The 93,366-nt window shown below is 71.0% G+C and carries 85 protein-coding genes, 2 tRNA genes and 1 pseudogene; 43 read left to right on the forward strand and 45 right to left on the reverse strand.

Annotated features, from left to right (window positions below; genetic code table 11):
- The 14 genes from BMY19_RS23700 to BMY19_RS23765 all read left to right on the forward strand — a co-directional run.
- A partial coding sequence (locus BMY19_RS23700) for an EF-Tu C-terminal domain-related protein (protein WP_244535002.1) occupies nucleotides 1-752 on the forward strand: 752 nt, incomplete at its 5' end.
- Nucleotides 753-951: 199 nt separating this feature from the next.
- Nucleotides 952-1,028, forward strand: a tRNA-Trp gene (locus BMY19_RS23705).
- Between the two features lie 182 nt (nucleotides 1,029-1,210).
- Entirely contained in the window at nucleotides 1,211-1,507 is a 297-nt protein-coding gene (secE, locus tag BMY19_RS23710; protein ID WP_020096222.1) for a preprotein translocase subunit SecE, read from the forward strand.
- 76 nt (nucleotides 1,508-1,583) lie between these two features.
- Complete coding sequence (gene nusG / locus BMY19_RS23715) at nucleotides 1,584-2,117, forward strand: transcription termination/antitermination protein NusG (protein ID WP_012320778.1); 534 nt, start codon at nucleotides 1,584-1,586, stop codon at nucleotides 2,115-2,117.
- 218 nt (nucleotides 2,118-2,335) lie between these two features.
- Entirely contained in the window at nucleotides 2,336-2,785 is a 450-nt protein-coding gene (rplK, locus tag BMY19_RS23720) for a 50S ribosomal protein L11 (protein WP_010686899.1), read from the forward strand.
- Between the two features lie 11 nt (nucleotides 2,786-2,796).
- Nucleotides 2,797-3,495: a 50S ribosomal protein L1 gene (rplA, locus tag BMY19_RS23725; RefSeq protein WP_020096224.1), complete on the forward strand. Its 699-nt coding sequence runs from the start codon at nucleotides 2,797-2,799 to the stop codon at nucleotides 3,493-3,495.
- Between the two features lie 258 nt (nucleotides 3,496-3,753).
- Complete coding sequence (locus BMY19_RS23730) at nucleotides 3,754-5,397, forward strand: B12-binding domain-containing radical SAM protein (protein WP_100253150.1); 1,644 nt, start codon at nucleotides 3,754-3,756, stop codon at nucleotides 5,395-5,397.
- A 539-nt stretch (nucleotides 5,398-5,936) separates the two neighbouring features.
- Nucleotides 5,937-6,455 (forward strand): 50S ribosomal protein L10, encoded by a 519-nt coding sequence (gene rplJ / locus BMY19_RS23735; RefSeq protein ID WP_026605422.1) that lies wholly within the window; start codon nucleotides 5,937-5,939, stop codon nucleotides 6,453-6,455.
- Between the two features lie 49 nt (nucleotides 6,456-6,504).
- Complete coding sequence (gene rplL / locus BMY19_RS23740; RefSeq protein WP_020096227.1) at nucleotides 6,505-6,882, forward strand: 50S ribosomal protein L7/L12; 378 nt, start codon at nucleotides 6,505-6,507, stop codon at nucleotides 6,880-6,882.
- A 245-nt stretch (nucleotides 6,883-7,127) separates the two neighbouring features.
- Nucleotides 7,128-11,252, forward strand: a complete 4,125-nt coding sequence (gene rpoB / locus BMY19_RS23745) for a DNA-directed RNA polymerase subunit beta (RefSeq protein ID WP_100253151.1) — start codon at nucleotides 7,128-7,130, stop codon at nucleotides 11,250-11,252.
- 176 nt (nucleotides 11,253-11,428) lie between these two features.
- Nucleotides 11,429-15,640 carry a DNA-directed RNA polymerase subunit beta' gene (gene rpoC, locus BMY19_RS23750; protein WP_100253180.1) on the forward strand — a complete coding sequence of 1,404 codons (4,212 nt, stop codon included), beginning with the start codon at nucleotides 11,429-11,431 and terminating at the stop codon, nucleotides 15,638-15,640.
- A gap of 425 nt (nucleotides 15,641-16,065) precedes the next feature.
- Nucleotides 16,066-17,163 (forward strand): cell wall hydrolase, encoded by a 1,098-nt coding sequence (locus tag BMY19_RS23755; protein WP_100253152.1) that lies wholly within the window; start codon nucleotides 16,066-16,068, stop codon nucleotides 17,161-17,163.
- 212 nt (nucleotides 17,164-17,375) lie between these two features.
- Nucleotides 17,376-17,960 carry a hypothetical protein gene (locus BMY19_RS23760; protein WP_100253153.1) on the forward strand — a complete coding sequence of 195 codons (585 nt, stop codon included), beginning with the start codon at nucleotides 17,376-17,378 and terminating at the stop codon, nucleotides 17,958-17,960.
- A gap of 73 nt (nucleotides 17,961-18,033) precedes the next feature.
- Entirely contained in the window at nucleotides 18,034-19,020 is a 987-nt protein-coding gene (locus BMY19_RS23765) for an acrylyl-CoA reductase (NADPH) (protein WP_100253154.1), read from the forward strand.
- Nucleotides 19,021-19,032: 12 nt separating this feature from the next.
- Here BMY19_RS23765 and BMY19_RS23770 read toward each other — a convergent pair whose 3' ends face one another.
- Nucleotides 19,033-19,842: a class I SAM-dependent methyltransferase gene (locus BMY19_RS23770; RefSeq protein ID WP_100253155.1), complete on the reverse strand. Its 810-nt coding sequence runs from the start codon at nucleotides 19,840-19,842 to the stop codon at nucleotides 19,033-19,035.
- Nucleotides 19,843-19,971: 129 nt separating this feature from the next.
- Between BMY19_RS23770 and greA the strand changes: the two genes are divergently transcribed.
- Nucleotides 19,972-20,445, forward strand: a complete 474-nt coding sequence (greA, locus tag BMY19_RS23775; protein ID WP_020096234.1) for a transcription elongation factor GreA — start codon at nucleotides 19,972-19,974, stop codon at nucleotides 20,443-20,445.
- 6 nt (nucleotides 20,446-20,451) lie between these two features.
- Here the strand turns inward: greA and BMY19_RS23780 are convergent, their stop codons facing one another.
- Nucleotides 20,452-21,324 carry a LysR family transcriptional regulator gene (locus tag BMY19_RS23780; protein WP_100253156.1) on the reverse strand — a complete coding sequence of 291 codons (873 nt, stop codon included), beginning with the start codon at nucleotides 21,322-21,324 and terminating at the stop codon, nucleotides 20,452-20,454.
- Between the two features lie 135 nt (nucleotides 21,325-21,459).
- Here BMY19_RS23780 and wrbA point away from each other — a divergent pair, with 135 nt between their 5' ends.
- Nucleotides 21,460-22,062, forward strand: a complete 603-nt coding sequence (gene wrbA, locus BMY19_RS23785) for an NAD(P)H:quinone oxidoreductase (RefSeq protein WP_012320764.1) — start codon at nucleotides 21,460-21,462, stop codon at nucleotides 22,060-22,062.
- A gap of 133 nt (nucleotides 22,063-22,195) precedes the next feature.
- Here the strand turns inward: wrbA and BMY19_RS23790 are convergent, their stop codons facing one another.
- Entirely contained in the window at nucleotides 22,196-23,194 is a 999-nt protein-coding gene (locus tag BMY19_RS23790) for an L-threonylcarbamoyladenylate synthase (protein WP_100253181.1), read from the reverse strand.
- 137 nt (nucleotides 23,195-23,331) lie between these two features.
- On the opposite strand from BMY19_RS23790, the gene BMY19_RS23795 reads away from it, so the two are divergent.
- The 5 genes from BMY19_RS23795 (at nucleotide 23,332) to BMY19_RS23815 (ending at nucleotide 29,084) form a co-directional block, all read left to right on the forward strand.
- Nucleotides 23,332-25,071, forward strand: coding sequence for an acyl-CoA dehydrogenase family protein (locus BMY19_RS23795; protein ID WP_100253157.1), 1,740 nt, complete (start codon nucleotides 23,332-23,334; stop codon nucleotides 25,069-25,071).
- Between the two features lie 10 nt (nucleotides 25,072-25,081).
- Entirely contained in the window at nucleotides 25,082-25,846 is a 765-nt protein-coding gene (locus BMY19_RS23800) for an enoyl-CoA hydratase-related protein (protein ID WP_100253158.1), read from the forward strand.
- 32 nt (nucleotides 25,847-25,878) lie between these two features.
- Nucleotides 25,879-26,685, forward strand: a complete 807-nt coding sequence (locus BMY19_RS23805) for an SDR family NAD(P)-dependent oxidoreductase (protein ID WP_100253182.1) — start codon at nucleotides 25,879-25,881, stop codon at nucleotides 26,683-26,685.
- A 264-nt stretch (nucleotides 26,686-26,949) separates the two neighbouring features.
- Nucleotides 26,950-28,635 (forward strand): B12-binding domain-containing radical SAM protein, encoded by a 1,686-nt coding sequence (locus BMY19_RS23810; RefSeq protein WP_056526299.1) that lies wholly within the window; start codon nucleotides 26,950-26,952, stop codon nucleotides 28,633-28,635.
- A 128-nt stretch (nucleotides 28,636-28,763) separates the two neighbouring features.
- Nucleotides 28,764-29,084, forward strand: coding sequence for a DMT family transporter (locus BMY19_RS23815; protein WP_091683019.1), 321 nt, complete (start codon nucleotides 28,764-28,766; stop codon nucleotides 29,082-29,084).
- Nucleotides 29,085-29,099: 15 nt separating this feature from the next.
- Here BMY19_RS23815 and BMY19_RS23820 read toward each other — a convergent pair whose 3' ends face one another.
- The 16 genes from BMY19_RS23820 to BMY19_RS23895 all read right to left on the reverse strand — a co-directional run bounded on the left by BMY19_RS23820 (nucleotide 29,100) and on the right by BMY19_RS23895 (nucleotide 46,840).
- A complete protein-coding gene (locus BMY19_RS23820; protein WP_056526293.1) occupies nucleotides 29,100-30,785 on the reverse strand; it encodes a methyl-accepting chemotaxis protein in 1,686 nt (561 codons plus the stop codon).
- A 97-nt stretch (nucleotides 30,786-30,882) separates the two neighbouring features.
- Complete coding sequence (locus tag BMY19_RS23825; protein WP_012320756.1) at nucleotides 30,883-31,887, reverse strand: magnesium transporter CorA family protein; 1,005 nt, start codon at nucleotides 31,885-31,887, stop codon at nucleotides 30,883-30,885.
- Between the two features lie 138 nt (nucleotides 31,888-32,025).
- The gene (locus BMY19_RS23830) at nucleotides 32,026-33,273 is read right to left on the reverse strand and encodes a methyl-accepting chemotaxis protein (RefSeq protein WP_139215689.1); all 1,248 of its coding nucleotides are present in this window, start codon (nucleotides 33,271-33,273) and stop codon (nucleotides 32,026-32,028) included.
- A 93-nt stretch (nucleotides 33,274-33,366) separates the two neighbouring features.
- Complete coding sequence (locus tag BMY19_RS23835) at nucleotides 33,367-33,735, reverse strand: response regulator (RefSeq protein ID WP_100253160.1); 369 nt, start codon at nucleotides 33,733-33,735, stop codon at nucleotides 33,367-33,369.
- A 51-nt stretch (nucleotides 33,736-33,786) separates the two neighbouring features.
- Nucleotides 33,787-34,584 (reverse strand): ParA family protein, encoded by a 798-nt coding sequence (locus tag BMY19_RS23840; RefSeq protein WP_100253161.1) that lies wholly within the window; start codon nucleotides 34,582-34,584, stop codon nucleotides 33,787-33,789.
- Nucleotides 34,581-34,850, reverse strand: coding sequence for a hypothetical protein (locus BMY19_RS23845; protein WP_042672513.1), 270 nt, complete (start codon nucleotides 34,848-34,850; stop codon nucleotides 34,581-34,583). The genes BMY19_RS23840 and BMY19_RS23845 overlap by 4 nt, the downstream gene beginning before the upstream one ends.
- On the reverse strand, nucleotides 34,850-37,432 hold the full coding sequence (locus tag BMY19_RS23850) for a chemotaxis protein CheA (RefSeq protein ID WP_100253162.1): 2,583 nt from the start codon (nucleotides 37,430-37,432) through the stop codon (nucleotides 34,850-34,852). The genes BMY19_RS23845 and BMY19_RS23850 overlap by 1 nt, the downstream gene beginning before the upstream one ends.
- Nucleotides 37,429-37,800: a response regulator transcription factor gene (locus BMY19_RS23855; RefSeq protein ID WP_020095615.1), complete on the reverse strand. Its 372-nt coding sequence runs from the start codon at nucleotides 37,798-37,800 to the stop codon at nucleotides 37,429-37,431. The genes BMY19_RS23850 and BMY19_RS23855 overlap by 4 nt, the downstream gene beginning before the upstream one ends.
- A gap of 1 nt (nucleotide 37,801) precedes the next feature.
- Nucleotides 37,802-38,665, reverse strand: coding sequence for a CheR family methyltransferase (locus tag BMY19_RS23860; protein ID WP_100253163.1), 864 nt, complete (start codon nucleotides 38,663-38,665; stop codon nucleotides 37,802-37,804).
- A gap of 12 nt (nucleotides 38,666-38,677) precedes the next feature.
- Entirely contained in the window at nucleotides 38,678-39,277 is a 600-nt protein-coding gene (locus tag BMY19_RS23865; protein WP_100253164.1) for a HEAT repeat domain-containing protein, read from the reverse strand.
- Between the two features lie 19 nt (nucleotides 39,278-39,296).
- A complete protein-coding gene (gene cheB, locus BMY19_RS23870) occupies nucleotides 39,297-40,352 on the reverse strand; it encodes a chemotaxis-specific protein-glutamate methyltransferase CheB (protein WP_100253165.1) in 1,056 nt (351 codons plus the stop codon).
- Between the two features lie 50 nt (nucleotides 40,353-40,402).
- Complete coding sequence (locus BMY19_RS23875; protein ID WP_100253166.1) at nucleotides 40,403-41,986, reverse strand: chemotaxis protein CheW; 1,584 nt, start codon at nucleotides 41,984-41,986, stop codon at nucleotides 40,403-40,405.
- Between the two features lie 54 nt (nucleotides 41,987-42,040).
- Nucleotides 42,041-43,969 (reverse strand): methyl-accepting chemotaxis protein, encoded by a 1,929-nt coding sequence (locus BMY19_RS23880; RefSeq protein WP_100253167.1) that lies wholly within the window; start codon nucleotides 43,967-43,969, stop codon nucleotides 42,041-42,043.
- A gap of 491 nt (nucleotides 43,970-44,460) precedes the next feature.
- On the reverse strand, nucleotides 44,461-44,733 hold the full coding sequence (locus BMY19_RS23885; protein ID WP_100253168.1) for a hypothetical protein: 273 nt from the start codon (nucleotides 44,731-44,733) through the stop codon (nucleotides 44,461-44,463).
- Between the two features lie 53 nt (nucleotides 44,734-44,786).
- On the reverse strand, nucleotides 44,787-46,052 hold the full coding sequence (locus BMY19_RS23890; RefSeq protein ID WP_100253169.1) for a class I SAM-dependent RNA methyltransferase: 1,266 nt from the start codon (nucleotides 46,050-46,052) through the stop codon (nucleotides 44,787-44,789).
- Complete coding sequence (locus BMY19_RS23895) at nucleotides 46,049-46,840, reverse strand: TlyA family RNA methyltransferase (protein ID WP_170855252.1); 792 nt, start codon at nucleotides 46,838-46,840, stop codon at nucleotides 46,049-46,051. Before BMY19_RS23895 ends, BMY19_RS23890 begins: the two co-directional genes overlap by 4 nt.
- 109 nt (nucleotides 46,841-46,949) lie before the next feature.
- Between BMY19_RS23895 and BMY19_RS23900 the strand changes: the two genes are divergently transcribed.
- Nucleotides 46,950-47,489 carry a superoxide dismutase family protein gene (locus BMY19_RS23900; RefSeq protein WP_056526253.1) on the forward strand — a complete coding sequence of 180 codons (540 nt, stop codon included), beginning with the start codon at nucleotides 46,950-46,952 and terminating at the stop codon, nucleotides 47,487-47,489.
- On the opposite strand, the gene BMY19_RS23905 is transcribed toward BMY19_RS23900, so the two are convergent.
- The 4 genes from BMY19_RS23905 to BMY19_RS23915 all read right to left on the reverse strand — a co-directional run bounded on the left by BMY19_RS23905 (nucleotide 47,482) and on the right by BMY19_RS23915 (nucleotide 48,865).
- Nucleotides 47,482-47,934, reverse strand: coding sequence for an acyl-CoA thioesterase (locus BMY19_RS23905; protein WP_020095626.1), 453 nt, complete (start codon nucleotides 47,932-47,934; stop codon nucleotides 47,482-47,484). The two genes, BMY19_RS23900 and BMY19_RS23905, sit on opposite strands and share 8 nt — an antisense overlap.
- A 26-nt stretch (nucleotides 47,935-47,960) precedes the next feature.
- Nucleotides 47,961-48,098 carry a hypothetical protein gene (locus BMY19_RS31025; protein WP_020095627.1) on the reverse strand — a complete coding sequence of 46 codons (138 nt, stop codon included), beginning with the start codon at nucleotides 48,096-48,098 and terminating at the stop codon, nucleotides 47,961-47,963.
- A gap of 149 nt (nucleotides 48,099-48,247) precedes the next feature.
- Nucleotides 48,248-48,517, reverse strand: a complete 270-nt coding sequence (locus BMY19_RS23910) for a hypothetical protein (RefSeq protein WP_020095628.1) — start codon at nucleotides 48,515-48,517, stop codon at nucleotides 48,248-48,250.
- A 162-nt stretch (nucleotides 48,518-48,679) separates the two neighbouring features.
- The gene (locus tag BMY19_RS23915) at nucleotides 48,680-48,865 is read right to left on the reverse strand and encodes a YegP family protein (RefSeq protein WP_026605317.1); all 186 of its coding nucleotides are present in this window, start codon (nucleotides 48,863-48,865) and stop codon (nucleotides 48,680-48,682) included.
- A gap of 228 nt (nucleotides 48,866-49,093) precedes the next feature.
- Here BMY19_RS23915 and BMY19_RS23920 point away from each other — a divergent pair, with 228 nt between their 5' ends.
- Complete coding sequence (locus tag BMY19_RS23920) at nucleotides 49,094-51,232, forward strand: molybdopterin-containing oxidoreductase family protein (RefSeq protein WP_100253170.1); 2,139 nt, start codon at nucleotides 49,094-49,096, stop codon at nucleotides 51,230-51,232.
- A 170-nt stretch (nucleotides 51,233-51,402) separates the two neighbouring features.
- On the opposite strand, the gene BMY19_RS23925 is transcribed toward BMY19_RS23920, so the two are convergent.
- Complete coding sequence (locus BMY19_RS23925; RefSeq protein WP_100253171.1) at nucleotides 51,403-52,953, reverse strand: DEAD/DEAH box helicase; 1,551 nt, start codon at nucleotides 52,951-52,953, stop codon at nucleotides 51,403-51,405.
- Nucleotides 52,954-53,529: 576 nt separating this feature from the next.
- Between BMY19_RS23925 and BMY19_RS23930 the strand changes: the two genes are divergently transcribed.
- Nucleotides 53,530-54,507 carry a helix-turn-helix domain-containing protein gene (locus BMY19_RS23930; RefSeq protein WP_020095632.1) on the forward strand — a complete coding sequence of 326 codons (978 nt, stop codon included), beginning with the start codon at nucleotides 53,530-53,532 and terminating at the stop codon, nucleotides 54,505-54,507.
- A 230-nt stretch (nucleotides 54,508-54,737) separates the two neighbouring features.
- Here the strand turns inward: BMY19_RS23930 and BMY19_RS23935 are convergent.
- Both BMY19_RS23935 and BMY19_RS23940 read right to left on the reverse strand, forming a co-directional pair.
- A tRNA-Leu gene (locus BMY19_RS23935) sits at nucleotides 54,738-54,822 on the reverse strand.
- Nucleotides 54,823-54,940: 118 nt separating this feature from the next.
- Entirely contained in the window at nucleotides 54,941-55,246 is a 306-nt protein-coding gene (locus BMY19_RS23940) for a FliM/FliN family flagellar motor switch protein (protein ID WP_020095633.1), read from the reverse strand.
- A gap of 89 nt (nucleotides 55,247-55,335) precedes the next feature.
- On the opposite strand from BMY19_RS23940, the gene lipB reads away from it, so the two are divergent.
- Nucleotides 55,336-56,067, forward strand: coding sequence for a lipoyl(octanoyl) transferase LipB (gene lipB, locus BMY19_RS23945; RefSeq protein ID WP_100253172.1), 732 nt, complete (start codon nucleotides 55,336-55,338; stop codon nucleotides 56,065-56,067).
- 147 nt (nucleotides 56,068-56,214) lie between these two features.
- On the opposite strand, the gene BMY19_RS23950 is transcribed toward lipB, so the two are convergent.
- On the reverse strand, nucleotides 56,215-58,338 hold the full coding sequence (locus tag BMY19_RS23950) for a carbohydrate porin (RefSeq protein WP_170863028.1): 2,124 nt from the start codon (nucleotides 58,336-58,338) through the stop codon (nucleotides 56,215-56,217).
- Nucleotides 58,339-58,691: 353 nt separating this feature from the next.
- On the opposite strand from BMY19_RS23950, the gene BMY19_RS23955 reads away from it, so the two are divergent.
- Genes BMY19_RS23955 through BMY19_RS23970 form a run of 4 tightly spaced genes read left to right on the forward strand, consistent with a single transcriptional unit; the run spans nucleotide 58,692 to nucleotide 61,931 of the window.
- A complete protein-coding gene (locus BMY19_RS23955; RefSeq protein WP_020095636.1) occupies nucleotides 58,692-59,255 on the forward strand; it encodes an iron transporter in 564 nt (187 codons plus the stop codon).
- Between the two features lie 17 nt (nucleotides 59,256-59,272).
- Nucleotides 59,273-59,623 carry a cupredoxin domain-containing protein gene (locus BMY19_RS23960; RefSeq protein ID WP_026605320.1) on the forward strand — a complete coding sequence of 117 codons (351 nt, stop codon included), beginning with the start codon at nucleotides 59,273-59,275 and terminating at the stop codon, nucleotides 59,621-59,623.
- Nucleotides 59,620-61,053 carry a 4Fe-4S binding protein gene (locus BMY19_RS23965; protein WP_100253174.1) on the forward strand — a complete coding sequence of 478 codons (1,434 nt, stop codon included), beginning with the start codon at nucleotides 59,620-59,622 and terminating at the stop codon, nucleotides 61,051-61,053. The genes BMY19_RS23960 and BMY19_RS23965 overlap by 4 nt, the downstream gene beginning before the upstream one ends.
- A 53-nt stretch (nucleotides 61,054-61,106) precedes the next feature.
- A complete protein-coding gene (locus tag BMY19_RS23970; protein ID WP_042672594.1) occupies nucleotides 61,107-61,931 on the forward strand; it encodes an FTR1 family iron permease in 825 nt (274 codons plus the stop codon).
- Between the two features lie 66 nt (nucleotides 61,932-61,997).
- Here the strand turns inward: BMY19_RS23970 and sseA are convergent, their stop codons facing one another.
- Nucleotides 61,998-62,846: a 3-mercaptopyruvate sulfurtransferase gene (gene sseA, locus BMY19_RS23975; protein ID WP_100253175.1), complete on the reverse strand. Its 849-nt coding sequence runs from the start codon at nucleotides 62,844-62,846 to the stop codon at nucleotides 61,998-62,000.
- Between the two features lie 324 nt (nucleotides 62,847-63,170).
- Between sseA and BMY19_RS23980 the strand changes: the two are divergent.
- Nucleotides 63,171-63,482: pseudogene (locus tag BMY19_RS23980) on the forward strand (GcrA family cell cycle regulator); the annotation flags it as partial.
- A 25-nt stretch (nucleotides 63,483-63,507) separates the two neighbouring features.
- Here BMY19_RS23980 and BMY19_RS23985 read toward each other — a convergent pair.
- The 7 genes from BMY19_RS23985 to cpaB all read right to left on the reverse strand — a co-directional run bounded on the left by BMY19_RS23985 (nucleotide 63,508) and on the right by cpaB (nucleotide 71,563).
- Entirely contained in the window at nucleotides 63,508-64,485 is a 978-nt protein-coding gene (locus BMY19_RS23985) for a type II secretion system F family protein (protein ID WP_020095643.1), read from the reverse strand.
- A 31-nt stretch (nucleotides 64,486-64,516) separates the two neighbouring features.
- Nucleotides 64,517-65,494 (reverse strand): type II secretion system F family protein, encoded by a 978-nt coding sequence (locus BMY19_RS23990; RefSeq protein WP_020095644.1) that lies wholly within the window; start codon nucleotides 65,492-65,494, stop codon nucleotides 64,517-64,519.
- A gap of 4 nt (nucleotides 65,495-65,498) precedes the next feature.
- Entirely contained in the window at nucleotides 65,499-66,890 is a 1,392-nt protein-coding gene (locus BMY19_RS23995; protein ID WP_020095645.1) for a TadA family conjugal transfer-associated ATPase, read from the reverse strand.
- Nucleotides 66,891-67,004: 114 nt separating this feature from the next.
- Nucleotides 67,005-68,249, reverse strand: a complete 1,245-nt coding sequence (locus BMY19_RS24000; RefSeq protein WP_100253176.1) for a CpaE/TadZ family protein — start codon at nucleotides 68,247-68,249, stop codon at nucleotides 67,005-67,007.
- A gap of 78 nt (nucleotides 68,250-68,327) precedes the next feature.
- Entirely contained in the window at nucleotides 68,328-69,083 is a 756-nt protein-coding gene (locus BMY19_RS24005) for a CpaD family pilus assembly protein (RefSeq protein WP_170863029.1), read from the reverse strand.
- 30 nt (nucleotides 69,084-69,113) lie between these two features.
- A complete protein-coding gene (locus BMY19_RS24010; RefSeq protein ID WP_020095648.1) occupies nucleotides 69,114-70,742 on the reverse strand; it encodes a type II and III secretion system protein family protein in 1,629 nt (542 codons plus the stop codon).
- Nucleotides 70,743-70,747: 5 nt separating this feature from the next.
- On the reverse strand, nucleotides 70,748-71,563 hold the full coding sequence (gene cpaB, locus BMY19_RS24015; RefSeq protein ID WP_020095649.1) for a Flp pilus assembly protein CpaB: 816 nt from the start codon (nucleotides 71,561-71,563) through the stop codon (nucleotides 70,748-70,750).
- A gap of 281 nt (nucleotides 71,564-71,844) precedes the next feature.
- Here cpaB and BMY19_RS24020 point away from each other — a divergent pair, with 281 nt between their 5' ends.
- The gene (locus BMY19_RS24020; protein WP_170855253.1) at nucleotides 71,845-73,050 is read left to right on the forward strand and encodes an ABC transporter substrate-binding protein; all 1,206 of its coding nucleotides are present in this window, start codon (nucleotides 71,845-71,847) and stop codon (nucleotides 73,048-73,050) included.
- 131 nt (nucleotides 73,051-73,181) lie between these two features.
- On the opposite strand, the gene BMY19_RS24025 is transcribed toward BMY19_RS24020, so the two are convergent.
- Together BMY19_RS24025 and BMY19_RS24030 are read right to left on the reverse strand one after the other, a co-directional pair.
- A complete protein-coding gene (locus tag BMY19_RS24025) occupies nucleotides 73,182-74,345 on the reverse strand; it encodes an iron-containing alcohol dehydrogenase (RefSeq protein WP_091980830.1) in 1,164 nt (387 codons plus the stop codon).
- A gap of 87 nt (nucleotides 74,346-74,432) precedes the next feature.
- On the reverse strand, nucleotides 74,433-75,341 hold the full coding sequence (locus BMY19_RS24030) for a LysR family transcriptional regulator (protein ID WP_244491912.1): 909 nt from the start codon (nucleotides 75,339-75,341) through the stop codon (nucleotides 74,433-74,435).
- 116 nt (nucleotides 75,342-75,457) lie between these two features.
- Between BMY19_RS24030 and BMY19_RS24035 the strand changes: the two genes are divergently transcribed.
- The 8 genes from BMY19_RS24035 (at nucleotide 75,458) to BMY19_RS24070 (ending at nucleotide 84,349) form a co-directional block, all read left to right on the forward strand.
- Nucleotides 75,458-76,954, forward strand: coding sequence for a CoA-acylating methylmalonate-semialdehyde dehydrogenase (locus BMY19_RS24035; RefSeq protein ID WP_100253177.1), 1,497 nt, complete (start codon nucleotides 75,458-75,460; stop codon nucleotides 76,952-76,954).
- A 156-nt stretch (nucleotides 76,955-77,110) separates the two neighbouring features.
- Nucleotides 77,111-78,256 (forward strand): isobutyryl-CoA dehydrogenase, encoded by a 1,146-nt coding sequence (locus BMY19_RS24040; protein WP_091682987.1) that lies wholly within the window; start codon nucleotides 77,111-77,113, stop codon nucleotides 78,254-78,256.
- Nucleotides 78,253-79,314 (forward strand): enoyl-CoA hydratase/isomerase family protein, encoded by a 1,062-nt coding sequence (locus tag BMY19_RS24045; RefSeq protein WP_091682986.1) that lies wholly within the window; start codon nucleotides 78,253-78,255, stop codon nucleotides 79,312-79,314. The genes BMY19_RS24040 and BMY19_RS24045 overlap by 4 nt, the downstream gene beginning before the upstream one ends.
- A 185-nt stretch (nucleotides 79,315-79,499) precedes the next feature.
- Nucleotides 79,500-80,393 (forward strand): 3-hydroxyisobutyrate dehydrogenase, encoded by an 894-nt coding sequence (mmsB, locus tag BMY19_RS24050; protein ID WP_091682984.1) that lies wholly within the window; start codon nucleotides 79,500-79,502, stop codon nucleotides 80,391-80,393.
- Nucleotides 80,390-81,169: an enoyl-CoA hydratase gene (locus BMY19_RS24055; protein ID WP_020095657.1), complete on the forward strand. Its 780-nt coding sequence runs from the start codon at nucleotides 80,390-80,392 to the stop codon at nucleotides 81,167-81,169. The genes mmsB and BMY19_RS24055 overlap by 4 nt, the downstream gene beginning before the upstream one ends.
- 14 nt (nucleotides 81,170-81,183) lie before the next feature.
- The gene (locus BMY19_RS24060; protein ID WP_091682983.1) at nucleotides 81,184-81,615 is read left to right on the forward strand and encodes a hypothetical protein; all 432 of its coding nucleotides are present in this window, start codon (nucleotides 81,184-81,186) and stop codon (nucleotides 81,613-81,615) included.
- Between the two features lie 45 nt (nucleotides 81,616-81,660).
- Complete coding sequence (locus BMY19_RS24065) at nucleotides 81,661-83,394, forward strand: AMP-binding protein (protein ID WP_020095659.1); 1,734 nt, start codon at nucleotides 81,661-81,663, stop codon at nucleotides 83,392-83,394.
- A 355-nt stretch (nucleotides 83,395-83,749) separates the two neighbouring features.
- Nucleotides 83,750-84,349, forward strand: a complete 600-nt coding sequence (locus BMY19_RS24070) for a transglutaminase-like cysteine peptidase (RefSeq protein ID WP_020095660.1) — start codon at nucleotides 83,750-83,752, stop codon at nucleotides 84,347-84,349.
- A 7-nt stretch (nucleotides 84,350-84,356) separates the two neighbouring features.
- On the opposite strand, the gene BMY19_RS24075 is transcribed toward BMY19_RS24070, so the two are convergent.
- Complete coding sequence (locus BMY19_RS24075; protein ID WP_012320711.1) at nucleotides 84,357-84,614, reverse strand: hypothetical protein; 258 nt, start codon at nucleotides 84,612-84,614, stop codon at nucleotides 84,357-84,359.
- Between the two features lie 319 nt (nucleotides 84,615-84,933).
- Here BMY19_RS24075 and BMY19_RS24080 point away from each other — a divergent pair, with 319 nt between their 5' ends.
- Nucleotides 84,934-85,641 (forward strand): transglutaminase-like cysteine peptidase, encoded by a 708-nt coding sequence (locus BMY19_RS24080; RefSeq protein ID WP_100253178.1) that lies wholly within the window; start codon nucleotides 84,934-84,936, stop codon nucleotides 85,639-85,641.
- Nucleotides 85,642-85,647: 6 nt separating this feature from the next.
- On the opposite strand, the gene BMY19_RS24085 is transcribed toward BMY19_RS24080, so the two are convergent.
- The 7 genes from BMY19_RS24085 to BMY19_RS24115 all read right to left on the reverse strand — a co-directional run bounded on the left by BMY19_RS24085 (nucleotide 85,648) and on the right by BMY19_RS24115 (nucleotide 91,260).
- Nucleotides 85,648-85,977 carry a DUF6949 family protein gene (locus BMY19_RS24085; protein WP_020095662.1) on the reverse strand — a complete coding sequence of 110 codons (330 nt, stop codon included), beginning with the start codon at nucleotides 85,975-85,977 and terminating at the stop codon, nucleotides 85,648-85,650.
- Between the two features lie 146 nt (nucleotides 85,978-86,123).
- Nucleotides 86,124-86,339: a DUF3126 family protein gene (locus tag BMY19_RS24090; protein ID WP_007565940.1), complete on the reverse strand. Its 216-nt coding sequence runs from the start codon at nucleotides 86,337-86,339 to the stop codon at nucleotides 86,124-86,126.
- A 91-nt stretch (nucleotides 86,340-86,430) separates the two neighbouring features.
- Nucleotides 86,431-87,282 carry a serine O-acetyltransferase gene (gene cysE, locus BMY19_RS24095; protein WP_091684043.1) on the reverse strand — a complete coding sequence of 284 codons (852 nt, stop codon included), beginning with the start codon at nucleotides 87,280-87,282 and terminating at the stop codon, nucleotides 86,431-86,433.
- Between the two features lie 226 nt (nucleotides 87,283-87,508).
- Complete coding sequence (locus BMY19_RS24100; protein WP_020095664.1) at nucleotides 87,509-88,390, reverse strand: helix-turn-helix transcriptional regulator; 882 nt, start codon at nucleotides 88,388-88,390, stop codon at nucleotides 87,509-87,511.
- A 343-nt stretch (nucleotides 88,391-88,733) separates the two neighbouring features.
- The gene (locus tag BMY19_RS24105) at nucleotides 88,734-89,699 is read right to left on the reverse strand and encodes a lytic transglycosylase domain-containing protein (protein ID WP_091684045.1); all 966 of its coding nucleotides are present in this window, start codon (nucleotides 89,697-89,699) and stop codon (nucleotides 88,734-88,736) included.
- A 168-nt stretch (nucleotides 89,700-89,867) separates the two neighbouring features.
- On the reverse strand, nucleotides 89,868-90,689 hold the full coding sequence (locus BMY19_RS24110; protein ID WP_100253179.1) for a Cof-type HAD-IIB family hydrolase: 822 nt from the start codon (nucleotides 90,687-90,689) through the stop codon (nucleotides 89,868-89,870).
- A gap of 4 nt (nucleotides 90,690-90,693) precedes the next feature.
- Entirely contained in the window at nucleotides 90,694-91,260 is a 567-nt protein-coding gene (locus BMY19_RS24115) for a gluconokinase (RefSeq protein WP_100253184.1), read from the reverse strand.
- 174 nt (nucleotides 91,261-91,434) lie between these two features.
- Between BMY19_RS24115 and BMY19_RS24120 the strand changes: the two genes are divergently transcribed.
- The 3 genes from BMY19_RS24120 to BMY19_RS24130 form a co-directional block, all read left to right on the forward strand.
- A complete protein-coding gene (locus tag BMY19_RS24120; protein ID WP_012320702.1) occupies nucleotides 91,435-91,719 on the forward strand; it encodes a DUF3072 domain-containing protein in 285 nt (94 codons plus the stop codon).
- A 194-nt stretch (nucleotides 91,720-91,913) separates the two neighbouring features.
- A complete protein-coding gene (locus tag BMY19_RS24125) occupies nucleotides 91,914-92,162 on the forward strand; it encodes a Flp family type IVb pilin (protein ID WP_056526187.1) in 249 nt (82 codons plus the stop codon).
- Nucleotides 92,163-92,423: 261 nt separating this feature from the next.
- On the forward strand, nucleotides 92,424-93,366 hold a 943-nt coding region (locus tag BMY19_RS24130; RefSeq protein WP_100253185.1), incomplete at its 3' end, for a polysaccharide biosynthesis/export family protein.

Genomic DNA, 93,366 nt, shown 5'->3' on the forward strand with positions numbered 1-93,366 from the left:
TGGAGCTGGTCGAGCTGGAGGTGCGCGAGCTGCTCTCCAAGTACGACTTCCCGGGCGACGACATCCCGATCACCAAGGGCTCGGCGCTGATGGCGCTCGAGGACAAGGAGCCGAAGATCGGCAAGGAGGCGGTCCTGGCGCTGATGGCGACCGTGGACACCTACATCCCGCAGCCGGAGCGTCCGATCGACATGCCGTTCCTGATGCCGATCGAGGACGTGTTCTCGATCTCGGGCCGCGGCACGGTGGTGACGGGTCGCGTCGAGCGCGGCATCGTGAAGGTGGGCGAGGAAGTCGAGATCGTCGGCATCCGGGCGACCACCAAGACGACGGTGACGGGCGTGGAGATGTTCCGCAAGCTGCTCGACCAGGGGCAGGCGGGTGACAACGTCGGCGTGCTGCTGCGCGGCACGAAGCGCGAGGACGTGGAGCGCGGCCAGGTCGTGTGCAAGCCGGGTTCGGTGAAGCCGCACTCGAAGTTCAAGGCCGAGGCGTACATCCTGACCAAGGAGGAGGGCGGCCGCCACACGCCGTTCTTCACCAACTACCGGCCGCAGTTCTACTTCCGGACCACGGACGTGACCGGGATCTGCACGCTGCCGGAGGGCACCGAGATGGTGATGCCGGGCGACAACGTGACCATGGACGTGGCGCTGATCGTGCCGGTGGCCATGGAGGAGAAGCTGCGCTTCGCCATCCGCGAGGGCGGCCGCACCGTCGGCGCCGGCGTCGTCGCCGCCATCAACGACTGACGATCGATCCGGGGCGGCGCCGCGCGCCGCCCCGCCTCTCCGACGCCGGCTCCCTTCTCGACGGGGGCCGGCGTCGTCGTTTCGGGCCGGCGGGGTCCTGTCGGCGCCGCTTCCCGCCCGCTTCCCGCCCGCTTCCCGCCCGCTTCCCGCAAGCGACCCCTTGCAAGCCGCGCCGCGATGGGGCATTGGGCGGTGCGCTAGGAGTGTAGCTCAACTGGTCAGAGCGCCGGTCTCCAAAACCGGAGGTTGCGGGTTCGAGTCCCTCCACTCCTGCCAGACATTCAGCCCGATCCCGCGCGGCGGCCCGGTCGACAAGCCGGGGGAGTTGCGCTAGAGCGGGCGCAATCCGAGATCTGAAGCGACCGTCGGTGCGGGCCCATCCGGGTCCTCGGCGCCGACATTCGCATTCCCGGATGCGGTCTCTGCCTCGGGGCCGAACACGCACAGACACTGGCGCCATGGCATCGAACGAAGCGACCAAGAAGGTGGACCTGGTGCGCGGCGCGGCCCGCGGTCCCGCGAATCCGCCGCCCGCCCGGCCCGCGACCCCCGCCCGCGCGCCGCAGAAGCGCGCCACGCCGGGCGAGTTCTTCGCCCAGGTGCGCGACGAGGCCCGCAAGGTCACGTGGCCGACCCGCCGGGAGACCACGATCACGACCATCATGGTGTTCGTGATGGTCGTCGCCGCGAGCCTGTTCTTCACGGTCGTGGATCAGGCCCTGCGCTTCTTGGTCGGCCTGATCCTGGGCGTCTGAGAAATCCTGGGCGTCTGGGGGCGGCTCGCCGCCGATCGGGGGTGACCCCGGGGACTTGTCGGAGTTGAACGGAACCGTGTCGAAGCGCTGGTACATCGTCCACGCCTACTCGAACTTCGAGAACAAGGTTGCCCAGTCCATCAAGGACCAGGCGGCCCAGCGCGGGCTGACCGAGCTGTTCGACGAGGTGATGGTCCCGACCGAGAAGGTCGTGGAGGTCCGCCGCGGCCGGAAGGTCGACGCCGAGCGCAAGTTCTTCCCCGGCTACGTGCTGGTGAAGTGCGACCTCACCGACGAGGTCTACCACCTGATCAAGAACACCCCGAAGGTCACGGGCTTCCTCGGGGCCGACAAGTCGAAGCCGGTGCCGATCCCGGACGCCGAGGCCGAGCGGATCAAGGGCCAGGTCGCCGAGGGCGTCGACCGGCCGAAGCCCTCGATCTCCTTCGAGATCGGCGAGACCGTCCGGGTCGCCGACGGCCCGTTCGCCAGCTTCAACGGCACCGTCGAGGAGATCGACGACGCCCGCTCCCGCCTCAAGGTGGCCGTGTCGATCTTCGGCCGCGCCACGCCGGTCGAGCTCGAGTACGCCCAGGTCGAGAAGGCCTGAGCCTCCTGAGTCCGGCGGCCGTCCGGCCGCCCATCTTTCCCGGCCCTCGCTGAGCGGCGGCCGCGAAGCCGCCGCATCCCGTTCGCGGATGCGGCACCATCCGCGGGAGAACCGCCCGGCTTCGCCTCCGGGATCCACGGCTCGCACCGCGACCTGCAACCGTCCGACCCGCCGCGCTTCAGGCCGCACGGGGGCGGATTTTCATTGGGAGCAGTCCCATGGCGAAGAAGATCACGGGCTACGTGAAGCTTCAGGTCCCGGCCGGCGCCGCCAACCCGTCGCCGCCGATCGGCCCCGCGCTCGGTCAGCGCGGCCTCAACATCATGGAATTCTGCAAGGCCTTCAACGCGAAGACCGCGCAGATGGAGAAGGGCACCCCGATCCCGGTGATCATCACCGCGTATCAGGACCGCTCCTTCACCTTCGAGATGAAGCAGCCCCCGGTCACCTTCTTCCTGAAGAAGGCCGTCGGCCTGAAGCTCGGCAAGAAGCCGGCCTCCGGTTCCAAGACCCCGGGCAAGGGCCCGACCGTCGGCAAGATCACCGAGGCGCAGCTTCGCGAGATCGCCGAGAAGAAGATGCCCGACCTCAACTGCGACACGGTCGAGTCGGCCGTCGCGATGATCCGTGGCTCCGCGCGGGCCATGGGCCTCGAAGTCGTCGCGTAAGGGAGGGCAGCATGGCTAAGGAAGGCAAGCGCATCCGCGCCGCCCGCGAGGGCATCGAGGCGACCAAGCTCTACGCGCTCGACGAGGCGATCAAGCTGGTCAAGGAGCGGGCGACCGCGAAGTTCGACGAGACCGTCGAGGTCTCGATGAACCTCGGCGTCGATCCCCGCCACGCCGACCAGATGGTCCGCGGCGTCTGCAACCTGCCGAACGGCTCCGGCCGGACGGTGCGCGTGGCGGTCTTCGCCCGCGGCGCCAAGGCGGACGACGCCAAGGCCGCCGGTGCCGACATCGTCGGCGCCGAGGATCTCCTCGAGATCGTGCAGAGCGGCAAGATCGAGTTCGATCGCTGCATCGCGACCCCCGACATGATGCCGCTGGTCGGCCGTCTCGGTAAGGTGCTGGGCCCGCGCGGCCTGATGCCGAACCCGAAGGTCGGCACCGTCACCATGGACGTGAAGGGCGCCGTCGCCGGCGCCAAGGGTGGCTCGGTCGAGTTCCGCGTCGAGAAGGCCGGCATCGTCCATGCCGGCGTCGGCAAGGTCTCGTTCGACGCCGACAAGCTCGTCGAGAACATCAAGGCCTTCGCGGACGCCGTCGCCAAGGCGAAGCCCGCGGGCGCCAAGGGCACCTACGTCCAGCGCATCGCCGTCACCTCGACGATGGGCCCGGGCGTGAAGGTCGAGCCGAACACGGTTCTGACCGCCTGAGGCGGGACGAATCGTCGACGCTGCGGAGCGCCCGGCCGGGAACGGCCGGGCGCTCTGCGTTCGCGGGATCGGTGCTCGTCCCTGTCTCGGACCTGTCTCCGACGCAGGCCTGTCCAGGGCGTGAGGCAGGCGCGGAATACGGTCGGTGACGCGACAGGAAGACAAGCCGCGATGGGCCGGCCCGAACCTGCGTCCCTCACGCCATTCTTAACCGCCGAGGGGGGCGCCAACGGCCGCGGCTGTGCTAGATAGGCCGGCATGCGATGCACCCTGACGGTCACCTCCAAGCGACGCATCCTGTGCGTCTTTCCCGCCTACACGCCGTCCTTCGGGACATTCTCCCACGCCTACCCGCTGATGGGCGGGGTGAAGGCGTTCATGCCGCCGCAGGGGCTGCTGCTGATCGCGGCCTACATGCCGGAGGCTTGGGAATGCCGGTTCATCGATGAGAATATCCGCCGCGCGGGCCCGGCCGACTTCGCCTGGGCCGACGCGGTCTTCGTCTCCGGGATGCACATCCAGGAGCCGCAGATCCACGATATCCGCGACCGCGCCCGCGCGGCCGGGAAGGTGACGGTGCTGGGCGGCCCCTCGGTCTCGGGCGCGCCGGAGAAGTACGGCGACTTCGACTACCTCCATATCGGCGAGATCGGCGACGCCACCGACCAGCTCGTCGCCCGCCTCGACGCGGACCTCACGCCGCCGCACGCCCAGGTGGTGCTGGAGACCAAGGATCGCCTCCCGCTCGCGGACTTCCCGGCTCCGGCCTACGAGGCGGCGCCGCTCAAGCGCTACCTGATCGGCTCCCTGCAATTCTCCTCGGGCTGCCCCTACCGCTGCGAGTTCTGCGACATCCCGCAGCTCTACGGCCGCCAGCCGCGCCTGAAGAGCCCGGAGCAGATGTGCGCCGAGCTCGACGCCATCGTCAGCCAGCCGGGCCACCCGGCGGTGGTCTACTTCGTCGACGACAACTTCATCGGCAACCGCAAGGCGACCCGCGAGATGCTGCCGCACCTCGTGGAATGGCAGAAGCGGAACAACTACCCGCTCCAGTTCGCCTGCGAGGCGACGCTGAACATGGCCAAGCAGCCCGAGATCCTGGAGCTGATGCGGCAGGCCAACTTCATGACGGTGTTCGTCGGGATCGAGACCCCGGAGGCGGACGCCCTCAAGGGCATCGACAAGACCCACAACGCCGCCGTGCCGATGTACGAGGCGATCGAGACCCTCAATTCCTACGGGCTCGAGGTGACCTCCGGCATCATCCTGGGCCTCGACAGCGACACCGACAAATCCGAGCAGAACCTGATCGACTTCATCGACCGCTCGGCGATCCCGGTCCTGACCATCAACCTGCTCCAGGCCCTGCCCAAGACCCCGCTCTGGGACCGGCTGGAGCGCGAGGGCCGGCTCCTCCACGACGCCAGCCTCGAGTCGAACGTCCTGTTCAAGCGCCCCCACGATTCGGTGGTGAGTAGCTGGCGCCGGGCGATCGCGCACGCCTACGAGCCGGAGAAGATCTTCGAGCGGTTCAAGCACCAGTGCGCGGTGACCTACCCGAACCGCATCACCACGCCGACGGCCGGCAAGCTGACCTTCACCAACCTGCGCCGCGGCCTCATCCTGGGCTTCAACATCATCACCCGCGTCGGGATCTTCTCCGACTACCGCAGGCCGTTCTGGAGCGCGGCCGGCTACGCGCTGAAGCGCGGGCAGATCGAGGCGGTGTTCAACATGGGCTTCGTGGCCCACCACCTGATCCGCTTCACCCGCGAGGCCCTGCGCGGCGAGCACAACGCCTCGTTCTACGCCGCGAAGGCCGCGGAGGCGAAGGCCGCCCGCGACCGCAGCTGGTGGGAGGCCGCGCGGCGCAAGCTGGTGCCGGAGCGCGAGGCGGCCTAGCGGGGGATCCCGGGACGGGCTCCGAGCGATGCAGCAGCGGCAGGGTACCCGCGCAAGTCCTTGCCTGCGGCGGAAAAGTCGCGCTCCGGCCCTTGGCAGGCGGCTTGCTAGGCTCTATACACCGCGCCTCACGCATTTCATCCTCACGGAAGGAGAGCGGCCGATCGGCCGGTTTCCGCTCGAAATGTCGCCCGGGCAACCGGGTGGCACTGGCCGGAAGGATCCCAGGGGCGACCAGTCCCGCGGAGCCTTGTCCGGCCATGTCCTGTCCGAGACTGCAGGTGCCGGTTCGCCGGCTTAATCCGCCAGCCTGCACAGACGGGGAAGACCGAATTCGAAAAGCCTCGCCCCGGCCCCGGCCGCGGAGGGGTGTCGGTTTGAACCAACTCGCCCGAGGCGGCCCGAAGGGGCACGCGCGGGGACAGGGCCGCGAAGCGTCGTTCGGACGTTCCCGGTCTTCCTGAAGGCCGAGACCACGTCCGGGCGGCATGTGCAACCGGCGGACCCGAGACCGGGTTCCGCCAACCGGAGAGAGCCCAGTGGACCGGACAGCTAAAGCTGATCTCGTCTCGACGCTCAACGGCGTGTTCAATCAGAGCGCCGTCGTCGTCGTGGCCCACTACAAGGGCCTCACGGTCGCCGACATGCAGAAGCTGCGCGCGCAGATGAAGCAGGCCGGCGCCACCGTGAAGGTCGCCAAGAACAGCCTCGCCGGCATCGCACTCGATGGCACGGACGTCGCCTCCATCAAGCCGCTCCTGAAGGGCCCGACACTGCTCGCCTATTCCGGCGATCCGGTCGCTGCCGCGAAGGTCGCGGTCGATTTCGCCAAGGTCAACGACAAGCTCGTGATCCTCGGCGGCGCGATGGGGAAGACCGCCCTGAACCCGGACGGCGTGAAGGCGCTCGCCTCGCTCCCGTCCCTCGACGAACTGCGCGCCAAGATCGTGGGCCTCGTGCAGGCGCCCGCGACCAAGATCGCTCAGGTCGTCAACGCGCCGGCGGCGAAGCTCGCCCGCGTGTTCGGGGCCTATGCCAACAAGGACGAGGCCGCCTGAGGCCCTTCAAAATCCATCCGTTCAAACCGATATCTGAGAGGAATTCAAAATGGCTGATCTCGCCAAGCTCGTCGACGACCTGTCCTCGCTGACCGTGCTCGAGGCCGCTGACCTGGCCAAGATGCTCGAGGAGAAGTGGGGCGTCTCGGCCGCCGCTGCCGTCGCCGTGGCCGCCGGCCCGGCCGCCGGTGGCGCCGCCGCCGCTGCCGAGGAGCAGACTGAGTTCACGGTCGTCCTCGCCTCCGCCGGCGACAAGAAGATCGAGGTCATCAAGGAGGTCCGCGCGATCACCGGCCTCGGCCTCAAGGAGGCCAAGGACCTGGTCGAGGGCGCGCCGAAGCCGATCAAGGAAGGCGTCGCCAAGGACGAGGCCGAGAAGCTCAAGGCCCAGCTCGAGAAGGCCGGCGCCAAGGTCGAGCTCAAGTAAGTCGACGATGGGCCGGTCCCGGCCCATCACCCCACGAAGGCTCCGCGCGAGCCTGTCGTGACCGGAGCCCGCGGGTCAGCGCCCGCGGGCTTTAGGCCGCTTCGGCGGATGGTCCTGGAACGGGACCGGCAAGAGATTCGGTTCGGTGGCGCGGCTCGGCGGGGCGCGCGTCACGGCCCGGTGCGGGAGGTCCCTTTCGGGAACGCTTCCCCGGGCGCGAGGCACGCGGGTAGGAGCGAGGTCACATGGCCAACACGCTGGTCGGTCGCAAGCGCATTCGGAAGTTCTTCGGCAAGATCAAGGAAGTTGCCGAGATGCCGAACCTCATCGAGGTTCAGAAGGCGTCCTACGACCAGTTCCTGATGGTCGACGAGCCTGAGGGCGGGCGCGCCGACGAGGGGCTGCAGAGCGTGTTCAAGTCGGTGTTCCCGATCTCCGACTTCGCCTCCACGGCGCTGCTCGAGTTCGTGCGCTACACCTTCGAGGCCCCGAAATACGACGTGGACGAGTGCCGCCAGCGCGGCATCACCTTCGCGGCCCCGCTGAAGGTCACGCTGCGCCTCATCGTGTTCGACGTCGACCCGGACACCCAGGCGAAGTCCGTCAAGGACATCAAGGAGCAGGACGTCTACATGGGCGACATGCCCCTGATGACGGAGAACGGCACCTTCATCGTCAACGGCACCGAGCGCGTCATCGTCTCGCAGATGCACCGCTCGCCGGGCGTGTTCTTCGACCACGACAAGGGCAAGACCCACTCCTCGGGCAAGCTCCTGTTCGCCGCCCGCATCATCCCGTACCGGGGCTCCTGGCTCGACGTCGAGTTCGACGCCAAGGACATCGTGCACGTCCGCATCGACCGGAAGCGCAAGCTGCCGGCGACGTCGCTGCTCTACGCCCTGGGTCTCGACGGCGAGGAGATCCTGTCGACCTTCTACAACAAGGTCGTCTACGACCGGGACGGCGCCGACTGGCGCGTGCCGTTCGACGCCGAGCGCATGAAGGGCATGAAGGCGACCGTCGACCTGATCGACGCCGATTCCGGCGAGGTCGTGCTCGAGGCCGGCAAGAAGCTGAATGCCCGCAACGCCCGCCAGATCACCGAGAAGGGCACCAAGTCCCTCAAGGCGACCGACGAGGATCTCGTCGGCCAGTACGTCGCCGAGGACCTCGTCAACGTGCAGACCGGCGAGATCTGGGCCGAGGCCGGCGAGGAGGTCACCGACAAGCTCCTGAAGAGCCTGGAGGAGGTCGGGATCACCGAGCTGCCGGTGCTCGACATCGACCACGTCAACATCGGCCCCTACATCCGCAACACGCTGGCGGTGGACAAGAACTCCAACCGCGAGGGTGCGCTGTTCGACATCTACCGGGTCATGCGCCCGGGCGAGCCGCCGACCCTCGAGACCGCCGAGGCGATGTTCCACTCGCTGTTCTTCGATTCCGAGCGCTACGACCTCTCGGCGGTCGGCCGCGTGAAGATGAACATGCGCCTCGACCTCGACGCCGCCGACACCGTGCGCACCCTCCGCAAGGAGGACATGCTGGCGGTGGTCAAGGCGCTCGTGGAGCTGCGCGACGGCAAGGGCGAGGTCGACGACATCGACCACCTCGGCAACCGCCGCGTCCGCTCGGTGGGCGAGCTCATGGAGAACCAGTACCGCCTGGGCCTCCTGCGCATGGAGCGCGCCATCCGCGAGCGCATGAGCCAGGTCGACATCGACACGGTCATGCCGCAGGACCTGATCAACGCGAAGCCCGCGGCCGCGGCCGTGCGCGAGTTCTTCGGCTCGTCGCAGCTGTCGCAGTTCATGGACCAGACCAACCCGCTCTCCGAGGTGACGCACAAGCGCCGCCTCTCGGCGCTGGGCCCGGGCGGTCTGACCCGCGAGCGCGCCGGGTTCGAAGTGCGCGACGTGCACCCGACCCATTACGGCCGCATCTGCCCGATCGAGACGCCGGAAGGCCCGAACATCGGCCTGATCAACTCGCTCGCCACCTTCGCGCGGGTGAACAAGTACGGCTTCATCGAGACCCCGTTCCGCCGCGTGCGCGACGGCGTGGTCACCGACGAGGTCGCCTACCTCTCGGCCATGGAGGAGGCGAAGTACTACGTCGCCCAGGCGAACGCCCAGATGGACGAGAATCGCAAGCTCACGGAGGACCTCGTGGTCTGCCGCCGGGCTGGCGAGGTGATCGTCGTCGGTCCTGAGCGCGTCGACCTCATGGACGTGTCGCCGAAGCAGCTCGTCTCGGTCGCCGCGGCGCTGATCCCGTTCCTCGAGAACGACGACGCCAACCGCGCGCTGATGGGCTCGAACATGCAGCGCCAGGCGGTGCCGCTGGTCCGCGCCGACGCCCCGTTCGTGGGCACCGGCATGGAGGCGGTGGTCGCCCGGGATTCCGGCGCCGCCATCGCGGCCCGCCGGGCCGGCATCGTCGATCAGGTGGACGCCACCCGTATCGTCATCCGCGCCACCGAGGAGGCCGACGCCAACAAGCCGGGCGTCGACATCTACCGGCTGCAGAAGTTCCAGCGCTCCAACCAGTCGACCTGCATCACGCAGAAGCCGCTGGTCCGCGTCGGCGAGTTCGTCAAGAAGGGCGAGATCATCGCCGACGGTCCCTCGACCGAGTTCGGCGAGCTGGCGCTCGGCCGGAACGTGCTCGTCGCGTTCATGCCGTGGAACGGCTACAACTTCGAGGACTCGATCCTGCTCTCCGAGCGGATCGTGAAGGATGACGTGTTCACCTCGATCCACATCGAGGAGTTCGAGGTGATGGCCCGCGACACCAAGCTCGGGCCGGAGGAGATCACCCGCGACATCCCGAACGTCTCCGAGGAAGCGCTCAAGAACCTCGACGAGGCCGGCATCGTCTACATCGGTGCCGAGGTGAACGCCGGCGACATCCTCGTCGGCAAGATCACCCCGAAGGGCGAGAGCCCGATGACGCCGGAGGAGAAGCTGCTCCGCGCCATCTTCGGCGAGAAAGCCTCGGACGTGCGCGACACCTCCCTGCGGGTGCCGCCGGGCGTCACCGGGACCATCGTGGAAGTCCGCGTGTTCAACCGCCACGGCGTCGACAAGGACGAGCGCGCCCAGGCGATCGAGCGCGAGGAGATCGAGCGCCTCGCCAAGGACCGCGACGACGAGCAGGCGATCCTCGACCGCAACACCTACGCCCGCCTCGCGGACGTGCTGATCGGTCAGGCGCCGGTGGCCGGCCCGAAGGGCTTCCGCAAGGACACCACGCTCACGCGCGAGCTGATCAACGATTACCCGCGCTCGCAGTGGTGGCAGTTCGCCGTCATCGACGACCGTCTCATGACCGAGATGGAGGCGATGCAGAAGCAGTACGACGAGTCGAAGAAGCGCCTCGAGCAGCGCTTCCTCGACAAGGTCGAGAAGCTGCAGCGCGGCGACGAGCTGCCCCCCGGCGTCATGAAGATGGTCAAGGTCTTCGTGGCGGTGAAGCGCAAGATCCAGCCGGGCGACAAGATGGCCGGCCGTCACGGCAACAAGGGTGTCGTGTCGCGGATCGTGCCGATCGAGGACATGCCGTTCCTAGAGGACGGGACGCATGCCGACATCGTGCTCAACCCGCTGGGCGTGCCCTCGCGCATGAACGTCGGCCAGATCCTGGAGACGCACCTCGGCTGGGCGGCTGCGGGCCTGGGTCGCAAGGTGTCGAAGGCGGTGGATGCCTATCTGAAGTCGCAGGACATCGCGCCGCTGCGGGAGGAGATGAAGGCGATCTACTCCCCGGGCGAGCTCGACGGCCTGACGGACGAGGAGCTGGCCGAGGCCGGCAACAACGTCCGCCGCGGCGTGCCGATGGCCACGCCGGTCTTCAACGGCGCTAAGGAGGCCGATATCGAGCAGATGCTGGAGATGGCCGGTCTCGACCGCTCGGCGCAGTCGACGCTCTACGACGGGCGCACCGGCGAGCCCTTCGACCGCAAGGTGACGATGGGCTACATCTACATGCTGAAGCTCCACCATCTCGTGGACGACAAGATCCACGCGCGCTCGATCGGCCCCTACTCGCTCGTCACCCAGCAGCCGCTGGGCGGCAAGGCGCAGTTCGGCGGCCAGCGCTTCGGCGAGATGGAGGTCTGGGCGCTGGAGGCCTACGGCGCGGCCTACACGCTGCAGGAGATGCTCACGGTGAAGTCGGACGACGTGGCCGGCCGCACCAAGGTCTACGAGGCGATCGTGCGCGGCGACGACACCTTCGAGGCCGGCATCCCCGAGTCGTTCAACGTGCTCGTCAAGGAGATGCGCTCGCTCGGCCTCAACGTCGAGCTGACGTCCTCCAAGAAGGCCGCCAACGACCAGCTTGAGCCCCCGGCCGACGCGGCCGAGTAAGCCAGCGAGAAAACCTCCCGTGGCGGCGGTTCCCCGCCGCCACGGTCGAGCGGGGAGGGGAGGGGCCTTCCAGGGTTCGACGACGGTGAGCAGCGCCCGCGCGGGGCGCGGCGCCGAATCTTTTTTAGGACGCGGTGGCCCGGCGCGGGGCTGCCGGCGTCAACAAGGAGCGGATCATGAACCAAGAGGTCATGAACCTTTTCAACCAGCAGGCCCAGCCGGTCAGCTTCGACCAGATCAAGATCTCGATCTCGTCCCCGGAGAAGATCCTCTCCTGGTCGTACGGTGAGATCAAGAAGCCCGAGACCATCAACTACCGGACCTTCAAGCCCGAGCGCGACGGCCTGTTCTGCGCGCGCATCTTCGGGCCGATCAAGGACTACGAGTGTTTGTGCGGCAAGTACAAGCGCATGAAGTACAAGGGCGTCATCTGTGAGAAGTGCGGCGTCGAGGTCACCCTCGCGCGCGTCCGGCGCGACCGCATGGGCCACATCGAGCTGGCCGCCCCCGTCGCGCATATCTGGTTCCTGAAGTCGCTGCCGTCGCGCATCGGCCTGCTGCTCGACATGGCGCTCAAGGACCTCGAGCGGATCCTGTACTTCGAGTCGTACTGCGTCATCGAGCCGGGCCTCACCCCCCTGAAGGAGCGCCAGCTCCTGTCGGAGGAGGAGTACCTGCGCGCGCAGGAGGAGTACGGCGAGGACTCGTTCACCGCCATGATCGGCGCCGAGGCCATCCGGCGCATCCTGCAGGAGCTGGACCTCGACAAGATCGCCAACGATCTGCGCGAGGAGATCGCCGTCACCACCTCGGAGCTGAAGCCCAAGAAGCTCCTGAAGCGGCTCAAGATCATCGAGGCCTTCCAGATGTCCGGCAACAAGCCGGAATGGATGATCCTCACGGTCGTGCCGGTGATCCCGCCGGACCTGCGCCCGCTGGTCCCGCTGGACGGCGGCCGCTTCGCGACCTCCGACCTGAACGACCTGTACCGCCGCGTCATCAACCGCAACAACCGCCTGAAGCGGCTGATCGAGCTGCGCGCGCCCGACATCATCATCCGCAACGAGAAGCGGATGCTGCAGGAGGCCGTCGACGCCCTGTTCGACAACGGCCGCCGCGGCCGCGTCATCACGGGCGCCAACAAGCGCCCGCTGAAGTCGCTCGCCGACATGCTGAAGGGCAAGCAGGGCCGGTTCCGCCAGAACCTGCTCGGCAAGCGCGTCGACTACTCGGGCCGCTCGGTCATCGTGGTCGGTCCGGAGCTGAAGCTGCACCAGTGCGGCCTGCCCAAGAAGATGGCTTTGGAGCTGTTCAAGCCGTTCATCTACGCGCGCCTCGACGCCAAGGGCTTCTCGGCCACGGTGAAGCAGGCCAAGAAATTGGTCGAGAAAGAGAAGCCGGAGGTCTGGGACATCCTCGATGAGGTGATCCGCGAGCACCCGGTGATGCTGAACCGCGCGCCGACGCTGCACCGCCTCGGCATCCAGGCCTTCGAGCCGAAGCTGATCGAGGGCAAGGCGATCCAGCTGCACCCGCTGGTCTGCGCCGCGTTCAACGCCGATTTCGACGGCGACCAGATGGCCGTGCACGTCCCGCTGTCGCTCGAGGCGCAGCTGGAAGCGCGCGTCCTGATGATGTCGACGAACAACATCCTGCACCCGGCCAACGGTCAGCCGATCATCGTGCCGTCGCAGGACATCGTTCTCGGCCTCTACTACCTGTCGATCGTGGCCGAGGGCGCGCCGGGCGAGTTCAAGCCGGGCAACGCCAAGAACCCGATGCAGGGCGTCTACGGCGACATGGGCGAGCTGGAGCACGCTCTCGCCGCCAAGGCGGTGTCGCTGCACTCGAAGATCAAGTGGCGCTGGACCGGTATCGGCCCGGACGGTGAGCCCCTAACCAAGACCTACGAGACCACCCCTGGCCGCGTGATCCTCTCCGGCGCCCTGCCGAAGCACGCCAAGGTGCCCTTCGACGTCGTCAACAAGCTGATGACCAAGAAGGAGATCTCGGCGATGATCGACACCGTCTACCGCCACTGCGGTCAGAAGGAGTCGGTGATCTTCTGCGACCGGATCATGGCGCTCGGCTTCAACCACGCGTTCAAGGCCGGCATCTCGTTCGGCAAGGACGACATGGTCGTGCCGGAGAACAAGTGGTCGATCGTCGACACGACCCGCGCGCTCGTGAAGGATTACGAGCAGCAGTACAACGACGGCCTGATCACCCAGGGTGAGAAGTACAACAAGGTCGTCGATGCCTGGGCGAAGTGCTCGGACAAGCTGGCCGCCGAGATGATGGGCCGGATCTCGGCCGTCCAGAAGGACGAGCACGGGGCCGACAAGCAGGTCAACTCGATCTACATGATGAGCCACTCGGGTGCCCGCGGCTCGCCTGCCCAGATGAAGCAGCTCGCGGCGATGCGCGGCCTCATGGCCAAGCCGTCGGGCGAGATCATCGAGACCCCGATCATCTCGAACTTCAAGGAAGGCCTGGACGTTCTGGAGTACTTCAACTCCACGCACGGTGCCCGTAAGGGCTTGGCCGACACCGCCCTGAAGACCGCGAATTCCGGCTACCTGACCCGCCGCCTCGTCGACGTGGCCCAGGACGCCGTCATCCGCGAGGTCGATTGCGGCACGACCAACGGCATCAAGATGCGCGCCATCGTGGATGCCGGCCAGGTCGTGGCGACGCTCGCCACCCGCATCCTGGGCCGTGCCACGGCCGAGGATCTGGTGGCCGCGGACGGCACGGTGATCGTCAAGACCGGCGAGACCATCGAGGAGCGGCACCTTCCGGCGATCAACGCCGCCGGCATCCAGGAGGTGAAGATCCGCTCGGTGCTCGTCTGCGCCACCAAGAGTGGCGTCTGCGCCACCTGCTATGGGCGCGACCTCGCCCGCGGCACGCCCGTCAACATGGGCGAGGCCGTCGGCGTCATCGCGGCGCAGTCGATCGGCGAGCCGGGCACGCAGCTCACGATGCGCACCTTCCACATCGGCGGTGCGGCCCAGATCGCCGACTCGTCGTTCATCGAGTCGAGCTTCGAGGGCACGATCAAGATCCGCAACCGCGCGATCGCCAAGAACTCCGATGGCGATCTGATCGCCACCGGCCGCAACGTGGCGGTGGTGGTCGTCGGGTCGGACGGGGTCGAGCGGGCGGTCCACCGCCTGCAGTACGGCGCCAAGCTCCGGGTCGACGAGGGTGACAAGATCAAGCGTGGGCAGCGCATCGCCGAGTGGGATCCCTACACCCGTCCGATCCTCACCGAGGTCGACGGCATCGTGGCCTACGAGGACCTGGTCGACGGCCAGTCCATGACCGAGACCACCGACGAGTCGACCGGCATCGCCAAGCGCGTCGTCGTCGACTGGCGCGGTTCGGCTCGGACCTCTGACCTCAAGCCCGCGATGGTCGTGGTCGATCGGGACGGCAAGGCGCTCAAGCTGCCCCGCGGCTCGGACGCCCGCTACTTCCTGCCGGTCGACGCCATCATCGGCTTCGATCCCGGCGCGAAGGTGAATGCCGGCGACATTCTCGCCCGCGTCTCGACCGACTCGGCCAAGACCCGCGACATCACCGGCGGTCTGCCGCGGGTGGCGGAGCTGTTCGAGGCAAGGCGCCCGAAGGACGCGGCGATCATCGCCGAGAAGTCGGGGACCATCGCGTTCGGCCGCGACTACAAGAACAAGCGTCGGCTCACGCTGACGCCGCATGACGGCTCGGAGGCGGTCGAGTACCTGATCCCGAAGGGCAAGCACATCCACCTGCAGGACGGGGACGTGGTCGAGCTCGGCGATTACATCGTCGACGGAAACCCGGCCCCGCACGACATCCTGGCGATCAAGGGCGTGGAGGAACTCGCGGCCTACCTCGTCAACGAGATCCAGGAGGTCTACCGGCTGCAGGGCGTGTCGATCAACGACAAGCACATCGAGGTGATCGTCCGTCAGATGCTGCAGAAGGTCGAAGTGACCGACGGCGGCGACTCGGACATCCTCTCGGGTGACCAGATCGATCGCACGGAGCTGACCGACTTCAACGAGAAGCTGCTCGCCGAGGGCAAGAAGCCGATCCAGGGCGTTCCGGTCCTGCTGGGCATCACCAAGGCGTCGCTGCAGACCAAGTCGTTCATCTCGGCGGCCTCGTTCCAGGAGACCACCCGCGTCCTCACCGAGGCGGCGGTCAACGGCAAGGTCGACACCCTGGAAGGCCTGAAGGAGAACGTCATCGTCGGGTCGCTGATCCCGGCGGGCACGGGCTCGATGGTGGCGGATATCCGCTCCATCGCCCGCCGCCGCGACGCGATGATCCTGCAGCAGAAGCAGGCCGAGAGCGGCGCCATGCCGGTCGAGGAGCTTCCGCCCGCCGCCGCCGAGTGAGGCCGTCGGCAGGACTGAGTTGGGAGAGGGCGGCCTTCGGGCCGCCCTTTCTCGTTCCGGCCTGCCTTTGTCCGGCCGTGTCCCCTCACCAACTCGAACGCCGTCTTTGCGAGCGCAGCGAAGCAACCCAGTGTCGCGCCACGCTGGAAGGCGTCCCGCTGCCCTGGGTCACTTCGCTGCGCTCGTGATGACGGGCCGGGCAGTGTCGACTGCAACCCCGAAACCGTATCGAGACACGCGCGACCGTCCGGCCTTAACGGCAGCTCAACCATACCGCGCGATAAATTCGGCGCGGCCGCAGAAACACCCTGGAAACGGGGAGGATCGGGCCGGTTCGGGTGCGTGAGTGCGGGTCTGGCGTCGTGGGCACGAGACGAGGACGGGAATCGAGCCTGCGCTGGCTCTCGGCGGCCCTGACGCCCTGGATGGTCGGTCTGGGCCTGCTGGTGTCGTTCACCGCCGATGCCGGGACAGAGAACGCCATCGGGGCGAGCCGGCTCGGGGTGATCGATGCCGACACGGTCCCGCCGCTGCCGCCCGGCACCCTGCTGATCGGATCGGCCCTCCGCCGCCTCGGCGACGAGCCGCCCCAGGCGACCTTCAAGACCGGCGCGCACGTTTTCCCGGTCGTGCAGCGGGCCGGCAAGGGCGACCCCGCCCGGCCGCCGGCCGAGAGCTTCGCGCGCCGGGCCGCGAACCTGCGCGAGGCGGGCGGCGCCCTGGTGTTCGGCGACGTTACCGGGAGCGTCACCGGCGTGCTGACGCAGGGCTCCGCGATCTGGGACCCGGAATCCGAGCCGGAGGCCGCCTTCGTCCCCGTGCCGGATCTCGGCCTCACCACCGGCAGCGGCACCGCCGCCTCCACGGGCGCGGGGACGGCCGACCTCACCGAGGATGGCGGCCCCGAGCGCTTCGACGGCTCGACCCCGCCGGTGCCGCGGGCCATCGCGCTGTCCTCCACGACGCCGGCGCCCGCCGACGCCATCCCCGTCGAGATCGCCGCGGCGAGCCTCGCGCTCCCCGATTTCGCGATCCGCACCGAGCGGCCCGACAGCGCCCAGCCGGTGCCCGAGGACGCGCGCCGGCGCTACGCCGACCTGATCGACCCGAACTCCCTCGACAAGGAGCAGCGCTGCCTCTCCGAGGCGGTCTATTTCGAAGCCCGGAGCGAGCCCGAGGCCGGCCAGGCCGCTGTCGCCCAGGTGGTGCTCAACCGGGTGAAGAGCGGCCTCTACCCGGCGAGCGTCTGCGGTGTCGTCTACCAGAACCGGCACCACTACATGGGCTGCCAGTTCTCCTTCGCCTGCGAGGGCAAGTCCCTGCGCATCACCGATGCCGGCGCCTGGGAGAGCGCCACCCGCATCGCCCGCTCGGTGATCGAGGGCCGGACCTACCTCGCCGAGGTCGGCGCCGCGACCCACTACCACGCCGACTACGTGCGCCCGGGCTGGGCCCGCCGCCTGCGCAAGATGGACGTGATCGGCCGGCACATCTTCTACCAGCTCCGGGCCGGCCAGACCTGACCCGGGCCGGACCGGACTTCATAAGAGAGACTGTCCAAGATCCGAACAATCCTACCTAGGTAGGCGACGCCTAAGCAGTCGAAACCAAGGGTTAATTTTACCTTCGTTCCCGATAATGCTTGCGCGCCGGGCAACGAGTCTGGCCTCTGGTACGTCGAGACGAGCGCCGCGTCCGCGCCGCGTCTCGTAGTAATGCGTATCAGAGGACTTCCATGACCGCGCCGGTCGCTCGCACCGCTCTCCTCGCCGCCGCCCTCGGCGGCGTGCTCCTCGCCGCACCCGCCCAGGCCGGCGGCTGCTACGGCTCCGAATGCTATCGCCGCGTCGTCACGCCGCCGGTCTACGACACCGTGCAGGAGAACGTGCTGGTGCGCCCGCCCCGCACGGTCTACCGGACCACGCCGCCGGTCTACGACACGGTGTCGGAGCGCGTGATGGTCTCGCCCGGCGGCCGCTACTGGCAGACCAGCCGCGGCCCCGGCGGCGAGCTGATCGGCTGCTGGGTGACCACGCCGCCGCGCTTCGCCGTCCGCACCCGGACCGTGCTGATCCGCCCGGCGCAGACGATCCCCGAGACGATCCCGCCGGAGTATGCCAGCGTCAGCCGCCGCGTCCTCGTCGCGCCCGCCCGGGCCGGCTGGGCGCCGATCGGCGGCGGTTACGGCTACCAGCCCGCGGCCTACGGCGGCCCGCTCGTCGGCTCGATCCCGGACGCCCTCGGCATCACCGGGGCCAGCTCCTCGGATATCGGCGTCGGTCTCGGCTTCTACACGGGCAGCCGGTACGACGGATACTGAGCCGGTAACGACCGCCGTCGCCTTGATTCCGGGCGTCCCGGCCACACCTCACCGCGCAGCACGGGAGGTGACGATGGGGACGTTCAAGGCCTGGGTGGTCGAGAAGAACGAGGCCGGCCAGAGCCTCGCCTTCCGGGATTTCGACGACGCCGACCTGATGGACGGCGACGTCACCGTGCGGGTGACGCACTCGACCCTGAATTACAAGGACGGCCTCGCGCTCACCGGCAAGTCGCCGGTGGTGCGCCGCTTCCCGATGATCCCCGGCATCGACTTCTCCGGGATCGTCGAGACCTCGGACCACCCGGAGTACAGGCCGGGCGACGCGGTCGTGCTCACCGGCTGGGGCGTCGGCGAGACGCATCTCGGCGCCTACGCGCAGCGCGCCCGGGTCCGGGGCGACTGGCTGGTTCCGCTGCCCCAGGGTCTCACGGCCGAGCAGGCCATGGCGGTGGGCACCGCCGGCTACACGGCGATGCTGTGCTGCATGGCGCTGGACGCCCACGGCGTGAAGCCCGAGCACGGCCCGGTCATCGTCACCGGCGCCTCGGGCGGCGTCGGCTCCGTCGCGGTGGCGCTCCTCGCCCGGGCGGGCTGGCACGTGATCGCCTCCACGGGCCGGGACGGCGAGGCCGATTACCTGAAGGGACTCGGCGCCGCCGAGATCCTCGACCGGGCCGAACTGTCGAAGCCCGGCAAGCCGCTGGGCAAGGAGCGCTGGGCCGCCGGCGTTGACGCCGTGGGCTCCACGACGCTCGCCAACGTCCTCGCCATGACCCGGGCGGACGGCGCCGTCGCGGCCTGCGGGCTGGCGCAGGGCATGGACCTGCCGACCTCGGTGGCGCCCTTCATCCTCCGCGGCGTCTCGCTGCTCGGCATCAACAGCGTCACCACCCCGCAGAAGAAGCGGCGCGAGGCCTGGGCCCGCCTCGCCCGGGAGCTCGACCTGGCCAAGCTCGCCGCCATGACGAGCACGGTCCGCCTGGAGGAGGTCGGCCGGCTCGGCGAGGAGATCCTGGCCGGCAAGGTCCGAGGCCGGACCGTCGTGACGGTGGAGTAGGTCCGGCGCCCGTCAGGCGGCTTTCCGGGCCTGGAGCAGGTAGCTCATCGGCAGGAGCCGGTCGGCGGCGAGCACGTCGCAGGCCGTGCTGCTGATGTTGTCAGGAAACTCCCGGAACCGCTCGATCGCGAGGCCGGCACCGATCAGGCTCTCGATCAGCATCCCGACGGGATGGGCGAACCAGTAATGCGGTCCGACCCGCGGGGCCGGCCCGTCGCCGTACACGATGGCGTCCTCGCCCACGAACGGCGCCGTGCGGAAATAGGAGTGCCGGACCAGGAGCGGCTGCTCCGCCCGCGGCTCGAACATGTTCACGACGGGGTGCTCCTCGTGGATGAGGATCCGGCCGCCCGGGTGCAGGAGGCGCGCCGCCACGGCGAGGAAGCGCGGCAGGTCGGGCATCCAGCCCAGCACGCCGATGGTGATCACCGCGAGGTCGTAGGCACCGTCGTGCTCCGCGTCGATCGCGTGCACGTCGCCCGCGACGAAGCGGCAGTCGCGCCCGGCGATGCCGGCGAGGTCCCTGGCCTGGGCGAGGAACGCCTCCGACTGGTCGAACCCGGTCGCCGACCGGGCGCCGAGATTCATCAGCGACACCGTCTCCCGCCCGTTGTTGCAGCAGAGCTGCGCGACGGAGGTCCCGGCGAGGCCGATCGCCCGCAGGGCCGCCTCCATCGGCGGGTCGAAGCAGGAGAAGCCGGGGTCCCGCGCGAAGTTCTGCGTCAGCCGGTCCCACGACGGGTCGCTCCGGTGCAGCGGCGCGGAGGCATCCCAGGCTTGGCGGTTGGCGGCGACGGCCTCGGCGGCGGACAGGGACGACATCGACGGCTCCGGGTGAATCGCCGGAGAGTCTAGCGAGCGGTGCCCGTGTCGCGCCACGGCGAAAACGCCGGGCCGGCCGAACCGCCGTCGCGCGGGAACCTTTGCCGTACCTCGCGTGTTGGCGTCTTCATGAGCGTCGCATTCGTCAAAGAGCCCGAGGGTGGGGAAGCGTTCGAGAATCTGCCGGACCGGCCGATCTCGCCGCACACGAACTTCGTCACGCCGGAGGGGCTCGCGCAGATCGAGGCCGAGGTCGCGCGTCTCGAGAAGGAGGTCGCCTCGCTGGACCCCGCCGACAAGGCGGAGGATTCCCGCATCGGGCGCGACCTGCGCTACTGGGCGGCCCGGAAGAACACCGCGCAGCTCGTGGAGCCCAGGGGCGGCGACACCGTGCAGTTCGGCTCCACCGTCACGGTGGTCCGCGAGGACGAGTCCGGCAAGGAGACCCGGCAGACCTTCCGGATCGTCGGCGAGGACGAGGCCGACCCGCACAAGGGCTCGATCTCGTACGTGGCACCGCTCGCCCGCGCCATCACGGGCAAGACGATCGGCGACGTGGTCGAGGTGAACGGCCACGAGGTCGAGGTCGTCGAGATCCGCTGAGGCGGGTCAACGGCCCTCGAATCGGGCCCGCAGCGGCAGCAGCGCCTCGGCGACATGTTCCATGAAGGCCCGGACCCGCGCCGCGTGGCGCAGGTCCGGATGCGTCAGGATCCAGAGGTCCGCCCCGAGTTCCGGGTGTGGCCCTGACAGCCGTCGCAGCGCCGGATTGAGGTCGGCCGTGAAGCAGGGAAGCGGGCCGATGCCGAGGCCGGCCTCGACCGCCGCTTCGAGACCGATCACCGCGTTGACCCGCAGGCGGACGTGGTCGGAGGGCGCCCGCGCCTCCACGAACCGCGTGAGCGAGCCGCCCGCCACCAGCGGCCCCGGACTGATCCACGCCTCGCGGGCCAGATCACCGTAGGCGCGGTCGGCGCGGCCGTAGACTCCCCAAGCCGTGAGGGCGAGGCGGCGGCCGACCAGCGTCTCGCTCGGCTCGCGGCTGATCCGGATCGCCACGTCGGCGTCCCGGCGCGAGAGGTTGAGCGTCGCCTCCGCGAGGATGAGGTCGATCCGAATCTCCGGATAGCGCTCGGCGAAGCTCGCCAGCATCGGCATCAGCAGGTCGGCGGCGAAGCCGGCCGGCGCGGTCACCCGCAGCTCGCCGGAGGGTGTCTCGCCCTGTCCCGCCACCACGCGGGCGAAGCGCGTCACGTCCGCCTCGATCCGTCCGGCCGCGTCGATCATCGCCTGCCCGGCGGCGGTCGGCACATAGCCCGTGCGCAGCCGCTCGAACAGGCGCGTGCCGAGCCGCGCCTCCAGGGCGGCGAGGCGCCGGAACGCCGTCGAGTGGTTGATCCCGAGCTCGGTCGCCGCCGCGGTCAGGCCGCCCCGATCGGCCACGGTCTTCGCGAACCGGAAGTCGTCCCAGTCGAGCGCCACGCGCGGATCCTTGCGTCTGTGCAAGATCAATCTTGCACGTCGGGGCATTCTTGCAAGGCGGCAAATGCGCGATGGAGTGGCCTTCCGCTGGCCGACGATTCGGCCGGACGTCCGACACGCAGGAGAGATCACCCGATGGCGAAGGTTCTGGTGCTGTACTACTCGACCTACGGTCACGTGGAGCAGATGGCCTACGCCGTCGCCGAGGGCGCCCGCGAGACGGGGGCCGAGGTCGTCGTGAAGCGCGTGCCGGAGTTGGTCCCGGAGGAGGTCGCCCGGCAGAACCATTTCAAGCTCGATCAGGCGGCGCCGGTCGCGACGGTCGCCGAACTCGCCGATTACGACGCGATCATCTTCGGCACGCCGACCCGCTACGGCAACATGGCCTCGCAGATGAAGCAGTTCATCGACCAGACCGGCGGGCTCTGGATGAAGGGCGCGCTGGTCGGCAAGGTCGGCTCGGTCTTCACCTCCACGGCCTCGCAGCACGGCGGCCAGGAGACGACGCTGACGAGCTTCCACACGGTGCTGTTCCATCACGGCATGGTGGTGGTCGGCCTGCCCTACAGCTTCCAGGGGCAGGCGGGCGTCGAGGCGGTGAAGGGCAACACGCCCTACGGCGCCAGCACGATCGCGGACGGCGACGGCTCCCGCCAGCCGAGCGCCGTCGAGCTGGAGGGCGCGCGGTTCCAGGGCCGCCACGTGGCGGGCATTGCCGCCAAGCTGGCCCGAGACTGAGAAGCCAAGAAAAAAGGCTCGGATTGCTCCGAGCCTGAAAGGAAAAAGGCCATTGGGGGCTGAGAAGGCCTTCGTGATCAGTAAACGGATCAGGCCGAACTCTGTTCCGCGGCCGGCGAAAAATTCTCCGCCGTCAGCGGGGCGCGGCCGCCCGGGCGAGGCGGTCGCGGATCGCCTCGCCGAGGCCCTCCGCGGGAATGGGCGCCACCGCGATGGTCTCGGCCCCCGAGGCGTCGAGGTCCCGCAGGGCGCCGAACAGCCGGGATGCGGCCTCCGCGGGGTCGCCCGCCGGGCTCAGGTTGAGACTGGCGCGCGCGGTCTCGTGACCGGCCGGGGGGCGGGGCCCGAACAGCAGGACCGCCTCGCCGGGCTCGACCCGCACCGCGTCGAGGCGGACCCGCGCCCGCGGCGCGTAGTGCGAGGCGAGCATGCCCGGGCCCGCCGGCCGGTCGGCATCCGCCGCCGCGGGCGCCGCCGGATCGAGGCCGAGCACCGCCCGGAGCGCCGCCCGGGTGACGCCGCCGGGCCGCAGCAGCCGCGGCGTGCCGCCGAGGCAGGCCACCACCGTCGACTCGACGCCCACCGGCGTGTCGCCGCCGTCGAGCACCGCGGCGATGCGGCCGGCGAGATCGTCGAGGACGTGGGCGGCCCGGGTCGGGCTCACCCGCCCGGAGCGGTTGGCCGAGGGCGCCGCGACCGGCCGCCCGACCTCGGCGAGGAGCGCGCGCGCGAGCGGGTGCGCCGGAACCCGCAGGGCGAGGCTCGGCAGGCCGGCGCGGGCGAGGTCGCAGACCCGCGTGCCCGCGTGCGCCGGGACCACCAGGGTCAGGGGGCCGGGCCAGAAGGCCTCCGCGAGGCGGCGCGCCGGCGCGTCGAAGACCCCCTCCGCCAGGGCCGCCGCCGCGTCGGGCAGGTGCGAGATCAGCGGGTTGAAGCGCGGCCGCGCCTTGGCGGCGAAGATGCCCGTCACCGCGGCGGGGTCGGTGGCGTCCGCCCCGAGCCCGTAGACGGTCTCGGTGGGGAAGGCGACGAGGCAGCCCGCCCGCAGGAGCGCGGCGGCCTCGGCGAGGCCGGCCGCGTCGGCGGGGAGCCGCCGGGTCGCGGCCGGGACCGTTGACCCGGGATCGTTCATGCGGGAAGCCGTCTCCGAGGTCATGGCGGTGCGAGCCCCGCGCGCCTATCCTCGCCCCGCCCTAGCGCCGGTGCGCGGGCGCGGTCAAACCCGCCCCGGATCGAACGCGCGGGCGGGCCGCCACACGGGAGGATCGTATGAGTTACCGCGCCCCGGTCCCCGAGATGCTCTTCACGCTGCGGCACGTGGCCGGGCTCGACGCGGTCGATCCCGACGATGCCGAGGCGATCCTGACCGAGGCCGGGCGGATCGCAGCCGGCGTGATCGCGCCGCTCAACCGGGTCGGCGACCGGCACGGCACTCCCTTCGCGGACGGGGAGGTCACCACGCCGCCCGGCTGGCGCGAGGCCTACCGCACCTTCACGGAGGGCGGCTGGAACGGGCTCTCGGCCGAGGCCGACCACGGCGGGCAGGGCCTGCCGAAGCTGATCGAGGCCGCCTGCACCGAGATGTGGAACGGCGCCAACCTCGCCTTCGGCCTCTGCCCGCTCCTGACCCAGGGCGGCATCGAGGCGCTCGCGGCCCACGGCTCGGACGACCTGAAGGCGCGCTACCTCGAGAAGCTGGTCTCGGGCGCGTGGCCCGCCACCATGAACCTGACCGAGCCGCAGGCGGGCTCCGACCTCGCCCTGCTGCGCACCCGGGCCGTGCCGGCGGGCGACGGCACCTACCGGATCACCGGCAACAAGATCTACATCACCTACGGCGAGCACGACCTCGCCGACAACATCGTCCACCTCGTCCTGGCCCGTCTGCCCGACGCGCCCGCCGGCACGCGGGGCATCTCCCTGTTCCTGGTGCCGAAGGTGCTGCCGGACGGCACCCGCAACGACCTGCGCTGCTCCGGCATCGAGCACAAGCTCGGCATCCACGCCTCGCCGACCTGCTCGATGGCGTTCGGCGACGGCGGCGGCGCCACCGGCTGGCTGATCGGCCAGGAGAACAAGGGGCTGGCCTGCATGTTCACGATGATGAACGCGGCGCGGCTCAATGTCGGCCTGCAGGGCGTCGGAATCGCCGAGGCCGCGACCCAGCGGGCGCTCGCCTACGCGCAGGAGCGCCGCCAGGGCAAGGCGGTGGGCGCCGCCGAGGCGACCAGCCCGATCGCCGCCCATCCGGACGTGCAGCGCATGCTGCTCACCATGAAGGCCTCGACGGCCGCCGCCCGCGCCATCTGCTACCTCACCGCCGCGGCCCTCGACGCGTCGAAGGGGCCGGAGGGGCAGGCGGCCCTGGACCGCGCCTCGCTGCTGACCCCGGTCGCGAAGGCGTTCGCGACGGACCTCGCCAACGAGGTGACCTCGCTCGGCGTGCAGGTCCACGGCGGCATGGGCTTCGTGGAGGAGACCGGCGCGGCGCAGCTCATGCGCGACGCCCGCATCCTCGGCATCTACGAGGGGACCAACGGCATCCAGGCCATCGACCTCACCGCCCGCAAGCTGCCGCTGAACGGCGGGGGCACCGCGCAGTCGCAGATCGCCTGGATGCGCCGGGCCGCGGAGGGGCTGCTCAAGGCCGGCGACCCCGCCTTCGGCCACATGGCGGCGCGGCTGCGCGACGGGATCGGCAGCCTCGACCGGGCGACGAGCCACCAGCTCGCCGCGCTGAGCTCGAACCGCCCCGAGGCGGCGCTCGCTGGCGCGACGCCGTACCTGCGCCTGTTCGGCCTGACGCTGGGCGCCGCCTGCCTCGCCCGGGCGGCGCTCGCCGCGAGCGCCGCCCGGAAGGCCGGCGAGACGGACCCGGCGCACGCGGCCCGCATCGCCCTCGCCCGGTTCTACGCCGAGAACCTCCTGGTGGCCGCCTCCGGCCTGGAGCAGGCGGTGGTCGAGGGCGGCGCCTTCACGGACGACGCCGCCCTGGCGCTGGCGGTTTGAGGAGCGGATCATGGCCGAACCCGTCACGATCGACGACCTCGCGGGCGGCGTCCGCCTGATCACCCTGAACCGCCCCGAGAAGAAGAACGCCCTCACGGGCGCCATGTACGACGCGATGCGCGCGGGCCTGACGGAGGCCGACGCGTCGGACGCGGTCGGCGCCGTGGTCTTCGCCGGGCAGCCCGGCATGTTCAGCGCCGGTAACGACCTCGCCGATTTCATGGGGCATGCCGGTGATGGATTCAGTTCCTCGCCGGCGCTGGCCTTCATCCGCCAGCTCGCCCGGACCCGCACCCCGATGGTGGCGGCGGTCGACGGGATCGCGGTCGGCATCGGCGCGACCCTCTGCCTGCACTGCGACCTCGTCTACGCGAGCCCGGCGGCGCGCCTGCGCATGCCCTTCGTCGAGCTCGGCCTCGTGCCGGAGGCGGCGTCGAGCTACCTGCTGCCCCTGCGGGTCGGCCGGCTCCGGGCGACCGAGCTGCTGCTCCTGTCCCGGCCGCTGGAGGCCGACGAGGCGCAGGCGCTCGGCCTCGTCAACGCGGTGCTGCCCGCCGACATGCTGGTCGAGCAGGCCATCGCGCAGGCGGCGCGCCTCGCCGCCCTGCCGCGCGGGGCGCTGACGGCTTCCCGGGCGCTGATCCGGGGCGACCAGGCGCAGGTCGAGGCGGCCCTGGAGGCGGAGGCCCGAGCCTTCGACGCGCAGCTGCGCTCGCCCGAATCCCAGGAGCGGCTCGCCGCCTTCCTCAACCGCGCCAAGCCCGCCTCGGCGTGAGCGCGCCCGACCTCTCCCAGAAGATCTGCCTCGTGGCGGGCGCGTCGCGGGGCGTCGGCCGGGGGCTCGCCCGGGCGCTGGGAGAGGGGGGGGCCACGGTGATCGTCACGGCCCGCTCCAGCGAGACCGGCCCGCGCACCGAGATGCGCGCGGAGGCGATCGAGGATACGGCCCGCGCGGTCGACGCGGCCGGCGGGCGCGGGCACCATTACCTGTGCGACCACCGCTCCGAGCGCGCCACCGACGCGCTGGTCCACTGGGCTCTGCGCCGGTTCGGGCGGATCGACGTCGCGGCCTGCAGCGTGTGGAGCGGCAACGAGGGCTACGACGGCGAGCGCTACCCGGACGGGGCCGGCTGGGGCACGCCGTTCTGGCGCCGCTCGGCGGAGCCGTACATCGGCCTCCTCGAGGCCGGGCCGCTGCCGGCCCTGCTGCTCGCCCGGGCGGTCGCCCCCGCCATGGTGGCGGCGCGAGCCGGGCTGCTGGCGCTCGTCTCCTTCGGGACCGAGGATTACCTCGGCGACGTGTTCTACGATTCCGCCAAGGCCGCGACCAACCGGCTGACCCTGGCCTTCGCCCGGGAACTCGCGCCCCACGGCGTCACCGCCCTCGGCCTCTCGCCGGGCTTCGTCGCCACCGAGCGGGCGCGCGATCTCGGTCAGGAGCAACACGCCACCGAGAGCCCGCTCTACGCCGGCCGGGCGCTCGCGGCGCTCGCCGCCGACCCCGACATCGCCGCCCGGGCGGGCGCCGTGCTGCATGCCGGCGACCTCGCGCGGATCTACGGCTTCACCGACGCCGACGGAACGCGGCCGGAGCGGTTCCGCGTCGGGCCGTGACAGGCCGTGACGGGCCGGGACGGTTTTGGCGGGACCTGTCGCCCGAATGGCGCAGCCCCGCGGCAAACGGGCCGGATCCGCCCCAGGACCCGTCGGCGGGGTTGATTCGCGGGGCCCGGACGCGCGTCCTGTCGGGATCGGCGGCTCCGATTGCTGCGGGAGCGAAAAACGGCCTTAATTCGCCCGCAGGTCAGGGGAGCGATCCTGTACCCGCCCCGATCTCCGGTCGGGCCGGGACCGTGCGTGTGAACGAGGGAAACTGGCATGTCGGAAGCGAACACGGCCCCGCGCGTGCTGATGGTGTTCCCGAAGTTCTACGAAAACTCGATGTGGAACTTCAAAGAGGCCATGGAGCTGCAGGGCGCCCGCGCGCCGGCGCCGCCGCTGGGCCTCATCACGCTGGCCGCGATGCTGCCGCCGGCCTGGCAGGTGACGCTCGTCAACCGCAACTGCGAGGAACTGACGGACGCGCAGATCCAGGCCGCCGACCTCGTGATGACCGGCGGCATGCTGCCCCAGGAGCCGGACTGCCTCGTGGTCATCGACCGCTGCGTGGCGCTCGGAACCCCGGTCTGCGTCGGCGGCCCGGCCCCGACCTCGACGCCGGAGGTCTACGACAAGGCCGACTTCCTGGTGCTGGGCGAGGCCGAGGGCATTCTCGACAAGTTCGTGGCCGCCTGGGAGGCCGGCGAGCGCCGCGGCCGGCTCACGGCCGAGAAGTTCAAGGCCGACGTCACCAAGAGCCCGATCCCGCGCTTCGACCTGCTGACCTTCAGCCACTACCTCTACATCGGCGTCCAGTTCTCGCGCGGCTGCCCGTTCACCTGCGAGTTCTGCGACATCATCGAGCTCTACGGCCGCGCCCCGCGGACCAAGACCACGCCGCAGATGCTGGCGGAGCTCGACCGGCTCTACGGCCTCGGCTACCGCGGGCACGTCGACTTCGTCGACGACAACCTGATCGGCAACAAGAAGGCGATCAAACTGTTCCTGCCCCACCTGATCAAGTGGCAGGAGGAGCACGGCTACCCGTTCAAGTTCTCCACCGAGGCCTCGCTGAACCTCGCGGACGACGACGAGCTGCTCGGGATGATGCGGGACGCGAATTTCTTCGCCCTGTTCACGGGGATCGAGACGCCCGACGAGGCGACGCTGATCCAGACGCAGAAGAAGCAGAACACCAAGCGCTCGATCGCCGACAGCGTGCACAAGCTCTACGAGCACGGCATGTTCGTCACGGCCGGCTTCATCGTCGGCTTCGACACCGAGAAGGACAGCATCAGCAAGGCGATGTCGCTGTGCATCGGCCAGACCGGCATCCCGATCGCCATGGTCGGCCTGCTCTTCGCGCTGCCGAACACGCAGCTCTCGCGCCGCCTGCGCAAGGAGGGCCGCCTCTACGAGAACTACGCGGCGACCACCGCCGACCAGGGCGACCAGTGCACGCAGGGCATCAACTTCGTGACCCTGCGGCCGCAGCGCGACGTGCTGGCCGACTACCGCGACGTCCTCCAGGAGATCTACGACCCGCCGAACTTCTTCGACCGGGTCCGGGTGGTCGCCCGGCGGGTGAAGCGGCCGAAATTCGCCGCCCAGAAGCTCAACTGGGGCCACATCGCCCACGATCTCTACTCGCTGCTGCGGGTGTGCTGGCGGATGACCGTGCGGCGTCCGGAACTCGCCAAGCACTTCTGGAGCGTGTTCCTGGAGACCGCCCGCCGCAACCCGGCCGCCCTGGAGGCCGTGGTCACCAACATGGTGATCTACCTCCACGTCTACCCGTTCTCGCGCTACGTCATCCGCGAGATCAACGGCCGGATCGCCGACCTCGATGCCGGCCGCTGGGTGCAGCCGCCGGTCCTGGCGCCCGAGGCGGAGACCTGCAAGGCGCCGCCGGTCGGCAAGGTGGTGGCCAAGGCCGAGGTCAAGCACCTCGCCGCGGTGGCCTGAGGGATCCGCGGCCGCCGCGCTTGCGGGCTCGGCCGATCATCGCTAGCTGACCCGCCGCGAGGCCACGTCCTCCCCCCGCCGCGCGGGGCACAAGTCCGGGACGGCCCGGCCCTTTCGGGAGGGCCGCCGTGGCCTGGATCTATCTCGTCACCGCGGGCGTGCTGGAGGTCGTCTGGGCCTTCGCGATGAAGCAGTCGGAGGGCTTCACGCGCCTCTGGCCGACCGCCATCATGGCCGTGTCGATGGCCGGCAGCGTCGGCTTCCTAGCGCTGGCCATGCGCACGCTGCCCCTGGGCACCGCCTACACGATCTGGACCGGAATCGGCGCGGTCGGCGCCTTCCTGGTCGGCATCGCCGTGCTGGGGGAGCAGGCGAGCGCCAGCCGGATCCTCGCGGCCGGCCTGATCGGCTCCGGGCTCGTCCTGATGAAGCTGTCGAGCCCCGGCTGAGCCTGAGGCCGAGCCTCAGGCCGCGCGCACGGTGTGCAGGAAGGCGTCGATCTCCCGGCGCAGCTCGGCGGCCTCCTCCGAGAGGCTCGACGCCGAGGCCAGCATCCGCGTGGCGGCCGTACCCGTGTCGTCGGCCGCCCGCGCCACCGCGTCGATCGTCCCGGTGACCGCGCCGGTCCCGGACGCCGCCTCGGCCACGTTCCGGGCGATCTCCCGGGTCGCCGCGCCCTGCTGCTCGACTGCGGCCGCGATCGAGGTCGCCACCCCGTCGATCTCGCGGATGCGCGCCGTGATCCCGTCGATCGCGTCCACGGTCTGCCCGGTCGCGCCCTGGATGCGGCCGACCTGACCGGCGATCTCCTCGGTGGCCCGGGCGGTCTGGGCGGCGAGCTGCTTCACCTCGCTGGCGACCACCGCGAAGCCGCGCCCCGCATCGCCGGCGCGGGCTGCCTCGATCGTGGCGTTGAGCGCCAGCAGGTTCGTCTGGCCGGCGATGTCGGTGATGAGGCGCACGACGTCGCCGATCCGGCCCGCGGCGGTGCTCAGTTCCTGCACGAGGCCGGCCGTGTCGCCGGCCTGGACCACCGCGCTCCGGGCGAGTTCGGCGGACCCGTCCACCTGGCGGCCGATTTCCTGCACCGAGGCGCCGAGTTCCTCCGCGGCCGCCGCGACCGTGCCGACATGCTGGGCGGCCTCCTGGGCGGCACCCGCCACCGTGGCCGAGCGCTCGGCCGTGTGCGTGGCCGTGCCGCTCATCGCCTCGGCGTCGGCCCGCAGGCCGAGGGCGGCGTCCGCCACCCGGGCCAGCACGCCGCCGACCGCGGCCTCGAAGGACTCGGCCATGGCGTGGACCGCGCGCCGGCGCTGCGCCTCGGCGCCGTCCCGCGCCAGGGCGGTCTCCCGCTCCAGGGCACGGGTGTGGATCAGGTTGTCCTTGAAGACCTGCACGGCCGCCGCCATCGCGCCGATCTCGTCGCGGCGCCCCGTATGCGGGACCGGCACGGTCTCGTCGCCCTCGGCGAGGCGGCCCATCGCGCCGGTCATGCGCTCGATGGGGCGCGCGATCCCGAACAGGGCGAACAGCATCGCGGCCGCCGCGACCGCGAGGCCGACCACCGTGGCGATCAGCGCGATCAGCTTGGCCCGCGTCGCCGCCTGCACGGTCTGGGTGACGTTGGCCTCGGTCTGGCCCCGCGCCGCCGCGATCGACTCGGTCAGGCTGGCCACCGCGGCGTCGTTCTGCGCCCCCGTCGCGGGATCGAGCACGAGCGCGAGGGCGCCCGGCTGGTCGCCCGCGATCATCAGCTCGACCACCTGCAGCTGGATGTTCTGGTAGGCGTTCCAGGCATTGGTGAAGCGCTCGTAGATCGCGCGGGCCTGCGGGCTCGTCAGGCGGTCCTGATAGGCTTGCCGGAGGCCGGACAACTCGCCGAGGGCGTCGGTCAGCGCCGTCTGGTTCCTGTCCAGGGCCGCCGCGTCGGGCGAGGCCACCGCGAGCCGGTAGAGCCGCAGGCGCGCGTCCCGCACGGCCGTCCCGATGGCCTCGGCCTGGTTCTGCGCGGGCAGGGCCTGCTGCGAGATGGCCGCGGCGTTCCGCTCGATCTCCGACAGGCTCACGACGCTGGCGATGCCCTGGCCGACGGCGGCGAGGGCGAGCAGGCCGATGGCACCGGCGAGGACCGTCTTGAGGGAGAAGCGCATGGGAGGTTCCGTCTTCGCGGCCGCGTCGCGCCTTCAGGCCCCACCATGCTCCCGCAGAGGTCTTAAGATTCTGTCGGCTCTATACCAGCATTTGTTGTCAGAGCCACTTCTTCCACCGAAAGAAAAAGTAGGGAAATACGGCGGCCACGACCATCATGATCAGCGCCATCGGATATCCGAAGGCGAAATCTAGTTCCGGTATGGACTTAAAATTCATGCCGTAGATCGACGCGATCAGCGTCGGGGGCATGAAGACGACGGCCATGACCGAGAACAGCTTGATGATGTTGTTCTGCTCGAGGTTGACGAGCCCCAAAGTCGCGTCGAGCAGGAATTGGATCTTCGTCGACAGGAAGGTGGCGTGCTCCTCGAGGGACTGAAGATCCCGCAGGGTCGAGCGCACGTCCTCGCGCAGGTCGCGCGGGGCCTTGTTGGTCCGGTAAGTCGCCGACAGCGAGAGCAGGATCCGCTCCATGGAGACGAGGCTCTCGCGCTGCTTGGAAATGAGATCGCCGTGCCGGCCCAGCGCCCGCAGCGTGTCCTGCAGCGCGGTGTTGCGGGCGGAGGGGTCCTCCTGCACTTCGAAGATCTTGCCCGACAGGCGGTCGATGCGCTCGCCCTGGAGCTGCAGAACGTCGGCGGCGCGGTCGATCACCGCCTCGATCAGCCCGGCCAGGATAGATTCGCCCGAGGGTGTCGAGGCGCCGCCGTTGCCCATCGAGCGCCCGGCGCGCTGCGTGTACATGCGGAAGGCCTGCGGCTCCTCGTGGCGCACCGTCACCAGCCGGTTGCCGCGCAGGATGAAGGTGATGCCGGCCAGCCCCGGCTCCTCGGCGTCGCTGACCTTCGAGAGCACCCGGCCGGTCATGTAGCGGGCGCCGTCCTCGACGTAGAGCAGCTCCGAGGGCTCGATGTCCTTCATCTCCTCGCGGGTCGGCACCTCGATGCCCGCGAACGACTCGACCTTCAGTTCCTCCTCGCGGCTCGGGCGGATCAGATCGAGCCAGACCGTGTCCTCGGGGATCGTGTCCTGGAGATCGATGACGCGGCGCTCAAGCAGCGTGGCTCCGGCGCCGACGGCGGGCTGGTGGATGAAGATCACGTACGGGTCTCGGATGCGGATCGGTCACGGGACAGCGCGGGGCCGCAGCCCGCATCCGGCACCGCGACGGTCGATGCAAGCTGTGCCGCGGATGTGGCGCTGTTTTCTGACGCTTCCGTGACATCGCGGCCCGCCCCGTCAGAACAGCTCGATGTCGGGCGCTGCCGGGTCGAGGGCTTGGTCGACGACTTGGTCGAGGGCCTGGGCGTCGACGCGGCGCTGGATCTGGGTGACGTAGCGCGCCCGCGCGGTCTCGAGGATCGCTGCCGGCGCGCTCGTCCGCCCCGGCCCGGTGCCGATCAGTCGCCGGCGCAGGCCGTCGAGGTAGAGCTGCAGCGCCGCGTTGGCGGCGTCGACCGTCTCGATCTGCTGGCGGACGACGTCCTGGAACTGAACTTGGCCGAAGACCGACAGCACCTCGTCGCCCACCGCCGCATTCTGCGCCTTGACCTCGGCGAGGTCCGTCCGCGCCATCCCGAGGAGGACCCGGGTGGTCGTCTCGGCGATCCCGCCGAGTTCGGCCATCAGCGCGCGGAGGCGCTCCTGCTCGGTGCGGGTCGCGTCGTCTCCGCGATCGGCGATCAGCACCCGGCTGATCGTCTGCTGCGCGTCCGCCACCTGCACGCGCGCCTCGGCCATCGCGGTCTGGGAGGTCTGCGCGAGATCCTGGAGCTCCCGGGCGATGACCCGGAAGCCGGCTCCGTGGGCCCCGGCGCGGGCCGCCTCGATGTTGGCGTTGAGCGCCAGCATCCGGGTCGCCGCTCCGACCTTCTCGAGGCTGAGGATCAGGGCATCGAGCCCGCGCATCTGCCCGACGGCCACTTCGACGGTGCCGCGTTCCTCGCGGGTCTCGTTCAAGCGCCGGTCGAGATAGGCGCCGAGGGCCGCCGCCAGGGATTGCAGCGCGGCGTCGCTCTGCTCGGCGAAGCCGACGATGCGGTCGTGCGCGCCGCCGATGCAGGCGGCGCTGCGCGCCTGGGCGGCGTCGAGCCTCTGCAGCGAGGCGAGGATCGCCGCGGCGGCCGCCTCGGTCTGCGCGACGATGCTGCGCAGCTGCTCGCCCGTCACGGCGAAATAGGGGTCGAGGTCGCCGAGATCCCGGGCCACGGCCTCGGCGCAGGCCGCTCCGTGCGCCGGGGCGGCCGCCGGTTCGGCCCGAAGCGTGACCGCCATCGGCGGGGCATCCGGCTCGACCGCGCGGCAGGACGGTTGCAGCCCGCGGGTCACGAGGCCCCCGCAGAGCGCGGCGGCGGCCGCGAAGAGGAGCTGCGCCGGCTGCGCGATCCCCAGGATCAGCGGGACGGCCCCGACCGCGCCGCCGGCCGCGGCACTGAGCAGGAGCGTCCGCAGCTCGGTCTTCGCGGAGGGACGGGCAGCAATCTGCATCGCGGGAACGGTCATTCGGTCGGAAGCGGTGGCGCGGGGCCGGGCGAGGCCGAGGCCCGCGGAGCGGGCTTCAGCGGAGAGGGGTCGCCCGGATCAGGCGGCGCGGCGCTGAATCGCGGGGGCGACCTGTGTGAGGACCTGCAGCAGCTTGTCGGCCTGGACCGGCTTCACCAGCCAGCCGGTCGCCCCCGCCTGACGCGCGCCGTCGCGCTTCTCCTGCTGCGATTCCGTCGTGAGAACGAGCATCGGCGTGAAGCGGGTCGGCGCGAGCTTCCGCAACTCCTGGATCAACTGGACGCCGTCCATGCCGGGCATGTGGAAGTCCGTGATCACGAGGGCCGGCTTCAGGCCTGCCTTGACCTTCGCGAGTGCCGTCTCGGCATCGGCAGACTGTTCGGTTTCATATCCCGAACTGCGAAGTATTCCTGACATGCTCGAAAGAATGGTCGGTGAGTCGTCCACCAGTAATATCGTATTCATTTCTCGCTCTGAACTCCATGTCTGTGCGAACGGCTAAGTTTTAATCGTTCCAATCTGCCCGGCAATGCATTTTTCCATGACGTGGTCGCATAACAGCTCGAAGTCCTGCACCGCCCGCGCACGGGGCTTCACGTACCGAAACGGCTGTCCACACCCGAAGGCCTCCGCCAGAGCGATGTCCGTGCGGATCCCCGGCAGGAGGCGCTCCCGGCCGAACCGGCTCGCGAGCTGCTCGAGGGCCTCCCGCTGCATCGTGATCCGGAGATCCACCTGCACCGGCACGATCGAGAGGCCGCGCAGACCGGGATTGAGGATCGTCGCCACCCGGAAGAACGCGCGCGCGAACTGCCCGACGCCGTCCACCGCGAGGTGGCTGAGCTGCGTCGGAACCAGGACGTGGTGCGCGCTCGCCAGGGCGCTGATCAGCAGGGCGTCGGCTGTCGGTGCGGTGTCGATCAGGATCACCGCGTAATCCGTCGCCAGGGGCTTCAGCGCCGCCGCGAGGCCGAGGGGCGCGACGGCGCCGTCGGGGCCCGAGAAGCCGCGATCGGCCGGCAGCACGTCCACGTTCGGCACGGCGGTGCGCCGCACGGCGCGCCCGAGATCCGTCACCCCGGTGCCGCGGAACAGGTCGTGCACCGTCGGCTCGCCGGGCCTCGCCCGCACGCCGAAGCCGAGGCCGGCATGGCCCTGGCTGTCGAGGTCGACGAGCAGCACCCGCCGGCCGCGCTCCGCGAGGCTTGCGGCGAGATTCACGGCCGTCGTGGTCTTGGCGGTACCGCCCTTGCGGTTCGCCACGGCGAGGATGCGCTCGGTCCCCGGCTCGGTCATCCGCGCTCGGCCTCCGCGGCGCCTTCCGCGGCGGCCTCGGGCAGCGCGGCCAGGCAGGCCGCCGGCACGGCTCCGGCCGGCCGGCCGCGGAGGGCGGGTGCCGCGACCATCAGCACCTGTAGGACCGCCGTGTGGAGCCACGCCGCGCCGGTGAGGTCGACGACGGCCTCCGGGGTGGCGCGCAGGATATCGAGCAGCGGCTCGGCATCCTCGACCGGGCAGTGGCCCGAGAGCCGGATGCGGGCGCCGCTGTGTTCGAGGGCCATCAGAGCAGATCCGACAGGTTGAGGACGAGGAGAACCCTTCCGTCGCCGAGGAGCGCCGTCCCGGAGAAGCCCGCGAGGCCGGCGAGGAGACCGTCGAGGGGCCGCACGATGACCTCCATGCGCTCGCGGAAGCCGTCGACCACGATGCCGACCCGCTCGCGTCCGACACGGGCGACCATGACGGCCTCCTCTTCCGGCGGCGCGTCCGAGGCCGCCGGGAGGCCCAGGCTGTCGGCGAGCCGGATCAGGGGGATCATCGCGTCCCGCAGGACGAAGGTCTCGCGCTGCTTGATCCGGTGGATCTGGTCCCGCGGAACCTTCACGGTCTCGGCCACCGCGTCCATGGCGACCCCGTATTGCTGGCCCCGCGCCACCACGGTGACGATGCGGGTCACCGCCATGGTCAGGGGCAGCTGCACGGTCACGCAGGTGCCCGCGCCCGGCTGGCTCGCGAGCCAGACGTCGCCGCCCGCCCTGCGCACCGCGCTGCGCACGACGTCCATACCGACGCCCCGACCCGAGAGGTCCGAGACCTGATCCCGCGTCGAGAAGCCGGGCGCGAAGACGAGGTTGACGAGATCCTCCGCGGTCATCTGGGCGGCCTGATCCGGGCCGATCAGGCCGCTGCGCAGCGCCTTCTCGCGGACCGCCTCCGGGTCGATGCCGCGGCCGTCATCCGCCACCTCGATGATGACGTTGTCGTTCTCCTGCCGCGCCGCGAGCCGCAGGGTGCCGCGCGCCGGCTTCCCGGCGGCGATCCGGATCGCGGGGGTCTCGATGCCGTGATCGAGGGCGTTGCGGACCATGTGGATCAGCGGGTCGGCGAGGCTCTCCAGCACGTTCTTGTCGGCCTCGGTCTCCTCGCCCAGGATCACCAGCTCGACCTCCTTGCCGAGCTTGCGCGTGATGTCGCGGACGAGCCGGGGGAAGCGCTGGAAGACCTGGCTCACCGGCATCATGCGGATCGCCATGACGCCGACCTGCAAGCTCTGGGCGATCCGGTCGATGACCGCGTACTGCTCCTTGATCTCCCGACCGAGCTGGCGCGAGCCGCTGACCTGCTCGACGCGCCCGGCGAGATACGCGAGCCCGTTCTTGGCGACCGTCAGCTCGGCCGCGAAGTTCATCAGGGCGTCGACCTTGCCCTGCTCGACCCGCAGCATGCGCGCCGGACCCTTGGCGTCGGGGCCGGATCCCTCCGGGGCATCGCGCGGCTCGGTCGCCGGCGGCGGGGCCGCGGTGGGCCGCGGCGCGGGCTCTCCGAAGGGTGTCGGCATCGGCGGTGCGGCGGCCGCGCCGCTCGCCACGCCGCGGAGGACGGCGCCGAGGGTCTCGGTGGCGCCCGCGCGCGCTCGGCCCAGGGCTGCATCCAGGGCGGCGGCCCGGCCCGGCGCCAGATGCGGCAGACAGCGCCGCACCACCGTGCGTACGGACTCGAACCGGCCCACCGCGACGGCCGGGTCCGTCGGCACGGCCAGCATCTCGGCCTGCGCGGCGAGGATCGCCTCTGCCTGCTGGCGCAGGGCGAGGTCCGGGGCGGGCGCGTCTGCGGGCGGCCGATCGGTCGGCGGCGAACTCGAGGCCGGCCGCGGCCCGCCGAGGTCGGCGGCGAGGCGGCGCAGCGTCTCGGTCTCCGCCGTGGCGGCCAGCGCCGCGATCCAGCGCAGGGCGCAGGCCTGCCGGGTCCCGGCGCCGACGATCCCCAGCAGGGCGGCGGCGGCGGCGGCGAGGTCCGCCCGGGCGTCCTCGGCGAGGAGCGTCCCGGCCCGCGCGGCGAAGTCGCCGAACACCTCGGCCTCATCCTCCGTCCCGGTCAGGACGATCAGGTCGTCCGGCCGGATCGCGCCGACCCGGGCCTGATCGGCGACGTAGCGCAGATGATCGGCGACCGCCTCGGCGTCGGCGACGCACAGAACCTCGAAGCGGAGCCAGCTCAGCACCGGGTCGCAGGTCTCCGGCGACGGGGTTGCGGCGCGCGGCCGTACCCGCAGCGCGACGAGGCCCGGGGCCTGCGCCACAAGATGGGCCGGGTCGTCGCCGCGGAAGAAGCAGGTCTCGTCGGGCTCGTAGTGCCAGGCGGTCAGGGGGGCGCCCGAGGCCGCGGCGCGCCTCCAGGCGGCCTGCCTGTCCGCCTCGGGGAGGTCGGCGAGCCAGTCCGGCGGCCCGTAATCGGCCCGCGCGACGGCGGCCTCGATCGCCGCGGGGAGCCACGCCCGCAGGGCCATCACCCGGCTCGCCATCACGGCGTCGGCGTCGTCCGGCAGGACCGCGCGGCTCTCCAAGACGTCGATCCAGTGGCCGACCAGATCGAGGCTGTCGAGGAGCCCGTCCACGATGGCGGGTTCCAGGACGAGCGTGCCGGCCCGGACCTCGACCAGAAGGTCCTCGGCCGCGTGGACCAGATGGGTCAGCGGCGCGATCTCAAACAGGCCGGACGTGCCCTTGAGGGTGTGCACCGCCCGGAAGACGTCGTCGAGGGATTCGGCGCCCGGCGACTTCTCCAGGGCCAGCATGCCGCTCCCCGCGCGCTCCAGGAGCTCGCGGGCCTCGGGGATGAACTGGGCGAGCAGGGCGTTGGTCACGGTGCGGCTCCGGCCATCACGGTGGCGACCGCGACGAGGGCGTCCGGGCGCACCGGCTTGACGAGGTAGAGGTTGGCGCCCGCCGCGAAGGCCCGCGCGCGGTCGGCGCCGGCGCTCTCCGTGGAGATCATCACGGCCGGCACCGCCTGGAGCTCCGGCATGGTCCGGCCCTGCCGCAGGAAGGCGTAGCCGTCCATCTTGGGCATGTTCACGTCGACGAGGACCAGGTCGAAGCCCTCGGCGACGGCCTTCTCCAGGCCCTCGTAGCCGTTCACGGCCTCCTCGACCGCGAAGCCGGCCTCTTCCAGCACGTCGCGGTAGTACAGGCGCACCGTGGTGGCGTCGTCGATGACGAGGATCCTGGCCATGTCAGGCCTCCGCGCTCAGGGGCTTCTGGTAGACGATCGCCTCCGCGAACTTCCGGAGGTCGAACAGCGCGGAGATCCGGCTCATCGACTCGGAATGGCCGAGGCAGACGAAGCCGCCGGGATCGAGCGCCTCGTAGAGCGTCTGGGCGGCGCCGCGGCGGGACGCGTCGTCGAAGTAGATCAGCAGGTTGCGGCAGAACACGACGTCGAAGCCGCGGAACTGCCGGGTCGAGAGCGGGTCCGAGAGGTTGACTCGCGCGAAGGCGATCGACTCGCGGATGTCCGGGATCACCTCGTGGGCGCCCTGCACCCGCCGGGTGTAGCGCTCCAGGGTCGCCCGGGGGACGTGCTGGACCGCGCGGTCGCCGTAGAGGCCGCGCTTGGCTTGGTCGAGCACGGCGGTGTCGATGTCCGAGGCGACGATCTCGATGTCGTACCGGTCGACCTCCGGCCACGTGTCGAGGAGCTGGAAGGCGATCGAGTAGGGCTCCTCGCCGGTCGAGCAGGGCACCGACCAGATCCGCACCGGCTCGCCCGGCCGCTTGCGCCGGGTGACCTCCGGGAGGATCGACCGGACGAGGCAGCGGAACTGGTACTCCTCGCGGTAGAAGTAGGTCTCGTTGACGGTCATCAGGTTGACGAGCGTCTGGAACTCCTGGCCGCTGGCCTGAAATCGCAGGGCGTTGAAGTAGTCGCGGAAGACCGGCAGCGCGCTCGCGAGCATCCGCTCCTGCAGGCGCTTGTCGACGAAGTAGCGCTTGTTGTCGGCGAACATGATGCCGGTCTTGCGGTAGAAGAAGTCGCGGAAGCGGACGAAGTCGGCATCGGTGACGACGGGCGTCGGCGGCGGGAACGGTGCGGTCATGCCGGCCGCCGGTCAGGTGATGCGGCGGCAGGCGGCCCTGGCCGCGAAGCGCAGGAACGGCGCGTCGGGGAAGCGGGCGGCGGCGGCCTCGATCTCCGGCACCATCTCGGGCGTGCCGATCTCGGCGAGCACGTCGAGGGCGGCGGCGCAGACGTTGACGTGCCCGTCCTCGGCCAGGACCCGGCGGGCGTAGGTCGCGGCCGCCGGGTGGCGCAGGGAGACCAGCACGTTCACCGCGAAGATCCGGCGGTCGCTGTCGGGATCGGCGAGGGCCCGCTCGAGGGCGCCGAGCACCGCCGCGTCCATCTCCTGCAGCGTCTCGATCGCGGCGTTGCGCAGCCAGACGTCCTCCGAGCCCAGCAGGCCGAACAGGCGCTCGGCCGCCGCCGGGGTGCCGATGCGGCCGAGGGCGCCGAGGATCGCCTCGCCGACGCTCCGGTCCGCCTCGCGGCCGAGGCGGTCGGCCAGCAGGCCGGCGGCGTCGGGATCGGCGGCCAGGCGATGGGCCGCGTCGCGGCGCCCGGCGGCCGTCGGGCCCTCTAGGGCGATCCGGGGATCCTCCAGGGCTTCCGCCGGCGCGGGGAGGGCGGGGTGCTTGCGGACCAGGGCCATGGCAGTCTCGGTGTCGATCTCAGGAGAGCCAGCCGACGAGCTGGGCCGGGATGGAGCGGGCGGGCAGCGTCAGGGTCGCGCCGCCGAGGCGGATCAGCTCGGCCGGCATGCCGAACACGACGGCGCTCGACTCGGCCTCCGCGATGGTGCGGCCGCCGGCAGCCCGCAGGGCCGCCAGGGCGGCGGCGCCGTCGTCGCCCATGCCGGTGAGTTCGACGCCGATCAGGGCTTCGGGCGGCAGGTGATCCCGGGCGCTGCGGACGAGGCGGTCGACGCTGGGGTGCCAGCGCAGGGCCGGGTCGCTCGGGACAGTGGCGACCGCGAGCCGGCCGAGCCGGCGCTCGATCACCACGTCGGCGTCGCCTCGGCCGATGTAGACGCGGCCCGCCGCGAGGGGGACCGGGGCGGTCACCTCCACCACCTCCAGGGCGCAGAGGCGGTCCAGACGCTGGGCGAAGGCCCCCGTGAAGGAGCCCGGCATGTGCTGGGCGATCACGACCGGCCAGGGCAGGTCGGCCGGAAGCTCCGGCAGGATCTCCTCCAGCGTCCGCGGTCCCCCGGTCGACACGCCGATCAGGACGCAGCCCTCCACGCGGGCCGCGGCCCGGGGCGCCGGGCGGCGCTTCGCGATCTCGCCGCGCCCGCGCCGGACCCGGTCGAGGAGGCCGCGGGCGCGGCGGGGCTTGGCCCGGGCCGCGACGCGGACCTTGGCGACCATCTCGTCCCGGACCTCGCCGATGTTGAGGGAGACGGTGCCGCCGGGCTTCTCCACGTAATCGACGGCGCCGAGCTGCATCGCCTCCAGGGTCACGGCGGCGCTCTCGCGGGTCAGCGACGAGACCATGACCACCGGGCGCGGGCGCGCCGCCATGATCTCGCCGAGGCAGGTGAGCCCGTCCATCTCGGGCATGTTGATGTCGAGGGTGATCACGTCGGGCTCGAAGCTGTCGATCTGGTCCAGGGCGTCGCGGCCGTTGCGCGCCGTGCGCACCTCGAACTGGCCCGTCTCCTCGAAGATCAGGCGAAGGTGTTTGCGCATCAGGGCGGAGTCGTCGACGATCAGGAGCTTGGGCATGGCGGGTTGCGTGGCAGGAGCGGCCTCGGACCGGGCCCGGAGACGGCGGCTCAGGCCGCCTGCAGATCCGCGACCTCGTGCCGGCTGAGGAGCCGGTCGACGTTCACCATCAGGATGATCCGCTTGGCGGCGGCGAGGTTGGCGACCCGCTCCACGGCGCTGTCTTCGTCCTGCGCGAGGTCCGGCGCCGGCACGATGGCCGAGCGGGGGATCTTCAGGACCTCCGAGACCGAGTCGACGATGAAGCCGGTCCGCACCCCCGCGATCGCGAAGACCATGATGCGCTGGCGGTCGTTGCGCGCGGCCTCCGGGAGCCGGAAGCGGCGGCGCTGGTCGACCACCGGCAGCACCGCCCCCCGCAGGTTGACGATGCCCTCGATGAAGCCGGGCGTCCGCGGCACGTGGGTGAGCTGCTCGGGGACGCGGACGATCTCGTGCACGGCGTCGATCGGCACGCCGTACTCCTCGTCCGCCAGGCGGAAGACGACGAACTGCTCCTCCTCGTCGGCGCGCGTCGGCGCAGTCGCGGTCTGACGTTCCTGCACGGGTCCCTCCTCTGCGGCTCCGAGGCCGGCGAGGCCGCCGGCGATCCCGGTGGTGGCGAACAGGCGGGCGGCCGACAGGATCGAGACCAGCCGCTTGCCGCCGCCGAGCCGGCAGATCGCCTCGACCTCGCGCAGCGCGTCGCCCTGCGCGAGCAGGTCGGGCAGCGGGTCGACCACCGCGCGGGGCACCCGCAGCACCTCCTTCACCGTGTCGGTGACGATGCCGACGGAGCCGGCGGATTCCCGGGAGGCGACCACCACGATCCGGTTCTGCTCTCCCAGGGGCACGCCCGGCAGCCCGAACAGCGCCCGCAGGCTGACCAGGGGCAGCAACCGGTCGCGCAGGTTGATCACACCGATGACGTGGCGCTCGGCCTTCGGCAGTTCGCTGACGCGGTCGGGGACCTGGACGATCTCCTGCACCTGCTCGATCGGCAGGGCGTATTCCTGGCCCGCGAGCTCGAAGGACACGAGCTGGATCTCGTCGGAGAGCTCGGCCTCGCCCTCCGGCCGCGCCGAGGCCGCGCCGCCGGCCTCGATCGGCCCGACCGCGTTCCGTCCACCCGACCCGCCCTCTGCGCCGGCGCGCCCGGACCCGCTGCGCTGCAGCAGGCGCCCGAGATCGATGATCAGCACGATGCCGGCCGGCCGCTTGATCACGCCCGCGAGCAGCTCGGTCGCCGCGGTGGCGGTGAGGCCGTCGGTCCCCTCGATCTCCCCGGGCTCGGCGGTGATCACGCTCGCCATCCGGTCGACCACGAAGCCGGAGGTCCCGCCGGCGCCGCCGCCGTCGCCGGACCCCTGGCCGACCACGACCACCCGGGCGGCGTCGTCGTGGACCCGGTCGGGCAGCTCGAACAGCCGCCGCAGGCTCGCCACCGGCAGGACCGAGCCGCGCAGGTTGGCCAGTCCCACCAGGGCGGGGGGTGCCAGGGGAACGTCGACCATGTCGGGCAGGCGGATGATCTCCTGCACCTCCGCGAGGGGCACCGCGTAGGTTTCGCGGGCGACGTGGAAGGTCACGAACTGGAGCGCGGAGGCGGTCTCCGACCGGTCGGTCGCGGCCGAGGCTGGGGCGTCGTTGGACATGGCGGGCTCCGGGCTGAGCAGGATTCGGGTGGGGCCGTCCCGGCCGGGCGCGTCTCAGTCCTGGTTCTGGAGTTCGTCGGCCAGCGACGCGACCTCCTCGATGGCGGCGGCGAGTTCCTCCGCGCCGTTCGCCTGCTCGCGGGCGGCCTGCTGCGCCTCGTTCACCGCCTGGCCGCCCTGGCGGGCCGCCGTGGCGATCAGGTCGACGCCGCGCTTCGCCTCCTCGACGTTGCGGATGATCAGGTCGGCGCCCTGGAGGATCTGCCGGTTGCCGTCGAGCACCACGCCCATGTCGTCGGCGGTGGTCTCGAGGTCGCGGGTGATCGCCCGGTTCTTCTCGACCTCGGCGGCGGCCGCCGCGGAGATCGCCTCCAGGTCCCGGCGCACCACCACGATCTGGTCCTGGATCGCCTTCACGAGGTCCTTGATCCGCTCCGCGTTCTCCGAGGAATCCCGGGCGAGGTTGCGGATGTCGGTGGACACCACCATGAAGCCCTTGCCGAACTCGCCGGCCCGGGCCGCCTCGATCGAGCCGTTCACCGCCAGCATGTTGGTCTGGATCGCCACCGTGGTGATCGCGTCGACGATCTTGTCGATCTTCCGGCTCACCTGCTCCAGGGCGTTGATCTGCTCTCGGCTCCGGTCGGTCTCCGCGAGGGCATTGCCGACGCCCGCGACCAGTCCGTCCACCGCGGCCCGGTTCTCCTGAAGCTGGCTCGTGATCAGGCCGCCCTTCTCCAGGGCGCCGCGGGCGCTGTCCTGGGCGAGGAGCGCTCCCTTCTCGATCTGCGCGATCGCGGCCGCCGATTGCTGCGCGGCCGCCGTCTGCTGCTGGGCGCCCCGGTCGATCTGGTCGAGCGCCGTGGTGATCTGCGCGGCGGCCCGGTTGATCTCCTCCACCGCCGAGGACAGCTCCTCGGCCGCCGAGGCGACCTCCTCGGCGCTCTTGCCGACGTCGGTGGCGTTCTTCAGCTCGTCCGCCAGGGTCGCGAGCTCGGTGGCAGCCTGCTCGCTCTCCCCGAGGGCGGTGGTCTGCTGCTCGATGGTCTTGAGCGATTGCTGGCAGGCGGAGGATTGCTCCTCGGCCGCCGCCGCGATCAGCTCGGACCCCTTCTGCGCCTCGACCGCGGCCCTCTCAGACTCGACGGCCACCCGGGCGATGGTCTCGGCGCCGCGCATGATCTCGACCATGGCCTGCCGCACCGCCTCGAGCTGGGCGGTGATCGTCTCGCCCCGCGCGACCTCTTGGCGCGCGCCCTCGGCCGCGCGGTTGATGCCCTCGGCGATGACCTTCACGTCTTCCTGGATCCGGCCGATCAGCGCCTGGATCTCCTGGGCGCTGCGCTCGGAGGTCTCCGCCAAGGTGCGGACCTCGTCGGCGACCACCGCGAAGCCCTTGCCGTGCTGGCCGGCCCGGGCCGCCTCGATGGCGGCGTTCAGGGCCAGGAGATTGGTCTGGTCGGCGATACGGGCGACGGCGCGGACGATGTCGCCGATATTGGCCGCCTGCCGCTCCAGCTCGACGATCAGCGTGACCGAGGCCGCCTGACGCTCGGCCGCCGTGGCGATCGAGCCGACGCTGAGCCGGATCTGCTGGCTCACGGCGGCGATGAGTCCCTGAAGCGCCTCCGATTTCTGGCGCGAGGTCTCGGCCTCGGTGCGAGCGGTGCCGATCGCCTCCGACACGGTCGTGACGGCGCGCTGCGACTGCTCGGAGGCCCCGGCCGCCTCCTCGGCGCCGGCGGCGATCTGCTCCATCGCCTTGCGCAGCTCCTCGGCCGCCGACGAGGCCTCGGCGACGCCGCTGGCGAGCTGGGTTGTCGCCGCCGCGATGCGCTCCGCCGCCTTCTGCTGCTTGGCGAAGGTCCGGGCCTTGCGCCGGCTCTCCTCGTTGAGGCGCCCGAGCTGGCTCAGACTGGCCGGCTCGCCCTTCCGGACCTGCGCGTGCGATCCCGACAGGGCGGCTTTCTTCACGAGGGCCATGGCGGCGTTTCCTTCACTTGAAGTCGCGGCTGTACGTCGCCGCCCCCAGGCTAGGACCCGCGACGCGCAAGTCTTACGAAGCATCAAGTTGCGAATCAATAAACGAGAACACGATTTTTGAGCAATGATTCGCTCTAAGGACCTCCATATCCGTGAATATGAAGATCAATATTTGGAGTATATCTACAAAAATACTGGCTTGAAGATAGGATATTGGGTTATGAAGATGGATATATTTGCAACCAATATGGAAATATGCGCTGGCAACAATCCTGCTCGCCGGTCGCTGCTGTATCGAGCCGGCGGTTTGGCCAAGCCCCTCGGCGGACCCGCGGGGCCCGCAGGCCGGAGCGAGCGCGATCTGAAGTTCCGCGCCGCCCGAGGTCGCGCCGAATGGAGAGCCGTTTGCGGGGCACGGCCCAGTCGAACACCGCGGCCCGGACAGGCGATGGCCTGAGCGGGAACCCGGCCCGAGCGACCCCGACCCGATCTCAGTTGCAGCCGTCGCAGATGCTGCCTTCGATCTTGTCGGTCAGAGCGCGCTCGCGCCGCCGCTGCTCCGGGGTCGGCACCTCGCCGGGGCCGAGGGATGTGCCGGGCGGCTTGGTGACGCCGAGGCTGTTGGTGTTCGGCGCCGTGATGGTCGAGGCCGGGCCGCCGCCCGTGCCGGTCTGGTCGGGCGCTCGCGTCTGCGCCGCGAGCGGGGTGATGAGGGCGAGGCTCAGCGCACCGAGCGTCGCGGTACCGAGGAATCCGCGGATCATGGAAGGTCTCCCGTCGCCGGGAGAACGGGAAACGTGGCCGCCGGTTGCGTGGCCTAGCGCCGCCGCGCCGTCTCGCGCCGGAACACCCCGACCATCTCGACATGGCCCGAATGGCGGAACTGGTCGACCGGCGTGACGGTCTCCAGCCGGTAACCGCCGGCGACCAGCGTCGCCGCGTCCCGCGCGAAGGTTCCGGCGTCGCAGGCGATGCCGATCACCAGGGGCACGCGGGCGGCGGCAAGCTGGCGGGCCTGCGCCTCCGCGCCGGCCCGGGGCGGGTCGAACACCACCGCGTCGAAGGCGTCGAGTTCGGGGGGTAGCAGGGGCCGGCGGAACAGGTCGCGGCGCTCGCTGCTGATCTTGCGCAGGCCCGCGGCGGCGCGCGCGGCCCGCTCGAGGCCCGCGAGGGCCGCGGCATCGGATTCGACGGCGTGGACCGCGGCCGTCCGGGCGATCGCCAGCGTCAGCGGCCCGCAGCCCGCGAACAGGTCGGCGACGCGCCGGATGCGGGGGCCGAGGGCCGCCAGGGTCAGGTCGCAGAGCGTCGCCTGACCGGCCGCGGTCGCCTGCAGGAAGCCGCCGGGGGCCGGGTAGAGGCGCGTCGCCGCGGCGGGGCCGTCCGCCGTGACCGAGACCGGCTCGGCCTCCATCAGGCGCTCGCCGTGCAGGGAGAGCCGGGCGAGGCCGAGTTCGCCGGCGATCCGCACCAGTGCGGCGCCGACGCCGGCGCTGACCGGTCCGTGACCGCGCAGGTCGACGTCCAGGCCCTGGTCGGTGGCCGTCACGGCGACGTCGAGGGGCTTGCGCCCGTGGCCCAGCGGGGCGGCGAGGCGGCGCGCGACCTCCGGGGCCGGGTGGAGCGCCGGCACGGTGATCGGGCAATGGTCGATCGGCACCAGCGCGTGGCTGCGCGCCGCCATCAGCCCGGCCTCGGCCCGGCCGCCGATCTCGCGCACGTGCAGGGTAAGGCGGCGGCGGCCCGCCCCGTGGGCGTCGATCGCCGGACCGGGCGTCACATCGAGGCGCGCCTGGGACAGGGCCTGGGCGACGAGGTCGCGCTTCCAGGCGAGCTCCGCGGGCCGCGCCAGGTGCTGGGTGCGGCAGCCGCCGCAGCGCATGTAGTAGGGGCAGAACGGCGCCACCCGGTCTGGAGAGGCCTGCGCGACGCCGAGCAGCGCGGCGCGTCGCGCCTCGCGGCGGATCTCCGCGCGCTCCCCGGGAAGCGTGTAGGGCACCGGGGTGCCGTCCGCGGCGATCCCGTCGCCGCGGGCGCCGAGCCCCCGGATCTTGACCGTCTCGCTATCTGTTGTCTCGCTCACCGCAACCTCGCGCCGATCAGGAACTCGGCGTTGCCGTCGCCGCCCGGCACCGGCGAGTCGATCAGGCCCAGGATCGCCGCGCCGAGCCCCTCCAGGGTCCCGCGGACGGCCGCGCAGACCTCGGCGTGGACCGCCGGATCGCGCACGAGCCCGCCGCGGCCGACCCGGGCGCGGCCGGCCTCGAATTGCGGTTTGATCAGCGCGACGATCGCCGATCCCGGCCTCAGCAGGCCCGGGAGGACCGGCAGCACGAGGCGCAGGCCGATGAAGCTCACGTCCACGCTCGCCAGCTCGGGGGGCGGCACGAGGGCGTCCGCGCCGAGGTCGCGGATGTCGGTGCTCTCGCGGTTGGTCACGCGCGGGTCCCCGGCGAGGCGCGGATGGAGCTGCCCCCGGCCCACGTCGAGGGCGTGGACGTGGCGCGCCCCGCGGGCGAGCAGCACGTCGGTGAAGCCACCCGTCGAGGCGCCGACGTCGAGGGCGACGCGGCCGGCCGGATCGACGCCGAACGCGTCCAAGGCGGCGGCGAGCTTGAGGCCGCCGCGGGACGCGTAGGGATGCTCGGCTTCCGCCTCGACCCGCGCGCCCGGGGCGATCGGGTCCGAGGCGCGCGCGAGCGGGCGCCCGTCGACCCGCACGAGCCCGGCACGGATCGCCGCTTGGGCCCGGGCGCGGCTCTCGAAATGGCCGTGCGCCACGAGGTACAGGTCGGCGCGCCGCGGCGCAGGGTTCTCCGCGGGATCGTCCGCGGGGGCCGCGCGGTCCGGGCTGGTCCGGTCTCGGGTCATCGGGGCTTCGTGCGGTTCCGGCAGGTCTGCGGCGGAGGTTTCGGGCCGCCGCCCTGTCGAAGGCCGGCGCGCTCCCTAACTAGACCGGGCCGGAAAGGAGAGCCACCGCATGACCCGCACCCTGCCGCTGCTCGTATTGCTCGGGACCGCCGCCGCCGGCGGCGCCCTGGCACAGGAGCCTCCCAAGGAGGCGGCCAAACCGGCAGAGACCTACACGGCGCCGATCAAGAACGCGAAGGGCGACCCGATCGGCACGCTGGCGATCCGCGACGGGGCGAATGCCCTGGTCCTGCGCGTGACGATCCAGCCCGGCGGCCTGCCGCCCGGCTGGCACGGGATGCATTTCCACGCCGTGGGCGACTGCTCGGACCCGAAGTTCATGAACTCCAAGGCGCACGTGAACCACGACCAGAGCAAGCACGGGCTGCTCAACGCGGAGGGCCCCGACGAGGGCGACCTGCCGAACCTCTACGCGGCGCAGGACGGCTCGGCCAATGCCGAGGTCTCCAGCGAGACGCCGCTGAACGGCGAGGGCGGCCTGAAGGACGGGGACGGCGCGGCGCTGATCATCCACGCCAACGAGGACGACCACAACACCCAGCCGATCGGCGGTGCCGGTGACCGCGTCGCCTGCGGGGTGATCAAGTAGTCGTCGCGGACGGGGACGGCACGGCCGGCGGGATCTGCCGCGGCCGGCCGTCCTCGTCGATGGCCACGAAGGTGAAGGTGGCCTGCGTGACCCGCTCGCGGACCTGGGTGCAGAACCGCCGTGCCCAGGCCTCGACCTCAATCTTCATCGAGGTCCGGCCGACATGCGACACCCGGGTGTAGACGCACAGCACGTCCCCGACCCGGACCGGCCGGATGAAGGTCATCGATTCCAGCGCCACGGTGACCACCCGGCCCTGCGCCCGGTCGACGCCCGCGATGCCGCCGGCCTGGTCCATCTGCGACAGCACCCAGCCGCCGAAGATGTCGCCGTTGGCGTTGGTGTCGGCCGGCATGGCGATGGTGCGCACCGTGAGATCGCCCTTGGGCAGATCGACCTCAGCGGGCGGCGCGCCTCCGGCCGGTGAGAGTGCGACGTGCTGCATGCCGTCCATCCGCCCCCCGCACGCCGTCAGGACATCACGCCGGCGAGCTTGAGCCCCGCCGCCAGCAGAACGGCGACCGCGCTCAGGATGCATTCGAGCGGGATGGATTGCCAGAGGTCCGGCGCCGCCGCCGCGGGCTCGGCGCGTTGCGCAATATCGTTCATCGGGCTTCCTCTCGGGCGCGCCGATCTGCCGTCGGCGGTCCCGTTACCGGCACGATAAAGCAAGGCTCGCGGTCGCGCACCCCGAATCGGGGCGTGAAAAAGCCCGGCGGCTCGCTGGAGCCGCCGGGCCGGTCAGGTCGGAGAGCCGATCAGTAGTAGAACCGACGGCGCCAGTAGGGACGACGGTAGTAGGGCCGCGGGCCGTAGTAGAACCGGCGGCCGTAGTACGGGCGGCGCCAGTAGGGCCGCGGGCCGTAGAACCGGCGACGGTAGTAGTACTGGGCCTTCTCGGCCACCGCCGGCGCGGCTTCGGCGGGCAGAGCCAGCCCCGGGCCGATGGGCGCGGCGGACGCGCCCTCCGGCGCCGCGGCCGCGAAGCCCAGCGCCAGCAGGGCCGCGAGCAGGAATTTCCTCAGCACGGTCTCGACTCCCTTTGTGTCATTCGTCCTGGTCGACGAACCGCGCAGGGCGACGGGCTCCGCTCGGTCCGAACCGCTGCAACGCGTGGGCGAGCGGAAGCGTTGCAGCTTAACCGCTGCGACGTTTCGGACAGGGTTGATCGCAGGTTGAGACGCGCGGGGTCAGGCGATCTTCGTCGTCATGTCCTCGATGCGCGCCTCGGCGCTCTGGCGGACCAACGCGATGCCGTGCTCGCAATCCTCGCGGCGGACATAGCCTTCGCCCGAATCGGCGATCACCTCGCCGTTGCGCGCCCGCAGGCGCCAGCGCCACTCGCCCTTGGCGTCCCGGTAGAGTTCGAACCGCATGTCGCAGGCCCCCGCTTCTTCCATCCCTCAGATGGGGGCGCGCCCGCGCAAGGGAAGGCGGGGCGGTGAGGGCGCCGCGGGGCGGACAAGCCACCGAGCGGCGCGCGTGCGCGATCGGCCGCCGGGATTCGAGTTAGAATTTTTCTTCCTCTCATTGTACGCTTCGCCGATCGGGATCCGGGACGCCTGAACAATAACGGGACGCCCGCGGCCGGTGAGGAAGAGAGTATGAACGAGATCGTCCAGCCCGAGGCCTACTCGGAGGTCTTCTATGGAGGCTGCCCGCACGATTGCCCCGACACGTGCTCGATGCTGTTCGAGGTGAAGGGCGGCGAGCTCCTGAGCGTGCGCGGCAACCCGGACCACCCGATGACCCGCGGCGGTCTCTGCGTGAAGCTGAAGGATTACGAGAAGCGCCACTACCACCCCGACCGGCTACTCTACCCGATGAAGCGCGTCGGCCCGAAGGGCTCGAAGCAGTTCGAGCGGATCACCTGGGACGAGGCGCTGGACACCATCGTCACCCGCTGGAAGGCGATCATCGACCAGTACGGCCCGCAGGCCATCGCGCCCTACAGCTACCTCGGCAACCAGGGCCTCGTGCACGGGCTGAACGGCGGCGACGCGTTCTTCAACCGCATGGGCGCCACCGTCACTGAGCGCACCTTCTGCGGCGAGGGCTCCTGCACCGCGTGGCTCCTCACCGTTGGCCCGACCGCGGGCCTCGACCCGGACAGCTACATCCACTCCAAGTACATCGTGATCTGGGCCTGCAACTCGGTCAGCACCAACCTGCACCACTGGGCGATCGTGAAGGACGCGCAGAAGCAGGGCGCCAAGGTCGTCGTGATCGACGCCTACGCGTCGCGCACCGCCAAGGCCGCCGACTGGCACATCGCGCCGAAGCCCGGCACCGACGGCGCGCTCGCCATGGCGCTGATCAACTCGATCATCGAACAGGGCCTCGTCGACCAGGACTACGTCGACAACCACACGGTCGGCTTCGCGGAGCTGAAGGAGCGGGCCAGCACGCGCACGCCCGAATGGGCCGCGGAGATCACCGGCGTCTCCGCCGACGACATCCGGAAGCTCGCCCGCGAGATGGCGACCGAGCAGCCGGTGGGCATCCGCATCGGCGTGGCGCTGGAGCGGCACTACGGCGGCGGCCAGACCATCCGGGCGGTGACCTGCATCCCGGCGCTGACCGGCGCGTGGCGCCATGTCGGCGGCGGCATCACGCAGTTCGGCGTCTGGGAGCATCCCTACAAGTTCGACGTCATCTGCCGCCCGGACCTGATCCCGGAGGACACCCGGGTCGTCTCGAACCTTCAGATCGGCCGGGCGCTCACCGGCGAGATGCAGCTCGACCCGCCGATCATGTCGATGATGTGCTGGAACTCGAACCCCGTGACGCAGGCGCCCGAGACCGACAAGATCGTCGAGGGGCTGATGCGCGAGGACCTGTTCATGGTCTCGGCCGAGCACTTCATCTCGGACACAGCCTCCTACGCCGACATCCTGCTGCCGGCCACGATGGGCGCCGAGATGGAGGACATGATCCTCTCCTGGGGGCACCTCTACCTGACCTACAACACCAAGTGCGCCGAGGCGCCGGGCGAGGCGATCCCCAACAACGAGATCTTCCGGCGGCTGGCCGCCCGGCTCGGCTTCGATGAGGAGAACTTCAAGTGGAGCGACAGCGAGTGCCTTGAGCACTACGTCGACTGGTCATCGCCGGCCTGCGAGGGCATCGACCTCCAGTACATGCGCGAGCACGGCTTCGCCCGGCTCAAGGTCGGCACGCCGGACGACCGGGCGCCGCACCGGGAGGGGAACTTCCCGACGCCGACCGGCAAGTGCATGCTGAAGGTGGAGGGCGCCACGAACTTCGTCGCCCCGCCGTTCCGGCAGATGTACGAGGGCTTCCAGCCTGGCGAGGCGCTCGACCCGCTGCCGGACTACCTCGGCCCGCGCGAGTCGCACACGAACGATCCCGAACTCGCCAAGCGCTACCCGCTCAACATCGTCTCGCCCAAGAGCCACTACTTCCTGAACTCCTGCTACGCCAACATGGAGGACAAGCAGAAGGGCCAGGGCGAGCAGTTCGTGATGATCAGCCAAGCCGACGCCGACGCGCGCGGCATCCGGGACGGCGACCGGGTGCAGGTCGCCAACGACCGCGGCGCCTTCAAGGGCGTGGCCCGCATCACCGACGACGTGAAGGCCGGGATCGTGGTGGCGACGCTGGGCTACTGGCGCCAGCTCAACGAGGGCACGGTGAACAGCATCTCGTCCGGCGACTTCACCGATATGGGCCACGCGCCCTCGTTCTCCGACAACCTCGTCGAGGTCTCACGGGCGAACTGAACGGCTCCGCGCGCGGCGATCCGCTCCCGATCGCCGCGCCGGGTTCACACGGAGGGTCGAGCCGTCATCCGGTTGCGGTTTCGCCGCTCGTCCGGCGCGGTCACCGGAAACGAAGCCGCCCGGGACGGATCCGTCCCGGGCGGCTCGATCGTCACTCAGGCCATCTTCGCTCAGGGACGGGGCGCCCGCTCCAGCCAGCCGATGCTGCGACCCTCGCCGCCGCCACCGCCGCTGCGCGGACGGGCATCGGCGCGCTGGGGCCGGGCGTCGCGGCTCGGGCGACCCTGATTCGGGCGCTCGCCCTGCGGGCGAGCGGGCCGGTCCGCGCGGGCGTCGCGGCCCTGCGGGGCGTGGCCGCGATTGTCACCGCGGTTGTCGCCGCGGCCGTCCTGGGGTCGGCCCTGCCGGGGCGCGCCCTGGCCGGGACCGCCGAAGCCGCGGCCGCCCTCGGGCCGGCCCTGCTGGGGACGGCCCTGCTGCTGCCGGGGCCGCTGGCCCTGGCGGCCGCCGCCGGGGCGCTGCTGCGGACGCTCGGGCCGGCGCTCCTCCTCGCGGGCAATCTCGGCGGCCTCCTGGCGGGACGGCGGGGTGAAGCCCTCGGGGAAGCCCGCCACCGGGACCTTCTGCCGGGTCACGCGCTCGATGTCGCGCAGGTAGGCCTTCTCCTCGTCGTTGCAGAACGAGATGGCGAGGCCGTCGGCGCCGGCGCGGGCCGTGCGGCCGATCCGGTGGACGTAGCTCTCCGGCACGTTCGGCAGGTCGAAGTTGACCACGTGGCTCACGCCCTCGACGTCGATGCCGCGGGCCGCGATGTCGGTGGCGACCAGGACCCGGCAGGAGCCGTCCTTGAAGGCGGCCAGCGCCCGCTCGCGCTGGGGCTGGCTCTTGTTGCCGTGGATCGCGGCAGCCGCGATGCCGACCTTGTCGAGGCCGCGTACGACCCGGTCCGCCCCGTGCTTCGTCCGGGTGAAGACGAGCACGCGCTCGATCGCCGGATCGCGCAGGATGTGCCCCAGCAGCGCCTGCTTGGCGCCGGTATGGACGAAGATCACCTCCTGCTCGACCCGCTCGGCCGTGGTGGCGACCGGCGTCACCGCGACCTGGACCGGATCGGTGAGGTACTGGGACGCCAGGCCCGCGATGTTCTTGGGCATGGTGGCCGAGAAGAACAGGCTCTGGCGCTTCTGCGGCAGCATCTTCACGATGCGCTTGAGGGCGTGGATGAAGCCGAGGTCGAGCATCTGGTCGGCCTCGTCGAGGACGAGGATCTCGACGCCCTCCAGGGTCAGCGAGCGGCGGTCGACGAGGTCGATCAGCCGGCCGGGGGTGGCGACGAGGACGTCGACGCCCGGCGCCAGCGCCCGCTCCTGGCGGCTGATGGTGACGCCGCCGAACACCACCGTCGTGGTGTAGGACAGGTGCCGGCCGTAATCGGTGAACGACTCGGCGATCTGGTTGGCGAGCTCGCGGGTCGGCGAGAGCACCAGCACCCGACAGCCGCGGCGCGGCGCGCGGCGGTCCGAGAGCGAGAGGCGGTGCAGGATCGGCAGCGCGAAGGCCGCGGTCTTGCCGGTGCCGGTCTGAGCGATGCCGCAGAGGTCGCGGCCCGCCATGGCCGGCGGGATCGCCTGGGCCTGGATCGGGGTCGGCGCGACGTAGCCGGCCTCGCTGAGCGCCCGCAGCACGGGCTGGGCGAGGCCGAAATCGGTGAATTGGGTCAAGGATGTATCCGATGCAGCAGGGCCGGCCGGGCGCCTCGCGTCGCTCGCGAGCTGTGCCGTGTATGAGCCGGTCCGTTGGCAGGGGGCAGCCCGCGTGATGGGGCGGCCCGGGTGCATGCACGTTATGAAGAGGGGGGCCGGATCACGCCGGGTGGCGCCCGATCCGTCACGCAGCCCCCTCAAGCGGGCCGTGGCGGCCGCTGACGCTGCATCGCCGATATGCGTGTGTGCGGCTGCGAAGTCAATGCAGGGCCGGGTTGCGGTCCGCTCAGGCTGAGCGCCGCCGTCGCGCCGGTGAACAGCAGGCGCTCGTCCGACGGTGCCGTGCCCCGTGCACTCGGGATCGCCCGAAGACGCGGCTCGGCTGCCGATACGTGTCGATCACGTCTTCCCGATGTGGTCGGGGCGGGCGTTTATCGTCGTTGTGACCGAGGATCGCCTCTGATCTGTCCGTTGAGATATAATTGTTTCAGAATTGACGGTATCGTTGGATCGTCCGAGCGTGAAAGTGTATCTAAAGATACGCAGCGATCGGTATTCAGGATCGCTGCGCGGCCGCGACTTCAGATATTGCCTATGCAGACAGTGTTTTCGACGGAGGGTCTCCACCCCCGGAGCGGCTTCAAGCTCTGGCGAGACCTTCTCGGGGAGCGGCTCGTGCCGATCGAGGTCGAGCGCCTCGACGACGGGCCGTTCCGGGGCAGGCTCGACGTCGCGGAGATCGGCGCGCTGTACCTCTCGCGCCTGACGCAGAGCGCCCTGCGATGCGAGACGACGCCCAGCGCGGCCCGGCGCCACGACAGGGCCGGGATGGTCGTGGTGCTGTTCAAGCTCGCGGGCCTGTCGACGAGCGTTCAGGACGGCCGGGAGGCCGTGCAGCGGCCGGGCGACATGGTCGTGCTCGACCATCGCCCCTCCGTGCTGACGACCCACAGGGACAGCCAGGCCCTGTTCCTGGAGCTGCCGCGGGAGCGCCTGGAAGGCGTGCTCGGCTCGACACGGCTCTACACCGGCCTGTCGGTCGGGGCGGACCTCGCGTCGGCCACGCTGGCGACCGGCTTCATCCACGACCTGATCCGGGTGCGGCACCAGCTCACGCCCGACGCCGCCGAGCGCATGTCGGCGATCGCGGTCGACCTGATCGTGGCGAGCCTCGCCGAGCGGCTCGCGCAGGATGTGCCTCGCCCCGTCCACGGCAGCGTCGTCGTTCAGCGCGCGAAGGCGCATGTCGAGGCCCATCTGGACGATCCGGGACTGGACCCGCCCCAGCTCGCGGCCGCCACGGGGGTCTCGCTGCGCCGGCTCCAGGAGCTGTTCCACGAGCGCGGCCAGCACATTTCCGACTGGATCTGGGAGCGCCGACTGGCGGCGGCGGCCAAGCGGCTGTCCGACCCAGCCTGCCTGCACCTGTCGATCGGGATGCTCGCCTACGGCTGCGGGTTCACCAGCCAGGCGCACTTCTCCCGCCGGTTCAAGGACCGCCACGGCCTGACCCCGCGCGAGTACAGGGAGGCCGCCCTGCTGCGGGCTTCCGGTGCTCCGTCGGCTCCCTGATCGGGACGGTAGCCGGCCTCCGCCGATCCCGCGACGTCCCGGCGCGGAATGATGCGCGCGGTCCTCGCGCAACCCCTGGCCGGGCGCAGGCGCCTGCGCCCGGCGTGCGAACGGCACGCGCGTCGCGACCCGGCGCGTCGGCTCAGATAATGGTGTATCGTGATCGGCGGCGCACCGCCCTGTCATGCACCACATCCGGGTTGCCGCAGGTCCGGGCAACCGAAACAATGTGGTGCGGCCAAGAGGACTCGAACCTCCACCCCTCTCGGGACTAGCACCTCAAGCTAGCGCGTCTACCAATTCCGCCATGGCCGCATCGGACGCGAAGACCGGTCCGTTCGCCCGACCGTCGCGCGCCGCGGGAGAACCCGGGGCCGCTTTCGTGTCGCGCGGCGCAGCGGATAACAGATCGTCCGGCCGCCGACAAGCGCAGTCACGGGGAATCGTAGCCGCCCTCCAGGAAAGGCGCCGCGCCGTCGCCGATGCTGACGCCCGGCTCGACGATCGAGGCCGCCTTGCGGATCAGCTCGGTCACCTCCACGGAGATGCGGTCGCCCGTCACCACGATCTGCCCGCGCGCGATCGGGTGGTCGTTGGCCAGGATCTCGACCATGTCGCTGTCGCTGGCTTCGAGCTCGATCACGGCGCCGCGGCCCATCCGGAGGAGCATGTGCAGCGGCATGCGGGCCCGGCCCAGCACCACCGTCAGATCGACCTTCAGGGTCTCGAAGACCGCCACCGTCTGCCATCCCGTCTCGCAGCCGGAACCTTGCAACCGCCGGCCGCGGATGTTGAAGGCTTCGACCATCGACGCAGGATGGTGAACTCTTGGTAAACGCGCCCCGCCTCACGGTCAGCCCGCCCGCCTTCCCGAAGCGGCCCGGCACCGATCCGGTCGCCGGCCCGGTGGGCTGGCGCGTGAGCGACGCGGCAGTGGATTACGCCGCCGCCCTCGCCTGGATGGAGGCGCGCGCGGAGGCGATCGCCCGCGGCGCGGCGCCCGAATGCGTCTGGCTGCTGGAGCACCCGCCGCTCTACACGGCGGGCACGTCGGCCCGGCCGGAGGATCTCGTCGCGCCGGACCGGTTCCCGGTCCACACGACGGGGCGGGGCGGGCAGTATACCTATCACGGCCCCGGCCAGCGGGTGGCCTACGTGATGCTCGACCTCGACCGGCGCAGCCGCGACCTGCGCGCCTACGTGGCGAGCCTGGAGGCGTGGCTGATCGAGACGCTGGCCGCCTTCAACGTCCGCGCCGAGCGCCGCGAGGACCGGGTCGGCGTCTGGGTGCGCCGGCCCGAGAAGGGGCCCGGCGTCGAAGACAAGATCGCGGCGATCGGCATCCGGGTCCGCCGCTGGGTCAGCTTCCACGGCATCAGCCTGAACGTGGAGCCCGACCTCGCGCATTTCGACGGGATCGTGCCGTGCGGCGTCCGGGAGCACGGCGTGACGAGCCTCGTCGACCTCGGCCTGCCGGTGAGCATGGCCGAGGTCGACATGCAGCTCCGCGCCGCCTTCGAGGCGATCTTCGGGGCGACCGCGATCGAGGTGGCGGAGTGAGCAGGGCCGCGCCATCGGGCGATGCCGCCGTCGTCGCGAGCGCAGCGACCCAGGGGGCGTGTCGTCCGGAGCCCGGACCGGATCGCTTCGCTCGCGAATACGCATCGCGTCCGAACGCTCCGGTCGGAGGCCGTCTCATCGGCGCGATCAGAAATCGGCGTGCAGCCGCGAGGCGAAGAAGTGCGCCGGCCCGCGGTCGCGATTGTATCCGGGGTTGTCGATGAACTGGTAGTCGAAGGTCAGGGTGACGAACTTCGTCAGGTTCAGGGCGTAGTAGGTCTCCAGCGCGCGCTCGGTGCCGTAGTTGAGACGCCCGTCGCCGATCAGCAGCCCGAGATAGCCGGCCGCGAAGGCGGCCCGGTGCGAGGGCGAGAGCCCGTTCATTGCGGCGCCGATGCCGACCGTGTCGTCGGGGCGGTCCCAGGCCTTGCCCTTCAGCGACAGGCCGCCGGAGAAGCTCCGGTCGATGTCGGTGAACGAGATGTTCTCGGTGCGCCCGTCGTTCAGGCTCGCCCGGGCGAACAGCCCGAGTTCGGGCGTCAGCGCCTGCTCCAGGTTGATGTAGCCGCCGGTCTTGCGGCGGGGACGCCGGGTCGCCGCGACGGCGTCGTTGATGTCGTCGAACAGGCCGAGCTGGGTCAGGGTGACGACGTCGCGGTTGTTGGCCGAGACGCCGACATTCGAGAACAGCCCGATGCGGATCTTGCCGGGCTGCTCCAGCCACGGGAGCACGTGGCGCTCCTCGAACTCGACGTTCAGCCCGGCGCGCCGGAACACCCGCGGGTCGAGCACGTCGCTCGACGGCTCCTTGGGCACCTGCGTGTAGGCGGCGCGGATCGCGAACTCGGGCCGGTTGTACTCGGCGTAGACGCCCTGCGTGAAGCCCGGGAGATTGGCCGGGAAATCCCAGGCCGAGGCACCCCAGAGCGACCAATTGAAGAAGTCCACGCGCGGGTCGTGCGCGTAGATGTTGCCGTCGAAGAAGTCGCCCAGCGCGAACTTGCCGGCGATCAGCGTGATCCGCTCGGCGTCGTAGCGGGTGGCCACCTGGTTCGGGCCGTCCGGTACCTCGACGGTCTCGCCGCCGAGCCCGAAGGTCTGCTTCACGTAGTAGCGGTTCGAGCGCAGCTTCGGGAACGGGGCGCCGGCCTTCTGCGCCTCGCCGTTGACGAAGCCGGCGACGCCCAGCGTCCGCGACAGGCCGAAGCCCTGGCTGAACTCGGGATTGTAGTAGACCTCGGTGCTGTCGGTGAGCTTGAGGCCGAGGAAGATCGTGGCCGTCGTGGTCTGCCGGGCCTGATGGGGGATCAGGCTCTGCGCGCCCTCGTAGGGCGAGCGGAAGCCGGGCACGCCCTGTGCGATCAGCGTCGTCTGGCCGTGGAGCGAGAAGCGGCCAGTATCGCCGTTGTCGGGATCGTGCGGGGCGGTCTCGTCCGGGTCCGGCGGGACCTTCAGCCCGTCCGGAAACCACATCAGCCGCGCGAACAGTTCGTTGGACGTGAAGCGCGCCCGGGTCGTGACCGGCCCGCCCGCGTCGCCGGGCACCGTGCCCAGCGGGAAGCGCCGGCTGCCTCCGAGATCGATGTAGCGGTAGTCGATGCCCAGCGCGAGGCTGTCGGTGATGGCGTACTGCACGCCCGCGCCGAGGGTGAAGCCGACGTAGCCGAGGTCCCGCCGCGCGGTGGTCTGGCCGCCCGTGTCGAGGTCCGGGTAATTCGCCAGGATGCGCGCGTTCGCCCCCGCGAGGCCGAAGGTGCCGTAGATCAGGTAGCGGTCGAAGCTGTAGCCGAGCCGGGCGCGCAGGGTGCCGTAGAGATCCGTCTTGGCGCGCACGATGTTGAAGGCCGGGTCCACGTTCGCGTAGCCGAAGCCCGCGATCGTCGAAGGGACGGGCCGCTTCAGATTCGCCGCGTCGAGACTCGCCTCGACGCCGTAGACCCACGGCCCGGCCTGCCAGTTCCAGCCGCCGAACAGGCCGCCGACCGCCGTCGTGGCGTTCTTGCCCTGGTCGCTGCGGCCGGTGGAATCGCCGCTCTTGAAGGCCGGGACCGGCCGGGCGCCGATCGTCGTCGGACCGAAATTGTAGGCGCCGTAGGACCCGCCGGCACTGCCCTCGAGGCCGACATAGCCCCCCGACCAGTCGGTGTAGGACGGCGCCTCGGCGGGGCGCAGCGGGGAGATGTCGGCCGCCCGCGCGGCGGCGGGCGCGAGGAGGGGGACGGCCAGGACGAGCGCCGCGGTGCGGACCAGGGACACGGAACGGGATCTCATCCGACTCACAGAGAAGTATAGCATTTGCTAAAACGCGTCACGGGGCCGTGCAAGCCGGGTCGCGCGCTCGTGATCGCGGGCCATCATGCGATTCATGGCCTTGCCGCCTCGCATCCTCGGTTCGTCGCATGGCACTGGCGTGACGATCCAGCCCGCGTTGGATTCGTCAAGATCCAGAGGGCATCGCACCGCGAAAAGCTTCGTGAAAGTGCGTCGTGATCGACCTTTTTCGATGCAACGACATGCGAATACCGTAATGTCGATTCGGCTGACCGGCAGATTAGAATTGTTATTATTTGACTGTCGTGCGATTCCGGTTTGATCTTCCCGCGGCCTGGATTATGTGCGGTCGCATGCACGCCTCGCACATCCTCCCGGTTCTCCGCGGCCTCGCCGCGGCCTCGCTCCTGGCGTTCGCCGGTGCCGCGGCCGCCAAGGAGGTGCCGATCGGTCCGCACGTGACGCGCAACGGCCTGGAGGTCGCGGCCGTGTATCTGCAGCCGATCGAGATGGATCCGCCCGGCATGATGCGCGAGGCCGCCAAGTCGGACATCCACCTCGAGACCGATATCCGCGCCGCCAAGGACAACCGCAACGGCTTCGCGGAAGGGGACTGGGTGCCGGCGCTCGACGTCCGCTTCGAGGCGGTGAAGCTCGACGGCGACAAGCCCACCGACCAGACGGTGTCGGGCATGCTGATGCCGATGGTCGCCAATGACGGGCCGCATTACGGCGACAACGTCAAGCTGTTCGGCCCGGGTCGTTACCGTCTGAAGGTCACCGTCGCGCCCCCGGGCAAAGACAGCCATTTCGGCCGCCACGTCGACAAGGAGACGGGCGTCGGCCCGTGGTTCGAGCCCTTCGAGATCACCCAGGACTTCACCTTCGCCGGCGTCGGCAAGAAGGGCGCCTACTGAGAGTGCCGGAGCTGACCGTGTCCCGCCTGCCGCGCTCCCTCGTCCGAGCCATCCCGCTGCTGCTGGTCGCCGCCGCGTCGGCCTCCGCGCCCGCGCGCGCCGACGACATGCCGGTCATCAAGGTGGAGATGCGCGACGGCGTGATCATCCCGACGGTGATCGAGGTTCCGGCCAACACCCGGTTCAAGCTCGAGATCTCGAACACCGGCCAGACGCCGGTGGAGTTCGAGAGCACGGAGCTGCGCCGCGAGAAGGCGCTGGCCGCTGGCTCGACCTCGGCGATCGTGTTCCGCACCCTCGATGCCGGCACCTACCAAGTGTTCGACGATTTCCACCCGGAAGCGAAGGCGACCCTGGTGGCCAAATGAGCGCGTTCACGACAGCGCCCGGCTCCCTGGCCCTCGCCGACGTCACGCCGCGCCGCTCCGCGGTCGACGCGCGGCTCGCCCGGTTCGGCGACGCGCTGCGCCGGTACGGCTGGATCATCCGGTCCGTGCAGTGGCTGATCGTCGCCGTCTACGCGGTGCTGGTGATCGTGCCGGCCCTGCTGCCGCTGCCCGACAACGCCGCCCACATCTGGACCAACCTGACGCTCGCCGCGCAGTTCGCCTTCTGGGGGATCTGGTGGCCATTCGTGCTGGTCAGCATGGTGCTGGTCGGCCGGGCCTGGTGCGGCGTGCTCTGCCCAGAGGGGGCCCTCAGCGAGTTCGCGAGCCGGTGGAGCCGCGGCTACGCCGTGCCGCGCTGGATCACCTGGCAGGGCTGGCCGTTCGTGGCCTTCGCCGGAACCACCGTCTACGGGCAGATGACCAGCGTGTACGGCTACCCGAAGCCGGTCCTCGCGGTGCTCGGCGGCTCGACCCTGGCGGCGATCGTGGTCGGGCTGCTGTATGGGCGCAACAAGCGCGTCTGGTGCCGCTACCTCTGCCCGGTCAACGGCGTCTTCGCGGTGCTGTCGAAGCTCGCGCCGGTGAGCTTCCAGGTCGACCGCGCCGCCTGGGCGGACTCGCCCAAGCCCGTCGGCGGCACCGAGTCCTTCAACTGCGCGCCCCTCGTGCCGGTCAGGACCATGCGCGGCGCGGGCGCCTGCCACATGTGCGGCCGCTGCAGCGGCCACCGCGGCGCCGTGCGCCTCGCCTTGCGCTCGCCCAACCACGAGATCGTCCACGTGGCCGGCGCGGAGCCCAGCCTCGACCAGACCATGCTGATCCTGTTCGGCATGCTGGCGTTGGCGGTGGGCGCCTTCCAGTGGTCCTCGAGCCCCTGGTTCGTCGATGCCAAGCAATGGGCGGCTACGTGGCTCATCGAGCGCGGGACGACGTGGCCCCTGGAGCACTCGGCGCCCTGGTTCGTGCTGACGAACTACCCCGACCGCAACGACGTCATGACGCTCCTCGACGGCGGGCTGCTGCTGGCCTACATCGGCGCCGCGACGATCGTCCTCGGGCTCGCTCTGTCGGGGATCGTGGCGCTTGCGACCCTGAGCCTCGGCGGCTGGTCGCTCCGGCGCTTCCACCACCTGACCCAGACGCTGATCCCGGTCGCGGGCTGCGGCGTGTTCCTGGGTCTGTCCGCGCTCACCGTGACGTTCCTGCGCGGCGACGGCATCGTGATCCCCTACGTGGCGGAGATCCGCGCGGGCCTGCTCGCCGGCGCCAGCCTGTGGAGCGTCTGGCTGGCCTGGCGGGTGGCGGGTCTCGCCGCCGGCGGCCTCCGCCGGGTGGCGGCCTCGGCCTGCATCGCCGGGGCGGCCGCCCTCTCGGTGGCCAACTGGGTGCTCCTGTTCTGGATCTGGTAGCGCGCGGTCCGCGCGCGCCGCGTCACACGACCTCACAAACCCTGGAGACCGCCATGATCGGCGCCTTCGTCATCGCCTTCCGCGAAGTCATCGAGGCGGGCCTCATCATCTCCATCGTGCTGGCCGCCACCCGCGGCATCCCGGGCCGGATGCGCTGGGTCCTGCTCGGCATCGCCGGCGGCCTCGCGGGCGCCGCTCTGGTGGCGCTGTTCGCCGAGAAGATCTCGGACGCGTTCGAGGGCAGCGGGCAGGACATCCTGAACGCCGCGGTCCTGATCGTCGCGGTGCTGCTGCTGATCTGGCACAACACCTGGATGAGCAAGCACGGCAAGGAGCTGGCGGGCGAACTGCGCGCCGCCGGCGCGGCGGTGCGCTCGGGCGAGCGGGAGGCGGCGGCCCTGTCGATCGTGATCGGCGCCGCGATCCTGCGCGAGGGGGCCGAGCTGGTCCTGTTCCTCTACGGCCTCGTGGCCTCGGGCACCTCGGGCGCCGACATCCAGTTCGGTGCGGTCGCCGGCATCGGCGCCGGAGCGCTCCTCTCGGCGGTGACCTATCTCGGGCTCGCCTCGATTCCGAGCCGCTACGTCTTCTCGGTGACCAGCGTCCTGATCATCTTCCTCGCGGCCGGCCTCGCCGCGCAGGCGGCGCAGTTCCTGGCGAATGCCGGGGTGGTCGAGGTTCTCGGATACACCCTCTGGAACAGCTCCGGCGTGATCGCCGAGAATTCCTGGCCGGGCCGCGTCCTGCACGCCCTGGTCGGCTACACCGACCGGCCGACCGCCCTCCAGGGGCTGGTCTACGTCGCCACCATCGCGGTGATGGTCGGCCTGATGCAGTGGAGCGCCGCCGACAAGCGCCGCGCGGTGCGGCCGGCCTAGTTGCGACGGGCCGGCGGGCGGCGGGCATCGACGTCGCCCGCCTCCGCGGCGTCCGATCGCCGCGCGCTACGGCGCGCCCGTCGCCACCGCCCGGGCCGGGTCGGCGCCCCATTCCGACCAGGAGCCGTCGTAGAGCCCCCGCGCCGGGCGGCCCATGGTCTCCAGCGCCAGCGCGATGATCGCAGCGGTCACGCCGGAGCCGCAGGTGGTCACGATCGGCAGGTCCGGATCGACGCCGTTCTCGGCGAAGACCGTCTTCAACTCCTCGGGGCTCTTCATCCGGCCGTCGCGCTGGAGGGCCGCGTAGTGCAGGTTGCGCGCGCCGGGCATGTGCCCCGGCCGGACGCCGGGGCGGGGCTCCGGCTCCTCGCCGCGGAACCGCGTCCCCGAGCGGGCGTCGACGACCTGCGCCGAGCCGCTGTCCAAGGCGCGGGCGACGTCGTCCGCGTCCGCCACGGCGCCGTGGTCGAAGCGGGCGGTGAAGTGCCGCCGCTCGGGCTGGCGCGGGTCGCCCTCCTCGGTCGGGTAGCCCGCCGCCACCCAGGCCGGCAGGCCGCCGTCCAGCACCAGCGCGTCGCGCACGCCGAAGGCCTTGAGCATCCACCAGACCCGCGGGGCGGAGAACAGCCCCTGCCCGTCGTAGACGACGATCTGCATGCCGTCGCCGACGCCGAGCGCGCGCATCCGCGCCGCGAACACCTCGGGCCGTGGCAGCATGTGCGGCAGGTTCGACTCGGTGTCGCTCATGGCGTCGAGATCGAAGCGGCGGGCGCCGGGTATGTGGGCGGTGCGGAACTCGGCCTCGGGATCGCGGCCCGCTGCGGGCAGGTACCAGGAGGCGTCGAGCACGACGATGTCGGGGGCCGCGAGGCGGTCGTGCAGCCATTCGGGTGACACGAGGGGCGCTTGGGCCATGGTCGGCGGATCCGGCTCTGTTCGCGTTGCGGGCTGACAGAACCACAGGTCGCCCGGCGTTGCACGCCCGGGCCATCGCGGGACGGCGGCGTTCGGGCGGATTCGTCAGCCGCGCCAATGCCAATTGAGCGCGCGCCGGATCGGATGAGCTACGCATCCCGCACCGTGGTCCGATGCATCCAGCGCAGGCTGGTCTTGTTTTAAAGAGCCGTAACCCCAGTTACGACACCATGATGACGCCAATCGCGTCGGCCGTCCGGCCGGCATCGTGTTGGCCGCCCCGGACGTTCCGCTCGCGGACGCGATACGGGGACGTCGCCTGAACGAGATGCGTTCAAACCTTCCCCGTCTGCCCGGGCGCCCGACCCACCGTGCAGGATGCTTATTGAGCCGATCGACACCATGAATCAACTCGTCCGCATGTCCCAGATCGGCGACGCCGAGACCGTCGAGGAGCCGTCGGCCGACCTGCGCGTGCCCTTCGCGCAGTCCGGCGCCTTCGTGTGCAAGTACATCATCGGCGAGCCGAACGACCGCGCCGTCTGCTGCGGCGCCCCCGTGTCCGACGGCAAGAGCTGGTGCGCCTACCACCGCCGCATCGTGTTCGAGCCGACCCGCCCCGGCCGCATCCGCTGAGCCTCTCCTTGCGCCATCCCGGCCGTCACTGCGTCCGCATGATCTGGATGACCGCCGGGGTGATGATGACGACGAACAGCACGGGCAGGAAGAACAGGATCATCGGCACGGTGAGCTTCGGCGGCAGACCGGCCGCCTTCTTCTCGGCCTCGTTCATGCGCATGTCGCGGCTCTCCTGGCTCAGAACCCGCAGCGCCTGACCGACCGGCGTGCCGTACCGCTCGGCCTGGATCAGCGCCGTCGCCACGGACTTCACCGGCTCGAGGCCGGTGCGCATCACGAGGTTCTCGTAGGCCTGACGCCGGTCGGGCAGGAACGACATCTCGGCGGTCATCAGCGCGAGCTCCTCGGCCAGCACGACCGAGGACGTGGCGATCTCGGTGCTCACCTTCCGGAACGCGTTCTCGATCGCCATGCCGGATTCGACGCAGATCAGCGTGAGGTCTAGGGCGTCCGGCCACGCCTTGCGGATCTCGGTCTGGCGCTTCTTGGCGGTGTTCACCAGGAACAGCTCGGGCGCCTTGATGCCCATGTAGGCCGCGCCGATCACCAGCCCGAACCGCATGAGGTACGAGGCGTCGAGCACCTCCAGCACGAACAGGTAGAACAGGGCCGCGATCACCGCCGCGACCGGCACGACGAGGCGGAAGAACAGGAAAGCGGTCTCCGCCCCCTGGCCGCGGTACCCTGCCTGCATCAGCTTGCGCTTGGCCGTGTCCGTGCCGAGCCAGCGGCGCAGCTGGTACTTCTCGACGACCGACTTCATGTAGGCCTTCGGCTCCGTGCGCAGCGTCGCCCGGCTTCCGGTCCGCTCCGCGCTCAGCCGCTCGCGACGCCGGATCTGCTCGCGCTCGTCGCTGACGAGCTTCATCCGCTTGCCGAGGCGGTCGGTCTCCAGGAAGGGCTGCGCCACCGCGTAGGCGGTCGCGGCCGCCGCGACGGCGGTCAGCAGCGTGCCCATGAAGCGGGGATCGAACAGCTTCTCGGCGATGGCGTCGATCATCGGGCGGGATCCGGCAGACGGCGCACCGCGCCTAGAACTCGAAGGCGATCATCTTCTTGATGGTGAAGATGCCGATGGACATCCAGATCGCCGCGCCGACCAGGGCGATCTTGCCCGTGTCGGTTGTCCAGAGCAGCGAGATGTAGTCGGGGCTGGTGAGCGCGGTGATGCCCGCCACCGCGAAGGGCAGGCAGGCGATGATCGAGGCCGAGGCCTTGGCCTCCATGCTCATCGCCTGGACCTTGCCGCGCATCTTGGCGCGGTCGCGCAGCACCGTGGAGAGGTTGTTCAGCGCCTCGGAGAGGTTACCGCCCGACTGCTGCTGGATGTTGATCACGATGGCGAAGAAGTTCACCTCGGCGGTGGGCACGCGCTCGAACAGCCGCGTGCAGGCCTCGCCGAGGGACAGGCCCATCGCCTGCGTCTCCACCACGGTCCGGAACTCGCTGCGCACCGGCTCCTCTGCCTCGCGCGAGACCATGCGGAAGCAGTCGCCCACCGGGATGCCGGTGCGGATGCCGCGGACCACCACGTCGACGGCGTTGGGCAGCTCCTTGTTGAACTTCGCGATGCGCTTGAGCCGCAGGTGGCGCAGCAGGTAGGCCGGCAGGCCGAAGCCGCCCGCGAAGGCGGCGCCGAGCGCCGCCAGGGCGTTGTCGGTGATGACAAAGAGCAGGAGCCCGAAGACGACTCCGCTCAGGGCCGAGACCCCGTAGAAGGTCTGCTTCGTCCAGCCGAGGCCGGCGCGGGCGAGCTTCAATTCCACGCTGGCCTTCGAGGCGCCCTTGGCCTTCGCCTCGATCTCGCTCAGCGTCTTGGCGACCTGCTCGCGCCGGTTGACGGCGACGCCCCGGGTCGCCGCCCCCGAGGCGGAGACGCTGATCGTCTTCAGGCGCTTGGTGGCCCGGCGCTCGCCGCCGAGCAGGGGCAGGACCGCCACGTAGGCGATGGCGGCCACCGCGATGCCGGCGAGGCCGGCGGCGATCGGCAGGTTGGAGGCGTCCGCCATCGGCTCAGTTCCGGTCGACGACCTCGGCGGCGTCGAGCGCCTCGCCGAGCCGCTGTTCGAGGCCGTAGTAGCGGGCGCGCTCCCAGAATTTCGGCCGGCCGACGCCGGTGGAGCGGTGACGCCCGATCAGCTTGCCGTTCGCGTCCTCGCCGACGATGTCGTAGAGGAACACGTCTTGGGTGGTGATGACGTCGCCCTCCATGCCGAGCACCTCGGTGATGTGGGTGATGCGCCGGGAGCCGTCGCGCAGACGCATCGCCTGGATCACGACGTCGATCGAGCCGCAGATCATCTCGCGCAGGGTCCGCGACGGCAGGGTGAAGCCGCCCATCGAGATCATCGATTCGATACGCGACAGGCACTCGCGCGGGCTGTTGGCGTGGAGCGTGCCCATCGAGCCGTCGTGGCCGGTGTTCATCGCCTGGAGCAGATCGAAGGCCTCCGGTCCGCGCACCTCGCCGACGATGATCCGTTCCGGGCGCATGCGCAGGCAGTTCTTCACGAGGTCGCGCATGGTGACCTGGCCCTGGCCCTCCATGTTGGGCGGCCGTGTCTCCAGGCGCACGACGTGCGGCTGCTGGAGCTGCAGCTCGGCCGCGTCCTCGCAAGTGATGACCCGCTCGTCGTGCTCGATGAAGGCGGTGAGGCAGTTGAGCAGCGTGGTCTTGCCCGAGCCCGTGCCGCCCGAAATGACCACGTTGCAGCGCGACTGGCCGATGATCTTGAGGACCTCGGCGCCCTCCGGCGAGATCGCCCCGAAGCGCACGAGTTGCTCCAGGGTGAGCTTGTCCTTCTTGAACTTGCGGATCGTGAGCGCCGGGCCGTCGATGGCGAGCGGCGGCGCGATGACGTTGACGCGGGACCCGTCCGGCAGGCGCGCGTCGCAGATCGGCGAGGCGTCGTCGACGCGCCGGCCGACCTGGCTGACGATGCGCTGGCAGATGTTCATCAGCTGCTGGTTGTCGCGGAACCGCACGCTGGTCAGCTGGATCTTGCCGTTGACCTCGATGAAGGTCCGGTGGGCGCCGTTGACCATGATGTCGGCGATGTCGTCGCGGGCGAGCAGCGGCTCCAGCGGGCCGTAGCCCAGCACGTCGTTGCAGATGTCGTCGAGCAGTTCCTCCTGCTCGGAGATCGACAGGACGATGTTCTTGAGCCCGATGATCTCCGTGACGATGTCGCGGATCTCCTCGCGCGCGGTCTCGGCGTCGAGGCGCGAGAGCTGCGTCAGGTCGATCGCCTCGATCAGGGCGCCGAAGATCAGGCTCTTGGTGCGGTAGTAATCCTCCGAGCGCGCGGTCTCGACGACGACCGGGGCCGCCGGCGCCGGGCGCTGGGCCGGCGCGGGCGCCGGCGCGTCGCGCAGCACCGGCGTGGCCGGGGCCGGGGTCCGCATCTGCGGCATCGGCGGGGGCGGCGCCGACGCGCCGCCGGACTGTCGCCTACCGAACATGGGTCAGAGCCCCGACGCTGACCCGCGGCACCGGCCGGGTGAGGGATCGCGTCCGCATCAGGATGCCTTGCGGCCGGAAAGCTTGGCGAGCAGCGGCTCCAGCAGGCTCGGACGGCCCCGCCGGCTCTCGGGACGTCCGAGGGTCATGGCCGCCAGGTCGTTGAACAGCTCCGCCACCTTCGAGCCCGCCTGGATCTCGGCGATCATCTGGCCGTTGTTGGCGGCCGTGCCGAACAGGGTCGGCTCGAACGGGATCGTCAGGGCCACCGGCGCCTCCAGGGCCTTGGCGAACTCGGCGGTGCCGATCTCGGGGCGCTTGGGCACGCCGACGCCGTTCAGCACGATGCGGGGCGGCTGGTCGTTCGGGCGACCGTGCTTCAGCGCGCCGAGGAGGTTCTTGGCGTTGCGCAGGCAGGCGAGGTCGGGCCCGGTCACGATCAGGATCTCGTCGGCCGCCGTCAGGACGCGCTTCGTCCACGCGTTCCACTGGTGGGGGATGTCGAGGACCACGCACGGGACGCTCGCCCGCATGTGCTCGATCAGGGTGTCGAAGGCCGGCTCGGACAGGTCGATGGTCCGGTCGAGGCTCGCCGGGGCCGAGAGCAGGCTCAGGTTGTCGCTGCACTTGGACAGCAGCCGCTCGACCAGGGCGGAGTCCAGCCGCTCGGGGGCGAACACCGCCTCGGCGATGCCCTGGGGCGGGTCCTGGTTGAAGTTGAGCGAGGCGGTGCCGAAGGCGATGTCGAGATCGGCGATCACCGTCTGGACGCCCTGGCCCCGGGCCACCGACCACGCGAAATTATGCGCCACGGTCGAGGCGCCGATGCCGCCCTTGACGCCGTAGACCGCCACGGTCCGGCCCACCGGCTTGACGCCCGGGGCCGTGAACAGGTCGGAGATCGCCGCGATGAGCGTCAGGGGCTCGACCGGCGCCATCAGGTAATCGGACACCCCGCGCTGGATCAGCTGGCGGTAAAGCATCACGTCGTTGACGTGACCGATCACCAGGACGCGGGTCCCCTCGTCGCAGACCTCGGCCAGGGCGTCGAGGCACTCGATCGGCCGCGAGCGCGCGCCCTGGATCTCGAGGACGATGACGTTGGGCGTCGGCGCGTGCCGGTACGCTTCGATCGCCGCGGCCCCGCCGCCCATCCGGACCTTGACCTGCGCCTTCTGCATGCGCCGGTCGAGGGCCGCGCCCTCGATCATCACCGCGGTCTCGCCGGTCTCGCAGAAGGCCTGGATGGTGATCCGGGGCACCGGGGCGATCGTGCGCTCGGTTGTCTCGGACAGCTCTGCCATGACGGCGCTTTCGGGTTCGCGTGCGGGGTGCGGCGTTGCGATCGGCGGCGGGGCTGCCCATCCCCGGCGCCGACTGTCTCAGTTCGTGACCTGGGCCTTCACGGCGGTCTGACCATCTTGCCGCCATGTGGTTGACGGATCCTTGCCGTCCCGCAACTGGCCAATGTCCCGGACCCGCTTGACCGTGTCGATGCGGCCCTCGGGCCGTCCGCGCACGAGGTCGACCGGGTCGGCGACCTGCGCGGCGACGTTGGACTGCATGGCGCAGCCCAGGTTCCAGCTCGGCCGGTTGTTGTAGTCGGTCGCGAAATTGCCGGCCCCGAGGTCCTGAGGCCAGAGGCCGCAGGCGTCGGCCACCTTGGCCTGCATGCGCTGGAAGCTCAGCCGGATCGGGGCGGCGAGGGTCGGCGCCGCCACCGCGTAGCCGCTGACGGCGATCTCGCGGGCGTTGACGCCGTTCTGCGTGCCGAGCCGGCCGAGAACCGAGGCCGTCCGCTGCACGGCGGCGACCTGGTCGGGCGGGACGCCCTGGGGCACCTGCATCAGAAGGGTTCCGCGGCCGTAGCGCCGGTACTCCAGCATGAAGGCGTCGACATCGGTCGCCTGGCGCGGGTCCAGATGGCCCGTGCCGGTCGGGAACACGTCGAGGCTGCGGGGCCCGTCGGTCAGCACGATCGGGTGGCGCGCGCGGTAATCCGTGACGTCGATGCCGCCGGTCGTGACGGGATCGGTCTTGCAGGCCGCCGCGAGGGCGGAGAGCGCGCAGGCGGCGAGCACGCTCGCGGCGCGGCGCGGCAGTGCGGGCGGGTGACGTCCGGTCGTGGGTCCGGTCATGGGTCCGATCCTGGGAGGCGCGGCGGAGCGCTACTCGACGATGAAGCCGACGCGGCCGCGGTAGGTGCGGCCGAGCGGCGCCGCGGCGGCCGCGCCGGGCGGGGCGACCTTGCCGTAGATCCGGTTGATCTGGCCGAGCAGCACGGCTTGGCCGTCGCTTGAGTCGACGAAGTTGTCGTCGGGCCGGCTGACCTGCTTCGCCTCCATCGGCCGGGCGATGTAGGGCGTGCACATGATCATCAGCTCGGTCTCCTGGCGCTGGTAGTCGCGGGAGCGGAACAGCGCGCCGAGGATCGGGAGGTTGATCAGGCCGGGCAGGCCGGCGATCGCCTGCTTGTTGAACTGCTGGATTAGGCCGGCGGTCATCATCACACCGCCGGAGGGCAGCTCGACGGTGGTCTCGGAGCGGCGCACCCGGGTGCCCGGCACTGCGACCGAGGTGTTGCCGATCACATAGTTGAAGCTCTGCTGCGTATCGATCTCGGTCACGTCCGTGGCGACGCGGATCGAGATCCGGTTGTCGGCCAGCACCGTCGGTGTGAACGACAGGGCGACGCCGTAGGGCTTGTATGTGATGCCGGGCGAGCAGACGCCGCCGACGGCGCAGGTTGCCGAGGCCGGCACCGCGAACTCGCCGCCGGCCAGGAACTTGGCGGCCTCGCCCGAGATGGCGGTCAGCGTTGGCTCCGCCAGGATGCGCGAGACGCCGGCCTGCTCGAACGCCTTCAGGGTCGCCTGGAGCGAGAAGCCGCCCCCCTGCACGGAGGCCTGGACCAGATTCCCGGTCGGCGTGTTCGTGTTGATCGGGAAGGGCAGGTTGTTGGTGATAACATTCGGGATGTACGCCGGGACCTGCGTGGCCGCCGCGGTGCCGCCGTTCACGAGCGTCTGCCCCAGGTTTCCGACCGGGTTCAGAGCCGACCAGTTGCCGGCCATGTTGATCCCGAACTGCTTCAGGACGTTGCGGGACACCTCCACCACGGTGACGCGGAGCATCACCTGGTCCTTGTTGCGGATCGTGAGGTTGTTGATCACCGCGCCCCGCGAGCCGGCGGCGACGCCACCGCTGGCCGCGCCCGCCGCTCCCGCGGCCCCGGCGCCGCCAAGGCCCACGAAGGCGTTGGCGATGTCGATCGCCTGCTGCGCGTCCGCCGAGGAGTTGACCGCTCCCGACAGGAGCACCGAGGCGCCCGAGGAGCGCACGTCGAAGCGTCCGCCCGGGATGCTCTGGTTGAGCAGCTCGCGCAGGGTCCCGAGGTTCAGGTCCCGCGCCACCGTCACGTCGAGGGCGGCAATCTGGCGGCCCTCGGCATCCATGATGAAGATCGAGGTCGCGCCGTCCGCCATGCCGATCACGAAGACCTTGCGGGTCGAGCGGACCACGGCGTTGGCCACCGCGGGGTTGGCCACGAACACCTCCTTGGCGTCCCGCGGCAGGTCGACGATGACGGACCGGCCCGCGGTCAGCTCGACCCGCCGGGTCGAGCTCGCTTCCGCGGCTCCGACCGTGAGGATCGGCGCCGGGCCGAAGGTCTGGCGGTCCTGGGAAGAGGCCGGCCCGGTCAGGGCGACGAGCAGCGCGAGGGCGCCGGCCGAGCAACGGCGCGGGCCGCGGTCGGGGCGCCGCGTCGGGCGCGTGAGGGACAGCGAAGCGGTCATGGCGGTCACGGCGTCTGCTGCCGCGCGACGCCGAAGCGCACCACGGTCAGGGCGGGTTCGGGCATCTGCGCGGCGGACGCGTCGGCCAGCGGTACGGCTTCCGGCGGCAGCCCGGCATCGGCGAGGCTGCGCAGGGAGAGCGTCAGGGCGCCGACCTTCTGGGCGAGCGCCAGGGTCTCGGCCTGTGCGGGCGTCACGGCCAGCGTCGCGGTCTCGCCGGTGACGACGTTGGTGCCGTTCTTCTCCTGAACCAGCTGACCGATCGCCAGGACGCGGATGTCGGTGAGGATCGTCTGGGAGAGCTGCACGTCGCTGTTGTTGGCCCGCGAATTGGACTCGTCGCGGAAGGTGCGGATCACGTCGACACGGTCGTTCGGCAGGATGAAGCCGCCGGCCGAGTTGGTTCCGCGGCTGTCGGTGACGATGGCGACCGCGCGCATGCCGGGCGGCAGGATCGCCGCCATGAACCCGCTCTCCGGGCGCACCAGCTTCTGCGCGCGGATCGGCTCGCCCGTCAGGAAGCCCGAGCGCACGGACGCACCGACGGTCTCCTCGAGGGCCTTGGGGTTGATCTTGCGGGTCATGTAGCCGTTGGCCACGGCGCCGTCCGGCCAGGGCTGCCAGCGCAGGTCCGCGGCCCGGAGCACCTGGCCCATGGGCATGTCGATGGCGGCCACGAGCACGTCGGTCGTCGGCTGCGGCGGCGCCTCGGCCGTCGGCGGCGGTGGCGGCGGTGGCGGATCGCCGCCGCTCATCAGGAAGGCCGCCCCGGTGCCCGCCGCGAGGGCGATTCCGAGGACGGCGAAACGGGCTGGGTTCATCGCATCGCCACGCGCCGGAGACGGCCGGATTGCCGTCCATGACGGGAACCTGCGCGGGGATTCGTGTAATTATGGTTAAGGTATTATAACCTCTGCCGTTGTCGCCGGTCCGGAAACGGGTCGATCGGAACCGCGTCACAATCCGCGGAATCCTTCAGCTCCCGCCCGACCCCGGCCGTGGCGCGGCGCCGGGTCGTCCCCTATCGTGCCGCCGGAACCGCCTCAGAAGCGGGCACTCGGGCGAACCGGGGGGAGACATGATCAGGACAATCGGCGGCGCGGTGATGGCGGCCGCTCTCGCGGGGACCGCGCTCGGCTCCGCTCCGGCGGCCGCGCAGGGAAGCTTCTCGGACAACGCCATACGGATCGGCGTCCTCAACGACCAGTCCGGCCTCTACGCCGAGTACGGCGGCCAGGGCTCGGTCGAGGCCGCCCGGATGGCGGTGGAGGACATGGGCGGCAAGATCGGCAGCGTGCCGATCGAGATCCTCACGGCCGACCACCAGAACAAGCCCGACATCGCCTCGGCGATCGCCCGGCAATGGTACGACCGCGACAATGTCGACGCGATCATGGAGCTGACCACCTCCTCGGTGGCGCTGGCGGTCCAGGGCCTGTCCAAGGAGAAGAAGAAGATCACCATCACCACCGGGGCCGCGACCAGCGACCTCACCGGCAAGGCGTGCTCGCCCTACGGCTACCATTGGGCGTTCGACACGCGGGCGCTGGCGGTGGGCACCGGCGGCGCGCTGACCCGGGCGGGCGGCAACACGTGGTTCTTCCTCACCGCCGACTACGCCTTCGGCTCGGCGCTGGAGGCCGACACCAGCAAGGTCGTGCTCGCCAACGGCGGCAAGGTGCTGGGCAGCGTCCGGCACCCGCTCTCGAACCAGGACTTCTCGTCGTTCCTGCTCCAGGCGCAGGGCTCGAAGGCCAAGGTGATCGGGCTCGCCAATGCCGGCCTCGACACCTCGAACGCGATCAAGCAGGCGGCCGAGTACGGCATCGTCGAGGGCGGCCAGAAGCTCGCGGCGCTGCTCTTCACCCTCTCGGAGGTGCACGGGCTCGGCCTCAAGGTCGCCCAGGGCCTGACGCTCACCGAGGGCTGGTACTGGGACGCCAACGACGAGACCCGCGCCTTCGGCCAGCGCTACATGAAGCGCACCGGCCGGATGCCCAACATGATCCAGGCCGGCACCTACTCGGCGGTCCTGTCCTACCTGAAGGCCGTTAAGGCGGCCGGCACCGACGAGACCGACGCGGTCAACGCCAAGCTCAAGGAGCTGCCGGTAGACGACGTCTTCGCCCATGGCGGGATCGTGCAGCCGAACGGCCGCATGGTCCACGACATGTACCTGTTCGAGGTCAAGAAGCCGGCCGAGTCGAAGGGTCCGTGGGACCTCTACAAGCTGATCTCGACGATCCCCGGCAAGGAGGCCTTCGCCTCTCCGGCCGAGAGCGGCTGCCCGCTGACGGCGGCGAAGTAGGTCTCACCCCGTCATCGCGAGCGCAGCGCAGCGACCCGGGGCGGCGCGTCCCTGGATTGCTTCGCTCCGCTCGCACAGACGGCGGCGGGTCGAATGTCCCGTCTCAGGATGTGCTCTACTCCGAGAGGGTATCACCCCGCCCAGACGCGCCGGTACAGGGCCACGATCTCGTCGGCGCTGGGCTCCACCGGGTTGTTGGCGGGGGAGCCGGAGGCCAGCGCCTGGGCCGCCATGGTGGGCAGCAGCGCCTCCCAGCGGGCCGGGTCGATGCCGTATTCCCGCGGTCCCGGCACGTCGAGGTCGTCGTTCAGCGCCTCGAGCTCGGTCACCAGGGCCGACACCGCCGAGCGGTCGTCGGTGTCCGGGCCGGCGATCTTCATGGCGCGGGCGCAGGCGGCGTAGCGGTCGATCGCGGCCGGGGCCGAGAAGGCCGTGACCGCCGGCAGCAGCATCGCGTTCGAGAGCCCGTGGGCCACGTGGAAATGGGCGCCGATCGGCCGGCTCATGCCGTGGACGAGCGCCACGGAGGCGTTCGAGAACGCGATGCCGGCCTGGGTCGCGCCGAGCATCATCGCCTCGCGGGCCGCCCGGTCGCCCGGATCGGTCCAGACCCGGCGCAGGTTCGGGGCGATCAACCGCATTGCCTGCAGCGCCAGCCCGTCCGAGAACAGGTTCGACTTGCGCGAGACGTAGGCTTCGATCGCGTGGGTCAGGGCGTCGATGCCGGTATCGGCGGTGAGCCGCTTCGGCTTGGTGAGCGTCAGCTCGTAATCGACCAGGGCCGCCACCGGCAGGTAGGCGAGGCCGATGCAGAGCATCTTCTCGTCCGAGGCCTCGTCGGTCACGATGGTGAAGCGGGTCGCCTCCGAGCCGGTGCCGGCGGTGGTCGGGATCGCCACGATCGGCAGGCCGGGCTCGTCCTGCTGGCGCGGCGCCTTGTAGTCGCGCATGTGGCCGCCGTGGCGGGCGAGCACCGCCACCGCCTTGGCGGTGTCCATCGGGCTGCCGCCGCCGAAGCCGACCACGCAGTCGAAATCGCCCGCCTGGAGGGCCGCCAGCGCCGCCTCCACGGACGCCACGGTCGGGTCCGGCACGGTCTCGGAGAAGATCGTGGCCTTCGCGCCCGCCTTGGTGAGGCGCTCGAGCAGCGTGTCGGTGCGGCCGCTGCCGGCGAGATAGGGATCGGTGACTACGAAGGGCCGCGACAGGCCGAGCTGGCCGAGCACCTCCGGCAGGAGCCGCGAGGCGCCGGCGCCGACGCGCATCAGCCGGGGCAGGGCGATCGAGGCGACCATACTCTTGCTTCTCCCACCCGGCGCCTCTGCTGGTGCGCCGGAACGACGATCTTAGGACCTGCGCCCGCCGGGCGAAACTGCCGGTGCTTACACTGCCGGCCCGGCGAAGAGCGCGGCGGCGGCCTCCACCTCGCCCGCGATGAAGCCCGCCACGGCGCGGATATGGGCGGCCTTCCGGTGATCCTCGTGGATGTGCATGTGGAACGAGCGGGTCAGGGACACCGCCCCGGGCAGCACCGGCACGAGCCCCGGATGGGCCGCCGCGATGAAGGCCGGCAGCACGCAGAGGCCGGCGCCGCCGAGCGTCGCGTGGACCTGGGCCAGGAGGTTCGTGGAGCGCAGCCGCGCCGAGACCGGCGGGCCCAGGGCGCCGAGATAGTTCAGCTCGCGCGTGAACAGCATGTCCTCGATGTAGCCGACGAAGGGATGCCCCGAGAGATCTCCGACCTCCGCGATCGGTCCGGTCCCGGCGAGGTAGGATTCGGCCGCGTAGACGAGCAGCCGGTAATCGGTCAGCCGGCGCGCCACCACCCGCGCCTGCTGCGGGCCGGACAGGCTGATGACGATGTCGGCCTCGCGCTTCGACAGGCTGAAGATCCGGGCGGTCGCCATGATCTCCACCTCCAGCCCCGGATGGCGCGCGGTGAGCCGGTGCATCCGGGGGGCCAGGAACACGCTGCCGAACCCGTCCGGCGCGCCGATCCGCACCGTGCCGGAGACCGCCTGGGCGGCCTCCGTGGCGGCGCTCGCCGACAGGAACGCGCTCTCCATGGCCTCGGCGACGCCGAGCAGGTTCGCGCCGTCCTCGGTGAGGGCGTAGCCGAGGTTGCTGCGGTGGAACAGCCGGGCGCCGAGCCCTTCCTCCAGGGCGCGGATCCGGCGCCCGACGGTGGTGTGCTCGGTGCCGGTTCGGGTTCCGGCGGCGCTCAGCGTTCCGGTCCGCGCCACGGCGAGGAAGAAGCGGAGGTCGTCCCAGTTGGGCCCCGTCCTGGCCATGATCGCACCCTCGCTGTGCATCGATGCACGACGGCTGTAAGCGCATCCGGCTTTATCGCTCAAGCGATCCTGATAGGGTGCGCCAAAATCGAACGCACCATCACAGGGAGGCGCGCATGCGCACGATCGGGCATTACATCGGCGGCCGGAACGTCGGCGGCGAGAGCGGGCGGTTCGCCGACGTGTTCCACCCCTCGACCGGCGAGGTGCAGGCCAAGGTCGCGCTCGCCAGCAAGGCCGAGATGCGCGCCGCCGTCGAGAACGCCGCAGCGGCCCAGCCGGCCTGGGCGGCGACCAATCCGCAGAAGCGCGCCCGCGTGATGATGCGCTTCCTCGAGCTCATCCGCGGCGAGAACGATTCGCTGGCCGAGCTGCTGGCCTCCGAGCACGGCAAGACCGTGCCGGACGCCAAGGGCGACATCCAGCGCGGCGTCGAGGTCGTGGAGTTCGCCTGCGGCATCCCGCACCTGCTCAAGGGCGAGTACACGGAAGGGGCGGGTCCCGGGATCGACGTCTACTCCCTGCGCCAGCCGCTGGGCGTCGTCGCCGGCATCACGCCGTTCAACTTCCCGGCCATGATCCCGCTGTGGAAATGCGCCCCGGCCATCGCCTGCGGCAACGCCTTCATCCTGAAGCCGTCCGAGCGCGACCCGAGCGTGCCGATCCGTATCGCCGAGATCTTCCTGGAGGCGGGCCTGCCGGCGGGCATCCTCAACGTCGTCAACGGCGACAAGGAGGCGGTCGACGCGATCCTCGACGACGAGGACATCAAGGCGGTGGGCTTCGTCGGCTCCTCGCACATCGCCGAGTACATCTACGTGCGCGCCGCCGAGACGGGCAAGCGCGCCCAGTGCTTCGGCGGCGCCAAGAACCACATGATCATCATGCCGGACGCCGACATTGGCCAGGCGGTCGACGCGCTGATCGGCGCCGGCTACGGCTCGGCCGGCGAGCGCTGCATGGCCATCTCGGTGGCGGTGCCGGTGGGCGAGCAGACCGCCGACCGCCTGATGGAGAAGCTGGTCCCGCGGGTCGAGTCGCTCAAGATCGGTCCCTCGCACGACGGCTCGGCCGATTACGGCCCGCTCGTCACCCGGGAGGCCGTTCAGAAGGTCGCGAGCTACATCGACAAGGGCGTCGCCGAGGGCGCGCAACTCGCCGTCGACGGCCGCGGCTTCAAGCTCCAGGGCTACGAGAACGGCTTCTACATGGGCGGCTCGCTGTTCGACCGCGTGACGCCCGACATGACGATCTACAAGGAAGAGATCTTCGGCCCGGTGCTCTCGGTGGTGCGGGCCAAGGATTACGAGGAGGCTTTGGCGCTGCCCTCGACCCACCAGTACGGCAACGGCGTCGCGATTTTCACCCAGGACGGCGACGCGGCCCGCGACTTCACCGCCCGGGTGAACGTCGGCATGGTCGGCGTGAACGTGCCGATCCCGGTCCCGATCGCCTACCACACCTTCGGCGGCTGGAAGCGCTCGGGCTTCGGCGACCTGAACCAGCACGGGCCGGACTCGATCCGCTTCTACACCAAGACCAAGACCGTGACGCAGCGCTGGCCGAGCGGCATCAAGAGCGGGGCGGAGTTCTCCATCCCGACGATGCGGTAGCGCCGCTTTTTCTCTCCTCCCCCTTGTGGGGAGGAGCCGGAGGTGGGGGTGGTGCAGAAGGCACCGGCACGCTCGAGCCTGAACCACCCCCATCCCTGAACCCTCCCCGCAAGGGAGAGGGGGAAAACGCCCGTTTGGACCTTTGGAGCCACGCCCATGAGTTTCGGGCTCGACGAGGACCGGACCGCGATCCGCGAGATGGCCCTCGGCTTCGCGGCCGAGCACATCGCGCCGCACGCCCTCGACTGGGACCGCGACAAGACCTTCCCGGTCGAGACCCTGCGGGAAGCGGCCGCCCTCGGCATGGCGGGCATCTACGTCCGCGAGGATGTCGGCGGTTCCGGCCTGTCGCGCCTCGACGCGACGCTGATCTTCGAGGCGCTCAGCACCGGCTGCCCGACCGTGGCGGCGTTCCTGTCGATCCACAACATGTGCGCCTGGATGATCGACGCCTACGGCGACGAGGATCAGCGCCGCCGCTGGCTGCCATCGCTCATGGGCATGGAGCGGATCGCCAGCTACTGCCTCACCGAGCCGGGCTCGGGCTCCGACGCCGCGGCGCTCCGCACCCGCGCCGAGCGGGACGGCGACCATTACGTGCTCTCCGGCGAGAAGCAGTTCATCTCGGGCGCCGGCGCCAGCGACCTCTACGTCTGCATGGTCCGCACCGGCGAGGCCGGCCCGGCGGGGATCTCCGCGATCGTGGTCGAGAAGGGCACGCCCGGCCTGTCCTTCGGGGCCGACGAGCGCAAGATGGGCTGGAACGCCCAGCCGACCCGCGCGGTGCGCTTCGACGGATGCCGCGTGCCGGTGGGCAACCGCCTCGGCGCCGAGGGCCAGGGCTTCAAGATCGCCATGAGCGGCCTCGACGGCGGCCGGCTGAACATCGCCGCCTGCTCGCTGGGCGGCGCGCAGGCGGCCCTCGACAAGGCGCTCGCCTACATGGGCGACCGCCGCGCCTTCGGGGCGAGGCTCACCGACTTCCAGGCGCTGCAGTTCCGGCTCGCCGACATGGCGACGAGCCTGGAGGTGTCGCGCACCTTCCTGCGGCACGCGGCCGCCGCGCTCGACGCCAAGGACCCGGCCGCGACCCAGCTCTGCGCGATGGCCAAGCGCCACGTCACCGACGCGGCCTTCGAGGTCGCCAACCAGGCGCTCCAGCTTCACGGCGGCTACGGCTACCTCGCCGAGTACGGCGTGGAGAAGATCGTCCGCGACCTGCGCGTGCACCAGATCCTCGAGGGGACCAACGAGATCATGCGGCTGATCATCGCCCGCGGGCTGACCGGGGGGCGCCGATGAGCGACGTGATCGTCGAGCGGGTCGGCGCCCTGGGCCGACTGCGGCTCAACCGGCCGAAGGCCCTCAATGCCCTGACCCACGGCATGGTCGGCGAGATCGACCGGGCGCTCGACCGGTTCTCGGCTGATCCGGGCATCGCCGCGGTGCTGCTCACCGGGGAGGGCGAGCGCGGCCTGTGCGCCGGCGGCGACCTGCGCTCCCTCTACAACAGCCCCGACACCGCCTTCGCCGAGACCTTCTGGCGGGACGAGTACAGGCTCGATGCGCGCATCGCGGCCTACGAGAAGCCCTTCGTGGCGGTCATGGACGGCATCACCATGGGCGGGGGTGTCGGGCTCGCGGGCCACGCCACGCACCGGATCGTCACCGAGCGTTCCCGCGTCGCCATGCCGGAGACCGGCATCGGCTACCTGCCGGATGTCGGCGGAACGTGGCTGCTGCCGCGCGCGCCCGGGGAACTCGGCACCTATCTCGGCCTGACCGGCGAGCCGGTCGGCGCCGCCGACGCGATCTTCTGCCGGCTGGCCGACGCCCTGGTGCCCTCCGCGGGTCTGCCTGACCTGATCGACGCCCTCGTGGCGCTCGACCCGGATGCCGGGCAGGCGGGCGTGCGGGACGCGATCGCACGGCTCGCCCGTGATCCGGAGCCGGCACCGCTCGCCGCGCACCGGGCGGTGATCGACCGCTGCTTCGCCTTCGACATGGTGGACGAGATCCTGTCGGCCCTGGCGGCGGACGGCTCGGACTTCGCCGCCGCGACCCGGGCGACGCTCCTGACCAAGGCGCCGTCGAGCCTCGTCCTGACGCTGTGCCTCCTGCGGCTCGGCCGCGGCGCGCCGAACCTGGAAGCCTGCCTGGAGCGCGAGTTCCACGCCTCGCTGGCGCTGCTGGCGGAGGGCGATTTCCGCGAAGGCATCCGCGCCGCGGTGATCGACAAGGACAAGAGCCCGCGCTGGAACCCACCGACCCTCGACGCGGTCGATCCGGCGCGGATCGCCCGCTGGCTGGAGAAGCGGGCGGAGCCGGTTTTTTCGGAATCGCGCACGGGGCCGGTGTGATGACGCGTCGCTCGTTCCCACCCACACCCTCATCCTGAGGTGCCGAAGCGTAGCGTAGGCCTCGAAGGAGGGCTCCAGAAGCCGCCGTGATTCCTGGAGCCCTCCTTCGAGACCCGCGTCCCGGTCACTTCAGGATGAGGACGCGGGTGGAAGACGCGAACGACAGCAATCAAGGGAGAAGCAGGATGGCGCAGACCATCGGGTTCATCGGTCTCGGCAACATGGGCGGGCCCATGGCGGCCAACCTCGTGAAGGCGGGCCACACCGTGCGCGGCTTCGACCTGGTGCCGGCCTCGCTGGAGGCGGCGCGCGCCGGAGGCGTCGCTGTCACCGGCTCGGCCCTGGAGGCGGCCCAAGGGGCGGACGCCGTCATCACCATGCTGCCCGCCGGGCGGCACGTGGTCGAGGTCTGGACGCAGCTCGCCGAGGCCCTGCCCGCTGGCACGCTCCTGATCGATTCCTCCACGGTCGACGTCGAGAGCGCCCGCAAGGCCCACGCCCTCGCCGAGGCGCAGGGCTGCCTGTCGGTGGACGCGCCGGTCTCCGGCGGCACCGGCGGCGCGAAGGCCGGGACGCTGACTTTCATGGCCGGCGGCGCCGCGGCCGCCTTCGCCAAGGCCGAGCCGCTGCTGAAGGTGATGGGCAAGAACGTGTTCCATTGCGGCGATGCCGGCGCCGGGCAGGCGGCCAAGATCTGCAACAACATGATCCTCGGCATCTCGATGATCGGCGTCAGCGAGGCCTTCGCGCTCGGCGAGAAGCTCGGCCTGTCGCACCAGGCGCTCTACGACGTGGCCTCGGTCTCCTCGGGTCAGTGCTGGTCACTGACCACCTACTGCCCGGTGCCGGGCCCGGTGCCGACCTCGCCGGCCAACAACGGCTACAAGCCGGGCTTCGCCGCCGCGCTGATGCTCAAGGACCTCCGACTCGCCCAGGCCGCCGCCATCGCCGCGGGGGCGGCGACGCCGCTGGGCGCGGAGGCCGCGCAGATCTACGGCCTGTTCGAGGGCGCGGGCCACGGGGGAGAGGACTTTTCCGCGATCATCCGTATGCTCCGCGGGCAGGGAGGCGAGTCGTGAGCGACACGTACGAGACGATCCTGACGGAGACGCGCGGGCGCGTCCTGCTGATCACCCTCAACCGGCCGAAGGCCCTGAACGCCCTCAACGCGCAGCTCACCCGCGAGGTGATCCGGGCGGCGACCGAGGCGGATGCGGATCCGGGGATCGGCTGCATCGTCCTCACCGGCTCGGCGAAGGCCTTCGCGGCCGGCGCCGACATCAAGGAGATGCAGCACGCCACCTACGCGGAGATGTATTCCGGCGACCGGTTCGCCGACTGGGACCGGTTCGTCGCCGTGCGCAAGCCGATCATCGCCGCGGTGGCGGGCTACGCGCTCGGCGGTGGCTGCGAACTCGCCATGATGTGCGACATCATCCTGGCGGCCGACACGGCGCAGTTCGGCCAGCCCGAGATCAAGCTCGGCGTGATGCCGGGGATCGGCGGCAGCCAGCGGCTGACCCGCTTCGTCGGCAAGGCCAAGGCCATGGAGATGTGCCTGACCGGGCGGATGATGGACGCCGCCGAGGCCGAGCGTGCCGGCCTCGTCTCGCGCGTGATCGCGGCCGACCAGCTCCTCGACGAGGCACTGAAGGCGGCCGAGACCATCGCGTCGATGTCGCTGCCGATCGCGATGATGACCAAGGAGGCGGTCAACCGGTCCTACGAGACCACGCTGACCGAGGGCATCCGGTTCGAGCGGCGGGTGTTCCACGCCATGTTCGCCACCAAGGACCAGAAGGAGGGTATGGCCGCCTTCGTAGAGAAGCGGCCGCCCCGGTTCGAGAACACCTGAGCGGGGACCAGGCGATGGATGTGCTGGACCACGACGAAGTCCGGTTCGAGATGGCCTTCCCGCGCGCAATCGTCGCCCAGAAGGCGCGCGGGCGCGAGGAGACCATCAACGAGCACCTCGTGAAGCTGCTCGCCTTCGTGCCCCAACGGACGCGGTCGGTCTGGCGGAAAGAGCTGACGCGCCATTTCCGTTTCCTGGCGGCGCTGCGGGTCAAGCCCGGCGCCAGCCTGATCCCGCCCCGCGATTGGTGGGCATGGCTCTACGCGGATCCGTTCGAACACAACGAGGCCGGCTACACGGCCGGCCTGATCGCGCTGAACGCCGACGATTTCGCCCGCAACGACCGCAGTGTTGGGGCGATTGCCGGGCAGATCCGCGACTTCCACGCCGCCATGGTTCAGCGTCTCGCGCAGGGCGAGGCCGGTGAGGATCTGATCCCGGCCTGAAGACGCCGGGTCGGGATCGGTCAACGAGGACGAGGGGGAACGACCATGCCGAGCTTCCGGGAGGCCCGCGACCTTCTGCTGGCCCATCGCACCGACTACGCCGCCGCCGTCGCGGCCTTCGCGTGGCCGGACCCGGTGCCGTTCAACTGGGCGCTCGACTGGTTCGACGCCGTCCTCGCCGGCCCCGAGAGCCGCGACCGCGCCGCCCTGCGGATCGTCGAGGCTGGCAGCGGGGCCGAGCAGAGCCTCAGCTTCGGCGAGCTCGCGGCACGGTCCAATCAGGTGGCCAACCACCTGCGTCAGCTCGGCCTGAAGCGCGGTGACCACCTGCTCCTTCTGCTCGGCAACGTGCCGGCCCTGTGGGAGACCATGCTGGCCGCGATGAAGCTCGGCGCCGTGGTCATCCCGGCGACCACGCTGCTCACCGCCGACGAGCTCGCCGACCGCCTCGCCCGCGGCCGCCCGCGGGCGATCGTGGCCGGGCCGGAGCAGATCGCACGGTTCGCCGGCCTCGACACGGGCGGCGCCGTTCGCCTCGTCACCGGGGCTCCGACGGAGGGCTGGGCGGCCTACGACGACGCCTTCACGGCCTCGGACAGCTTCGCGCCGGACGCCCCGACCGCCGCCGACGACCCGCTGCTCCTCTACTTCACCTCCGGCACCACGGCGAAGCCGAAGCTGGTGCGCCACAGCCACCGCTCCTACCCGGTGGGCGCGCTCTCGACCATGTACTGGCTCGGGCTGCAGCCGGGGGACGTGCACTGCAACGTCTCCTCGCCGGGCTGGGCGAAGCACGCGTGGTCCTCGTTCTTCGCGCCCTGGAATGCCGGCGCGACGATCCTGGTGATCAACCAGGCGCCGTTCAACGCGGCCGCGCTGCTGGCGCAGCTGGAGCGCACCGGCGCCACCACGCTCTGCGCGCCGCCGACCGTCTGGCGGATGATCATCCAGGAGGACTTGTCCGGGAAGCGGCTCGCCCTGCGCGAGGTCTGCGCGGCGGGCGAGCCCCTGAATCCCGAGGTGATCGAGCGCGTGAAGAGCGCCTGGGGCCTCACGATCCGCGACGGCTACGGCCAGACCGAGACCACCGCGCTCATGGCCAACACGCCGGGGCAGCCGGTGGTGCCGGGCGCCCTGGGCCGGCCTCTCCCGGGCTACCGGGTGCGCGTCCTCGACCTCGACGGTCAGCCGGCCACCGAGGGCGAGGTCTGCCTCGAACTCGGGGCCCACCGGCCCGCCGGCCTGATGCAGGGCTACGACGACGGCCAGGGCAACCTGTCGGGCGCGGCCGGCGACCTCTACCACACCGGCGACGTCGCCTTCGTGGACGAGCAGGGCTGCTACACCTTCGTCGGCCGCGCCGACGACGTGTTCAAGTCGTCGGGCTACCGGATCAGCCCCTTCGAGCTGGAGAGCGTGCTGATCGAGCACCCGGCCGTGGCCGAGGCGGCGGTGGTGCCGGTGCCCGACCCGATGCGTCACACCATCCCGAAGGCCTACGTGTCCCTGGTGGCCGGAGCGAGCCCCGGACCCGAGACGGCGCTCGACATCTTCCGCTTCACCAACGCCCGGCTCGCGACCTTCAAGCGCCTGCGCGGGCTCGAATTCGTCACCGATCTGCCCAAGACGATCTCGGGCAAGATCCGGCGGGTGCAGCTGCGCCGCCTGGAGCACGAGGGCATCACCGAGGACCCGCACCGGGGCCGCGCCTACACGCAGGCGGACTTCCCGGAGCTGAAGGGCGAGGCCGAGCGCAAGCTCGACCAGACGGCGGGCTGAGCGTTTCCACCTTGTGATCGCGGGCGCAGCGAGGCGACCCAGGGCAGCGCGCCATCGGTCGGCTTGGCGCAGTCTTGGTGAGCCTCTCTGCGCTCGCGATGGCGGCTGCGCGCCTGAGGACTCAGGTCCCCGGGTGACGAACCCTCAAGGTTTCCGGTTTCCGAAGCCGAAGCCGCCGATTTACAAGGGTTCTCAAGTCTCCCGTCGACGCTGTCGCGCGTGAGCGGGCCCGCGCCGGCGGATCGGTAAAATTGCGCGCATCCGCTTCAGCGCCGCGGAGGCTCTGCGGCGCAATCCTGTCTCAACAACGGGGACGGGTTCGATGGGCGCGGCGCTTCTCAGGACGGTTCGGGGGATGCTGGTCGGAGCGGCGACGCTGCTCGGCCTCGCCGCTCCGGTTCAGGCGCAGACGCTGGCGAGCCTGCCCGCGGACGTGGGCGCCAAGATCCTGGGCGACGCCAAGCCGATCGCGGCGTGGGTGACGTTCTGTCAGAATTACGCGGCGGAGTGCGCGCTGGACCGGGGCGAGCCGGCCCGGATCAGCCTGACGCCCGCCACCTGGGCGACGATCGTGTCGGTGAACCGGCGGGTCAACAAGGCGATCGAGCCGATGACCGACCAGGACCACCTGCACGTGGCCGACCGCTGGGACCTGGCCGAGGACGGCATCGGCGACTGCGAGGACTTCCAGCTGCTCAAGCGCCACATGCTGGCCGAGGCCGGCCTGCCGCGGCGGGCGATGCGCATGACCGTGGTGATCGACGAGAAGGGGGAGGGCCACGCCGTGCTGACCCTGATCACCGACCGGGGCGACCTGGTGCTCGACAACAAGACCAGCGCGATCCTGCCCTGGCACAAGACCGGCTACGTGTTCATCAAGCGCGAGAGCCAGGACGCCGTCGCCTGGGTCTCCCTCGGCGGCGTCACCTCCCCGGTCACCACCGCAAACCGGTGAAGCGGCCTCAGGCCGCCCGGCTCAGCGACGGCTGGGCGAGGCTCGCCACGTAGGACTCCACCCGGCCGATGAAGGCCGCGAGATGCGGGGCGACGCCCCGGAGACTGGCGAGATCCCGGACCAGGATGTCCCGCGACAGCGCCCTGTCGCCCTCGCTCGGCGCGTCGGCGAGGTAGGAATCGACCGCGTGCTCCGCGATATTGATCGCGCCGGCCCGACCATCTTCGGCGAGCGCTCTGATCACCTGCTGGATGGCGGGCTGCATGGCGGGTCCTTTCCTGGGGTGCGGCCCCGTCGGCGACGGGCTGGCCGGCTTCACGCGTCTCGATCGAGCCCGCCGCGAATCCCCCGTGCGAGCCGTGCTGAGAAGCCGGCAAAGCTGACCTGAATCAAGGCCTTCCGAGAAAGCGCAGAGCGGCTATTCACTCAGTGCATACGGCTTCGGCCAGCCCCGCGGATGCAACACTCTCTTAAATCGGAACCGATACGGCTCCCAGCGCGTTAGCTACCTCGCCCTGACCCATTGTGCGTCGCACGTGGCCGTGTCACCCTTCCGTCATCATCGGGCGGCGGGGGCTTGAACCATGCGGCACGCGGATGGCGATATCTCGTGTCAGGTCTTCGGCCCGCTCCGTTGGCGCGGGTGGACGCACGCGGCGTGCCGCGCGCGGCAGGCGGCGAGTTTCGCCCTGCTGTGCACGATCCTCGCGATGGGGGGCGCCACGACCCACGCCCACGCGCGGCTGGTCCTGCCGGATCAGGTGACCGCCGCCGAACCGACCGGGCCGGTGCGGGCGATCGCGGGCTGGACGGATTTCTGCGCCCGCACGCCTCAGGAATGCACGGTCGACACGGCCGAGCCGGCCGAGATTTCCCTGACCGTGGCGGTGTGGCGGACCCTGCAGAGCGTCAACCGCCGCGTGAACGCGCGCATCCGGCCGATCACCGATCAGGCGCATTGGGGCGTCGTCGACCGCTGGGACTTCCCCGATGACGGGTTCGGCGATTGCGAGGATTACCAGTTGCTGAAGCGGCGGATGCTGGTGGAGCGCGGCCTGCCGCGGCGCGCCCTGCTGATGACCGTGGTGATCGACGAGACCAACGAGGGCCACGCGGTGCTGACGGTCCGGACCGACCGCGGCGACTTCATCCTCGACAACAAGACCGACGCGATCCGGTCCTGGCGCCGCACCGGCTACAACTTCATCAAGCGGGCCGGCCAGGACGGCGCGGCGTGGGTGTCCCTGGAGGGCAAGGACGGGACCGCGCAGGTGGCCACCGCCGAGCCCTGAACCCGGTCAGGCGCCGACCAGCATCGCGGCGAGGTCGAGGGCGACGCGGCCGGAGAGCAGGCTCCAGCCGCACGCGATGACCGTCGCCAGCATCACGAACGGGATCGGGCGCCCCTCGATCCGCCGGCCGCGCACCGTGTTGCGCAGGATGATGAACGGCGCCGAGAAGGCCAGCATCGGCAGGGCGGCGACCGCCGGCAGACCACCGCGCTCCAGCAGGCTGAAGCTCGCCCGCCGCGCCGCGAACAGCTCGAAGGCGCTGGCGATCAGGCCGGACAGCGCCAGTCCGATGCAGAGGGTCCGGATCGACTCGAGGGCGACGGGCGTGAGGACCATTATTCGCGCTCCTGATACAGGTTGCGCGCACTGTACTCACGCCGTTTACCGGTTGTTAAGCACGAGTCTTTGTTAGCGTTAATCCGTGCACAGGTGCTGCCGGCGGGACCCGATCCGAGACGCGGGTCCGGCCGGAGCGCGGGGCCTCAGGCCTCTTCCTCGAGATCGATGTCGAGGATCGCCATCCGGAAGACGAAGGAATCGTCGCCGTCCTCCTTGTCGTCGGCGATCACGCCGATCGACTCCTCGCCGATGAACACCTCGGCGGAGTCGCCGGTCTTCATCGCGGTGAGGCGGATATTGTTGTTCGCGAACTTGCGGCGCAGATAGTCCTGAAGCTTCGCGGTCTCGGCTTTGGTCACGCTGGTCGATCTCCCCTGGCGGCGCTGGCGCCGCGGATGGGCCGAGGGCTTGCCACGCCGCGGGCGGAGCGGCAAGCGCGACGGCCCCGGGTCAGATCCCGTCGCCCAGGTGGATGAACTGATCGAGGGCGACGAGCTGGTCCATCGCCCGGGCCGGATCGTCGCAGCCGGCGGTGCCGACCACGCGCGCCGGCACGCCGACGACCGTCGTGTTCGGCGGTACCGGCCGCAGCACCACCGAGCCCGCCGCCACTCGGGCGCAGGCCCCGACCTCGATGTTGCCCAGGATCTTGGCGCCGGCGCCGATCATCACGCCGCGGCGGATCTTGGGGTGGCGGTCGCCGCGCTGCTTGCCGGTGCCGCCCAGGGTCACGGCGTGGAGGATCGACACGTCGTCCTCGATCACCGCGGTCGACCCGACCACGAGGCCGGTGGCGTGGTCGAGGAAGACGCCCCGACCGATCCGCGCCGCCGGATGGATGTCGCACTGGAACACCTCCGAGACCCGGCTCTGGAGGTAGAGGGCGAGGTCACGCCGACCGCGGTTCCAGACATGGTGGGCGAGGCGGTAGGCCTGCAGGGCGTGGAAGCCCTTGAAGTACAGGACCGGTTCGAGGGCCCGGAGCGTCGCCGGATCCCGATCGATCACCGCGCCGATATCGGCGCGGAACGCTTGGCCGATTTCGGGATCGACCGTGATCGCCTCGTGGAAGGCGTGGGCGACGAGTTCGGCCGGGAGCGACGGGTGCCCGAGCCGCGCCGCGACCCGGTGGGAGACCGCGCCTTCCAGCGTGGTGTGGTTCAGGATGGTGGCGACGATGAAGGAGGCGAGCTGCGGCTCGGTCCGCAGGACATCCTCCGCCTCGTCCCGCAACCGCGACCAGACCGGGTCGACGACCGCGAGGTCATGCGATGGGTGAGTGAAGGCAGGACTGGCGCTCATAGTCGGATGCTCATGTCCGGGACTTCGCAGGGTCTGCCGGTCGCGCGTGGGGCGGGGCCGGTCCAGCGCCCGCTCGGGCGGGGTGGTTGTCCCGCCCGGAGAGACGGCAGCGGCGGCGACGGACCGCGGCTACTGCCCTAGCGTGGTGCGCTGCACCGCGGCGATCAAGGGCCGGCGCGGCCCGGGGGGCGCATCGGTCGCATGGCTGTCAGCGAACGCGGGCGGGTCAGTCCGCCAGCGGCACGCCCTGCCCGAACCGCGCCTCGATCGCCGCCGTCAGGCGGTCCAGCATCGTCTGGACAGGGATGTTGGAGGTGTCCACCGTCGCCGGGGCCCGGGCGTAGAGCGGCTCGCGGCTCGCCAGCACGGCGCGCAGCTCCTGCATCGCGGAGGCGTGGTCGCCCGTCGTGGCGAGGTGTCCCTGCTCGCGGACGCGGCTCATGTGCTCCTCCGGCCGGGCGCGCAGCCAGATGGTGTAGAACGCCTGGAGGAGCAGATCGTAGGTCAGCGGTTCCGCGACGATGCCGCCGCTCGTCGCGAGGATCAGCGGCCCGGGATGCTCGGTCAGGCGCCGCAAGGCCGCCTGCTCGAGCCGGCGGTAGCCTTCCTGGCCGTAGATCGCGAAGATCTCCTGGACCGAGAGGGCGTTCTCCCGCTCGATCTCGGCGTTGAGCTCCACGAAGGTCCAGCCGAGGCGCTCGGCCGCGAGCTTGCCGAGGGTCGACTTGCCGGCGCCGCGCAGTCCGGTCAGCGCCACGCGCGGCCGGTTGCTCGATTCGGGCCGGCTGCCGCCGGACAGGGCCTCCTTGGCGGCGACGATCTGGGCCGGGCTCGCCTGGGCGAGGAGGTCGCGCACCACCGGCCAGTCGGGCAGCGCGTCGTTGCCGGTGATCAGGTCGTCCAGCCGCACACCCATGGCGTTCGCCACCCGCCGCAGCAGGATGATCGAGACGTTGCCCTGGCCGCCCTCCAACTGCGCGATGTAGCGCTCGGACAGGCCCGAGGTCTGCGACAGAACCTTGCGCGACAGCCCGCGCACGGTGCGCGCGTGCCTGACGCGTCGCCCGAGGTCCGTGAGAAAGAGAGATTCCTGTTCCACGCCGGTCATGGCGCCGTCCGCTTTCCTGCCAGCTCGAAAGCAGAGTCCGTGCCCTGCATGCCTGCCGCTTCGAGATCCATCGCGCTTTGGCGTTCCGCCAGACAGGAAGCTGCCTGAGAACGTGCGCGCGTAGACCGGCGTTTCCTGCCCTGAGATCCGTCGTGCGCCACCCGCGTACGGCCGCTGTCTCGCGGCGCCGGTCCGTACCGTAACGATCCAACCACGTTGCTGGCGTGGCGCCTATGTGTTGCGGATCGACCCGATGGTCAAGCCTTGGGCATGATCCTTGTGTGGGCAGAAGGCCCGGCCGGGCGGGCGATCGGCGGTCTGCACCCGCGCCGGAGAGGGCGCGCTACTCGACCGGCAGGGCCGTGGCCTCGCGCACCGGCGCGGCGGCCGGAGCGCGCCGCGGCGTCGCGGCGGCGAGCATCTGGAGCGACGGACGGCGCGGCGGCAGCGGCACCTCGACCGCCTCGACCGCCGCCTCGGTGGCCGGTGCCGAAGCGGCCGCGGGGGTCATCGGGGTGGCGGCCGCCGCGGGCTGCGGCGAAAGCCGGAGTTCCGCCATCTGCGCCGGCGAGGCCTCCGCGCTCCCGAGGGCGGTGGGTCGGCGCGGCGGCAGCGGCACCTCCACGGAGGGAACCGAGGCGGCCTGCGGGGCGGCCGGGGTCGCGCCCGCGGCCGGGTCGATGGACAGGCTGGCGAGTTCGACCGCGGCGCCGGCCAGGGCGGCGGGCCGGCGCGGCGGCAGCGGCACCTCGACGGTCTCGGTCGGAACCTCGGCCACGGCGGCGGCCGTCGGCGCGTAGGCCAGGGCGGCGGCCGCGGGGTTGGGTTTGGAGTCGGCGACGCCGCCGCCGAACAGGCTCGCGAGGGCGCTGGCCGAAGCCGCCACGGGGGCGACCACCGAGGCGACCTCGTTGGAGATGCCCTGGCGCTTGGCGGCGTAGTAGTAGCCGCGGTTGTAGTACTGGTAGGCCTGGGCGACGTTGCCCTTGGCCGTGCGGTAGGCGCCCGCCAGATAGGCCACGCCGTAGCGCAGGTTGGTCTCCGGATCGTACAGGCCGGCGGCGTCGCCGGTGTAGCCCATGCCGCGCGCGGTCGCGTGCTTGATCTGCATGAGACCCAGGGCGCTGCCGCCCTTCGCCCGCGGATTGTAGTTGCTCTCGCGCTTGACCACGGCGTGCACGAAGCTCGCCGGAACGCCGTTCGCCTTCGCCTGCTGCTCGATCAACGCGTCGATATTGTCGCGCGCGCCCTGCCCGAAGGCGGCGGCGGGCGCGACCGCGAGTACGGCGGCCAGGATGAGGCGATGCATTCCGAGACCCGGTGCTGCTTGTTCTGTAGTCAAGCTAGGTCACGGGGAAATGAGGCCGGAAAGCGGCCCCCGTTCGGCAGCCTGTGGGCGGCCGGGGCGACGGGCGTGCTTGTGATCCGCGCGCCACAGGGCGGCGCGCGGACGCGGTCGGCCGGTCTGGGGAGCCGGTCAGGGAAGGATGAAGCGCTCGACCGCGCGAGCGAACCCGTCGGCGTCGTTGCTGTCCGTGACCGCGCTGGCGGCCGCCTGGACGCTCGCCTCGGCATTGCCCATCGCCACGGAGTAGCCGCTCTGCGCGAACATCGGGCGATCGTTCCCGGCATCGCCGAACGTGGCGATCCGCTCGCGCGGGATGGCGAGATGCGCGCTCATCCAGGCGACGAAGCGACCCTTGTCGAGATCGGGCGGCGTCACGTCGAGATAGTACTTCTGCGAGCGGTGGACGGTGGCCCGGCCGGCCAGCGCCGCCGCGATTCGCGTCTCGCAGGCCGCGAGATGGGCGTGGTCGGGGCTGACGCCGACGATCTTGGCGGCCGTACCCGTGAGCGTTCCGAGATCCGGCACGACCCGGGGCTCCGCGTCGATCGTGCGGCGCTCCAGATCGGTGTAGGGACCGTCCGGGTCGCGCAAGCACCACGCGCCGTCGGCGAAGACCCAGACGTCCAGCCCCTCGGCCAGGAGCCGGTCGAGGGCGGCCCGGGCCGCCGGCTCCGGGATGGTCCGCTCCTCGATGATCGACAGGTCCGGCCGGACGACGCTCGCGCCGTTGAAGGCGCCCATCGGCAGGTCGAGGCCGAGCTCCGCCACGAGGCTCCGCAGCCCGATCGGCGGCCGCGCCGAGGCGATGCTGAAGCCGATCCCGGCCGCGCGCAGGCGGCGCACGGCCGCCACCGTCGCTGCCGTCAGGCGCTTGTCCCCGGTGACCAGGGTGCCGTCGACGTCCGAGATCACCAGGGCGATCCCCGCGGCCTTGCCGGTTCCTGCAGTCATCGCGTCACTTCCCACCCGGATCCCGGCGCGCCGCGGTGGCGAGTTCCGCCACGACCCGGTCAGCAATCGCCTCGGGCGGCTCGAGGATCCCGACGGTGATCGGGTGCTCGTCGGGGCCCGGGACCTCGAGGGTCGCGAACTGGCTGTCCAGGAGATGCGGCGACATGAAGTGACCCTGGCGTTCCGCGAGACGCCGCGCGATCAGGGCCTTGTCGCCGTCGAGGTAGACGATGCGGACCCGCCGGCTGCCCCGGGTGAGGACGTCCCGGTACGCGCGCCGGAGCGCCGAGCAGACCACCACGCCGGACTCGCCGGCGTCGAGGCGCTGCTGAATCCAGGTCGCGATCCGGGCGAGCCACGGCGCGCGGTCCGCGTCGTCGAGGGCGCGGCCCGCGTGCATCTTCGCCACGTGCTCCGGCGCGTGGAAGCTGTCGCCGTCCACGAAGATCCAGCCGAGCTTCTCGGCGATCAGCGCCGCCACGGTGCTCTTCCCGGACCCCGAGACGCCCATGACCACGAGCACCTGAGCGGCCGTCCCGGCATCGAATGGCGGGTCTGATTGGTACGTCATCCGGACCACCGTGGCTCCGAGGCGCGCCGGGGCGCCGCGCGTCACGATCATGCGGAGCGCGCGCGCGGAAGGGAAGATCGCCGCGCCCGACGCCGCCGCCGTGTCGGCAGGAACCGTCGCGCCGCGGGCCGCGTTGACGACCCAGAACGCGAACATTTAGGGAACATGAGTCGCATGGCTACCACCACCGCGAAGGCGACGTCGAAGGCCGGTCGAGACTCCGGAGCGCGCCAGGATGCGCCGGAGAACCCCAAGACCGACCCGAAGGACGTGTCGAACCAGATCAAGGATCCGGACCAGTGGACCACCGGCGGCGAGCCGATGACCGGCGCGCAGGCCTCCTACCTGAAGACGCTCTCCGAGGAGGCGAAGGAGCCGAAGGCGTTCGATCCCGACCTCGACAAGGCCGAGGCCTCCAAGCGGATCGACGACCTGCGCCACAAGGCCGGCCACGCCTGAGCCGACGCGGGCGCGCCCGCGCCGGGCGCGCCCGCCGACCGGGCCCGCCGACCGGGGCGGTGCATATCCCGCCCGGAATCGGCCCGATGCCCTGTTTCGGACACTTCGTTAAGCCGGCGGCAAGCGCGGGCCGTTAACAGCCTTCCGAGCGCGTGGGGCCACGCGGACGGCGGGACGGGAAGGCGCGTTCGACCATGGATGAGCCGGGCGGCGACGGGGCGGGGCGGCGCGCGGTGCGATCCCGGGCGGCGGCCGCCCTGACGGATCGGATCCCTGTCGCGGCCGCGCGCTTCGCCCGCGACCTCCGCGGATCCACCGCGACCGAGTACGCCCTGCTCGGGGGCCTGATCTTCCTCGTCGCGGTCGGCAGCATCCGCTACTATGTGTCCCGCGTCAGCGCCGTCTACGGCGACATCACCGCGGCGGTGACCCAGGGTCAGTGAGCGGATCGCGCCGGGGCCGTGCGGCCCTGGAGTCGATGGGCCGACCCGTTACCGTCGACAGCGCCCGGATTTGTGTCCCGATATTTCAGCAGCGCGCGCTGCGCCCGGCATTCGTCGTCCCTGTGCCCCGAAAAAGCTGTGCTTAACGAGGATGACTTAGCAGTCTCGGTCGTGGCGGGCGGAGTGTGGCTCACCCGCTACGGACACCTGGGCCGCTATGGGCTAGGCACGGGCTCGGCAATACCGATGGGCAACATCTGGATGCGCAAACTTCCCCTCGTCCTGCTCGCCGTCACGGCGATGTCGGGCTGCACGTACCTGCCCGCGGCGGGTCCGACGGCGAGCGCGATCCAGGCCGGGGCCGAGGTCGCCACGGCCGACGGCGGGATCCTTGCCCGCTACGAGATCATCGACGTCACCCCCTCCGTGGTCGAAGCCCTGCGCGGCCGCCCCCTCGACAGCCTGCTCGCCTCCTTCGGCGACCATCGCCCCTCCTCCGAGCCGGTGATCGGCATCGGCGACATGGTCTCGGTCTCCGTCTGGGAAGCCGGATCCGGCGGCCTGTTCTCCGGACCCCTCGTCGCCGACCGCTTCTCCGCCGGCTCCAAGTCCGCCCTCATCCCCGAGCAGCCCGTCGGGCGCGACGGCGCCATCTCGGTGCCCTATGCCGGCCGCATCAAGGTCGCCGGCCGCCGCACCCAGGACGTCCAGGCGCTCATCGAGAACGAGCTCGCCGGCAAGGCCATCCAGCCCCAGGTGCTGGTCTCGGTCACCCGCCCGATCTCCCAGGCCGTCACCGTCACCGGCGAGGGCGCCGCCGGCGCCCGCCTGCCGCTCTCGGGCCACGGCGACCGCATCCTCGACGTCATCGCCGCCGCCGGCGGCAACCGCGCGCCGGTCAACGAGACCTTCGTGCGGCTCTCGCGCGGGCCGGTGACCGCGACCGTGCCGCTGACCACAGTGGTGTCGAACCCCAGGGAGAACATCTACCTGCGGCCCAACGACGTGCTGACGCTCGTGCGCGACCCGCAGACCTTCATCGCGGTGGGCGCGCTGGGCAACAGCACCGAGCTGCCGTTCCAGGCCGACGGCATCACGCTGGCGCAGGCGCTGGCCAAGGCGCGCGGCCTGTCGGACTTCGCCGCCGACCCGGCCGGGACGTTCATCTTCCGGTTCGAGCCGGCCAGCGTCGTGCGCCGGCTCA

Origin of the sequence: Methylobacterium sp. UNC300MFChir4.1 (assembly GCF_900110155.1) — a bacterium.
In the GTDB taxonomy this organism is placed as follows: Bacteria; Pseudomonadota; Alphaproteobacteria; order Rhizobiales; family Beijerinckiaceae; genus Methylobacterium.

Bases quoted from the DNA above. Each gene is read 5' to 3' on its own strand.
- BMY19_RS23730 (WP_100253150.1), top strand. From the start codon at position 3,754: ATGCGATGCACCCTGACGGTCACCTCCAAGCGACGCATCCTGTGCGTC.
- BMY19_RS24115 (WP_100253184.1), bottom strand. From the start codon at position 91,260: ATGACGTACCAATCAGACCCGCCATTCGATGCCGGGACGGCCGCTCAG.
- BMY19_RS23965 (WP_100253174.1), top strand. From the start codon at position 59,620: ATGAGCGCGTTCACGACAGCGCCCGGCTCCCTGGCCCTCGCCGACGTC.
- BMY19_RS24005 (WP_170863029.1), bottom strand. From the start codon at position 69,083: ATGACCGGACCCACGACCGGACGTCACCCGCCCGCACTGCCGCGCCGC.
- sseA (WP_100253175.1), bottom strand. From the start codon at position 62,846: ATGGCCCAAGCGCCCCTCGTGTCACCCGAATGGCTGCACGACCGCCTC.
- BMY19_RS23770 (WP_100253155.1), bottom strand. From the start codon at position 19,842: ATGTCGTCCCTGTCCGCCGCCGAGGCCGTCGCCGCCAACCGCCAAGCC.
- BMY19_RS24010 (WP_020095648.1), bottom strand. From the start codon at position 70,742: ATGACCGCTTCGCTGTCCCTCACGCGCCCGACGCGGCGCCCCGACCGC.
- BMY19_RS23760 (WP_100253153.1), top strand. From the start codon at position 17,376: ATGACCGCGCCGGTCGCTCGCACCGCTCTCCTCGCCGCCGCCCTCGGC.
- BMY19_RS23830 (WP_139215689.1), bottom strand. From the start codon at position 33,273: ATGCAGATTGCTGCCCGTCCCTCCGCGAAGACCGAGCTGCGGACGCTC.
- BMY19_RS23800 (WP_100253158.1), top strand. From the start codon at position 25,082: ATGGCCGAACCCGTCACGATCGACGACCTCGCGGGCGGCGTCCGCCTG.
- BMY19_RS24085 (WP_020095662.1), bottom strand. From the start codon at position 85,977: ATGGTCCTCACGCCCGTCGCCCTCGAGTCGATCCGGACCCTCTGCATC.
- rplA (WP_020096224.1), top strand. From the start codon at position 2,797: ATGGCTAAGGAAGGCAAGCGCATCCGCGCCGCCCGCGAGGGCATCGAG.
- BMY19_RS23990 (WP_020095644.1), bottom strand. From the start codon at position 65,494: ATGGCGGACGCCTCCAACCTGCCGATCGCCGCCGGCCTCGCCGGCATC.
- BMY19_RS23790 (WP_100253181.1), bottom strand. From the start codon at position 23,194: ATGAACGATCCCGGGTCAACGGTCCCGGCCGCGACCCGGCGGCTCCCC.
- BMY19_RS23950 (WP_170863028.1), bottom strand. From the start codon at position 58,338: ATGAGATCCCGTTCCGTGTCCCTGGTCCGCACCGCGGCGCTCGTCCTG.
- BMY19_RS23755 (WP_100253152.1), top strand. From the start codon at position 16,066: ATGGTCGGTCTGGGCCTGCTGGTGTCGTTCACCGCCGATGCCGGGACA.
- BMY19_RS23855 (WP_020095615.1), bottom strand. From the start codon at position 37,800: ATGGCCAGGATCCTCGTCATCGACGACGCCACCACGGTGCGCCTGTAC.
- BMY19_RS24065 (WP_020095659.1), top strand. From the start codon at position 81,661: ATGCCGAGCTTCCGGGAGGCCCGCGACCTTCTGCTGGCCCATCGCACC.
- BMY19_RS23875 (WP_100253166.1), bottom strand. From the start codon at position 41,986: ATGTCCAACGACGCCCCAGCCTCGGCCGCGACCGACCGGTCGGAGACC.
- BMY19_RS24070 (WP_020095660.1), top strand. From the start codon at position 83,750: ATGCTGGTCGGAGCGGCGACGCTGCTCGGCCTCGCCGCTCCGGTTCAG.
- BMY19_RS23900 (WP_056526253.1), top strand. From the start codon at position 46,950: ATGACCCGCACCCTGCCGCTGCTCGTATTGCTCGGGACCGCCGCCGCC.
- BMY19_RS24040 (WP_091682987.1), top strand. From the start codon at position 77,111: ATGAGTTTCGGGCTCGACGAGGACCGGACCGCGATCCGCGAGATGGCC.
- BMY19_RS23905 (WP_020095626.1), bottom strand. From the start codon at position 47,934: ATGCAGCACGTCGCACTCTCACCGGCCGGAGGCGCGCCGCCCGCTGAG.
- BMY19_RS23865 (WP_100253164.1), bottom strand. From the start codon at position 39,277: ATGGCCCTGGTCCGCAAGCACCCCGCCCTCCCCGCGCCGGCGGAAGCC.
- cysE (WP_091684043.1), bottom strand. From the start codon at position 87,282: ATGAGCGCCAGTCCTGCCTTCACTCACCCATCGCATGACCTCGCGGTC.
- BMY19_RS23915 (WP_026605317.1), bottom strand. From the start codon at position 48,865: ATGCGGTTCGAACTCTACCGGGACGCCAAGGGCGAGTGGCGCTGGCGC.
- BMY19_RS23845 (WP_042672513.1), bottom strand. From the start codon at position 34,850: ATGGCCCTCGAACACAGCGGCGCCCGCATCCGGCTCTCGGGCCACTGC.
- BMY19_RS23810 (WP_056526299.1), top strand. From the start codon at position 26,950: ATGTCGGAAGCGAACACGGCCCCGCGCGTGCTGATGGTGTTCCCGAAG.
- greA (WP_020096234.1), top strand. From the start codon at position 19,972: ATGAGCGTCGCATTCGTCAAAGAGCCCGAGGGTGGGGAAGCGTTCGAG.
- BMY19_RS24000 (WP_100253176.1), bottom strand. From the start codon at position 68,249: ATGGCAGAGCTGTCCGAGACAACCGAGCGCACGATCGCCCCGGTGCCC.
- BMY19_RS23765 (WP_100253154.1), top strand. From the start codon at position 18,034: ATGGGGACGTTCAAGGCCTGGGTGGTCGAGAAGAACGAGGCCGGCCAG.
- BMY19_RS23930 (WP_020095632.1), top strand. From the start codon at position 53,530: ATGCAGACAGTGTTTTCGACGGAGGGTCTCCACCCCCGGAGCGGCTTC.
- BMY19_RS24030 (WP_244491912.1), bottom strand. From the start codon at position 75,341: ATGGCCAGGACGGGGCCCAACTGGGACGACCTCCGCTTCTTCCTCGCC.
- BMY19_RS24075 (WP_012320711.1), bottom strand. From the start codon at position 84,614: ATGCAGCCCGCCATCCAGCAGGTGATCAGAGCGCTCGCCGAAGATGGT.
- BMY19_RS23995 (WP_020095645.1), bottom strand. From the start codon at position 66,890: ATGCGGACCCCGGCCCCGGCCACGCCGGTGCTGCGCGACGCGCCGGCG.
- BMY19_RS24105 (WP_091684045.1), bottom strand. From the start codon at position 89,699: ATGCATCGCCTCATCCTGGCCGCCGTACTCGCGGTCGCGCCCGCCGCC.
- BMY19_RS23895 (WP_170855252.1), bottom strand. From the start codon at position 46,840: ATGACCCGAGACCGGACCAGCCCGGACCGCGCGGCCCCCGCGGACGAT.
- cpaB (WP_020095649.1), bottom strand. From the start codon at position 71,563: ATGAACCCAGCCCGTTTCGCCGTCCTCGGAATCGCCCTCGCGGCGGGC.
- BMY19_RS23955 (WP_020095636.1), top strand. From the start codon at position 58,692: ATGCACGCCTCGCACATCCTCCCGGTTCTCCGCGGCCTCGCCGCGGCC.
- BMY19_RS24080 (WP_100253178.1), top strand. From the start codon at position 84,934: ATGCGGCACGCGGATGGCGATATCTCGTGTCAGGTCTTCGGCCCGCTC.
- BMY19_RS23840 (WP_100253161.1), bottom strand. From the start codon at position 34,584: ATGACCGAGCCGGGGACCGAGCGCATCCTCGCCGTGGCGAACCGCAAG.
- rplK (WP_010686899.1), top strand. From the start codon at position 2,336: ATGGCGAAGAAGATCACGGGCTACGTGAAGCTTCAGGTCCCGGCCGGC.
- BMY19_RS24035 (WP_100253177.1), top strand. From the start codon at position 75,458: ATGCGCACGATCGGGCATTACATCGGCGGCCGGAACGTCGGCGGCGAG.
- BMY19_RS24100 (WP_020095664.1), bottom strand. From the start codon at position 88,390: ATGACCGGCGTGGAACAGGAATCTCTCTTTCTCACGGACCTCGGGCGA.
- BMY19_RS23820 (WP_056526293.1), bottom strand. From the start codon at position 30,785: ATGCGCTTCTCCCTCAAGACGGTCCTCGCCGGTGCCATCGGCCTGCTC.
- BMY19_RS24025 (WP_091980830.1), bottom strand. From the start codon at position 74,345: ATGGTCGCCTCGATCGCCCTGCCCCGGCTGATGCGCGTCGGCGCCGGC.
- BMY19_RS24110 (WP_100253179.1), bottom strand. From the start codon at position 90,689: ATGACTGCAGGAACCGGCAAGGCCGCGGGGATCGCCCTGGTGATCTCG.
- BMY19_RS23880 (WP_100253167.1), bottom strand. From the start codon at position 43,969: ATGGCCCTCGTGAAGAAAGCCGCCCTGTCGGGATCGCACGCGCAGGTC.
- BMY19_RS23885 (WP_100253168.1), bottom strand. From the start codon at position 44,733: ATGATCCGCGGATTCCTCGGTACCGCGACGCTCGGTGCGCTGAGCCTC.
- BMY19_RS31025 (WP_020095627.1), bottom strand. From the start codon at position 48,098: ATGAACGATATTGCGCAACGCGCCGAGCCCGCGGCGGCGGCGCCGGAC.
- BMY19_RS23795 (WP_100253157.1), top strand. From the start codon at position 23,332: ATGAGTTACCGCGCCCCGGTCCCCGAGATGCTCTTCACGCTGCGGCAC.
- mmsB (WP_091682984.1), top strand. From the start codon at position 79,500: ATGGCGCAGACCATCGGGTTCATCGGTCTCGGCAACATGGGCGGGCCC.
- rplL (WP_020096227.1), top strand. From the start codon at position 6,505: ATGGCTGATCTCGCCAAGCTCGTCGACGACCTGTCCTCGCTGACCGTG.
- rpoC (WP_100253180.1), top strand. From the start codon at position 11,429: ATGAACCAAGAGGTCATGAACCTTTTCAACCAGCAGGCCCAGCCGGTC.
- BMY19_RS23985 (WP_020095643.1), bottom strand. From the start codon at position 64,485: ATGATCGACGCCATCGCCGAGAAGCTGTTCGATCCCCGCTTCATGGGC.
- wrbA (WP_012320764.1), top strand. From the start codon at position 21,460: ATGGCGAAGGTTCTGGTGCTGTACTACTCGACCTACGGTCACGTGGAG.
- rpoB (WP_100253151.1), top strand. From the start codon at position 7,128: ATGGCCAACACGCTGGTCGGTCGCAAGCGCATTCGGAAGTTCTTCGGC.
- BMY19_RS24045 (WP_091682986.1), top strand. From the start codon at position 78,253: ATGAGCGACGTGATCGTCGAGCGGGTCGGCGCCCTGGGCCGACTGCGG.
- BMY19_RS23970 (WP_042672594.1), top strand. From the start codon at position 61,107: ATGATCGGCGCCTTCGTCATCGCCTTCCGCGAAGTCATCGAGGCGGGC.
- cheB (WP_100253165.1), bottom strand. From the start codon at position 40,352: ATGCCCAAGCTCCTGATCGTCGACGACTCCGCCCTGATGCGCAAACAC.
- BMY19_RS24060 (WP_091682983.1), top strand. From the start codon at position 81,184: ATGGATGTGCTGGACCACGACGAAGTCCGGTTCGAGATGGCCTTCCCG.
- BMY19_RS24125 (WP_056526187.1), top strand. From the start codon at position 91,914: ATGGATGAGCCGGGCGGCGACGGGGCGGGGCGGCGCGCGGTGCGATCC.
- BMY19_RS24120 (WP_012320702.1), top strand. From the start codon at position 91,435: ATGGCTACCACCACCGCGAAGGCGACGTCGAAGGCCGGTCGAGACTCC.
- BMY19_RS23920 (WP_100253170.1), top strand. From the start codon at position 49,094: ATGAACGAGATCGTCCAGCCCGAGGCCTACTCGGAGGTCTTCTATGGA.
- secE (WP_020096222.1), top strand. From the start codon at position 1,211: ATGGCATCGAACGAAGCGACCAAGAAGGTGGACCTGGTGCGCGGCGCG.
- BMY19_RS23860 (WP_100253163.1), bottom strand. From the start codon at position 38,665: ATGACCGCACCGTTCCCGCCGCCGACGCCCGTCGTCACCGATGCCGAC.